86 protein-coding genes, 1 tRNA gene, 2 rRNA genes, 1 other RNA gene and 3 pseudogenes (2 of these 93 running past the window's edge) are annotated in these 115,343 nt (G+C 73.2%); 55 read left to right on the top strand and 38 right to left on the bottom strand.

Annotation, left to right across the window (positions count from 1 at the left end):
* Positions 1-682: ribosomal RNA gene (locus ACZ8ZB_RS13650) — 23S ribosomal RNA — on the top strand; it begins 2,440 nt to the left of the window's first position.
* A gap of 87 nt (positions 683-769) precedes the next feature.
* Positions 770-886: ribosomal RNA gene (gene rrf / locus ACZ8ZB_RS13645) — 5S ribosomal RNA — on the top strand.
* Positions 887-982: 96 nt separating this feature from the next.
* On the opposite strand, the gene ACZ8ZB_RS13640 is transcribed toward rrf, so the two are convergent.
* From ACZ8ZB_RS13640 to ACZ8ZB_RS13620, 5 genes are read right to left on the bottom strand one after another with little or no spacing between them, the layout of a single operon-like run.
* A complete protein-coding gene (locus ACZ8ZB_RS13640; protein ID WP_470737985.1) occupies positions 983-2,293 on the bottom strand; it encodes a DUF58 domain-containing protein in 1,311 nt (436 codons plus the stop codon).
* Positions 2,293-3,282: an AAA family ATPase gene (locus tag ACZ8ZB_RS13635; RefSeq protein ID WP_470737984.1), complete on the bottom strand. Its 990-nt coding sequence runs from the start codon at positions 3,280-3,282 to the stop codon at positions 2,293-2,295. The genes ACZ8ZB_RS13640 and ACZ8ZB_RS13635 overlap by 1 nt, the downstream gene beginning before the upstream one ends.
* Positions 3,282-4,484, bottom strand: coding sequence for a DUF4350 domain-containing protein (locus ACZ8ZB_RS13630; protein WP_470737983.1), 1,203 nt, complete (start codon positions 4,482-4,484; stop codon positions 3,282-3,284). Before ACZ8ZB_RS13630 ends, ACZ8ZB_RS13635 begins: the two co-directional genes overlap by 1 nt.
* The gene (locus ACZ8ZB_RS13625; RefSeq protein ID WP_470737982.1) at positions 4,481-5,236 is read right to left on the bottom strand and encodes a DUF4129 domain-containing protein; all 756 of its coding nucleotides are present in this window, start codon (positions 5,234-5,236) and stop codon (positions 4,481-4,483) included. Before ACZ8ZB_RS13625 ends, ACZ8ZB_RS13630 begins: the two co-directional genes overlap by 4 nt.
* Positions 5,237-5,240: 4 nt before the next feature.
* On the bottom strand, positions 5,241-6,584 hold the full coding sequence (locus ACZ8ZB_RS13620; protein WP_470737981.1) for a DUF7847 domain-containing protein: 1,344 nt from the start codon (positions 6,582-6,584) through the stop codon (positions 5,241-5,243).
* 140 nt (positions 6,585-6,724) lie between these two features.
* Here ACZ8ZB_RS13620 and mtnA point away from each other — a divergent pair, with 140 nt between their 5' ends.
* The 7 genes from mtnA (at position 6,725) to ACZ8ZB_RS13585 (ending at position 15,527) form a co-directional block, all read left to right on the top strand.
* Positions 6,725-7,873, top strand: a complete 1,149-nt coding sequence (gene mtnA / locus ACZ8ZB_RS13615; RefSeq protein WP_470737980.1) for an S-methyl-5-thioribose-1-phosphate isomerase — start codon at positions 6,725-6,727, stop codon at positions 7,871-7,873.
* Positions 7,874-7,877: 4 nt separating this feature from the next.
* Positions 7,878-8,567, top strand: a complete 690-nt coding sequence (gene mtrA, locus ACZ8ZB_RS13610) for a two-component system response regulator MtrA (RefSeq protein WP_004930665.1) — start codon at positions 7,878-7,880, stop codon at positions 8,565-8,567.
* 1 nt (position 8,568) lies between these two features.
* Complete coding sequence (gene mtrB / locus ACZ8ZB_RS13605; protein WP_470737979.1) at positions 8,569-10,824, top strand: MtrAB system histidine kinase MtrB; 2,256 nt, start codon at positions 8,569-8,571, stop codon at positions 10,822-10,824.
* Positions 10,784-12,622: an LpqB family beta-propeller domain-containing protein gene (locus ACZ8ZB_RS13600; protein ID WP_470737978.1), complete on the top strand. Its 1,839-nt coding sequence runs from the start codon at positions 10,784-10,786 to the stop codon at positions 12,620-12,622. Before mtrB ends, ACZ8ZB_RS13600 begins: the two co-directional genes overlap by 41 nt.
* A gap of 67 nt (positions 12,623-12,689) precedes the next feature.
* Positions 12,690-13,574 carry a ComF family protein gene (locus ACZ8ZB_RS13595; protein ID WP_470737977.1) on the top strand — a complete coding sequence of 295 codons (885 nt, stop codon included), beginning with the start codon at positions 12,690-12,692 and terminating at the stop codon, positions 13,572-13,574.
* A gap of 311 nt (positions 13,575-13,885) precedes the next feature.
* Positions 13,886-14,578, top strand: coding sequence for a ribosome hibernation-promoting factor, HPF/YfiA family (hpf, locus tag ACZ8ZB_RS13590; protein WP_470737976.1), 693 nt, complete (start codon positions 13,886-13,888; stop codon positions 14,576-14,578).
* Positions 14,579-14,780: 202 nt separating this feature from the next.
* Positions 14,781-15,527 (top strand): response regulator, encoded by a 747-nt coding sequence (locus ACZ8ZB_RS13585; protein WP_470737975.1) that lies wholly within the window; start codon positions 14,781-14,783, stop codon positions 15,525-15,527.
* A gap of 13 nt (positions 15,528-15,540) precedes the next feature.
* Here ACZ8ZB_RS13585 and ACZ8ZB_RS13580 read toward each other — a convergent pair whose 3' ends face one another.
* Both ACZ8ZB_RS13580 and ACZ8ZB_RS13575 read right to left on the bottom strand, forming a co-directional pair.
* Positions 15,541-16,728, bottom strand: coding sequence for a winged helix-turn-helix domain-containing protein (locus tag ACZ8ZB_RS13580; RefSeq protein WP_470737974.1), 1,188 nt, complete (start codon positions 16,726-16,728; stop codon positions 15,541-15,543).
* A gap of 49 nt (positions 16,729-16,777) precedes the next feature.
* The gene (locus ACZ8ZB_RS13575; protein WP_470737973.1) at positions 16,778-17,347 is read right to left on the bottom strand and encodes a GNAT family N-acetyltransferase; all 570 of its coding nucleotides are present in this window, start codon (positions 17,345-17,347) and stop codon (positions 16,778-16,780) included.
* 280 nt (positions 17,348-17,627) lie between these two features.
* On the opposite strand from ACZ8ZB_RS13575, the gene secA reads away from it, so the two are divergent.
* Positions 17,628-20,474 (top strand): preprotein translocase subunit SecA, encoded by a 2,847-nt coding sequence (secA, locus tag ACZ8ZB_RS13570; RefSeq protein ID WP_470737972.1) that lies wholly within the window; start codon positions 17,628-17,630, stop codon positions 20,472-20,474.
* A 66-nt stretch (positions 20,475-20,540) separates the two neighbouring features.
* On the opposite strand, the gene ACZ8ZB_RS13565 is transcribed toward secA, so the two are convergent.
* Entirely contained in the window at positions 20,541-21,350 is an 810-nt protein-coding gene (locus tag ACZ8ZB_RS13565; protein ID WP_470737971.1) for an Rv3235 family protein, read from the bottom strand.
* Between the two features lie 315 nt (positions 21,351-21,665).
* Here ACZ8ZB_RS13565 and ACZ8ZB_RS13560 point away from each other — a divergent pair, with 315 nt between their 5' ends.
* The 4 genes from ACZ8ZB_RS13560 to ACZ8ZB_RS13545 all read left to right on the top strand — a co-directional run bounded on the left by ACZ8ZB_RS13560 (position 21,666) and on the right by ACZ8ZB_RS13545 (position 29,921).
* Complete coding sequence (locus ACZ8ZB_RS13560; RefSeq protein ID WP_470737970.1) at positions 21,666-22,172, top strand: DUF6912 family protein; 507 nt, start codon at positions 21,666-21,668, stop codon at positions 22,170-22,172.
* Positions 22,173-22,217: 45 nt separating this feature from the next.
* Positions 22,218-22,886 carry an HAD family hydrolase gene (locus ACZ8ZB_RS13555; RefSeq protein ID WP_470737969.1) on the top strand — a complete coding sequence of 223 codons (669 nt, stop codon included), beginning with the start codon at positions 22,218-22,220 and terminating at the stop codon, positions 22,884-22,886.
* 437 nt (positions 22,887-23,323) lie between these two features.
* On the top strand, positions 23,324-28,264 hold the full coding sequence (locus ACZ8ZB_RS13550; protein ID WP_470737968.1) for an NAD-glutamate dehydrogenase: 4,941 nt from the start codon (positions 23,324-23,326) through the stop codon (positions 28,262-28,264).
* Positions 28,265-28,385: 121 nt separating this feature from the next.
* Entirely contained in the window at positions 28,386-29,921 is a 1,536-nt protein-coding gene (locus tag ACZ8ZB_RS13545) for a hypothetical protein (RefSeq protein WP_470737967.1), read from the top strand.
* A gap of 99 nt (positions 29,922-30,020) precedes the next feature.
* Here the strand turns inward: ACZ8ZB_RS13545 and ACZ8ZB_RS13540 are convergent, their stop codons facing one another.
* From ACZ8ZB_RS13540 to ACZ8ZB_RS13525, 4 genes are all read right to left on the bottom strand, one after another.
* A complete protein-coding gene (locus ACZ8ZB_RS13540; RefSeq protein WP_470737966.1) occupies positions 30,021-31,685 on the bottom strand; it encodes a glycosyltransferase family 2 protein in 1,665 nt (554 codons plus the stop codon).
* Positions 31,682-33,874: a CDP-glycerol glycerophosphotransferase family protein gene (locus tag ACZ8ZB_RS13535; RefSeq protein WP_470737965.1), complete on the bottom strand. Its 2,193-nt coding sequence runs from the start codon at positions 33,872-33,874 to the stop codon at positions 31,682-31,684. The genes ACZ8ZB_RS13540 and ACZ8ZB_RS13535 overlap by 4 nt, the downstream gene beginning before the upstream one ends.
* A gap of 91 nt (positions 33,875-33,965) precedes the next feature.
* Complete coding sequence (locus ACZ8ZB_RS13530; protein ID WP_470737964.1) at positions 33,966-34,799, bottom strand: ABC transporter ATP-binding protein; 834 nt, start codon at positions 34,797-34,799, stop codon at positions 33,966-33,968.
* Positions 34,792-35,721: an ABC transporter permease gene (locus ACZ8ZB_RS13525; RefSeq protein ID WP_470737963.1), complete on the bottom strand. Its 930-nt coding sequence runs from the start codon at positions 35,719-35,721 to the stop codon at positions 34,792-34,794. The genes ACZ8ZB_RS13530 and ACZ8ZB_RS13525 overlap by 8 nt, the downstream gene beginning before the upstream one ends.
* A 162-nt stretch (positions 35,722-35,883) precedes the next feature.
* Between ACZ8ZB_RS13525 and ACZ8ZB_RS13520 the strand changes: the two genes are divergently transcribed.
* On the top strand, positions 35,884-36,510 hold the full coding sequence (locus tag ACZ8ZB_RS13520; RefSeq protein WP_470737962.1) for a TetR/AcrR family transcriptional regulator: 627 nt from the start codon (positions 35,884-35,886) through the stop codon (positions 36,508-36,510).
* A gap of 330 nt (positions 36,511-36,840) precedes the next feature.
* On the opposite strand, the gene ACZ8ZB_RS13515 is transcribed toward ACZ8ZB_RS13520, so the two are convergent.
* From ACZ8ZB_RS13515 to ACZ8ZB_RS13500, 4 genes are all read right to left on the bottom strand, one after another.
* Positions 36,841-37,773 (bottom strand): ADP-ribosylglycohydrolase family protein, encoded by a 933-nt coding sequence (locus tag ACZ8ZB_RS13515; RefSeq protein WP_470737961.1) that lies wholly within the window; start codon positions 37,771-37,773, stop codon positions 36,841-36,843.
* Positions 37,773-38,756 carry a UDP-glucose 4-epimerase GalE gene (gene galE, locus ACZ8ZB_RS13510; protein WP_470737960.1) on the bottom strand — a complete coding sequence of 328 codons (984 nt, stop codon included), beginning with the start codon at positions 38,754-38,756 and terminating at the stop codon, positions 37,773-37,775. Before galE ends, ACZ8ZB_RS13515 begins: the two co-directional genes overlap by 1 nt.
* A 56-nt stretch (positions 38,757-38,812) precedes the next feature.
* Positions 38,813-40,414, bottom strand: a complete 1,602-nt coding sequence (locus ACZ8ZB_RS13505; protein WP_470737959.1) for a glycosyltransferase family 2 protein — start codon at positions 40,412-40,414, stop codon at positions 38,813-38,815.
* 79 nt (positions 40,415-40,493) lie between these two features.
* Positions 40,494-40,991: a MarR family winged helix-turn-helix transcriptional regulator gene (locus ACZ8ZB_RS13500; protein WP_470737958.1), complete on the bottom strand. Its 498-nt coding sequence runs from the start codon at positions 40,989-40,991 to the stop codon at positions 40,494-40,496.
* Positions 40,992-41,122: 131 nt separating this feature from the next.
* Between ACZ8ZB_RS13500 and ACZ8ZB_RS13495 the strand changes: the two genes are divergently transcribed.
* A complete protein-coding gene (locus ACZ8ZB_RS13495; RefSeq protein WP_470737957.1) occupies positions 41,123-41,536 on the top strand; it encodes an organic hydroperoxide resistance protein in 414 nt (137 codons plus the stop codon).
* A 9-nt stretch (positions 41,537-41,545) separates the two neighbouring features.
* Here the strand turns inward: ACZ8ZB_RS13495 and ACZ8ZB_RS13490 are convergent, their stop codons facing one another.
* The 9 genes from ACZ8ZB_RS13490 to ACZ8ZB_RS13450 all read right to left on the bottom strand — a co-directional run bounded on the left by ACZ8ZB_RS13490 (position 41,546) and on the right by ACZ8ZB_RS13450 (position 59,069).
* A complete protein-coding gene (locus tag ACZ8ZB_RS13490) occupies positions 41,546-43,090 on the bottom strand; it encodes a hypothetical protein (protein ID WP_470737956.1) in 1,545 nt (514 codons plus the stop codon).
* A gap of 98 nt (positions 43,091-43,188) precedes the next feature.
* Entirely contained in the window at positions 43,189-44,454 is a 1,266-nt protein-coding gene (locus ACZ8ZB_RS13485; protein WP_470737955.1) for a hypothetical protein, read from the bottom strand.
* On the bottom strand, positions 44,451-46,667 hold the full coding sequence (locus tag ACZ8ZB_RS13480; protein WP_470737954.1) for a bifunctional glycosyltransferase/CDP-glycerol:glycerophosphate glycerophosphotransferase: 2,217 nt from the start codon (positions 46,665-46,667) through the stop codon (positions 44,451-44,453). Before ACZ8ZB_RS13480 ends, ACZ8ZB_RS13485 begins: the two co-directional genes overlap by 4 nt.
* Before the next feature lies 1 nt (position 46,668).
* Positions 46,669-48,885, bottom strand: a complete 2,217-nt coding sequence (locus ACZ8ZB_RS13475) for a bifunctional glycosyltransferase/CDP-glycerol:glycerophosphate glycerophosphotransferase (protein ID WP_470737953.1) — start codon at positions 48,883-48,885, stop codon at positions 46,669-46,671.
* Positions 48,886-49,040: 155 nt separating this feature from the next.
* Entirely contained in the window at positions 49,041-51,320 is a 2,280-nt protein-coding gene (locus ACZ8ZB_RS13470; protein WP_470737952.1) for a bifunctional glycosyltransferase/CDP-glycerol:glycerophosphate glycerophosphotransferase, read from the bottom strand.
* Between the two features lie 147 nt (positions 51,321-51,467).
* A complete protein-coding gene (locus ACZ8ZB_RS13465) occupies positions 51,468-52,367 on the bottom strand; it encodes a carbohydrate ABC transporter permease (protein ID WP_470737951.1) in 900 nt (299 codons plus the stop codon).
* Positions 52,364-53,713: a carbohydrate ABC transporter permease gene (locus tag ACZ8ZB_RS13460; RefSeq protein WP_470737950.1), complete on the bottom strand. Its 1,350-nt coding sequence runs from the start codon at positions 53,711-53,713 to the stop codon at positions 52,364-52,366. Before ACZ8ZB_RS13460 ends, ACZ8ZB_RS13465 begins: the two co-directional genes overlap by 4 nt.
* A 7-nt stretch (positions 53,714-53,720) precedes the next feature.
* Positions 53,721-55,136: an ABC transporter substrate-binding protein gene (locus ACZ8ZB_RS13455; RefSeq protein ID WP_470737949.1), complete on the bottom strand. Its 1,416-nt coding sequence runs from the start codon at positions 55,134-55,136 to the stop codon at positions 53,721-53,723.
* Between the two features lie 387 nt (positions 55,137-55,523).
* Entirely contained in the window at positions 55,524-59,069 is a 3,546-nt protein-coding gene (locus ACZ8ZB_RS13450; protein ID WP_470737948.1) for an FHA domain-containing protein, read from the bottom strand.
* 460 nt (positions 59,070-59,529) lie between these two features.
* Here ACZ8ZB_RS13450 and ACZ8ZB_RS13445 point away from each other — a divergent pair, with 460 nt between their 5' ends.
* From ACZ8ZB_RS13445 to ACZ8ZB_RS13430, 4 genes are all read left to right on the top strand, one after another.
* Positions 59,530-61,236: a serine/threonine-protein kinase gene (locus ACZ8ZB_RS13445; protein WP_470737947.1), complete on the top strand. Its 1,707-nt coding sequence runs from the start codon at positions 59,530-59,532 to the stop codon at positions 61,234-61,236.
* A 109-nt stretch (positions 61,237-61,345) separates the two neighbouring features.
* Positions 61,346-62,590, top strand: a complete 1,245-nt coding sequence (locus ACZ8ZB_RS13440; RefSeq protein WP_470737946.1) for a serine/threonine-protein kinase — start codon at positions 61,346-61,348, stop codon at positions 62,588-62,590.
* A 106-nt stretch (positions 62,591-62,696) separates the two neighbouring features.
* Positions 62,697-63,803 (top strand): peptide chain release factor 2, encoded by a 1,107-nt coding sequence (prfB, locus tag ACZ8ZB_RS13435; protein WP_470737945.1) that lies wholly within the window; start codon positions 62,697-62,699, stop codon positions 63,801-63,803.
* A 307-nt stretch (positions 63,804-64,110) separates the two neighbouring features.
* A complete protein-coding gene (locus ACZ8ZB_RS13430) occupies positions 64,111-64,872 on the top strand; it encodes an LPXTG cell wall anchor domain-containing protein (protein ID WP_470737944.1) in 762 nt (253 codons plus the stop codon).
* A 98-nt stretch (positions 64,873-64,970) separates the two neighbouring features.
* On the opposite strand, the gene ACZ8ZB_RS13425 is transcribed toward ACZ8ZB_RS13430, so the two are convergent.
* Positions 64,971-65,162 (bottom strand): hypothetical protein, encoded by a 192-nt coding sequence (locus tag ACZ8ZB_RS13425; protein WP_470737943.1) that lies wholly within the window; start codon positions 65,160-65,162, stop codon positions 64,971-64,973.
* Positions 65,163-65,388: 226 nt separating this feature from the next.
* Between ACZ8ZB_RS13425 and ftsE the strand changes: the two genes are divergently transcribed.
* The 5 genes from ftsE to ssrA all read left to right on the top strand — a co-directional run bounded on the left by ftsE (position 65,389) and on the right by ssrA (position 69,315).
* Entirely contained in the window at positions 65,389-66,078 is a 690-nt protein-coding gene (gene ftsE / locus ACZ8ZB_RS13420; RefSeq protein WP_470737942.1) for a cell division ATP-binding protein FtsE, read from the top strand.
* A gap of 29 nt (positions 66,079-66,107) precedes the next feature.
* On the top strand, positions 66,108-67,025 hold the full coding sequence (gene ftsX / locus ACZ8ZB_RS13415) for a permease-like cell division protein FtsX (RefSeq protein ID WP_470737941.1): 918 nt from the start codon (positions 66,108-66,110) through the stop codon (positions 67,023-67,025).
* Between the two features lie 67 nt (positions 67,026-67,092).
* A complete protein-coding gene (locus ACZ8ZB_RS13410; RefSeq protein WP_470737940.1) occupies positions 67,093-68,268 on the top strand; it encodes a S41 family peptidase in 1,176 nt (391 codons plus the stop codon).
* 46 nt (positions 68,269-68,314) lie between these two features.
* The gene (smpB, locus tag ACZ8ZB_RS13405) at positions 68,315-68,794 is read left to right on the top strand and encodes an SsrA-binding protein SmpB (protein ID WP_030834350.1); all 480 of its coding nucleotides are present in this window, start codon (positions 68,315-68,317) and stop codon (positions 68,792-68,794) included.
* A 117-nt stretch (positions 68,795-68,911) separates the two neighbouring features.
* Positions 68,912-69,315: a transfer-messenger RNA gene (ssrA, locus tag ACZ8ZB_RS13400) on the top strand.
* Between the two features lie 105 nt (positions 69,316-69,420).
* Here ssrA and ACZ8ZB_RS13395 read toward each other — a convergent pair.
* Together ACZ8ZB_RS13395 and ACZ8ZB_RS13390 are read right to left on the bottom strand one after the other, a co-directional pair.
* Positions 69,421-70,431 (bottom strand): LacI family DNA-binding transcriptional regulator, encoded by a 1,011-nt coding sequence (locus tag ACZ8ZB_RS13395; RefSeq protein ID WP_470737939.1) that lies wholly within the window; start codon positions 70,429-70,431, stop codon positions 69,421-69,423.
* 89 nt (positions 70,432-70,520) lie between these two features.
* Positions 70,521-71,843, bottom strand: coding sequence for an MFS transporter (locus tag ACZ8ZB_RS13390; protein ID WP_470737938.1), 1,323 nt, complete (start codon positions 71,841-71,843; stop codon positions 70,521-70,523).
* Between the two features lie 83 nt (positions 71,844-71,926).
* Between ACZ8ZB_RS13390 and ACZ8ZB_RS13385 the strand changes: the two genes are divergently transcribed.
* From ACZ8ZB_RS13385 to ACZ8ZB_RS13370, 4 genes are all read left to right on the top strand, one after another.
* Complete coding sequence (locus ACZ8ZB_RS13385) at positions 71,927-72,895, top strand: LysR family transcriptional regulator (RefSeq protein ID WP_470737937.1); 969 nt, start codon at positions 71,927-71,929, stop codon at positions 72,893-72,895.
* 199 nt (positions 72,896-73,094) lie between these two features.
* On the top strand, positions 73,095-74,552 hold the full coding sequence (locus ACZ8ZB_RS13380; protein WP_470737936.1) for a hypothetical protein: 1,458 nt from the start codon (positions 73,095-73,097) through the stop codon (positions 74,550-74,552).
* Entirely contained in the window at positions 74,552-76,753 is a 2,202-nt protein-coding gene (locus ACZ8ZB_RS13375) for a polysaccharide deacetylase family protein (protein ID WP_470737935.1), read from the top strand. Before ACZ8ZB_RS13380 ends, ACZ8ZB_RS13375 begins: the two co-directional genes overlap by 1 nt.
* Positions 76,750-78,072, top strand: a complete 1,323-nt coding sequence (locus ACZ8ZB_RS13370) for an acyltransferase family protein (RefSeq protein ID WP_470737934.1) — start codon at positions 76,750-76,752, stop codon at positions 78,070-78,072. The genes ACZ8ZB_RS13375 and ACZ8ZB_RS13370 overlap by 4 nt, the downstream gene beginning before the upstream one ends.
* 45 nt (positions 78,073-78,117) lie before the next feature.
* On the opposite strand, the gene ACZ8ZB_RS13365 is transcribed toward ACZ8ZB_RS13370, so the two are convergent.
* Positions 78,118-78,291: a DUF397 domain-containing protein gene (locus ACZ8ZB_RS13365; protein WP_470737933.1), complete on the bottom strand. Its 174-nt coding sequence runs from the start codon at positions 78,289-78,291 to the stop codon at positions 78,118-78,120.
* 10 nt (positions 78,292-78,301) lie between these two features.
* Positions 78,302-79,153 (bottom strand): helix-turn-helix domain-containing protein, encoded by an 852-nt coding sequence (locus tag ACZ8ZB_RS13360; protein WP_470737932.1) that lies wholly within the window; start codon positions 79,151-79,153, stop codon positions 78,302-78,304.
* Positions 79,154-79,380: 227 nt separating this feature from the next.
* On the opposite strand from ACZ8ZB_RS13360, the gene ACZ8ZB_RS13355 reads away from it, so the two are divergent.
* From ACZ8ZB_RS13355 to ACZ8ZB_RS13345, 3 genes are all read left to right on the top strand, one after another.
* The gene (locus ACZ8ZB_RS13355; protein WP_470737931.1) at positions 79,381-79,851 is read left to right on the top strand and encodes an ATP-binding protein; all 471 of its coding nucleotides are present in this window, start codon (positions 79,381-79,383) and stop codon (positions 79,849-79,851) included.
* Positions 79,852-80,185: 334 nt separating this feature from the next.
* A complete protein-coding gene (locus ACZ8ZB_RS13350; protein WP_470737930.1) occupies positions 80,186-81,544 on the top strand; it encodes a nitrate/nitrite transporter in 1,359 nt (452 codons plus the stop codon).
* 129 nt (positions 81,545-81,673) lie between these two features.
* On the top strand, positions 81,674-82,831 hold the full coding sequence (locus ACZ8ZB_RS13345; protein WP_470737929.1) for a uroporphyrinogen-III synthase: 1,158 nt from the start codon (positions 81,674-81,676) through the stop codon (positions 82,829-82,831).
* A gap of 48 nt (positions 82,832-82,879) precedes the next feature.
* On the opposite strand, the gene ACZ8ZB_RS13340 is transcribed toward ACZ8ZB_RS13345, so the two are convergent.
* Positions 82,880-83,458, bottom strand: a complete 579-nt coding sequence (locus ACZ8ZB_RS13340) for a YdeI/OmpD-associated family protein (RefSeq protein ID WP_470737928.1) — start codon at positions 83,456-83,458, stop codon at positions 82,880-82,882.
* A 10-nt stretch (positions 83,459-83,468) separates the two neighbouring features.
* The gene (locus ACZ8ZB_RS13335; RefSeq protein WP_470737927.1) at positions 83,469-84,467 is read right to left on the bottom strand and encodes a helix-turn-helix domain-containing protein; all 999 of its coding nucleotides are present in this window, start codon (positions 84,465-84,467) and stop codon (positions 83,469-83,471) included.
* 109 nt (positions 84,468-84,576) lie between these two features.
* Between ACZ8ZB_RS13335 and ACZ8ZB_RS13330 the strand changes: the two genes are divergently transcribed.
* The 7 genes from ACZ8ZB_RS13330 to ACZ8ZB_RS13300 all read left to right on the top strand — a co-directional run bounded on the left by ACZ8ZB_RS13330 (position 84,577) and on the right by ACZ8ZB_RS13300 (position 92,933).
* Positions 84,577-85,704 (top strand): saccharopine dehydrogenase family protein, encoded by a 1,128-nt coding sequence (locus ACZ8ZB_RS13330; protein ID WP_470737926.1) that lies wholly within the window; start codon positions 84,577-84,579, stop codon positions 85,702-85,704.
* Positions 85,705-85,869: 165 nt separating this feature from the next.
* Positions 85,870-86,466 (top strand): CGNR zinc finger domain-containing protein, encoded by a 597-nt coding sequence (locus ACZ8ZB_RS13325; protein WP_470737925.1) that lies wholly within the window; start codon positions 85,870-85,872, stop codon positions 86,464-86,466.
* Positions 86,467-86,742: 276 nt separating this feature from the next.
* Positions 86,743-87,327 (top strand): sigma-70 family RNA polymerase sigma factor, encoded by a 585-nt coding sequence (locus ACZ8ZB_RS13320; protein WP_004930798.1) that lies wholly within the window; start codon positions 86,743-86,745, stop codon positions 87,325-87,327.
* Positions 87,328-87,392: 65 nt separating this feature from the next.
* Entirely contained in the window at positions 87,393-88,154 is a 762-nt protein-coding gene (locus ACZ8ZB_RS13315; RefSeq protein WP_470737924.1) for a zf-HC2 domain-containing protein, read from the top strand.
* A gap of 60 nt (positions 88,155-88,214) precedes the next feature.
* The gene (locus tag ACZ8ZB_RS13310) at positions 88,215-90,512 is read left to right on the top strand and encodes a HelD family protein (RefSeq protein ID WP_470737923.1); all 2,298 of its coding nucleotides are present in this window, start codon (positions 88,215-88,217) and stop codon (positions 90,510-90,512) included.
* Positions 90,513-90,897: 385 nt separating this feature from the next.
* A complete protein-coding gene (locus ACZ8ZB_RS13305) occupies positions 90,898-92,316 on the top strand; it encodes an NAD-dependent malic enzyme (RefSeq protein WP_470737922.1) in 1,419 nt (472 codons plus the stop codon).
* A gap of 335 nt (positions 92,317-92,651) precedes the next feature.
* Positions 92,652-92,933, top strand: a complete 282-nt coding sequence (locus ACZ8ZB_RS13300) for an HU family DNA-binding protein (RefSeq protein ID WP_004987462.1) — start codon at positions 92,652-92,654, stop codon at positions 92,931-92,933.
* 177 nt (positions 92,934-93,110) lie between these two features.
* Here ACZ8ZB_RS13300 and murA read toward each other — a convergent pair whose 3' ends face one another.
* Positions 93,111-94,457 (bottom strand): UDP-N-acetylglucosamine 1-carboxyvinyltransferase, encoded by a 1,347-nt coding sequence (gene murA / locus ACZ8ZB_RS13295; protein WP_381229465.1) that lies wholly within the window; start codon positions 94,455-94,457, stop codon positions 93,111-93,113.
* A gap of 311 nt (positions 94,458-94,768) precedes the next feature.
* Between murA and ACZ8ZB_RS13290 the strand changes: the two genes are divergently transcribed.
* The 10 genes and pseudogenes from ACZ8ZB_RS13290 (at position 94,769) to ACZ8ZB_RS13245 (ending at position 105,774) form a co-directional block, all read left to right on the top strand.
* Positions 94,769-95,341 carry a YqgE/AlgH family protein gene (locus ACZ8ZB_RS13290; protein WP_470737921.1) on the top strand — a complete coding sequence of 191 codons (573 nt, stop codon included), beginning with the start codon at positions 94,769-94,771 and terminating at the stop codon, positions 95,339-95,341.
* Positions 95,342-95,371: 30 nt separating this feature from the next.
* Positions 95,372-95,659, top strand: a complete 288-nt coding sequence (locus ACZ8ZB_RS13285) for a DUF3039 domain-containing protein (RefSeq protein ID WP_019754409.1) — start codon at positions 95,372-95,374, stop codon at positions 95,657-95,659.
* Positions 95,660-95,948: 289 nt separating this feature from the next.
* Positions 95,949-96,192 (top strand): annotated as a pseudogene (locus ACZ8ZB_RS13280) (extracellular solute-binding protein); the annotation flags it as partial.
* Positions 96,186-96,378: pseudogene (locus ACZ8ZB_RS13275) on the top strand (sugar ABC transporter permease); the annotation flags it as partial. The pseudogenes ACZ8ZB_RS13280 and ACZ8ZB_RS13275, both read left to right, overlap by 7 nt.
* Positions 96,379-96,407: 29 nt before the next feature.
* A pseudogene (locus tag ACZ8ZB_RS13270) lies at positions 96,408-97,138 on the top strand (carbohydrate ABC transporter permease).
* A gap of 1 nt (position 97,139) precedes the next feature.
* On the top strand, positions 97,140-98,783 hold the full coding sequence (locus tag ACZ8ZB_RS13265) for a beta-N-acetylhexosaminidase (RefSeq protein WP_470737920.1): 1,644 nt from the start codon (positions 97,140-97,142) through the stop codon (positions 98,781-98,783).
* Between the two features lie 316 nt (positions 98,784-99,099).
* Positions 99,100-99,993: an FAD binding domain-containing protein gene (locus ACZ8ZB_RS13260; protein ID WP_470737919.1), complete on the top strand. Its 894-nt coding sequence runs from the start codon at positions 99,100-99,102 to the stop codon at positions 99,991-99,993.
* The gene (locus ACZ8ZB_RS13255) at positions 99,990-102,068 is read left to right on the top strand and encodes a (2Fe-2S)-binding protein (RefSeq protein ID WP_470737918.1); all 2,079 of its coding nucleotides are present in this window, start codon (positions 99,990-99,992) and stop codon (positions 102,066-102,068) included. The genes ACZ8ZB_RS13260 and ACZ8ZB_RS13255 overlap by 4 nt, the downstream gene beginning before the upstream one ends.
* On the top strand, positions 102,065-104,371 hold the full coding sequence (locus ACZ8ZB_RS13250; RefSeq protein WP_470737917.1) for a xanthine dehydrogenase family protein molybdopterin-binding subunit: 2,307 nt from the start codon (positions 102,065-102,067) through the stop codon (positions 104,369-104,371). The genes ACZ8ZB_RS13255 and ACZ8ZB_RS13250 overlap by 4 nt, the downstream gene beginning before the upstream one ends.
* 227 nt (positions 104,372-104,598) lie before the next feature.
* Positions 104,599-105,774 carry an SUKH-4 family immunity protein gene (locus ACZ8ZB_RS13245; RefSeq protein WP_470737916.1) on the top strand — a complete coding sequence of 392 codons (1,176 nt, stop codon included), beginning with the start codon at positions 104,599-104,601 and terminating at the stop codon, positions 105,772-105,774.
* A gap of 63 nt (positions 105,775-105,837) precedes the next feature.
* Here the strand turns inward: ACZ8ZB_RS13245 and ACZ8ZB_RS13240 are convergent.
* Positions 105,838-105,909 (bottom strand) — tRNA-Cys (locus ACZ8ZB_RS13240).
* A 219-nt stretch (positions 105,910-106,128) separates the two neighbouring features.
* On the opposite strand from ACZ8ZB_RS13240, the gene ACZ8ZB_RS13235 reads away from it, so the two are divergent.
* The 6 genes from ACZ8ZB_RS13235 (at position 106,129) to ACZ8ZB_RS13210 (ending at position 111,954) form a co-directional block, all read left to right on the top strand.
* Complete coding sequence (locus ACZ8ZB_RS13235; RefSeq protein WP_470737915.1) at positions 106,129-107,580, top strand: MFS transporter; 1,452 nt, start codon at positions 106,129-106,131, stop codon at positions 107,578-107,580.
* Positions 107,581-107,616: 36 nt separating this feature from the next.
* Positions 107,617-107,817, top strand: coding sequence for a ribbon-helix-helix protein, CopG family (locus ACZ8ZB_RS13230; RefSeq protein WP_086684213.1), 201 nt, complete (start codon positions 107,617-107,619; stop codon positions 107,815-107,817).
* On the top strand, positions 107,814-108,209 hold the full coding sequence (locus ACZ8ZB_RS13225; RefSeq protein WP_470737914.1) for a type II toxin-antitoxin system death-on-curing family toxin: 396 nt from the start codon (positions 107,814-107,816) through the stop codon (positions 108,207-108,209). Before ACZ8ZB_RS13230 ends, ACZ8ZB_RS13225 begins: the two co-directional genes overlap by 4 nt.
* A gap of 116 nt (positions 108,210-108,325) precedes the next feature.
* Entirely contained in the window at positions 108,326-110,119 is a 1,794-nt protein-coding gene (locus ACZ8ZB_RS13220; RefSeq protein WP_470737913.1) for a DEAD/DEAH box helicase, read from the top strand.
* Positions 110,120-110,396: 277 nt separating this feature from the next.
* Positions 110,397-111,038, top strand: a complete 642-nt coding sequence (locus tag ACZ8ZB_RS13215; protein WP_470737912.1) for an IclR family transcriptional regulator — start codon at positions 110,397-110,399, stop codon at positions 111,036-111,038.
* 124 nt (positions 111,039-111,162) lie between these two features.
* On the top strand, positions 111,163-111,954 hold the full coding sequence (locus ACZ8ZB_RS13210) for a S16 family serine protease (RefSeq protein ID WP_470737911.1): 792 nt from the start codon (positions 111,163-111,165) through the stop codon (positions 111,952-111,954).
* Here the strand turns inward: ACZ8ZB_RS13210 and ACZ8ZB_RS13205 are convergent.
* The 4 genes in view from ACZ8ZB_RS13205 to ACZ8ZB_RS13190 are tightly spaced (each overlapping or abutting the next) and all read right to left on the bottom strand, a layout consistent with a single transcriptional unit that may run on beyond the window.
* A complete protein-coding gene (locus ACZ8ZB_RS13205) occupies positions 111,951-112,916 on the bottom strand; it encodes a glycine betaine ABC transporter substrate-binding protein (protein WP_470737910.1) in 966 nt (321 codons plus the stop codon). The genes ACZ8ZB_RS13210 and ACZ8ZB_RS13205 overlap by 4 nt on opposite strands.
* A complete protein-coding gene (locus ACZ8ZB_RS13200; protein ID WP_470737909.1) occupies positions 112,913-113,869 on the bottom strand; it encodes an ABC transporter permease in 957 nt (318 codons plus the stop codon). The genes ACZ8ZB_RS13205 and ACZ8ZB_RS13200 overlap by 4 nt, the downstream gene beginning before the upstream one ends.
* Positions 113,866-115,125: a betaine/proline/choline family ABC transporter ATP-binding protein gene (locus ACZ8ZB_RS13195; protein WP_470737908.1), complete on the bottom strand. Its 1,260-nt coding sequence runs from the start codon at positions 115,123-115,125 to the stop codon at positions 113,866-113,868. The genes ACZ8ZB_RS13200 and ACZ8ZB_RS13195 overlap by 4 nt, the downstream gene beginning before the upstream one ends.
* Positions 115,118-115,343, bottom strand: partial view of an ABC transporter permease gene (locus ACZ8ZB_RS13190; RefSeq protein WP_470737907.1) — the final stretch only. It continues 422 nt past the right edge of the window; the window shows 226 of its 648 coding nt (coding positions 423-648); its start codon lies off the right edge, out of view — the gene reads right to left on this strand; the stop codon is at positions 115,118-115,120. Before ACZ8ZB_RS13190 ends, ACZ8ZB_RS13195 begins: the two co-directional genes overlap by 8 nt.

The following is a 115,343-nucleotide window of genomic DNA, read 5'->3' as shown; positions in this document are numbered from 1 at the left end:
TCAGGGACAGTGTCTGATGGGTAGTTTAACTGGGGCGGTTGCCTCCTAAAGAGTAACGGAGGCGCCCAAAGGTTCCCTCAGCCTGGTTGGCAATCAGGTGTTGAGTGTAAGTGCACAAGGGAGCTTGACTGTGAGACCGACGGGTCGAGCAGGGACGAAAGTCGGGACTAGTGATCCGGCGGTGGCTTGTGGAAGCGCCGTCGCTCAACGGATAAAAGGTACCCCGGGGATAACAGGCTGATCTTCCCCAAGAGTCCATATCGACGGGATGGTTTGGCACCTCGATGTCGGCTCGTCGCATCCTGGGGCTGGAGTCGGTCCCAAGGGTTGGGCTGTTCGCCCATTAAAGCGGTACGCGAGCTGGGTTTAGAACGTCGTGAGACAGTTCGGTCCCTATCCGCTGTGCGCGTAGGAGTCTTGAGAAGGGCTGTCCCTAGTACGAGAGGACCGGGACGGACGAACCTCTGGTGTGCCAGTTGTCCTGCCAAGGGCATGGCTGGTTGGCTACGTTCGGGAGGGATAACCGCTGAAAGCATCTAAGCGGGAAGCCTGCTTCGAGATGAGGACTCCCACCTCCTGGAGAGGGTAAGGCTCCCAGTAGACGACTGGGTTGATAGGCCGGATATGGAAGCACGGTAACGTGTGGAGTTGACCGGTACTAATAGGCCGAGGGCTTGTCCTCAGTTGCTCGCGTCCACTGTGTTGGTTCTGAAACCACGAACGGCCCCATGCCAGGTCAGGCATGGTTCGGTTGTCTGTTTCATAGTGTTTCGGTGGTCATAGCGTAGGGGAAACGCCCGGTTACATTCCGAACCCGGAAGCTAAGCCTTACAGCGCCGATGGTACTGCAGGGGGGACCCTGTGGGAGAGTAGGACGCCGCCGAACAATCTTTGTAGAAAGCCCCCGTGCCGTTCGGCACGGGGGCTTTCTGCGTTTCAGGGCCGACGGGGCTTTCGAAGCTCCACCCGCCGGCCTCGTGCATCACAGACGACCAGCTGCCTTCAGAGCCAGATACGCGTCCGCGAGTGCCGGCGCCAGCTCCTCCGGGGGTGCGTCCACGACCGTGACGCCATGGCGGCGGAGTTGTTCCGCGGTGCGGTCGCGTTCCGTGTGGGCCTGGGCCGCCGCCGCTGCCTGGTACACCGCGTCGGTGTTTCCACGTGCTCTGGCCATCCTGGCGATGTGCGGATCCGCCACCGAGGCGAGGAGAACCGTGTGGCGCTGGGTCAACTGGGGCAGGACGAGCAGCAGGCCCTCCTCGATGGGGGCGGCGTCGAGTGTCGTGAGCAGGACGATCAGCGACCGGCGGGGCGCCGTACGGAGTGCCGTCGCCGCCAGACCACGGGCATCGGTCTCGACGAGTTCGGGTTCGAGCGTGGCCATGGCGTTGACGAGGGAGGGGAGGACGTCGCCCGCCGTGCGGCCCTGGACGAGGGCGCGCAGGCGGCGGTCGTAGGCCAGGAGGTCGACCCGGTCGCCGGCCCGAGAGGCGAGGGCTCCGAGAAGCAGGGCCGCGTCCATGGAGGCGTCCAGACGGGGAGCGTCACCGACACGGCCCGCGGAGGTGCGGCCGGTGTCGAGGACGAGCAGGATGTGACGGTCGCGTTCGGGACGCCAGGTGCGTACCGCGACCGCGGACTGGCGGGCGGTGGCGCGCCAGTCGATGGAGCGGGTGTCGTCGCCGGGGACGTACTCCCGCAGACTGTCGAACTCCGTTCCCTCGCCCCGGGTCAGCACGCTGGTGCGGCCGTCCAGTTCGCGCAGCCGGGCCAGTTTGGACGGCAGGTGCTTGCGGCTGGTGAAGGGCGGGAGGACGCGTACCGTCCACGGGACCTTGTGGGTGCCCTGGCGGGCGAAGAGGCCGAGGGGGCCGTAGGAGCGGATGGTGACGCGGTCGGCGTGGCGGTCGCCACGGCGGGTGGGGCGCAGGCGGGTCGTGACGCGCCTGCGTTCACCCGGGGGGATCGTCAGACGGTTGCGGGAGGCCGTCACCTCCGTGCCGGGCTGCCAACTGCTGGGGGGCCAGGCGTCGCGGATGCGGGCGCGCAGCGGGCGGTGGGACGGGTTGGTGACCGTCAGGGTGACGTCGGCGGTGTCGCCCAGGCGTACCGAGGTGTCGCCGGAGCGGGTCAGGCCGAGGCCGCCTACGGGGGCGGCCAGGGCGAAGTCGCAGGCGCAGGCCACCGCCAGGGGGGCGTTGACGGCGAGGATGCCGGTCCAGCCGGGTTCCCAGATGCCGACGGGGAGGGAGCCGAGGGCCGCGAGCAGGGCGGCGCGTCCGGTGAGTGCCATCAGCGGGGGACGGGGACGTGGGCGAGGATCGCGTTGATGACCGAGTCGGTCGTGACGCCTTCCATCTCGGCCTCCGGGCGGAGCTGGACGCGATGGCGGAGCGTGGGCAGGGCGAGGGCCTTCACGTCGTCGGGGATGACGTAGTCGCGGCCGGTCAACCAGGCCCACGCGCGGGCGGTGGCCAGGAGCGCGGTGGCGCCACGCGGGGAGACACCGAGAGTGAGGGACGGCGACTCGCGGGTGGCGCGGCAGATGTCCACGACGTAGGCGGTGATCTCGGAGGAGATCGTGGTTCCGGCGACCGCGCGGCGGGCGGCCTCCAGGTCGGCGGCGTTCGCGACGGGGCGTACGCCGGCGGCGCGCAGGTCGCGCGGGTTGAAGCCCTCGGCGTGACGGGTGAGGACGTCGATCTCGTCCTGGCGGGAGGGCAGGGGGATGGTCAGCTTGAGGAGGAAACGGTCCAGCTGGGCCTCGGGGAGGGGGTAGGTGCCCTCGTACTCGACCGGGTTCTGGGTCGCGGCGACCAGGAAGGGGTCGGGCAGGGGGCGGGGAGTCCCGTCGACCGTGACCTGGCGTTCCTCCATGGCCTCCAGGAGGGAGGACTGGGTCTTCGGGGGCGTGCGGTTGATCTCGTCCGCGAGGAGAAGGTTGGTGAAGACCGGGCCGGGCTGGAAGGAGAACTCGGCGGTGCGGGCGTCGTAGACCAGGGAGCCGGTGACGTCGCTCGGCATCAGGTCGGGGGTGAACTGGACGCGCTTGGTGTCGAGCTCCAGGGTGGCCGCGAGGGCGCGGACGAGGAGGGTCTTGGCGACGCCGGGGACGCCTTCGAGGAGGACGTGGCCGCGGCAGAGCAGGGCGACGACGAGGCCGGTCACCGCGGGGTCCTGGCCGACCACGGCCTTGGCGATCTCGGCGCGCAGGGCTTCCAGAGAGGCCCGGGCGGCGGCCGGGTCCCCGGTGTGCGCGGCGTTGTCAGTGGTCGGGTCCATCATGGACGGCGTACCTCTCTTTCGAGGGCGTCGAGGTGGTCGGCGAGCTGGATGAGCGCTGCGTCGTCGCCCGGGGGCGGGCCGAAGAGGAGGGTGTGCAGGGACTGTCCGTCGCCCCGGAGGTGGGCGGACAGCGCGGGGAGCAGGGTCTCGGGCGCGTGCGCCTGGGACACGGGGACGCCCACGAGAGGGGCGAGGCGCGTGCGGGTGGCGGAGCGAAGAGCGGTGGCCGCGCGGTCGCGGGCGTTGGCCTTGCGGTAGAGGCGGGCGCGGCCTTCGACGGTTTCGGAGGCGCGGATCGCCACGGGGAGTTTCTCGGATACCAGGGGGCCGAGTCGGCGTGCTCGCCACAGGGCGGCCAGGGCTGCCGCGATGAAGAGTTGCAGGGTGCCCCACAGCCAGCCGGAGGGGAGCAGGTCGAAGAAGCCCCGCTCGCCCTCTTCGGAGGCGGCGGAGGCGTCGGCGAGCGAGGGGAGGTACCAGACCAGGTGGGGGCGGGAGCCGAGGAGCTGGAGGGCGAGCGAGGCGTTGCCGTGCTCGTCGAGGCGGTCGTTGAGGAGGATGTCGGGGGCGCCGAGGAGGACGGTGTCGCCGTCGCTGTCGCCGGAGGGGTCCGGTATGCGCAGCAGGGTGGCGAGGCGCTCGCTGGGGTAGCACTCGTCGGCGGTGAGGTGGGTGGTGACGTAGCGGATGCCGCCCAGGTCGGCGGTGCCCGCGCGGCGGGCGGCGGGCAGGTCGCAGTCGGGGGAGAGGGTGGAGGTGAAGCTGGTGGCCGGGTCGGCGGTGACGCCGGGGGCGAGCCGTTCCACGGAGGCGCTGCCGGCGGAGACCAGGACGGTGCGGCCGCCTGAGCCGGTGACGGCGGAGCGCAGCCGGGACTGCTGGGGCCCGGTCAGGAGATCGGGGACGGCGACCAGGAGGGTCGTGTCGGGGCCGGCCGCGGCGGTGGCCTGGTCGAGGGTGGTGACCACGCGTGTGTCCACACCGCGGTCGGCGAGGAGTTCGGCGACGGCGCGGCTGCCGTAGGGGTCGGCGGAGCGCGGGTCGAGTTCGCCATGCCGGGTGTCGGAGCGGACCACGGCGATGGCGACGGCCGCTGCGATCAACAGCACCAGTGCCAGGGCGATGCCTCGCGCGCGGGACCACACCTGGCGGGCGGTGGGCGAGGCCGAGGTGGACGGGGGTGCGGCCTCGGTCGTCATCCGGCGGCTCCCTGGCGGGTGTCGGCCTCCGTGCTGCGGGTGCTGCCGTCGGCCGCGAGGTGGGGTGTGGCGCGTTCCAGGTCGCGGTCGAGTGCGGCGAGCTGCCGGTACGACTGTTCCGTGGCGGCCCGGCCGCCGTATGTGACGTCGTCGAAGGAGCGGGCGGCGGTGTGCAGCCGGGCGGTGTGGGAGGGAAGGGCGCGGCCGGCCTCCGCGGCGGCCTCGTCGGCGGTGCGGCCGGGACGGAGGTCGAGCAGGGCGCGTTCCTCCAGGGCGCGGACGACGGCCCGCATGCGTTCCTGGACGGCCTGGCTCCAGTGGCCCTGGGCGGCGTGTGCCTCGGCGGCCGAGCGGTGTTCGGCGGCGCTGCGGGGGCGGTCGTCGAACAGGGCGGGGGCCGAGGTCGGTCGGCGGCGCGGCGTGCCCAGGCGCCACCACAGGGCGCCCAGGACGGCGATCACGGCCGCGACGATGACGACCAGGCCGAGTGCGCCGCCGGGGGTGGCGGTGGAGGCGGCGCCGAACAGCTTGCCGACCCATTCCCAGAAGGCGTCGAGGGCCTGCTGGAACCAGCTGGGGTCGTTCTCGTGGTACATGCCTTTGGACAGCTCGCGCCGCGCCGCCTCCCGCGCGGGGTCGCGCGGGAGGGTGACGGGCGGCTCGTCGTCGCCGCGCAGCAACAGGCGTACGGCCGTGTCGGCGGCTGCGGGCAGCGCCCGTACGGATGTGAGAACTCCCCCCGTGGCGGTCACGCCATCAGCTCCCCGGGGTGGCGCCGGGGCCGTGGCCCCGAACGCCGGCGGCGCGGGCCAGTTCGAGGTCGAGGGCCTCGCGGCGGATGCGCTGGTCGACGTAGAGGAGCACGGTGACGCCGGCCGTGATCGGGAACGTGATCATGGCGCCGATGACCGAGCCGATGCCGCTGACGATGAGGAACGTCCAGCCCATGTCGCCGCCGGCGCTGTTGAGGAAGCCGGAGACGCCGTCGCCGCCGACGGCGGCGGCGAGGAAGGTGAAGGGGATGACGATGATCGACGCGACGACGTTCGCGATGACCGTCGCGAGCAGCTGGATGCCGAAGACGCGCCACCAGGAGCCGCGGACCAGTCTGGCGGAGCGGCTCATCGCCTTCCGGATGCCCTGCTTCTCCAGCATCAGGGTGGGCGATGCCAGCGACAGGCGGACCATGAGCCACACGGTGACGACGACGGCGCCGATCAGGCCCAGGACGGTGAGGGCGACGCCCGCCCCGCCGCCCACGGTGAGGGCGACGAGGAACCCGGGCAGCGCGCCGACGGCCATGATGCCGACGGTGATGAGCAGCAGCAGGCAGATCAGGCCGAACAGCTTGACGATCTGGGGGCGGGCGTCGCGCCAGGCCTCGCCGGTGGTGACCGACTTGCCGAGTACCGCGCGGCTGGTGACGGTCGTGAGCAGGGCGGTGGCGGCGACGGTGCCGACCAGGGTGACGAGGAAGACCACGCCGGAGTTGAGCAGGGAGTCGCTCATGGCGTCGGTCAGTTCGTCGAGGGTGGCGCTGGGGTCGTTGAGCACCGCGGTGCTGGAGGAGTCCAGGGCGAGGCCCTGGAGCAGCACGACGACGATCTCGGTGAGGACGGCGACGGCCAGCGAGATGCCGAGGACCGTGCGCCAGTAGGTGCGCATGGTGGAGACGGCGCCGTCGAGGATCTCGCCCACGCCGAGCGGGCGGAGCGGGATGACGCCGGGCTTGGCCGCGGGCGGGGGGCCTCCCCAGCCGCCGCCCCAGTTGCCTCCCCAGGCGCCGTGTCCGCCGCCGTAACCGCCGGGGCCGCCGGGCGGTGGGGCGCCCCAGCCCGGGCCGGGCGGCGGGGGCGGGGGAGTCTGGCCGGGGGCCGTGGGGCCGGGCGGGCCGGTGGGCGCGGACCACTGGCCGGGCGGCGGCTGTTCCTTCGACCACTTCACGCCCGGGTCCTGAGGGGCTTGGCCCGGCTGCTGGGGCTGGTCGGCGGGGTGCTGGGGGCCTGGACGGCCGGCGGGCTCGGCAGGGCCGGACGCGCCCGGTCCCTGCCCCTCGGACGGGGCGGATCCGGGCGAGGCCCAGCCCGGAGTGTCGTTCATCGTCGCTCCTTCACGGTGCCCGTCCGCGGTCGCGGCGGCGGCTTGGCAGCCATCGTGCCATGGGGTGGTCATCGACTGACCTGCCGAGGTGAGGGCTGCGTACCTTCAATTGTCCGCGCGACAGGGGGCAGACTGGCTGCATGGCTGATCAGTACGCGCACAGCGGCGACAACAACCGGCCGACCGAGATTCCCGCGCTGCGCTGGGAAGAGCCCCCCGAAGGCCCCGTCCTGGTCCTGCTCGACCAGACGAGGCTGCCGGCCGAGGAGGTCGAACTCGTCTGTACGGATGCGCCGGCGCTGGTGGAGGCGATCCGCTCGCTCGCCGTGCGCGGCGCCCCTCTGCTGGGCATCGCGGGAGCCTACGGTGTCGCGCTCGCCGCCGTACGGGGCTACGACGTGGACGATGCGGCGGCGGCGCTGGAGAGCGCCCGGCCCACCGCGGTGAACCTCGCCGTCGGCGTACGCCGGGCGCACTCCGCCCACCAGGCCGTTCTCGCCCGCGGCGGGGACACCCGGCAGGCGGCCGGGGCCGCGCTGGCCGCGGCGCGGCAGCTGCACCGGGAGGACGCCGAGGCCAGTGCCCGGATGGCCGGGCACGGGCTGGCGCTCCTCGACGAGCTGCTGCCCGGTGGCGGGCACCGGATCCTCACGCACTGCAACACCGGTTCGCTGGTGTCGGGCGGCGAGGGGACGGCGTTCGCGGTGGCGCTGGCGGCGCACCGGGCGGGGCGGCTGCGGCGCCTGTGGGTGGACGAGACGCGTCCGCTGCTGCAGGGTGCTCGCCTGACGGCGTACGAGGCGGCACGCAGCGGCATGGCGTACACCCTGCTCACCGACAACGCGGCGGGATCGCTGTTCGCGGCGGGCGAGGTGGACGCGGTGCTCGTCGGCGCGGACCGCATCGCGGCCGACGGCTCGGTGGCGAACAAGGTGGGGAGCTATCCGCTCGCGGTGCTCGCGCGGTACCACCATGTGCCGTTCATCGTGGTGGCACCGGTGACGACGGTGGATCCCCGGACGCCGGACGGGTCGTCCATCGAGGTGGAGCAGCGTCCAGGGCACGAGGTGACGGAGGTCATGGCACCGCAGGTACCGGTGGCCGGAACGGAAGCAGGAGGGGGGATTCCGGTGGCGCCCCTGGGGACCCAGGCGTACAACCCGGCGTTCGATGTGACGCCGCCGGAGCTGGTGACGGCGATCGTCACCGAGGAAGGTGTCGTTTCGCCCGTGACGGACGAGGCCCTGGCCGCGCTGTGCGCCAGGTCACGCCAGGTCACGATGAGCTAGTGGGATGATGTCGTTTATGAAGGGACGAGTCCTTGTCGTCGACGACGACAGCGCACTGGCCGAGATGCTCGGCATCGTGCTGCGCGGTGAAGGTTTTGAGCCGTCTTTCGTAGCCGACGGCGACAAGGCGCTGGCCGCCTTCCGTGAGGCCAAGCCCGATCTGGTGCTCCTGGACCTGATGCTGCCCGGCCGGGACGGCATCGAGGTGTGCCGTCTGATCAGGGCGGAGTCCGGGGTGCCGATCGTGATGCTGACGGCGAAGAGCGACACCGTCGATGTCGTGGTGGGCCTGGAGTCCGGGGCCGACGACTACATCGTCAAGCCGTTCAAGCCGAAGGAGCTGGTGGCCCGTATCCGGGCGCGGCTGCGCAGGTCGGAGGAGCCGGCGCCGGAGCAGCTCGCCATCGGCGACCTGGTGATCGACGTGGCCGGGCACTCCGTGAAGCGGGACGGGCAGTCGATCGCGCTGACGCCGCTGGAGTTCGACCTGCTGGTCGCGCTCGCCCGCAAGCCGTGGCAGGTGTTCACGCGTGAGGTGCTCCTCGAGCAGGTCTGGGGCTACCGTCACGCGGCGGACACCCGGCTGGTGAACGTGCATGTGCAGCGGCTGCGCTCCAAGGTCGAGAAGGACCCGGAGAAGCCGGAGATCGTGGTGACCGTCCGTGGGGTCGGATACAAGGCAGGACCGAGCTGACATGTCCGGGGACAGTGCCGCTTCGGCGTCCGGCCGGTCCGGGGGCCGTCCGGGGCGGCCTGTCGGCCGGAAGACCCGGGATTCCCGCTGGGGGCGCCTGCTCGACGGCGGGCTGCTGCAGGGCGGGGTCCAGGGCAGCCCGGTGATCCGGCTGTTCGTGCGCTGGGTGCGCCGGCCGCTGCTGCCCGTCATGCGGCTGTGGCGGCGCAACATCCAGCTCAAGGTCGTCGTCACCACGCTGCTGATGTCGCTGGGCGTGGTCCTGTTGCTGGGCTTCGTCGTCATCGGCCAGGTGCGCAACGGTCTGCTGGACGCCAAGGTGAAGGCGTCGCAGAGCCAGGCCACCGGCGGGTTCGCGGTGGCCAAGCAGCAGGCCGAGGAGGCCGTGAGCGTCACGGGCGACGACGGCGCGGCGGTGGACGGCCGTCCCTCGCAGAGCGTCATCCAGTGGATGAGCGACCTCGTGGAATCGCTCTCCAGCGGCGGACAGGGCGCCTTCGACGTGGTGACCCTGCCCGCGGGCGACGAGAGCGGCAGCGGGCGCGGACCGCGCGCCTCCGGTGAGGTCAATCCGACGGCGAGTGTGCCGGCGGCGCTGCGGGAGAGGATCGACGCCAGCGGGGCGGCGGCCCAGAGTTACACGCGCATCGTCTACGACACCAAGAAGGAGTCCCAGCCCGGTCTGGTCATCGGCAAGCAGGTCAACGACCCCAACAGGGACCCGTACCAGCTGTACTACCTCTTCCCGCTCACCCAGGAGGAGAAGTCGCTGAGCCTGGTCAAGGGCACCCTGGCGACCGCCGGACTGTTCGTCGTCGTCCTCCTCGGGGCGATCGCCTGGCTCGTGGTGCGCCAGGTCGTCACGCCGGTGCGGATGGCGGCCGGGATCGCCGAGCGGCTGTCCGCGGGGCGGCTGCAGGAACGGATGAAGGTCACCGGCGAGGACGACATCGCGCGGCTCGGCGAGGCCTTCAACAAGATGGCGCAGAACCTCCAGCTGAAGATCAACCAGCTCGAGGACCTGTCGCGGATGCAGCGCCGGTTCGTGTCGGACGTGTCGCACGAGCTGCGCACGCCGCTGACGACGGTGCGGATGGCCGCGGACGTCATCCACGAGGCGCGGGAGGACTTCGACCCGGTGACCGCTCGGTCGGCGGAGCTGCTCGCCGACCAGCTGGACCGGTTCGAGTCGCTGCTCGCGGACCTGCTGGAGATCAGCCGCTTCGACGCGGGCGCGGCGGCGCTGGAAGCGGAGCCTATAGACCTGCGCGAGGTCGTGCGGCGGGTGGTCAGCGGGGCGGAGCCGCTCGCCGAGCGCAAGGGCACGAGGATCAAGGTCGTCGGCGACCAGCAGCCCGTCGTCGCCGAGGCCGATGCGCGACGCGTGGAGCGCGTGCTGCGGAACCTGGTCGTCAACGCGGTGGAGCACGGCGAGGGCAAGGACGTCGTCGTCAAGCTCGCCGCGGCCGGCGGGGCGGTCGCGGTGGCGGTGCGCGACTACGGCGTCGGGCTCAAGCCCGGTGAGGCGACCCGGGTCTTCAGCCGCTTCTGGCGGGCCGACCCGGCACGCGCGCGTACCACCGGCGGCACGGGGCTGGGGCTGTCCATCGCCCTGGAGGACGCGCGGCTGCACGGCGGCTGGCTCCAGGCGTGGGGCGAGCCGGGCGGCGGCTCGCAGTTCCGGCTGACGCTGCCCAGGACCGCGGACGAACCGCTGAGGGGATCGCCGATACCGCTGGAGCCCAAGGACTCGCGGCGCGACCGGGGGCCGGACGACGCCGGCCTGCCGCGCGGCGGCGGGGACGACGAGAAGCGCGCGACGGTGTCGGCGCGGCAGGCGGGCGCCGACGGGGCGGCGCGGGATCCGCTCGCGCTGAGGCCGGCGACCGTCGCCCCGACGGCCGACCCCACCGCACTGCCCGGCAACGGGGCGCGCGTGGTGGCCCGGCCCGCCCCACCGGCACGGACGGGCGGTACGCGGACGACGTCCGGGGCGCGGAGCGGGAGCGCGGACGCCGATGACGGGTTCCCTGAGGCCGGCGACGATCCCGCGGGATGGCTGGACGACGGGGGTCCGGGGGCGTCGGCCGCGGGAAGCGGCGACGGTACGGAGCCGGGGGCGGACGACGGCCGGGACCGGGGTGCGGAGGCTGGCCGGGAGCCGGAGCGCGGGGCCGGGGCGGCCGGCGGCGAGGACGGTCGGAGTGGGGCGCGGGATGCGGACACGGACGGGGAGGCTTCGCGTGGGCGGCGGTGAGCGCGGCCGGGGGGCACGGGTGCGGACGGTGGGATACGCGGCCAGCGGGGTCGTTCTGCTGGCCGGGTGCGCCTCGATGCCCGACAACGGGGACCTGCGGGGCGTCGAGTCGACGCCGCGGCAGGACACACAGGTGCGGGTGTTCGCCATGCCGCCCAGCGAGGACGCCACCCCCACGCAGATCGTGCAGGGTTTCCTGGAGGCGCTGACCAGTGACGATCCCGACTACAAGACCGCGCGCCAGTACCTGACCCGTGAGGCGGCGAAGACCTGGAAGCCGGAGCTGTCCACCACCGTGCTGTCGGACGGGCCGGGTGCCCAGGTCGACCGTCCGGACCGGCGGGACGAGGGCTCCCTGTCCTACACGCTGACCGGGACCAAGGTCGCCACGGTGGACGCGCAGCAGTCGTACGCGCCGGCCTCCGGTCCCTACGACGAGCTGGTGCACCTCACGAAGGACGCCAAGACCGAGCAGTGGCGCATCGACGCGGTGCCGCAGGGTGTGGTCATGGGCAAGTCGGACTTCCAGCGCAACTACATGTCGGTCAACAAGTACTACTTCGCCTCGGAGAGCGCGGGATCGCCGCCGATGACGGTCGCCGACCCCGTCTATGTGCGCAGTCACGTGGACCCCACGACCCAGATGGTGCGCTCCCTCATCGAAGGGCCCACGACCTGGCTGGATCCTGCCGTCAGGACCGGTTTCCCCGAGGGGACGGCGTTGCGGAAGGGAGCCGGCCCGCTGACCCCGGACGACCGGGGCAGGCTGATCGTGCCGCTCAACGACAAGGCGGCCGAGGCCGGCACCGGCCGGTGCGAGGAGATGGCGGCCCAGCTGCTGTTCACGCTGCGCACGCTCAGCCCCGCGGTGGACGAGGTCGAGCTGCGGGCCGGCGGCGGGCAGCTGTGCTCGCTCGCCCAGGAGGGCGCCGAGACCGTGGCCACCCGGGGCGCGCTGGGCCGGCCCGACTACCTGTACTTCGTCGACGGCGAGGGCCGGCTCGTGCGGATCACCGCGGGCAGCGACGACACCGAGCCCGCGCCGGTGCCCGGGGCACTGGGCGAGGGCGAGAAGGCGCTGCGGTCGGTGGCGGTCGCCCGGGACGAGCGGACCGCGGCCGGGGTCTCCCTCGACGGCAAGTCGCTGTTCGTCGCCCCGCTGGTGGCGGGGAGTTCCTTCGAGGAGCCCGTGCTGCGCAGCACGGGCAGCACCGAGGAGGACGGACTGACCACGCCCAGCTGGGACGCGCAGGGCGGACTGTGGGTGGCCGACAGCGACCCCGTCGACCCGCGGCTGTACCTGCTGGAGGAAGGCGCGGGGGAGCCGGTGCAGGTACGGGCACCGGGGCTGGACGGCCGTGTGCGGGCGGTCCGGGTGGCCGCCGACGGGGTGCGGATCGCGCTCGTCGTGGAGAAGGACGGCCGGAGTTCCCTGGTGATCGGGCGGATCGACCGGAACGGCGGGACGGGTGAGCGGCCGACGGTCACCGTGCTGGACCCGCGCTCCGCGACGCCGGAGCTGGAGCAGGTCACGGCCATGTCCTGGGCCGGGGACGGCCGGCTCGTGGTGGTCGGTCGCGAGCAGGGAGGGGTGGAGCAGATGAAGTACGTCGAGGTCGACGGCTCCACGCCGGACGTGCCGCCGCCCGCCGCCCTGACCGGCGTCGAGGCCGTCACCGCCTCCGAGGACGAACAGGCGCCGCTGACGGCCTACTCGGTGGACGGGATCGTACGGCTGCCCTCGGGGGCGCAGTGGCAGAAGGTGACGGAGGGGACCGCGCCGGTCTACCCGGGGTGAGCCGGGCCCGGCCCCCGGGTTGTCCACAGGGGTGGCCGGGCACGGCGGGCGTTGGCACAGTGGTCCCATGCGGGACTGGTGGCGGGACCTCACCGACCTGGTGCTCCCGGCCGAGTGCGGCGGCTGCGGCAGACCCCGTACGGTGCTCTGCGCCCGGTGCCGCACGGCGCTGAGCGGGGCGGTGCCGTGCCGGGTGCGGCCGGTGCCCGAGCCGGCCGGGCTACCGTCGGTGCACGCGGCGGCCCGGTACGCGGACGAGGTGCGCGCCACGCTGCTGGCCCACAAGGAGCGGGGCGCCCTGGCCCTCTCCGGACCGCTCGGCGAGGCGCTGGCCGGAGCGGTGCGGGCGGGACTGGGAGCGGTCCGTGCCCCGGACGCGGGCGGCGGCTCGGTGCTGCTCGTCCCCGTGCCCTCCGCACGGCGGGCGGTGCGGGCGCGCGGGCATGATCCCGTCCGGCGGATCGCGTACGCGGCGGCGGGTGAGCTGCGGCGGGCGGGGGTACCCGCACACGTGCTTCCCGCGCTGCGGCAGCGACGGGGCGTGGCCGACCAGTCGGGGCTCGACGCCCGGCAGCGGCTGGCCAATCTCGCGGGCGCGCTGACGGTTGCCCCGGGCTGCGGCCGGCTGCTCTCGGCGGGCCGGGTCGTCCTGGTCGACGACCTGATGACGACCGGGGCGTCGCTGGCCGAGGCGGCGCGTGCCGTACGGGCCCGGTCGTGGGCCGAATCGCCCGGCCGGGGCGCCGGATCGAGTATTCCGGGGCACGCGTCCGTGTACAGGGGAGGGACACGGGAAAGGAGAGGGGAACAGCGGAACGGACCAGCTCAACAGTGGGCGGGCCGGCGGTCCGGTCGGACGCCGGTCGCGGCGGGCGCCGACGGCACCGTCGAGGGGATGTGCGCGGCCGTCGTCGCGGCGTCTCCGGATGCTTTTGAAATAAACCGGAACTGATGGGGAACGTGCGTCGTTGCAGGTAATGAGAAGGCCAATTCAGCAGAATGGAGGTACGGCGCGGTAGAGGGTGACGGCATCCGTCCGGGCGAGATATGTTCGGTTGTGAGGGAAAGCCGCAGGCCACACCTCTCGAATCCGATTACCGTGCTGCGGGTTTTTCGTTTTCACCCGTGTCGGTGGAGTGGAGATCTCGCCCATGGGGGAGGAGGTGGACGTCACCGAGTCCGAGGTTCCGGGCGTCACCGGAATCTGGTGCAAAAGGGAGACGCTCCGCACCGAGGCGGAGTGATCCGGGAACGGAGTTCTGCGTGGACATCGTCGTCAAGGGCCGCAAGACCGAGGTGCCCGAGCGGTTCCGGAAGCACGTGGCCGAGAAGCTGAACCTGGAGAAGATCCAGAAGCTCGACGGCAAGGTGATCAGCCTCGACGTCGAGGTGTCCAAGGAGCCCAACCCCCGACAGGCCGACCGCTGCGACCGGGTGGAGATCACGCTCCGCTCCCGCGGTCCGGTGATCCGGGCGGAGGCAGCGGCGAGCGACCCGTACGCGGCGCTCGACCTGGCGGCGGAGAAGCTGGACGCCCGGCTGCGCAAGCAGCATGACAAGCGTTTCTCGCGACGCGGTGCGCGCAGGATCTCGGCCGCCGAGGTCCCCGACCACGTCCCGGGCGTGGCGACGCTCAACGGGGTCGGCGCGAGCTCCGCCGCGGAAGAAGAGGGAGCCGTCCCCACCAAGAAGATCGGCTCCCTGGAAGTCCAGGGGGACGGCCCCCTGATCGTCCGTGAGAAGACCCACGTGGCAGCGCCCATGACCCTCGACCAGGCTCTCTACGAAATGGAGCTGGTCGGGCACGACTTCTATCTGTTCGTCGATTCCGAGACCAAGGAACCCAGCGTCGTCTACCGGCGGCACGCCTACGACTACGGCGTGATCCACCTCAGTACGGACACGATGGTCACCCAGACACAGTCCCCCGAGGCGGGCGGGACGCTCGGCGGCTGATCCGCCGCGTGACGGCCGAGCCGGTGCCCCTGGTGCGCGTGTGCGCCCCCAGGGGCACCGGTGTGCGACCACTCGGCGCGCACACCGGCACCCCGGTGTCGGCGAGGCATGGAATCATGGCTGCAACGGTCCAACCGGTGGGCCGTTGCCTTGGGTTGGCGATGGTCAGGACCACAGGCCACAGCCTTCAGGGGGAGGAACGATGGCGGACAGCTTCGGACCGATGCGTGACGAGGGCGCCGACGACGGCGTCGTCGGCATGGGCCCGGACGCGGACACTCCACACAAGGAGCCGATCAGGGTCCTTGTGGTGGACGACCACGCGCTGTTCCGCCGCGGACTGGAGATCGTGCTCGCGGCCGAGGAGGACATCCAGGTCATCGGCGAGGCGGGGGACGGTGCCGAGGCGGTGGAGAAGGCCGCCGACCTGCTGCCCGACATCATCCTGATGGACGTGCGGATGCCCAAGCGGGGCGGGATCGAAGCGTGCACCTCCATCAAGGAGGTGGCGCCCAGTGCGAAGATCATCATGTTGACGATCAGCGACGAGGAAGCCGATCTCTACGACGCCATCAAAGCGGGCGCGACCGGTTATCTCCTCAAGGAGATCTCCACGGACGAGGTGGCCACCGCCATTCGCGCGGTGGCCGACGGACAGTCGCAGATCAGCCCGTCCATGGCGTCGAAACTGCTCACCGAGTTCAAGTCGATGATCCAGCGCACCGACGAGCGCCGGCTGGTTCCCGCGCCCCGGCTGACGGACCGTGAACTCGAAGTCCTCAAGCTGGTGGCCACGGGAATGAACAACCGCGACATCGCCAAGGAACTGTTCATCTCCGAGAACACCGTGAAGAACCACGTGCGCAACATCCTGGAGAAGCTCCAGCTGCACTCTAGGATGGAGGCGGTGGTCTACGCGATGCGGGAGAAGATCCTCGAGATCCGGTGACGGCCTCCCCGCGTCAAGCGAGGAGCCGGCCGAGCTCCAGGGCGAGGGCCTCGCGCAGCTCCGGCGCGTCCACCCGCTCCACGCGCACGTCCGTGCAGTCCACCCAGCCCGCGGCCTCCACCAGGGCCCGGGCCACGGCGGGGACCGCCTTGCGGCCGTCCAGCGTGACCTGCCTGGCCACCAGCGTGCGGCCCTCACGGGCCGGGTCGACCCGGCCGACGAGCCTGCCGCCCGCGAGGACGGGCATCGCGAAGTAGCCGTGCACCCGCTTGGGCTTGGGGACGTAGGCCTCCAGGCGGTGAGTGAAACCGAAGATCCGCTCCGTGCGCGCCCGTTCCCAGACCAGGGAGTCGAACGGGGACAGCAGCGTCGTACGGTGCCGGCCGCGCGGCGGTGTCGCCAGGGCCGCAGGGTCGGCCCAGGCCGGCTTGGACCAGCCCTCCACCGTGACCGGGACCAGACCCGAGTCGTCGATCACCGCGTCGACCTGCTCCCCCTTGAGACGGTGGTAGTCGGCGATGTCCGCGCGCGTGCCCACGCCGAGGGACCGGCCGGCCAGGCGGACCAGACGGCGCAGGCACTCGGCGTCGTCCAGCTCGTCGTGCAGCAGCTCCGCGGGGATCGCCCGCTCGGCGAGGTCGTAGACCCGCTTCCAGCCGCGGCGCTCGACGCACACCACCTCGCCGTACATCAGGGCGCGTTCGACGGCGACCTTGGTGCCGGACCAGTCCCACCACTCGCTGGTGCGCTTGGCGCCCCCCAGCTCCGTGGCCGTCAGGGGGCCCTCCGCGCGGAGCTGCTTGATCACCTGGTCGTACACGCCGACGGGGAGCTCGTGGCCCCAGGGCGTGCGGGCGCGGTAGGCGCGGCGGCGGAAGGCGAAGTGCGGCCACTCCTCGACGGGGAGGATGCACGCGGCGTGCGACCAGTACTCGAACGCGTGCGGCGGCCGGTCCCCCTGCTTCCAGTACGCCTCCTCGACGGTCCGGCGCCCCACGGCGCCCAGACGGGCGTACGGGATGAGCTCGTGGGAGCGGGCGAGGACGGAGATGGTGTCGAGCTGCACCGCGCCCAGATGGCGCAGGACGCCCCGGACGCCCGAGCGGCGGTCCGGGGCGCCGAGGAAGCCCTGGGCCCGCAGGGCGATGCGGCGGGCCTCGTCTGCCGTCAGTTCCGTGGTCGGACGCGGAAGGGTCGTCATACGTCCGCACGATAGAGGGCGGCACTGACAACGGCGGAGGGCCCGGGGCTCACCCCCGGCCGGGGACGTAGGGCGTCGTGGAGGGAAGCCCCAGGTCGGACGGGAGCAGGGAGCCCACCCAGCCGTCCCGCAGCACTCCCTTGTTGCTGAGCGAGGAACGCAGCACGCCCTCGATGGTGAAGCCGGCGCGCTCCGCCACCGCGCGGGAGGCGACGTTGCCCACCTCCGCGCGCCACTCCACGCGGTCGACCGACATCCGGGTGAAGGCCCAGCGGGAGGCGGCGAGGGCGGCCTCGGTGATGTAGCCGTTGCCGCGGTGCTCCTTCGCGCCCCAGAAACCGATCTCGGCCGTCCCGAGGGAGCGCATGGTGAGGCTGAGCATGCCCGTGAGCTCCCCGGTGGGCAGGAAGACGCCGAAGGTGAACATCGAACCGTCCGCCCACCCGTCGGGAGCGATCTGCTCCGTGAAACCCCGCGCGTGCTCCGGGAGGTACGGGGAGGGGATCGTGGTCCAGCGCTGGATGTCCGGGTCCTGGCAGATCGCGTACACGGCGTCGGTCTCCTGCGGGCCGACCGTGCGCAGCAGGAGGCGGTCGGTGGTGAGCGTGACGGGTTCCATCGGCCGATTCTGCTCACGCGGGGGTGGAGGGCGCCATCCCTTTCGCGGTGCGTGAGGTGGTGATCACCCTTCGCGCAATTCGCCGGCGTGGGGCGGCACCATCCGGGGGGCCCGGACGTTGTCCTTTTGAAGCAGCCGTGAGACGGATGGGAAGCAGCCGACGGTCACCCCCGCGGCAGGCCTCCCGGCGTGACGGGGTCCTCGCATACGATGGCCGTTGCTCAGTCAGTGAAATGGAAACCGACCGTCCCAGGCCCGACCGGCAAGGAGACCAACCCCCGTGTCCGTCCTCTCGAAGATCATGCGTGCAGGCGAAGGCAAGATCCTGCGCAAGCTGCACCGCATCGCGGACCAGGTCAACTCCATCGAAGAGGACTTCGAAGGCCTCTCCGACGCCGAGCTGCGGGCCCTCACCGACGAGTACAAGCAGCGGTACGCCGACGGTGAGAGCCTGGACGACCTGCTCCCCGAGGCCTTCGCCACCGTCCGTGAGGCCGCCAGGCGCGTCCTGGGCCAGCGGCACTACGACGTCCAGATCATGGGCGGCGCCGCCCTGCACATGGGCTACGTGGCCGAGATGAAGACCGGTGAGGGCAAGACCCTCGTCGGCACCCTGCCCGCGTATCTGAACGCCCTGTCCGGTGAGGGCGTCCACATCATCACGGTCAACGACTACCTGGCCGAGCGCGACTCCGAGATGATGGGCCGCGTCCACAAGTTCCTGGGCCTGAGCGTCGGCTGCATCCTCGCCAACATGACGCCGGCCCAGCGCCGCGAGCAGTACGCCTGCGACATCACCTACGGCACGAACAACGAGTTCGGTTTCGACTACCTGCGCGACAACATGGCGTGGTCCAAGGAGGAGCTCGTCCAGCGCGGGCACAACTTCGCCATCGTCGACGAGGTCGACTCCATCCTCATCGACGAGGCCCGTACACCGCTGATCATCTCCGGTCCGGCCGACCAGGCCACCAAGTGGTACGGCGACTTCGCCAAGTTGGTCAAGCGCCTCAAGCGCGGCGAGCCCGGCAACCCGCTCAAGGGCATCGAGGAGACCGGCGACTACGAGGTCGACGAGAAGAAGCGCACGGTCGCCATCCACGAGTCCGGTGTCGCCAAGGTCGAGGACTGGCTGGGCATCGACAACCTGTACGAGTCGGTGAACACCCCGCTCGTGGGCTACCTGAACAACGCCATCAAGGCCAAGGAGCTCTTCAAGAAGGACAAGGACTACGTCATCATCGATGACGAAGTCATGATCGTGGACGAGCACACCGGCCGTATCCTCGCCGGCCGTCGCTACAACGAGGGCATGCACCAGGCCATCGAGGCCAAGGAAGCGGTGCCGATCAAGGACGAGAACCAGACCCTCGCCACGATCACGCTGCAGAACTTCTTCCGCCTCTACAAGCGCCACGACCACGACGGCAAGGAGATCCCCGGCCTGTCCGGCATGACCGGTACGGCGATGACCGAGGCCGCCGAGTTCCACCAGATCTACAAGCTCGGCGTGGTGCCCATCCCGACCAACCGTCCGATGGTGCGCAAGGACCAGTCCGACCTGATCTACCGCACCGAGGTCGCCAAGTTCGAGGCGGTCGTCGACGACATCGAGGAGAAGCACCGCAAGGGCCAGCCGATCCTCGTCGGCACGACGTCGGTGGAGAAGTCGGAGTACCTCTCGCAGCAGCTCAGCAAGCGCGGCATCCAGCACGAGGTGCTGAACGCCAAGCACCACGAGCGCGAGGCGTCGATCGTCGCCCAGGCCGGTCGCAGGGGCGCCGTCACCGTGGCCACCAACATGGCCGGCCGTGGTACGGACATCAAGCTCGGCGGCAACCCCGAGGACCTCGCCGAGGCGGAGCTGCGCCAGCGCGGCCTCGACCCCGAGGAGCACATCGAGGAGTGGGCACACGCCTTGCCCGAGGCGCTCAAGCGTGCCGAGGAGGCGGTCAAGGCCGAGAAGGAGGAGGTCGAGAAGATCGGCGGCCTCTACGTCCTGGGCACCGAGCGGCACGAGTCGCGGCGCATCGACAACCAGCTGCGCGGTCGTTCCGGCCGTCAGGGCGACCCCGGCGAGTCCCGTTTCTACCTCTCGCTCGGTGACGACCTGATGCGGCTGTTCAAGGCCCAGATGGTCGAGCGCGTGATGTCCATGGCGAACGTGCCGGACGACGTGCCGATCGAGAACAAGATGGTCACGCGCGCCATCGCCTCCGCCCAGTCGCAGGTGGAGACGCAGAACTTCGAGACCCGCAAGAACGTCCTGAAGTACGACGAAGTCATGAACCGGCAGCGCGAGGTCATCTACGGCGAGCGGCGCCGCGTCCTGGAGGGCGAGGACCTGCACGAGCAGATCCAGCACTTCATGGACGACACCATCGACGCCTACGTCCAGGCCGAGACCGCCGAGGGCTTCCCCGAGGACTGGGACCTGGACCGGCTGTGGGGCGCGTTCAAGCAGCTGTATCCGGTGAGCATCACCGTCGAGCAGCTCGAGGAGGAGGCCGGCGACCGGGCCGGGCTGACGGCCGAGTTCATCTCCGAGTCCATCAAGGACGACATCCGCGCGCAGTACGAGGCCCGTGAAGCGCAGCTCGGTTCCGAGATCATGCGCGAGCTGGAGCGCCGGGTCGTGCTGTCGGTCCTGGACCGCAAGTGGCGCGAGCACCTCTACGAGATGGACTACCTCCAGGAGGGCATCGGCCTGCGCGCGATGGCGCAGAAGGACCCGCTGGTCGAGTACCAGCGCGAGGGCTTCGACATGTTCCAGGCCATGATGGACGGCATCAAGGAGGAGTCCGTCGGCTACCTGTTCAACCTGGAGGTCCAGGTCGAGCAGCAGGTCGAGGAGGTCCCGGTCGAGGAGGTCAAGCCGGTGGCCGACCTGGAGAAGCAGGACGCGGTGCCCGCGCAGGCGGGTCCGCGCCCCGAGATCCGGGCCAAGGGGCTCGACGCACCGCAGCGGCGGGGCCTGCACTTCTCCGCGCCGACGGTGGACGGCGAGGGCGGCACCATCGAGGGCGACTTCGCCACCGACGACGAGCCGGTGCGCTCCGAGGCGGACGGCCTCACGCGCGCGGAGCGTCGCAAGCAGGCGAAGGGCGGGCGTCGCCGCAAGAAGTGAGCGGTTGTGAGCGGGCCGAGGGCCGGGCACCCCAGGGTGCCCGGCCCTCGGGCTTCGCGCGTGCGCTCAGCGGGGGGCCGGGCGGTGCGCCCGCGGACCGCCCAGCTCCACGGCGGTGCAGCGCCAGCGCAGGTCCCGGCCCTGTTCCAGCCGGAAGGCCATGGCGCGCAGTCTGTCCCCGGCCCCGATCCGGGCGAACACCTCGAGGGCGCCCTCGCGGGGCTCGAACCAGCCGATGTCGCGTACGACGGGACGGACACCCCGGGTACGCAGCGGCCCGCGCTCGGCGAGCCGCACCAACTCGTCGTAGGCCCGCCCGGCGGTGTGCCGCAGCATCGCGTGCACGGGTCGCTGCCCGCTGAGGACGGCGAGCAGCAACTCGGCGAAGTGGTCGGTGGGACCCGGCCGGAGGACGACGGGGCGGCGGGGAGACCGGTCGGTGACGCGCGGGCGGGCGCCGGTTGGCGGACGGTTGTCGGCGGGCCGGGTCGGGAGAACCGCGGCGGCCGGCCGGCGCCCGCCGGGAGAGGGCGCGGTGCGGGTCCTGCCGGTGGGGACACGGGGCGGGGCGGTGCTGGTGGGGGACGGCGGGCTCCCGTCGGGGGACGGGGCGGGTGCGGCGCTTCCCGCGGAGGTGCGGGGCGTGGTGGGGCCGGTGGCGGCCGGGCGGCCCTGGACGGTGCGAGCGGTGGGTGCGGGTCCTCCCGAGGCCGTGCGGGGTGCGGCGGTGCCGGTGGGGGACGGCGGGCTCCCGTCGGGGGACGGGGCGGGTGCGGCGCGGCCCGTGGGAGTGCGGGGCGCGGTGGCGGCCGCGGGGCGGCGGGGGTCTCGGCGGGTGGGGGGACGGTGTGAGGGGCGGTGCTGGGTTCTGGTCATGACCTTGTGCATGGGGACCCCGTTCGACGGGCCCGGGGCGGCCGGGGGCCGTACCGGGCGGTAACTCCGTGATGGGGATCTTGTACGGGGCCGTTCGGTGCGGTGGCAAGGAGGCGGAGAGCGGGCCGGAAGAGCGGGGAGATTCACTTATCAGAGTGATGCGGAGGGCCTCGGCCCCGTGTTCACGCGGACGTGCCGGGTGAATTCCGGGACGGAGGTGGACGCGTCGGAGGGTGTGGGCGGGGACTCGATGGGGGACGCCCGCACGTATCCTGAAGGCTCTTCCGGAGCCCCGATGACACGAAAGCAGCCGATATGCGCGTCTACGTCCCCCTGACCCTCCCCGGGCTCGCCGAGGCGTACAGGACGGGTGCGCTGGGCGACGGGCCGTTCCTCGCGTACGCCGTGACGCCCGCGCTGCGCGAGTGGTACCTCTCCGACGACATCGAGGAGCTGGAGTACGCCGCGCTCAGCCGCGCCGCGCTGGCCTCCCTGCGGCTGCTGGCGGCGGACGCCGGTGCGCCGCGGCGCCGGGTCGTGGTCGCCGTGGACGTGTCCGACGAAGCCGCCTCGGCCGACCCCGACCGGGGCCTCGACCCGGCAGCCCTCGGCGAGGTGCGGGTCACCCGCGCCGTACGGCTGGCCGAGGCGGCCGCGGTGCACGTGGACGCGGCGGACGCGGAGGCGGACGTGACGGCCGCCGCGGAGGCGCTGCCCGCGGCGGACGGCGGGGACGACGACGCCCAGTTCACGGTGGACGGCGCGGAGGACCACGAACTGCTGTGGTACGCCACCCAGGAGATCCCCGGCCTGCTCGGCTGACCCGCGGCCCTCCCCGATGTCAGTGCGGGCGGGTAGTTTTCGGGCATGGGGATGCACACGGACGCGCACATCGTCTGGGACTGGAACGGCACGCTGTTCCACGACGTCGACGCGGTCATCGGGGCGACGAACGCGGCCTTCGCCGAGCTGGGCCTGGAACCGCTCACGCTGGAGCGGTACCGGGAGCTGTACTGCGTGCCGGTGCCGAAGTTCTACGAGCGGCTGCTGGGGCGGCTGCCCAGCCCGGCCGAGTGGGAGCTGATGGACGCCACCTTCCACCGCCACTACACGGAGCACCACGTGCGGTGCGGGCTCGCCGAAGGCGCGGTGGAACTGCTGACGGGGTGGGGATCGGCCGGCCGCAGCCAGTCCATCCTCAGCCTGTACGGGCACGAGGACCTGGTCCCGCTGGTGAGGGGCTTCGGCATCGAGGCGCACTTCATACGGGTCGACGGGCGGACCGGCCCCTCCGGGGGAGGCAAGGCGGAGCACATGGTGCGCCACCTGCGCGCGCTGGCCGGGGTCGACCCGGCGCGCACGGTGGTGATCGGCGACGCGGCCGACGACGCGCTGGCCGCACTGCACGTGGGGGCGCGCGCCGTCCTGTACACCGGCGGCTCCCACGGCCGCGCCAGCCTGGAGGCGGTGGGCGTCCCGGTGGTGGACACCCTGCGGGAAGCCGTGGCGGAGGCGGAGCGCCTGGCGGCTTCCTGAAGCGCGCGCACTGTGCAGAACGTCAAAGTTCGGGGCCTGGTTTTGTACACATACGGCTCATGACGGGGGACCTGGGGGGAGCGATAGCCTTGGTGGCGTGATCAGCGCGATAGCTCGCGGGGGCCTCGGTGTCCCTGCTGTGCGCCCGGGCGGCACGGACGACATCCGTGCCCGGGTGGCGGTCGCTGGTCTTCGCGGGCGGCGCGGGGCCAAGAGGGCACCCGGGACGCGGCGTCCCCCAGGGGAACAGGTGTCGCCGAGAGCGGCGTCACACCCGTCGGGCGCACCGAATTCGACCGAGAAGCCCCCGCTCCTCCTTCCTCACGGCATAGCGTCGGTACAGACCGGACACCCCGTGTCGTACCACCGCACCACGAGGTCGGAGACCGTACTTCCTTCTACGTCACGCAACGGCGCGCGACAGGAGCCAGAGGACCATGCAGACCAAGCTGGACGAAGCCAAGGCCGAGCTGCTCGAAAGGGCGGCACGGGTAGCTGAGAACAGCCCGGCCGGGGGGAAACTGCCGACCGGGACGACGGACAAGGGCATGCCCGACCGGGACACCGTGCTCGAGTTCCTCCAGCGCTACTACCTGCACACCGCCCCGGAGGACCTGACCGACCGTGACCCGGTCGACGTCTTCGGAGCCGCCTACTCGCACTACCGGCTCGCCGAGAGCCGTCCCCAGGGCACGGCCAACGTCCGCGTCCACACCCCGACCGTCGAGGGGAACGGCTGGACCTGCAGCCACTCCGTCGTCGAGGTGGTCACCGACGACATGCCCTTCCTGGTCGACTCCGTCACCAACGAGCTGACCCGCCAGGGCCGCGGCATCCACGTCGTCATCCACCCGCAGTTCGTGGTCCGCCGGGACGTCACCGGCAAGCTGATCGAGGTGCTCGCCACCCCGGCCGGCGGCGACCTCCCGCAAGACGCCCGGGACCTCCCGCACGACGCGCACGTCGAGTCCTGGATCCACGTGGAGATCGACCGCGAGACCGACCGCGGCGACCTCAAGCAGATCACCACCGACCTGCTGCGGATCCTCTCCGACGTCCGCGAGGCCGTCGAGGACTGGGGCAAGATGCGCCAGGCCGCGACCGCGCTGGCCGAGGCGCTGCCCGGCGAGCCCGTCCCCGCCGACCTGCCCGCGCCACAGGTCGAGGAGGCCCGCGAGCTGCTGCGCTGGCTCGCCGACGACCATTTCACCTTCCTCGGCTACCGCGAGTACCAGCTCCGTGAGGACGACTCGCTGGCCGCCGTCCCCGGCACCGGCCTCGGCATACTGCGCTCCGACCCGCACCACTCCGCCGACGAGGGCGACCCGGTCAGCCCGTCCTTCGAGCGGCTGCCCGCCGACGCCCGCGCCAAGGCGCGCGAGCACAAGGTGCTGGTGCTGACCAAGGCCAACAGCCGGGCCACCGTGCACCGGCCCTCGTACCTGGACTACATCGGCGTCAAGAAGTTCGACGCGGACGGCAACGTCGTCGGCGAGCGGCGCTTCCTCGGACTGTTCTCGTCCGCCGCCTACACCGAGTCCGTGCGCCGGGTGCCGGTGATCCGGCGCAAGGTCGAGGAGGTCCTGGAGCGGGCCGGCTTCTCGCCGCACAGCCACGACGGGCGCGACCTGCTCCAGATCCTGGAGACCTACCCGCGCGACGAGCTGTTCCAGACCCCGGCCGCCGAGCTCCAGTCCATCGTGACCTCGGTGCTCTACCTCCAGGAGCGCCGCCGGCTCCGGCTCTACCTGCGCCAGGACGAGTACGGGCGCTACTACTCCGCCCTCGTCTACCTGCCGCGCGACCGCTACACCACCGGTGTGCGCCTGCGGATCATCGACATCCTCAAGGAGGAGCTCGGCGGCATCAGCGTCGACTTCACCGCCTGGAACACCGAGTCGGTCCTCTCCCGGCTGCACTTCGTGGTCCGCGTCCCGCAGGGCACCGAACTGCCCGAGCTGTCCGACGCCGACAAGGAGCGCATCGAGGCCCGGCTCGTCGAGGCCGCCCGCTCCTGGGCCGACGGCTTCGCCGAGGCGCTGAACGCCGAGTTCGGCGAGGAACGCGCCGCCGAGCTGCTGCGCCGCTACGCGGGCGCCTTCACCGAGGGCTACAAGGCCGACCACCCCCCGCGCGGCGCCGTCGCCGACCTGGCGCGTCTCGAGGAGCTCGACGAGGAGCGGGACTTCGCGCTCAGCCTGTACGAACCGGTGGGCGCGGGTGCCGAGGAGCGCCGCTTCAAGATCTACCGCAAGGGGGAGGCCGTCTCCCTGTCCGCGGTGCTGCCGGTGCTCCAGCGGCTCGGCGTCGAGGTCGTCGACGAGCGGCCGTACGAGCTGCGGTGCGCCGACCGCAGCGTGGCCTGGATCTACGACTTCGGCCTGCGGATGCCCGGGGGCGCCGACCGTCTCGGCGACGACGCCCGGGAGCGGTTCCAGGACGCCTTCGCGGCGACCTGGACCGGCAAGGCGGAGAACGACGGCTTCAACGCCCTCGTGCTCAGCGCCGGACTGACCTGGCGGCAGGCCGTGGTGCTGCGGGCGTACGCCAAGTACCTGCGCCAGGCGGGTTCCACCTTCAGCCAGGACTACATGGAGGACACACTCCGCCACAACGTCCACACCACCCGGCTGCTCGTCTCCCTGTTCGAGGCGCGGATGTCGCCGGACCGGCAGCGCGCCGGGCACGAACTGGTGGACGCGCTGCTGGAGGAGCTCGACGCCGCCCTCGACCAGGTCGCCTCGCTGGACGAGGACCGCATCCTGCGTTCCTTCCTCACGGTCATCAAGGCGACGCTGCGCACCAACTTCTTCCAGGAGGCGAGCGGCGGCGTGCCGCACGACTACGTCTCCATGAAGTTCGACCCGCAGGCCATCCCCGACCTCCCGGCGCCGCGCCCGGCGTTCGAGATCTGGGTGTACTCGCCGCGCGTCGAGGGCGTGCACCTGCGCTTCGGCAAGGTCGCGCGCGGCGGTCTGCGCTGGTCGGACCGCCGGGAGGACTTCCGCACCGAGATCCTCGGCCTGGTCAAGGCGCAGATGGTGAAGAACACCGTCATCGTGCCGGTGGGCGCCAAGGGCGGCTTCGTCGCCAAGCAGCTGCCCGACCCGAACGCCGACCGCGACGCCTGGATGGCGGAGGGCATCGCCAGCTACCGGACGTTCATCTCGGCGCTGCTCGACATCACCGACAACATGGTGGCCGGCGAGGTCGTGCACCCGGCGGACGTCGTCCGGCACGACGAGGACGACACCTACCTCGTCGTCGCCGCGGACAAGGGCACCGCGAAGTTCTCCGACATCGCCAACGAGGTCGCCGAGTCGTACAACTTCTGGCTCGGTGACGCCTTCGCCTCCGGCGGCAGCGCGGGCTACGACCACAAGGGCATGGGCATCACCGCCCGCGGCGCCTGGGAGTCCGTGAAGCGGCACTTCCGGGAGCTGGGCGTGGACACCCAGACCCAGGACTTCACGGTCGTCGGCATCGGCGACATGTCCGGCGACGTGTTCGGCAACGGCATGCTGCTCAGCGAGCACATCCGCCTGGTCGCCGCCTTCGACCACCGGCACATCTTCATCGACCCGAACCCGGACGCGGCCGTCTCCTACGCCGAGCGCCGCCGTCTGTTCGAGCTGCCGCGCAGCTCCTGGGAGGACTACGACACCGGGCTGCTGTCGGCCGGCGGCGGGGTCTTCCCGCGCAGCGCCAAGTCCATCCCGCTCAACTCGCAGATCCGCGAGGCCCTCGGCATCGAGCCCGGCGTCACCAAGATGACCCCGGCCGACCTGATGAAGACGATCCTCACCGCGCCGGTGGACCTGCTGTGGAACGGCGGCATCGGCACGTACGTCAAGGCCTCCACCGAGTCCAACGCCGACGTCGGCGACAAGGGCAACGACGCCATCCGCGTCGACGGCAAGGACCTGCGGGTCTCCGTCGTCGGCGAGGGCGGCAACCTGGGCATGACCCAGCTCGGCCGGATCGAGTTCGCGCTGCACGGCGGCCGGCTCAACACCGACGCGATCGACAACAGCGCGGGCGTGGACACCTCCGACCACGAGGTGAACATCAAGGTCCTGCTCAACGGTCTCGTCAAGGACGGCGACATGACCGTCAAGCAGCGCAACAAGCTGCTGGCGGAGATGACCGACGAGGTCGGCGCCATGGTGCTGCGCACCAACTACGCGCAGAACACCGCCATCGCCAACGCGCTGGCGCAGTCCAAGGACATGGTCCACGCCCAGCAGCGGTTCCTGAAGCACCTGGTGCGCGAGGGCCTGCTGGACCGGGCCCTGGAGTTCCTGCCCACCGACCGCCAGATCCGCGAGCGGCTCGCGTCCGGGCAGGGCCTGACCGGGCCGGAGACGGCCGTGCTGCTGGCGTACACGAAGATCACGGTCGCCGAGGAGCTGCTGGGGACCTCGCTGCCCGACGACCCGTACCTGAAGGTGCTGCTGCACGCGTACTTCCCGACGGCGCTGCGCGAGCAGTTCCCCGACCGGATCGACACCCACCCGCTGCGCCGTGAGATCACCACGACGGTGCTGGTCAACGACACGGTCAACACGGGCGGTACGACGTATCTGCACCGGATGCGCGAGGAGACCGGCGCGTCGCTGGAGGAGATCGTCCGGGCGCAGACCGCGGCCCGCGCGATCTTCCGCTCCTCGGTGGTGTGGGACGGGGTCGAGGCGCTCGACAACAAGGTGGACGCGGACGTCCAGACCCGCATCCGGCTGCACTCGCGCCGCCTGGTGGAGCGCGGTACGCGCTGGCTGCTCAACAACCGGCCGCAGCCGCTGGAGCTGGCGGAGACGGTGGAGTTCTTCGCCGAGCGGGTCGAGCAGGTCTGGGCCCAGCTGCCGAAGCTGCTGCGCGGCACGGACCTGGACTGGTACCAGCGGATCTACGACGAGCTGAGCGGCGCCGGGGTCCCGGACGAGCTGGCCACCCGGGTCGCCGGGTTCTCCTCCGCCTTCCCGACGCTCGACATCGTGTCGGTGGCCGACCGGACGGGCAAGGAGCCGCTGGACGTCGCCGAGGTGTACTACGACCTCGGGGACCGGCTGCGCATCACCCAGCTGATGGACCGCATCATCGAGCTGCCGCGCGCCGACCGCTGGCAGTCCATGGCCCGCGCGGCGATCCGCGAGGACCTGTACGCGGCGCACGCGGCGGTGGCCGCGGACGTGCTGGCGGTGGGCGACGGCTCGTCGACGCCGCAGCAGCGCTTCGAGCTGTGGGAGCGGAAGAACGCGGCGCTGCTGGGCCGGGCCCGCACCACGCTGGAGGAGATCCACGGCTCCGACGCGTTCGATCTCGCCAACCTGTCGGTGGCGATGCGGACGATGCGGACGCTGCTGCGGTCGCACTCGTAGGCAGGTGCGCGAGGGCGCTCCGGGCCGTCGGGCCCGGGGCGCCCTCGCGCCGTTGTGGTGCCTTGGGTGGGTGTGGGCGGGGATCCGGTGCGGGTCCGCCGTTTCGGGCAATGGCTCCTGTGTGACCGTTCGTCGCTCGTCGTCCGTCGTGCCCGCCGAAGGGACCGGTGCGCGCCGCGCCCCGGACCGTCCGGCGGCCGTCGGCCGGACCGCGGCCGTGGCCGCCGCCGGACTCGTCCTCGTCCTGCTGGTCCCGGTGATCGTGCGGCTCCCCTGGCTCGGCGACCTGGGCATGCACGCGGCGACCGTGCAGCGGCTGCGGCACAGTCCGCTCGCCCCCGGCAACCCGCTGGTCGACGCGGACACGCCGAGCCCGTACTACTCGCCGTGGATGCTGCTGCTCGGCACCGTCGCCCGTCTGTCCGGGCTCTCGGTGTTCGTCGTGCTGCGGCTGGCCGCCGCCGCCGGACTGGTGCTGCTGGTGACGGGCGTGTGGCGGTACGTGCGGACGCTGAGCGGGCACGGGGCCGCGCCCGCGCTCGCCCTGCTGAGCCTGCTGCTGCTGTGGGGCACGACCCCGTTCCCGTGGAGCGGTTTCCTCGGACTCGACTCGCTCGCGCTGACGGTGTCGTACCCGAGCACGCTCACCCTCGGACTCGCCTTCCACTTCTGGGCGTGGCTGACGGGAGCGCTGCGCCGGGAGGCCGGGTGGCCGGCGTGGCTCGGCCTGGGAGCGCTCTGGGCGGTGATCCTGCTCTGCCACCAGTTCTCGGGGGTCGTGGCCACGGTGGGCGCCGCCGCCACGGTGCTCGCGGCGCGGCGGCCCGGACGTGCGGTGTGGTCGGGGCTCGGCGCCGGGCTGCTGGTGGGGGCGGGTGTGCTGGGGGCGTGGCCCTACTACGACTTCTTCGCGCTGTTCGGCGCCGGGAGCGGGCTGGAGGCGGTGCACCGGGTGCTGTACGAGCAGCCGGTCGCACGGTTCGGGCTGGTGCTTCTGGGAGTGGCCGCGCTGGTCGCGCGGGGGCGGCGGGAGCACCGGGATCCGCTGGTGGTCTTCTTCGCGCTGGGGGCGGCGGTCGTCGCGGCGGGGTGGCTGAGCGGCCACTACTCGTGGGGGCGCGCCCTGCCCGCCGTGCTGATCCCGGCGCAGCTCGCGGCGGCGCTGGAGGCGGTGGGGGCGGGGCGGCGCCGGCTGCGCGCCGGGTGGACGGCTTTGCTGGCCGGGGCGCTGCTGCTCGGCGGGTGGGCGCAGGCGGGGGCGCTGGGATACGTGGTGCCGCGCGGTGTGCTGCCGGCGGTGGTGGAGGACCGGTACCGGGTGCCGTGGACGGGATACCACTGGATCACGCCGTGGGTGCGGTACGGGGACGTGGTCATGGCGCGGGGGCGGCCGGCCCGTCAGGTACCGGCGTACGGGCCCTACACGGTCGCTCCGGGGTATCCCGACTTCTTCCTGCCGGACGAGGCGCGGCGGGTGTCGGCCACGGGGGTGTACTTCGCGGAGGGGACGCCGGCGGCCGTGCGGCGGGGGATCGAGCGGGAGTACGGGGTGCGGTGGGTGGTCGACGGGGCCGGTGTGCTGGACGACCCCGGCTTGCGTGCGGTGGCGCGGGGGCCGGAGGGGGAGGTGCTCTACGCGGTGCCGGGGGTGGGGTGACCGGGCTGGTTTGTCTCGCCCCCGCCGCCCCTTCCCCTTCCCGTTCCCCGGGGGCTCCGCCCCCGGACCCCCGCTCCTCGAGCGCCGGAGGATCTGAGTTCAGCCGGAGGAGCCGAACACGCTCGCCGCCAAGCGGGCCGCTCGGCGGATCCGGGGGCCGGCCAGGCGGTGGGCCGTCGGGTGGAGGACGTTCGCGGTGAGGCCGGTCGGCTGCCAGCGGAGCTGGAGGCGGCCCGGGCCGTGGCCCTCGGGCTCGATGGTGAGCCGGTGGCGCGGGACGCGGGCGGTCAGGGGCGGGAAGGCCGGCGGGGCCAGCAGCAGCCCCCGGTTGCCTCGCCCCCGGCAGGCCAGCCGGACCAGCGGATGGCGCACCCCGGCGAAGCCGCTGAGCGGCAGGCGCGCGGCCGCCGGGTCGAGACGGACACGGCCCTCGAAGACACCGGGGCGGACCGGGGAGAGCCGGAAGGGGACGGTCAGGCGGCGCCGGCCGGGGGAGACGACCAGACTCGCGCGCTGCGGGCCGACCGGAAGGCGCAGGGCCGGGTCGTACGTGCGCACGGTCAGGTCGACGGAGGCCCCCGGGCCCCGGGTGATCCCGGTGATCTCGTGGCGGAACCAGGCGACGGGGAACGGGCGGGTGGCCGGCTCCAGCTCGGTCAGGTCCAGTTCACGGCGGGCGCCCGCCGACCCGGGGACCCGCCCGCCCCAGTACGTGCGGCCGTCCGGACCCGTGGTCAGCTCCCTGGGGGCGACACCGTGCCCCAGCCCCCGGGCCGCCCACCGGGCCTCGGTCAGGCGCCGGTCGCGGATCAGCTGGAGCACCACCCGCTCGGCGCGGGGGAGCCGGGCGTACGCGCCCGGCGACAGGGTCTCCAGGTACGGGTTCACCAGGTCCGCGAAGGCCGCCAGCCACTCCTCGTCCCGGTACGGCAGATCGCCCGCGTACATCCGGAAGTCGTGCTTCAGGAACTTGTGGTCCTTGTCCTCGCGCAGCGCCCCGTGCCCGCTCTCCACCAGGAACGCGTCGATCAGCCGCTGGACGTGGATCCGGTCACGGACGTTGGTGAGCAGGTGCCGCTGGTTGGAGATGGACGCGGCGCCGGAGTCCGCGTACGGGGCGACGTACCAGAGGTACACCGGCTCGGGGACGATCGTGAACCGCTTCGCCAGGCAGTACGCCTGGGCCGAGAACAGCTGGTCCTCGTAGTGGATGCCCTCGGGGAAGCGCAGGTCGTGCCGGTCGAGGAAGGCGCGGGCGTACATCTTGCCGGTCGACAGGTGCTCGAAGAACAGCCGTGGGTCGGCCTCGATGCCGTCCAGGGTGCGGCGCTCGCCCACGAGGTGCGGCATCCAGGTGGAGCGGCGGCCGGTGTCCACCCGGATCCGCCGCACCGCGCCCATCGCGAAGTCGATCTCGCGTTCGCGGTGCGCGGCGAGCAGCGCCGCGACCGCCCCCTCGGGGAGCTCGTCGTCGCTGTCGAGGAACATCAGGTACGGCGCCCGCGCGATCTCCAGCGCGCGGTTGCGCGGCGCGCTGCACCCGCCGCTGTTCTCCGGCAGCCGCAGGCACCGGATGCGGCGGTCGCGGGCCGCCAGCGCCGCCGCCACCCGGGGGGTGTCGTCCGTGGAGTGGTCGTCGCTGATGACGATCTCCAGGTTCCGGTGGGTCTGGCGGCGCACGGACTCCACCGCGCGGGGGAGCCGTTCGGCGTCGTTGTGCACGATCACCGTGACGGTGACGTCGGGGACCTGCGGGGCGCTCATGACACCTCCTCGGGCTTTGGGGCCGGGGTGCGTTCCCCGATCGGCAGCACCGGCGGCAGCGACGCCTCGTCCTGGCCGAGGAAGACCCGGCGCACGACGCGTTCGGCGGCGCGGCCGTCGTCGTACTCGCAGAACCGGCGGCGGAAGGCGTCCCTGCTCTTCGCCGCGCCGTCGTCGCGCCAGGCGTCGGTGGCGAGGATCCCGGTCAGCTCCTCCTGGGTGCGGGCCACCGGCCCGGGCGCCTCCGCCATCAGGTCGAAGTAGACGCCGCGCGTGGTGCGGTACGTCTCCCAGTCGTCGGCGTGGACGACGACCGGGCGGTCGAGGTTGGCGTAGTCGAACATGATCGACGAGTAGTCGGTGACCAGGACGTCGGCGGCCAGGCACAGCTCCTCCACCGGGTCGTAGGAGGAGACGTCCACGACGCGGCCCGAGCGGCGCGGTCCGGTCAGCGGGGAGGCGGCGCCGTCGTAGAAGTAGTGGCCGCGCACCAGCAGCACGGTGTCCTCGCCGAGGCGCTCGGAGAGCGCGGCGAGGTCCAGGCGCGGGGTCCAGCCGGCCTCGTAGTCGCGGTGCGTGGGCGCGTACAGGACGGCCCGGCGGCCCGGCGCGATGCCGAGGCGGGCGCGGACCGCCCGGATGTCGTCGGCGCCGGCCGTGTAGTAGACGTCGTTGCGCGGATAGCCGTGGTCGAGCGAGACGAACCGGGACGGGTACGCCCTCTCCCACATGCGGGTGGTGTGGCTGTTGCCGGAGATGCTGTAGTCCCATCGGTCGACGCGTGCCAGCAGCGCGTCGAAGTCCAGGCCCCGGGCGGCGGCCGGGAACGGCATCTGGTCCACGCCCATGCGCTTGAGCGGGGTGCCGTGGTGGGTCTGGAGGTGGACCGCGTCGGGGCGCTTGACCACGGCGTCCGGGAAGTTGACGTTGTTGACGAGGTACTTCGCGGTGGCGAGCACCTCCCAGTAGCGGCGGGTGCCGGGGACGACGTGGTCGGTGCCGGGCGGGAGCAGGGCGGCGTTCTCGCCGGTCACCACCCACACCGGGTGGATGTGCGGGGCGAGCTCGGCGAGCTTCGCGGAGATCGCGGCGGGGTTGCAGGCGACCCCGCGGTTCCAGTAGGCGGCGAACACCGCGAGGCGGGGGTCGACGGGGCGGTGCAGGGCCCTGCGGTACTGCTGGTCGCGGATCCGGGCGCCGAGGCGCCGCCTGCCGGTGCGCACCGTGGACCGCACGGCGCGGCGGGCGCGGTTGGCGGTCTGGAAGGCGCGGTACTTGCCGTAGGCGCCCTCTTCGAGCAGGGAGCGGCGGACGCCCTCCGGGCCGGCGGGGCGCCGGTGGCCCTCGGGGCGGCGGCGCAGGGCGGCGGCCCCGGCCCGGCGGAAGAACTCCCGGGCCACGTCCTCGGGCATGTCGCCGCGGGCGAAGGCGCGCAGGCAGTCACGGACCATGATCTCGTAGAGCACGGTGTAGACGGCGGGGCGTTCGCGGGCGAGGTCGAGGAGGCTCTCGTAGCGGTCGACGAGCGCGTAGTGCCGGTCGGGGGTGAGCGGGGGGAGGGCGGCGGGCCGCAGCCTGCGGTCCTCGTGGGCGACGTGCGGCAGGACGGCGACGCGGTCGGCGAGCAGCAGGGCGGCGAGGGCCGCCCGCGGTTCGTCGTCGGTGGTGAGCGGTCCTTCGTGGGCCCGCCAGAAGCCGGCGCGCAGCACGCGGGTGCCGAGCAGCGGGGTCAGGCGCAGCAGGTAGGCGCTGTCGTCGAGGGCGAGGTCGGTGCGGCCCGCGCGGGCGAGCAGCGGGCCGTCCGCCGAGGGCATTCCCGAGCTGCGCCAGGTGCTGCGCAGGTGGTCCAGGAGCAGGACGTCCACGGCGCCGGGGAGCTCGGCGACCCGTTCGGCGACGGTGCGGGTGCTGCCGGGCGGCAGGCCGTCCTTGGCGCGGACGAAGTGCAGCCAGCGGCCGGCGGCCCGCGCCGCCCCCGCCGTCCGGGCCGCCGCGTCGGACGTGCCGTCGGGCAGGGGCAGCACCTGGACGTGCGGGGCGTGCCGCTGAGCGGTCTCGCGGGCCCAGTCGCCGACGGCGGCGACGAGGACCTCGGTGTCCGGGAGGGGCCGGCCGGCGAGGGAGTCGAGCAGGCCGGTCAGGTGGTCCTGGGTGTTCGGCCCGTGGACGATGACGCTGAGCTCGGGCATCGCGGGACTCCTTCGGCTGCTCGTCGCTCCGGACGGTCCTCTTCGGTCATATTGGCATCAATACGATGAAGCGGCCGCGCGGGCGTGAGCCTCAGGAAGGCACCGGTACCGCCTTCGGCCGGGGTTTGCGGGCCTTGTCCGCGCCCGAGGTGAACGCCTCGTACTCCTTGAGCACGTCCTCCGTCGGCCCGTCCATCAGCAGCTCACCGCGTTCCAGCCAGAGCACGCGGTCGCAGGTGTCGCGGATCGACTTGTTGTTGTGGCTGACCAGGAACACCGTGCCCGCCCGCTCGCGCAGCTCCCGGATCCGGGCCTCGGAGCGCTTCTGGAAGGAACGGTCGCCGGTGGCCAGCGCCTCGTCGACCAGGAGGACGTCGTGGTCCTTGGCGGCGGCGATGGAGAAGCGCAGCCGGGCCGCCATGCCGGAGGAGTAGGTGCGCATCGGCAGGGTGATGAAGTCGCCCTTCTCGTTGATCCCGGAGAAGTCGACGATCTCGTCGTAGCGGGCGCGGATCTCCTCGCGGGACATGCCCATGGCGAGCCCGCCGAGGTGCACGTTGCGCTCGCCGGTCAGATCGCGCATCAGGGCGGCGTTGACGCCGAGCAGGGAGGGCTGGCCGTCGGTGTAGATGCGGCCGTTCTCCACCGGGAGCAGTCCGGCGACGGCCTTGAGCAGGGTCGACTTGCCCGAGCCGTTGGTGCCGATGAGCCCGATCGCCTCGCCCCGGTACGCCACGAAGGACACGCCCCGTACGGCGTGCACCCTGCGCACACCGGACGCCTTCTCGGTCTGCCTGCGGCGCAGCATGCGGTTGAGGGCGGCGGTGGCGGAGCCGCGTCCGGCGCCGGTGCCGTTGACCCGGTAGACGATGTCGACGCGGTCCGCGACGACCGTGGGGATCTTCTCGTCGGTGGTGTCAGCCACGGCCGTACCTCTCCTCAGCCTTCCAGAAGTAGACGAACCCGATCACGCCGGCCAGCAGCGCCCAGCCCAGCGCGAACGCCCACACGTGCGGGGGCAGGTACGAGGAGCCGTAGTCGTCGATCAGCGCGAAACGGACCAGGTCCATGTAGACCGCGGCCGGGTTCCACTGCAGCACGTCGGCCAGCCAGCCGGGCACGTCCTTGTCGTGCAGCATCGCCGGGATGCTGAACATCACGCCGGAGGCGTACATCCAGGTGCGCAGCACGAACGGCATCAGCTGGGCCAGGTCGGGCGTCTTGCTGCCCATCCGCGCGAAGACCAGCGCGAGCCCGGTGTTGAACACGAACTGCAGCAGCAGCGCCGGGACCACCAGCAGCCACGACCACGCGGGCAGACTGCCGAAGGCCATCACCACGGCGACCAGCACGATCATCGAGAACAGCAGCTGCTGCAGCTGCTGCAGCGCGAACGAGACGGGCAGCGAGGCGCGCGGGAAGTGCAGCGCCCGCACCAGCCCCAGGTTCCCCGAGATCGCCCGCACCCCCGCCAGCACCGAGCTCTGGGTGAAGGTGAACACGAACACGCCCGTCACCAGGAACGGCACGTACACGTCCTTCGGGATGCCCCGGTTGGCGCCCAGCAGCAGGCCGAAGATGAAGAAGTACACCGCCGCGTTCAGCAGCGGCGTGGCCACCTGCCACAGCTGGCCGAGCTTGGCCTGGCTGTACTGGGCGGTCAGCTTCGCCCGGGAGAAGGCGAGGATGAAGTGCCGCCGGTCCCAGAGCTGACGGACGTACTCGACGAGGGACGGCCGGGCACCGCTGACCGTGAGGCCGTGCCGGGCGGCGAGGGCCGCGAGGTCGCCCCCGGCCGGGGGCGGGGCGGCCGGGGAGGAGGGCGGTGTGTGGAGGACCTGACTCACATCCGCTGCTTTCGCTAGGGGGAGGGGGTGGCAACGGGTTCTTACGACGTCGTGCGACTTCTCACGTCGGGACGGGACCGTATCGTCGCAACGGGAGCGTAAGTCGAAAGAACGTCGGAACGCAACCGTTTCGTCGTGACGGTGGCGGCCTATGCTGTCCGCATGACGACGAACTCCGACGAGCCCCAGTCGCGTCCGCGCCGCAGGGCCCCCGCCGGGGCCGCCGTACTGCGCGAGGACGTGACGGAGGCCATCCGGGCGGCCGTCTTCGAGGAGCTGGCGGCGGCCGGCTACGCGCGGATGTCGATCGAGGGGATCGCGCGCCGCGCGGGCGTCGGCAAGACCGCGGTGTACCGCCGCTGGCGCTCCAAACTGCACCTGGTCCTCGACCTGGTCTCCGCGATCGCCGTCCAGGGCCTGCCCGCGCCGGACACCGGTTCCCTGGAGGGCGACCTGCGCCTGCTGTACGAGGTCACCTCCCGCGCCCTGCGCCACCCCGTCGCCTCCCAGATCCTCCCCGACCTCCAGGCCGAGGCCGCCCGCAACCCGGACATCGCCGAGGCCCTGCAGAAGGCGCTGCGCGAAGGCCAGGACTCCGTCGCCCGGGGCATCGTCGCGGCGGCGCAGGAGCGCGGCGAACTCCGCCCGGGCGCCGACCGCGCCCTGGCCCTCGACCTGATCTCGGGCCCGCTGTACTGGCGCTCGGTGGTCATCCGCGGCCCGAAGCCGCCGAAGGGCTACCTGGAGGCCCTGACCCGGGCGACGACGGAGGCGCTGAAGGCCCTGTGACGTGCGGGCGCCGTCGGTGAGGACGCCGGCCGTGACGCCGTCGCACCCCGCCGGCGTCGGACGGTCCGACCGCGGCAGCCGGGACGCCGGCACGCGCACGTCCGGGTTCCGGTCGCACCGGACGGCCCGGACCGTGAACGGTCCGGCCCCGAGGAGGCCCGCACGGAGGGCCTCGTCGCCCCCCGTCCGCCGAAGCTCGTCCGGCCGCGCGAGGAGCACGGACCCCCGGGCCGGGGTCACGGGGAAGCCCGGCGGCCGTGCGCGGCCGGAGCCCGCCCGGCGGCCGTGCGAACGGACCGTGCCGGCGCCCCGACGCGCGGTGCCGCGGGCTCAGAGGCACAGCCGACGGGTGAGGGCGGTCAGGTCCGCCACCCGCAGCACGCGCTCCGCGAAGCCCGGCAGGGGGACGTGCAGGGGCTCGGTCCAGCGGGCGGGGACGGCGTCGACGCCGTACACTGCTCCCGCCAGGCCGCCGGTCACCGCCGCCACCGTGTCCGTGTCGCCGCCCAGGTCGATCGCCGCGCGGACGGCCTCCTCGTAGCCGGTCGTCGTCCGTACCGCCCAGACGGCGGAGGCCAGGCAGGGCCAGACCGCGCCGTTGAACTCCGTGGCCAGGTCCGGGTGCCAGTCGGGGGCGAGGACGGTGGCGTAGCGGTCGCGGTGGTCCGGGTGCACCGCGCTCAGGGCGTCGGGCACGGCGGCCACGGGGTCGTCACCGTTCAGGGCGGTGCGGATCAGTTCGTGGAGGACGGCCGTGCCCTCCCAGGCCGCCCGGTCGCCGTGGGTGAGGGCGGACAGGCGGCGGGCGGCGTCCATGGTGGCGGCGCGGCCCAGGGGCGCGAAGTACACGGCGGAGGGGGCCGCCCGCATCAACGCGCCGTTGCCCGCCGCCCGTTGGTTGTTCTGGAAGTGCAGTGCGGCGGCCAGGTCCCACGGGTCGCCGCCGGTCAGCACGGCCTCCGTCTGGAGGCCGATGTCCTTCGGGTCGGCGGCGGCCCACCGCCGGAAGCGGCGGAAGACGTCGGGGAGGTCGAGGCCGCCGCGCTCCAGCAGCGACTCGGCGACCAGCACCGCCATCTGCGTGTCGTCCGTCGCCTCGCCCGGGTCCCAGCCACCGCCCCCGCACATCTCGCCGCCGGCCCCCGGTGCCGGGAAGCGGGCCGAGAAGGCGCCCTCGGGGCCGAACTCGAAGGGGGCGCCCAGGGCGTCGCCCACGGCGGAGCCGATGACGGCGCCCAGGGCGCGTTTGGTGCGGGCCGGCATCAGGGGCGGTCCTCCGTCGGCGGGTGCAGGCGCAGCCAGCCGGCCCACGCCGAGGTGATCATGTCGTCGATGTCGTGACGCGCCTTCCAGCCCAGTTCCGCGGCCGCGCGGTCGGCGGAGGCGACGACGCGGGCGGGGTCGCCGGGGCGGCGCGGGGCGACCACGGGCGGGCGGTCGTGGCCGGTGAGGGCGTTGACGCGGTCGATCACCTCCCGCACGGAGACGCCCTCGCCGCGGCCGATGTTGAGGGTGAGGTCCCGGCCGGGGGCGGAGCGCAGCGCGCGGGCCGCCGCCACATGGGCCTCGGCCAGGTCGACGACGTGGATGTAGTCGCGGACACAGGTGCCGTCGGGGGTCGGGTAGTCGTCGCCGAACACACGCGCAGGCAGGCCGTCCGTCAGCCTCTCGAAGACCATGGGGACGAGGTTGGAGACGCCCGTGTCGGCGAGGTCCGGGCGGGCGGCGCCGGCCACGTTGAAGTAGCGCAGGCAGGCCGTGGAGAGCCCGGCCGCTCCGCCGGCCGCGCGGACCAGCCACTCGCCGGCCAGCTTGGTCTCGCCGTACGGCGACATGGGCGCGCACGGGGTCTCCTCCGTCACGAGGTCCACGTCCGGCATGCCGTACACCGCCGCCGAGGAGGAGAAGACGAAGGAGCGCACCCCGGCCGTCGTCACCGCGTCCAGCAGGACGCGCAGGCCCTCGACGTTCTCCCGGTAGTAGTGCAGGGGGAGGGAGACCGACTCGGCGACCTGCTTCTTCGCCGCCAGGTGGACGACTCCGGTGACCTCGTGGTCCGCGAGGGCGCGCGCGACCCGTTCGCCGTCCAGGGTGGAGCCGACCACCAGCGGCACCCCGTCCGGCACCCGGTCGGCGAGGCCGGTGGACAGGTCGTCGTAGACCACCGCCCGTTCGCCCGCCCCGGTCATCGCCCGTACGACGTGCGCCCCGATGTAGCCGGCGCCGCCGGTGATCAACCAGGTCATGATCGGCCGTCCCCTCGTCGTTGGCCCGTGCCCGTCCGCTCCCCGGAGGTCAGCCCTCAGTGAAGCAGGCGCCGAAGCCTTCCGCGCAGCACCGGGACGACTCCGCGGAACCCGGCCGCCACGCGCAGGGCCAGCGCGCCCGAGTGCGTGGCGTACGGCCGCACCAGCACCACGCCGTGCCAGGGGCTCGGCATCACGCAGCGGCGCAGCAGACCCGGGCCGGCGAGCGCGTGCGCCGCCACCCGGCGGCTGGAGCCGTCCCGGAAGCGCACCCGCAGTCGCAGGTCCCAGGCGCCCGTGCCGAGCGTGGCCAGCCGGTCCGGCCGTACGGTCGTCTCCGCGACCCAGGTGCCGTCGGCGGCCGGCCGCAGCGGCACCGTGCGGCGGACCCGGGCGCCGCCCCGGTCCCGGTGGCGCCACTCCGTCTCCACCGACCAGGGCCCCGCCCGCGCCACCCGGCCGTACAGCTCGTGCAGGCGCACCCGCAGCCGCGGGCCGTGCGCGTGGGGGCGCAGCTCCGCGTCCACGGCGAGCGGGAGGAGGGACACGGGGCGGGTCAGCAGGGGCTCCAGGGTGATCCCGGGCAGGCCGGCCGACCAGCGGGGCGTGCCGTCCGCCGCGCGGGGGTACGGCGGGCACAGCCGGGCGGGACGGGCCGCCAGTTCCCGCAGCCGGGGCAGGTCGCACGGCTCGGGGGAGGCCAGCACGACCCGTCCGATCAGCCGGCCCGGGGCCACGGGGTCGCGGGTCCAGTCGGCGGCGTCGTACTCGGCGAGGAACGCCCGCGTGTGCGCCCACCACTCCCGCCGGTACTCCTCGTCGTGCAGCGGCAGCTCGCGGACGTACATGCGCAGGTCGTGGTCGAGGAACTTGGCCCGCGCCCGCCGCGCCAGCCGTTTCTGCCCGGCGGCCAGCAGGATCTCGTGGGCGGCGCGGCACGCGTGCGTGCGGGCACGCCAGTTGTCGACGTCCGCGCGGTCCAGCGAGATCGACAGCCGCCGCGCGGACCGGCGGACGTGCCAGACGTACACCCGGTCCGGGACCAGCGCGACGCGCGGGGCGGCGGCCCACACCCGCGCGGTGAACACCAGGTCCTCGTAGGGGAACCGGCCGTCGGGGAAGCGGATGCCGTGCGCGCGCAGGAAGGCGGTGGCGTAGAGCTTGTTGACGCACAGCGTGTCGTGGACCAGGCGGGGGCGCAGCGCCGGGCGGGCGAGCACGGCGGGCGCTGCGTACAGGGCGGGCTCCCACGGCGCCTCGCGCCCCGAGGGCAGCTCGCGGCGCACGCACAGGCCGCCCGCGACCTGCGCGTGCGCCCCGGTCGCGGCCGTGAGCAGCGCGTCCACCGCGCCGGGCGGCAGTACGTCGTCGCTGTCCAGGAACATCACGTACGGCGAGGTCACCGCGGCGAGCCCGGTGTTGCGCGGGGTGCCGCAGCCGCCGCTGTTGACGGGGCGCCGGAGCACCCGCAGCCGCGGTTCGCCCCCGGCGAGCCGGTCCAGCAGATCGGCGCTGCCGTCCGTCGAGCAGTCGTCGACGGCGACGACCTCCCGTACGGCGTCGCCCTGTGCGAGCGCCGAGCGCACGGCGTCGGTCACATGGGCGGCGTCGTCGTGACCGATGACGACGACGGCGACCTGGGGCTGGGAGGGCTGCATGGCGTCCTCGGGCGCGTCACGGGGCTGTTCCTGTCCTCCATTGAGGACGCCCGGCGCGCGCGGCGCACCTCGGCCGCGGTCACGCGCCGTCCGCCACCGCCGTGTCCAGTGCCGCGGTGAGCCGGTGGAGACGGGTGCTCAGATCGCGGATCTCGTCGACGTCGAAGCCGGTCGCGGCCATGATCCGGCGCGGCACCTCCAGGGCCCGCCGCCGCAGCGCGGCGCCCTCCTCGGTGGGCCGGACCTCCACCGACCGCTCGTCGCGCGCACTGCGCTCCCGGCGCACCAGACCGGCCGTCTCCAGCCGCTTGAGCAGCGGGGACAGGGTGCCGGAGTCCAGGCGCAGATGCTCGCCGAGCCTCTTCACGGGCAGCGTGCCGTGCTCCCACAGCACCAGCATGACCAGGTACTGCGGATAGGTGAGCCCGAGGTCCTTGAGGACCACCCGGTAGACGCCGTTGAAGGCGCGGGAGGCGGCGTTCAGGTTGAAGCAGATCTGCTGGTCGAGGCGGAGCCAGTCGTCCGCGGCGCCCGGCAGCGGGTCCGTCGCGGGGAGGGGGCTCGGAGTGGCTGTCATGCCTCCAGGGTAGCTCTCGTGGGCAATTTGGTTGCGCACAATTCAATTGCGTGCTCTACTTGTGGTCGTACGGCGGCCGGACCCGCCCCGGGAACCGGCCGAGCCACGACTCGAGAGGGAAGGTCCTTTCCATGGACGCGCTCTACACCGCTGTCGCCACCGCCACCCACGGCCGCGAGGGCCGCGCCGTCACCTCCGACGGCAAGCTGGACCTCGCCCTGAGCGCCCCCGTGGAGCTCGGCGGCAACGGCCAGGGCACCAACCCCGAGCAGCTGTTCGCCGCCGGTTACGCGGCCTGCTTCGGCAGTGCCCTCGGCGTGGTCGGCCGGGCCGCGAAGGTCGACGTCAGCGACGCCGCGGTGACCGCCGAGGTCGGCATCGGCAAGCAGGGCGAGGGCTTCGCGCTCGCGGTGACCCTGCGCGTCGAGCTGCCCGAGGGCATCGACGAGGAGACCGGCCGCAAGCTGGTCGAGCAGGCCCACCAGGTCTGCCCCTACTCCAACGCCACCCGCGGCAACGTCCCGGTCGACCTCGTCGTCGAGTAGTCCCGGCGCTCACCCGCCGACCCGCGCCAGCACCTCCCCCGTCCGCCGGCTCCACGCCACCACCACCGCCTCCTCGGGCACCCGCTGCGAGGGCGTCAGCAGCAGCCAGCGCGCGTGGTACCGGCGGACGACCGCGGCCCGTTCGGCGCGGGTCGAACCGGGGTCGAGGTACGCGCGCACGTCGGCCAGCCGCCGCAGTCGCTCCCCCTCGTCCAGCGAGGCGTCCGGCCAGGCCGGCGCGGCGAGGTTCGGCCCGTACCCGGCGAGCGCGTGGACGGCGTGGTAGCCGTCGGTGATCACGACCTCGCCCGGTTCGACGTACCGCGCGGCCCACGCGTACGACGGCCAGTCCGGCGGCCGTTCGAAGCCCGCCGGCGCCACCGCCCCGGCGTGCACGGTCAGGAACGCGGCGCAGGCCCCCGCCGCCGTCGCGCCGCCCAGCAGCCTCCGCCACACCGGCCACGGCCGGGGCGCCGCCAGCTCCACCGCCGACGCGAACTGCAACGGCACCAGCGTCAGCCCGAGGATCCTGCCGTAGGTGTAATGGCCGCTGACCCAGCCGTACGCCACCACCAGGCAGTCCAGGACGAACATCAGCACCAGCGGGTCGCGCCACGAGGCGCGCCGCGCCCGCAGCCACAGCGCCGGCAGCCCGAGCAGCGCCAGCCCGAACTGCCCGCCGAGGTCCAGGTACAGCCGTCGGTGCATCGCGTCCACGCTGTCGTCCCCGGCCAGCGCGAACACGTCGAAGTACGGCCAGACCGCGGCCGTCAGCAGCGCCACCGCCCCCGTCAGCGCCCACCGCCAGGCCACCGCCGGCCCCCATCGCCGCTGCCACCCGGCGACCAGCGCCACCGCCCCCAGCGCCGCCGCGACCGCCGTGATCGGGTGCACCAGCAGGACCAGCCCGTACAGCGCGCCCAGCGCCGCGTACCCGGACACCGGGCGCAGCCCGTTCGGCCCCACGTACCGCACGGCCCCCGCGTCCCGGGCCCGCACCCCCGTCAGCGCCCACCCCCAGAAGGCGAGCCCGATCGCGCACGCCGACGGATAGGCCAGGTTGCCCGTCATCGACATCAGGTTCAGATAGCCGCTCCACCAGGCCCGCTCCACCCCCCACAGCAGCGTCATCGCGCCGAGCGCCAGCACCGGCGCCCAGGGGCGCGGGGTCAGCACCCGTACGAAGCGGCCGATCCCGGTGAGCAGCACCAGCAGGTTCAGCGGCCCGGTGAGCCGCAGCACCTCCCAGCCACCCAGCCCGGTCAGCCGGGCGACCGCGCCCTGCGCCAGCGCGAACGGCGAGTAGTAGGGGCTGCCCGCCCCCGGCAGGTCCGCCGTCGGGTGCCGGGGCTCCAGCAGGTCGTCCCTGAGCCGTTCGACGACCGCCGCGTGCTGCCCGGCGTCGCAGCACAGCGGCACCCTCCAGTACGCCAGCGACATCACCAGCCAGAACAGGAAGCCGAAGAGCTGGTACGGGGTGGGGCGCCAGGCCCCGCCGCCGCGCAGCGCCGTGGCGCCGCGCACGGCCGGCCGGACGAGGACCGGGGAGCTCATCGGACGGCGGGGGAGGGGAGCGTCTCGGGCATTTGCCGTATGTTCCCGGCGAGATCAACGGTATGACCTCGCATCACCCCATCGAGTGGCCTGGGCGGTCAGCGCGCCGGCTCCACCGGAGCCCCCTGCGCCGGCACCACCGCCCGCCGCACCCCCGGCTCCAGCAACAGCGGCACGCCCAGCACCGGCAGCAGCCAGGCCAGCGTGATCAGCCGGTCGCCCCAGATGTTGATGTCCGGGTGCCCGGCCTGGTTGAGGAACCCCGTGCAGGCGGCGGCGACCAGGAACGCGCCGAACGCCGGCCGCCGCCGCGCCCCCAGGAGACCGGCCGCCAGGAACGCGACGAACACCGGCTCCCACAACTGCCGCCGCAGCCACTCCGTCCAGAAGTTCCCCTGCAACTGCAGGAACTCCGCCCACGGCCGCTCCCGGTCGGGGCGGGCGAAGTGACCGGTGAGCAGGTCCTGCACGCTCTCCGACACCGACGGGTAGTGCAACAGCCGGGCCAGCAGCACCGTGCCCAGCAGCCCGGCGAACCCCGCCCCGGCGAGCGCCACCACCCCGCGCCCCGGCGCCAGCCCCCGGGAGCGGCGCCGTACGGCGACCGCCGCGCCCGCGCCCGCCAGGCACAGCCCCAGGAACAGGGCCTGCGAGTGCTTGACGGTGAACAGCGCGAGCAGCGCCCCGCCCACCAGCGCCAGACCCGTCCGTGTCCGCCGCCCTTCCAGCACCAGCGCACAGCCCCACAGCGCCGCCAGGGTGAGCGCCAGCAGCAGCCCCTCGGTCATCGGGCGCATCGCGGTCGTCCCGCACGGCAGGACCATGAACAGCGCCTGCCCGGTGAGCGCGAGCGGCACGGACACCCCCAGGGCGCGCAGCACCAGGAAGGCGAGCACCCCGCCCGCGCAGGTCACCGCCACACCCGCCGCCCACACGCCCCAGACCACCCCGAACAGGGCGACGAACGGCGCCAGGAACACCGGGTAACCGGGCCGCACCTCGAAGATCCGCATGAACCGCTCCGGCATGAACGGCACGGTGTGCCCGCCGGTCCGCCCGGCCGCCGACATCGCCTCCACCTGCCGCCACTCCCGCTCCCGGCACTCCCGCATCACCCGCGGGGCGGGGTCGGGGGCGTGGAAGCGCACCACGTCCACGTTCTGCTCGCGGTGCGCGATCGCCGCCCGCCCCGCGCAGAACCAGTCGATGGTGGCGGACGCCGCCTCCCGCTCGTCCGCACCGGTCAGACTCAGGGCGTACGACAGGTAGTTCTTGCTGTCGGGGGTGGCCCGGCCGGTGACGTTGGCGAGCTGCAGCAGCGCGAACACGGCGGCCAGCAGCAGGACCGGGGTGCGCGGCCTCACGACGGGGTCAGCAGGTCGCGGCCGGTGGCCTGGGACGGCACCCGGGCCGGTCCGGCCGGCCGCTCCGGCATCGGCTCGCCCAGCATCAGCGTCCGCACCACCCGTTCGGCGGCCCGCCCGTCGTCGAACTCGCAGAACCGCTTCCGGAACGCCGACCGCAGCCGCGCCGCCTCCTCGTCCCGCCAGGTCCCGGAGTCGAACAGCCACGCCAGCTCCCAGGGGGAGCGCGCCACGTGGCCCGGCGCCTCGGCCGTGATGTCCAGGTAGGCGCCCCGGCTCGCCCGGTAGGCGTCCCAGTCGTCGGCGTACACGACGATCGGGCGGTCCAGCAGGGCGTAGTCGAACATGATCGACGAGTAGTCGGTGACCAGGACGTCGGCGGCGAGCAGCACGTCCTGCGCCTCCGGTTCGTCCGTGGCGTCGACGAGCACGCCCCGCCGGTGCAGCTCGGACAGCCCGAGGCCGCGCGCGGGTCCGGCGGCCAGCGAGGGGTGCAGGCGGACGACGAGGGTGCGGCCCTCGCCCAGCTGGGCGGCGAACCGGGCGAGGTCGAGCCGCTCCACCAGCCCGTCCCTGCGGTAGTCGCGGCGGGTCGGCGCGTACAGCACCACCGTGTCGCCGTCCGGGACGCCGAGCCGTTCGCGCACCGCGCGCGCCCGGTCCGCCGGCGCGGCGACCAGCACGTCGTTGCGCGGGCTGCCGCTGCGCAGGGAGGTGAAGTGGCAGGGGAAGGCCCGCTCCCACACCAGCTCGGAGTGCCGGCCGGCGACCAGGCTGTAGTCCCAGCGGTCGGCCCGGCGCAGCATCTGCGGGACGTCGAAGCCGAGCCGGGCGCCGGGCCGGTCCAGCAGATCGGCTCCCTGGTACTTCAGCGGGGTGCCCCGGTGGGTGTGGATGTGCACGCTTCCGGGGCGTTTGACCAGCGCACCGGACCAGTTGACGTTGTTGACGAAGTAGGTGGCCCGCTCGGTCACCCGGCGGTAGCCGGGCGAGCCGGGCAGCACGTACTCGGTGTCCGGATCCAGTCCGGCCGCCCGCTCCTCGTCGGCCAGCACCCACACGCCCCGGAGGTGCGGGGCGAGTTCGCGCGCCGCGCGGTGGATCGCCGCCGGGTCGCCGAGCACGCCCCGGTGCGAGAACGCCGAGTACACGACGAGGTCCGGGTCGAGCGGACGGCGGAACGCGGACCGGGCCCGGGTGTACCGCGCCGCCGTCGCCGTACCCGCCCGCCGTACCCGCCGCCCCAGCTCCCGGCCCGCCCGCCCGGTCCGCTGCCGCAGGACGTAACCGGCGTAACTCCCCTCCAGCACCCGCAGTTCCGGCGGAACCGGTGCACCCTCCGGCCGGTGCGCCCGGAACATCTCGGCCGTGCGGCGGAAGAACTCGCCCTTGTCGGACGGCGGCAGCCGGTCCGGCTTGGAGAGGATGTCGAGACAGTGCTCGCCCATCTTGGCGTGCAGGAAGGGCCGCCAGTGCGCGAGCGCCGGGCGGGCGTCGACGAACCGGAACACCCGCGCGTACTGCTCGTGGACGTCGAAGTGCCTGCGGCTGGTGGTGGACAGGATGCTGCCCCGGCGGCGCTGCCGGTAGTACACGCAGATCCGGTCCAGGACGGCGATGCGCCCGGCGCTGAGCAGCACCGGGAACGTCCACGGCGTGTCCTCGTAGTAGCCGGGCGGGAAGACGAAGCCCTCCCGCGCCACGAAGTCGCGGCGGTAGACCTTGTTCCACACCACCATCAGCAGGTCGAGGATCTCCGGCCGCTCGGCCGCCGTGAAGACGCCCCCGGACGCCTGGGCCAGCAGGTGCGCCAGGACGTTGCGGCGGGTGCCGCCCCACCAGTGGGTGCGGGCGTAGTCGAAGACCAGGACGTCCGGGGCGCCGGTCTCGTCGAGGCGGTCGGCGATCGCGCGCAGCGCGCCCGGGGTGAGGGTGTCGTCTCCGTCGAGGAAGAACAGGTAGTCGCCCGTCGCCCGTTCCATGCCCGCGTTGCGGGCCCTGCCGAGGCCCACGTTCTGCGGCAGGTGCACCACCCGGACCCGCTCGTCGCGGGCCGCGTACGCGTCGAGGATCGCGCCGCAGCCGTCGGGCGAGCGGTCGTCGACGGCGATCACCTCGAGGTCGCGGTACGACTGCCCGAGCACCGAGTCGAGGCAGGCGTGCAGGTACCCCTGCACCTTGTGGACGGGGACGACGACGCTGAACCGGGGCACGTCAGCTCCTCACCGGGGTGGCCGCGGGGGCGGGGACGCGCTCCGCGAGCGGGATCACGGGGGGCAGGGCCTCGGGCGGCTCGCCGAGCAGCACCCGGCGCACCACCCGTTCGGCGGCCCGCCCGTCGTCGAACGCGCAGAACCGCTCACGGAACCGGGCCCGCAGCGCGGCCGACCCCGCGTCCGCGTACGAGCCGTCGCGGAACACCCGGGCCAGTTCCTCGGGGGTGCGGACCACCGGCCCCGGCGGCCCGTCCATCAGGTCGAAGCAGACGCCCCGGACCTCCCGGTAGACGTCCCAGTCGTCGGCGTACACCACGATCGGGCGGTCCAGGTTGGCGTAGTCGAACATGATCGACGAATAGTCGGTGACCAGCGCGTCGGCGGCCAGGCACACGTCCTCCGCCGAACGGTGCGCGGATACATCGATGACCCGGCTGACCCGGCTGACCCGGCCGCCGCTCCCGCGCCCGCCCCGGTCGTAGAAGTAGTGGGCGCGCAGCAGGACCACGACGTCCTCGCCGGCCGCCGCGCAGAACGCCTCCAGGTCGAGGCCGGGCTCGAAGCCGGTGCGGTGGTCGCGGTGGGTGGGCGCGTACAGCACGGCCCTCGCGCCCCGCGGGACGCCCAGCTCCGCACGGATCCGCGCCACGTCGTCCGCGGTGGCGGTCAGATACGCGTCGTTGCGCGGATAGCCGTACTCCAGGTGCTCGTAGGAGCCGGGAAAGGCGCGCTCCCACACGCGGGTGGAGTGGGGGTTGGAGGACAGGTTGTAGTCCCAGCGGTCCACCCGGCCGAGCAGTTTGGTGAAGCTGCCGGTCGCGGCCGCCACCACCGGGTACGTCGACTGGTCGACGCCCATCGTCTTCAGCGGGGTGCCGTGCTGCGTCTGGAGGTGGACGCTGCCGGGGCGCTTGACGACGCCCTCAGCGAAGTTGGCGTTGTTGACCAGGTACGTCGCGCGGGCCAGCACCTCCCAGTAGCGCCGGCTGCCGATGACCGCGTGCTCGACGCCGTCCGGCACGGTGTGCGCCCGCTCCGCCTCCACCAGGAACACCGAGCGGATGTGCGGGGCGAGTTCACGGGCCTTCGCGTGGATCGCGGCCGGGTTGCAGGTGTAGCCGCGGCCCCAGTACGCGCAGTACACGGCGAGGTGCGGATCGAGCGGGCGGCGCAGGTGGATCCGGTACAGCAGCCGGGTGCGCAGCCCTCGCGGACGCGGCACCGCCGCCGTCGCCCGCGCCACCGCGCGGCGGGCGCCGCGCAGGGCGGTGAAGGCCCCGTAGGAGCCGGACGCCAGCAGCCGGTGCTGCACCCCGAGGCTGCCGCGCGGTGGCCGGTAGCCGGCGGGACGGTGGCGGAGGTAGAGGGTGCTCGCCCGGCGGAAGAAGGCGCGACGGCCCGACGGGAGCCGCCGGGGATGGGCGGCCGTCTTCAGCACGGCGCCGAACAGTTGCTCGAACAGCGGCGCCGACCGCGCCACGGACAGCCCCCGCTCGGCGGCCCGCTCCAGGACCAGCTCGACCTGGTCCAGCAGTTCGGCGTGGTGCTCCCCGGGCAGGTTCAGCCGGCTGCCCTGCCGCCGCACCAGGTGCCGCACGACGGCCGAGCGCAGCACCGCCACCCGTTCGGCGTCGAGCATGGCCAGCCCGCCCCAGCCGACGTCCGTGAAGTGGCCCGCCGGGAAGGCCAGACCCCGCTCGGCGACGAAGGCACGGCGCCAGAGCGCGCTCCACGCCGGGAGGACCACGCCGGTGAGGTGCGGGGCGCGGTCGGGGGAGAACACGCCGTCGGGGGCCTTCGCCAGCAGGGGCGCGGCCGGGTCGGCGGGCTCGCCCTCCCACCACGGCGCGCGTTCGTGCGCACAGTGCAGCACGTCCACCGGACCGGTCTCCGCCAGGCGTGCGTCCAGCGCCGTCAGCGCGCCGGGTACGAGGACGTCGTCACCGTCCAGGAACAGCAGGTACGTCCCCGTGGCCGCCCGCGTCCCCGCGTTGCGGGCGCCCGCCAGTCCGGCCGACGGCGGCGCGTGCACCGGCGCCACCCGCGAGTCCCGCTCGGCGTGCCGGGCGGCCACGTCGGCCGCGAGGGAGCCGGGCGCCTCGCAGACCGGGATCAGCTCGAAGTCGCCGAAGGGCTGGGCGAGGACCGAGTCCAGCGCACGGCCCAGCCGGCCTGCGACCCCGTGGGACGGGACGATGATGCTGAAGCGGGGCATTCTGCTCTTTCTCGTGGAGGAGGGCGTGGCGCCCTCGGCGGGAGGGACGCCGGCCCGGCCGCCCCGGCGGCCGCCGGACAGGCGGCCGGGCCGGGACGGGCCGCGACGGGCCGGGGGGCACGGGGACTCCCTGGGTCCGAAGAGGGGGACGGCGGTCAGCCGTGCTCGGTGACGGCCAGGACACCGGCGGGCTGCTGCTGCGGCACCGTGGTGAGCGACGACGGGGCGGGCACGGCGCCGGCCGACGGCACCGGACGGCGCTCGTCCGGCGGCACCGCCGGCGGCAGGTCCGTCTCCCCGAGCACCACCCGGCGTACGACCCGCTCGGCGGCGCGGCCGTCGTCGTACGGGCAGAATCGCGCGCGGAAGTCCGCCCGCAGCCGGGCGGCGCGGGCGCCGCGCCAGCGACCGGTCGCGAAGACGTCGATCAGCTCGTCCTCGCTGCCCGCGACCGCGCCCGGAGGGAACGCCCGCGGATCGAAGTAGGCGCCGCGGGCCGCCTCGTACGCCTCCCAGTCGTCGATGTGCAGCACCACCGGCCGGTCCAGGCCCGCGTAGTCGAACATCAGCGGCGAGTAGTCCGTGACCAGGGCGTCCGAGGCCAGGCACAGGGAGATGACGTCCGGGTGGCCGGTGACGTCCAGGACCCGGTCGGAGGCGGCCTCGAGCGGCCCGCCGTACGGGGGGTGGGCGTGGGCGTGGGCGTGGGCCAGGACGACGAACCGCGGGCCGAGGCGGCGCACCACGCGCTCCAGGTCGAGCAGCCGGCGCTGGGTGCGCCGGTAGTCGCGGTGGGCCGGCGCGTACAGGATCGCCACCGTCCCCTCGGGGACGCCGAGCGACTCCCGCAGCCGGGCCACCTCCGCCCCGGTCGCCGTGTGGAACCGGTCGGTGCGCGGTCTGCCGTACTCCAGGGTGGTGTAGCGGCCGGGGCAGACCCGCTCCCAGGTCAGGGTCGAGTGACGGTTGGCGGAGACGACGTAGTCCCACTGGTCGACGCCCTCGAGGAGCCGTGCGAAGTCGGTGTCCCGGGCCGCCGCGGGACGCTCCAGCAGGTCCAGGCCCGCGTGCCCGAGGGGGGTGCCGCGCCGCGTCTGCACCAGGACCTGCCCCTTGCGCTTGACCAGCCCCGGCAGGACGTCGGCGTCGGTCACCAGGTACGCGGACCGGGCGAGCGCGCTCCAGTGGGCGGCCGTGCCGGGGACGAGCCGGCGGGCGGCCGGCGGCAGGGCGGGGTGGCGCCCGGGGCGGGCCACCCAGGCGGTGCGGATGTGCGGGGCCAGCTCGCGCAGCGCGGTCTCCAGCGCGGCCGGGTCGCCGCCGCGGACGCGGTCCCCGTGGGAAGCGAAGACGGCCCGGTCGGCACGGAGCGGGAGCAGCCGCTGGAACCGGTAGTGCAGGCGCAGGGCCGCGCCGCCCAGGGTGCGCGGCAGCCGCCCCGCGACCCGGGCCCACCTGCGGCGCAGCGCCGCCGCCAGCCGCAGCGCCCGATAGGTGCGGTGCAGTCCGAGACGGACCATCGTGTGGTGGACCCGGGCACGCGCGGACACGGACGCGCCGGGCGTCCGATGGCGCCGGCAGTGGACGCGCGCCCGGCGCAGGAAGGCGGTGCGCGACCCGCGCGGCAGCCGGTCCCGCCGCGCGTACACGGTCACCAGGTGGTCGACCATGCGGCGGAACAGCACCGGCCGCCAGCGCTCGAGCCCCGGCCGCCCGTCGAGGAACGCGAAGACCCGGTCGTACTGGTCGAAGACGTCGAAGTGCCGTTCGCTGGTGGTGCGCAGGATGCCGCCCACCCGGCGCTGCCGGTAGTGCACGCACACCCGGTCCAGGGTGGCGATCGACTCCGCCGTCATCAGGACCGGGTACGTCCACGGGGTGTCCTCGTAGTAGCCGGGCGGGAAGGTGAAGCCCGCGCGCTCGACGAACTCCCGCCGGTAGGCCTTGTTCCAGGCCACCATCAGCAGGTTCAGCAGCCCCGGCCGGTCCACGAGGCGGAACGGCGCGGGGCCGTCCTCGGCGAGCTCGGCGGCGGCCCGGTTGCGCACGGTCTCGCCCGACCAGTAGGCGCGCGCGTAGTCGTAGACCAGGACGTCCGGTTCGCCCGTCGCCTTCAGCCGGTCGGCGAGGGCGAGCAGGGCGTCGGGCGTGAGGGTGTCGTCGCCGTCCAGGAACACCAGGTAGTCGCCCCTCGCCCGCTCCATCCCGGCGTTGCGGGCCGGACCGAGGCCGGCGTTCCGGGGCAGGTGCACGGCCCGTACGCGCGGGTCGCGGGCCGCGAACTCGTCGATCACCGCACCGCAGGCGTCCGGCGAGCAGTCGTCGACGGCGATCAGTTCGAGATCGGGGTACGACTGGGACAGCACGGACTCCAGGCACTCGTGCAGGTACGCCTGAACCTGGTACGCGGGGACAATGACACTGAACCTGGGCAAGGGGCATCCAACGGTCGGCGCGGGCGTTCTGCCCGGCAACGGACGCCGGCCCGGCTTGGTTACGCCCCCTGCGGCATCCGGGGGACGCACGTCACACGAAGGGGCGGACCGCGGCGGTCCGCCCCTCCAACGCGACGCCCGTTCCGGCTACTTCACCGCGCCCGCCATCACACCGGAGACGAACTGCCGCTGGAACGCGAAGAACACGACCAGCGGGACCACCATCGAGATGAACGCGCCGGGCGCCAGGACGTCGACGTTGTTGCCGAACTGCCGTACCTGGGTCTGCAGGGCGACCGTGATCGGCTGGCTGCCGGAGTCGGTGAAGATCAGCGCGACCAGCATGTCGTTCCACACCCACAGGAACTGGAAGATGCCGAGCGCGGCGATGGCCGGCCCGGCGAGCGGCATCACGACCCGCACGAACAGCCGCAGTTCGCCCGCGCCGTCCAGCCGGGCCGCCTCCAGCAGCTCCCTCGGGATCTCCGCGAAGAAGTTCCGCAGCAGGAACACCGCGAACGGCAGGCCGAAACCGACGTGGAAGAGGACCACGCCGGTCACGGAGCCGAAGAGGCCCAGGTTGCCGAAGAGTTCGGCGATCGGGATCAGCGCCACCTGCACCGGCACCACCAGCAGCCCCACCACGGCCAGGAACCACCAGTCCCGGCCGGGGAACTCCATCCAGGCGAAGGCGTACCCGGCGAGGGAGCCGATCACCACCACCAGCACGGTCGCCGGGACGGTGATGTACACCGTGTTCAGCAGCGAGCCGGTGATGTCGTCGTTCTCCAGCAACGTCTCGTAGGCGCCGAAGGTGAGTCGGGAGGGCTCGGTGAACACCTTCCACCAGCCGTCGGCGGCCATGTCCTGCGGGGTGCGCAGACTGGCCAGCAGCAGCCCGACCGTCGGGACCAGCCAGAACAGCCCCACGACGATCAGGAAGACGCGCACCAGACCGCCGCTCACCCACTCGCTCAACCGGGAACCCAGCGACCGCTCGGCCCTGACGGGGGAGACCGGCGGCACACCGTCCTTGGTGACGCTCATCGCCGCACCTCCCGCCTCAGCCGCCTGACGTTGAACCACATCACCGGGATGACGAGCAGCAGCAGGAACACCGCGATCGCGCTGGCGACGCCCGGCTGGTCCGCCGAGAAGCCCTGGCGGTACAGCTCCAGCGCGAGGACGTTGGCGTCGTCCTGGGAGGAGCCCGGAGCGATGATGAAGACCAGGTCGAACACCTTCAGCACATTGATCATCAGGGTGACGGTGACGACCGCGAGGACCGGCGCCAGCAGCGGTACCGTGATCCGCCGGAACACCTGCCACTCGTTCGCGCCGTCCACCCGCGCGGCCTCCAGCAGCTCCCGGGGCATGCCCGCGAGCCCGGCCGCGATCAGCACCATCGCGAAGCCCGCCCACATCCAGATGTACGAGCCGATGATCGCCGGGGTGACCAGGGACGGGCCGAGCCAGTCCAGGCCGTTGTACGGCTCCTCGAAGTTGCTCGCCGGGAGCCGCAGCCGGGTGCCCTCGGCCTTCGAGGAGAAGGAGAAGGTGCCGTCGGCGGCCGCCGTGGCCGTCTCCACCACCTCGCCGCCCTTCACGGCCTCGATCCTCATCCCGGCGTAGCCCAGCTCCGAGGCGTCGACCGCGTTCAGCGTGCCGACGCCCTTGCCGCGGGTGAAGTCCTGCCAGGTGGTACCGGTGATCCGGTCGTCCTCCGGCTTCGGCGCCGCGGCCGGCTTCGCGTCGTCCGGCATCAGGTCCGGGGCGACGCCGACCAGCGGCAGCGTGACCGTGTCGCCCGCGCGCACCGTCACGGCGGTGATGAAACCGCCGTCGTCGTTCCGCACGAGCGGCGACTGGCGGCCCGGGTGCGCCTTGGGGAACGCCGACGACTGGGCGAAGGTGTCGTGCACCCCCACCCACACCGCGTTCGCCACGCCCTTGTCCGGGTCCTGGTCGTACACCAGGCGGAAGATGATGCCGGCCGCCAGCATCGAGATCGCCATCGGCATGAAGACGACCAGCTTGAACGCCGTGCCCCAGCGCACCCGTTCGGTCAGCACCGCGAAGACCAGACCCAGCGCGGTCGCGATCGTCGGCGCGAACACCACCCAGACGACGTTGTTCTTCAGGGCGGTGCGGATGCCGTCGTCGGTGAACAGGGCCCGGTAGTTGTCGAGTCCGGCGAAGCCGTCGCCGGACTGGTCGTAGAAGCTGCGGATGACGGAGTACCCGATCGGGTAGACCACGAGCGCACCGAGCAGGACCAGCGCGGGCAGCAGGAACAGCGCCGCCACGGTTCCACGGGTGCCGGTGACGCTCTTGCGCGACTTGGGAGCGGCGGGGGCCGTCTTCGACGCCCCCGCCGCCGTGTCCGACGCCATCGCCGGATCAGTTCCCGTACGCCGCGGCCGCGTCGGCCTCCAGCCTCGCCTGCGTCCCCGCGACGTCCTTCGGGTTCTTCAGGAAGTCCTGCAGCGCCTTCCACTCGCCCTTGCCGGGCGTGCCGCCGAACGCCTGCGGGGCCTGGTCGGACATGTCGAAGCGGAAGTCGTCGCCGGAGGAGACCAGCGCCTCGGCGATCTTCTTCTGCACCGCGTTCGGGTACGCCGACGGGTCGAGGTTCTTGTTCGGGGAGAGGAAGCCGCCCAGCTTCGCGTGGACCGCCGCCGCGTCGGGGGAGGCCAGGAAGGTGGCCAGCGCCTGCGCCGCCTCCGAGTCCTCCAGGATCACGGCCGCGTCGCCCCCGGAGACCACCGGCGCGGCGTCGCCGACGGCCGGGAACGGGAAGACCTTCGCGTCCGTGCCGATCTCCGCCTTGCTCTCGCCGATGTTGACCTGCGCGAAGTCGCCCTCGTAGACCATGCCGGCCTTGGGCTGGTCGCCGCCGGTGAAGGTCTGCGTCACGGACGTCGGGAAATCGGTCTGCAGCGCGCCGGACGCGACGTAGTCCTTCTTGCCCCAGATCCCGGCGAGCGTGGTCAGGGCCTTTCCGACGGACGGATCCGTCCACTTGATCTCGTGCTTGGCGAGCTGGTCGTACTTCTCCGGACCGGCCTGCGAGAGGTAGACGTTCTCGAACCAGTCGGTCAGCGTCCAGCCGTCGGCGCCGCCGACCGAGAACGGGGTGACCCCGGAGTCGTACACCGTCTGGGCGACGGTGAGCAGTTCGTCCCACGTCTTGGGCTCGGCGGCCCCCGCGTTCTCGAAGACCTGGGCGTTGTACCAGATCAGCGACTTGTTGGCGGCCTTGTAGTAGACGCCGTACTGCTTGCCGTCGACCTTGCCGATGTCCTGCCAGCCCTGCGAGTAGTTCTCGCCCAGCTCCTTGACCGCCTCGGCGCCGAGCGGCTTGGCCCAGCCCTTGTCGACGGCCTGCTTGATGGCGCCCGGCTGCGGCAGCAGCGCCACGTCCGGCGGGGCGCCGCCCGCGACCTTCGAGCCGAGGAAGTTGATGATCGGGTCCTGGGCGGGGACGAAGGTCACCTTGGCGCCGGTGCGCTTCTCGAACTCCGCGAGGACCTGCTTGAAGTTCTTCTGCTCGGCGCCGGTCCACACGGCGGCGACCTCGAGGCTCGCGCCGTCCAGCTTCGGCAGGGTGACGGTGTTCCCGTTGGCGCCGGTCCCGCCGCCCTTGTCCTCGCCGTCGCCGTCGCCGTCGTCGCCGCCCCCGCACGCGGTGAGCGAGACCGCGAGCACGCCCGCGGCGAGCGTGGCGGCGGCTCTCACGCCCCTGCGGGAGCGGGGGGTCGTCACGTGGCCGCCGGGTGACCTGCGTATCCGGATGATCCTGCTCGTGCTGCGCATCACTGCCCCGTTCTTCGTACTCCGTCGTACTTCGCCGAACGTCCGAGCGCTGTCCCGTGGGCTCTGGTCTACGCCCGGGGAATGGGGGTGGCAAGAGCGCCTCCCGTGTCAAGTCCGGGATCGTGACCGCCTCGTGACCAGGCGTCATACGGAACGCGGCGGCGCCGGCCCGGCCGCGGCGAGGAGTGCGGGATCTCCGTCGGCGACGGGTGGCGCAGCGTGCGCACCGAAGTCGTCCGCGTCCCCGGCCGCGTGACGAAGGACGAGCCGACCACCGAGGCGCACGGCGCCTGCGCCGGGCCCCGGGGCGGGACCCCGCGTCGAGGACCGGGGCGGGACCCCGCGTCGAGGACCGGGGCGGTCACCGGCCGGCTTCCGCCCGGGGAGTCAGAGCAGCGACGGCACCTCCGCCGCCGCGACCTGGCGGGCCGCCCGCTCCAACGCGCTGGCGAGCAGGGCCAGGTCGGTCGGGCCGTTGCCGAGTTCGCGCACCTGCCGGCGGGCCGGGGGGTCCCCCATGCGGTGCCACTCCAGGGGAACGACCGTCGGCCGCAGGGTCGCCGTCCGCGGGATGCGACCGGTCACCCGCCCGCCCTGGAACGCCGTCACCCGCCCGTCCGGACGGGCCAGCCGACCCCGCCCCGGCGCCGGTTCCTCCGGCCCGCCCCCCGGTGCCGCCGCGTCGAGCGCGACCCGCAGCGACGCCTGCCGCACCGGCTCGGTCTGCGCCGTGCGGGCGCAGGGCCCGGTGGCCGCCACCAGGTGCACGCCCAGCCGCTCGCCGTCCCGTGCCACCGCCTCCAGCGCCCGCATCACCGATCCGGCGGCGGGCCGGCCCGGCGAACCGAGCGCGGGGGAGACCAGCGCGTCCAGGTCGTCCACCACCACCACCAGCCGGGGCAGCGGCGGCGCCGCCCCCGCCCTGCGCCGGTCCGCCCCGGGCCGCAGCCGCAGCGTCGAACTGGGCGGGGTGTCGAGGTCCCCGTTCCGCTCCCCGCCGGCCGCCGGGCCCGCGCCCGCGCGGGACGCGGCCGTGCGCTGGGCGACCATCCGGTCCGCCAGTTCCCGCCCGGTGTGCCACTCCGCGAAGTCCGACCGGCCCAGCAGCTCCGCGCGCCGCTTCAGCTCGGCGCTCAGGGACTGCGCGAACTCCCGCATCCGCACCGGGTCGTTGGCGCACAGATGCGTGGTGACGTGCGGTACGTCCGTACACACGCGCAGGCCCTCGCCGGACGCGGCGCCCGCCGTGGGCGCGCCCCGGCCGTCGACCAGCACGACGGCCAGCCGGTCGGGACGCTCGGCGGCGGCCAGCGAGGCGACGACCGCCCGCAGCAGTTCCGTACGACCGCTGCCGGACGGCCCCTCGACCAGCAGGTGCGGTCCGTCGGCGGCGAGGTCGGCGACGACCGGGCCGTGCGGACCGGCGCCCAGTACGGCGGTGACGCGTCCGCCGAGCGCCTGGGCGTCGTCGGCCGCGTCCGCCCAGCGGGCCATCAGCGAGGCCGGGGTGGCGCGGGCCAGGCCCAGCTCGTCCAGCAGCCGCGCCGACGGGGGCAGCGGCGCCGACACGCGCGCGTGCCGCTCTCCGCCGGCGCCGTCCGTGCGCAGCGGCGCCAGCGCCCGCGCGAACCGCTCGGCCCAGGCGGGGGAGACCGCGTCGACCGTGGCGAGGGTGCCGTGGCCGACGGGTCCGGGGGGCCGGCCGGAGCCGGTCCCGGCCACCCGCAGCAGGCGCAGGGCGGTCGCCACGTCCCCGCTGAGCAGGGCGACGGCCCCGCACCGCCGGAACGCCGGGGCCGCCGCGCAGGCCGCCTCGTACGTCTCCGTCACCGGGGACGCGGGGGAGGCGGCGGCCGTCTCGGCGAGGCACACCACGTGGATCCCGGCCCGGGGCCCCTCCAGGGCCAGCCGCGCCACCGCCTCGCGCGCCTCGGGACCGCCGGGGTCGCCGTCCACGACGACCACGGTGTACGGCCCTTCGTACCTCTCCTCGTGCTGTTCTCCGTGCAGCCCCTCGTGGGGTTCCGCGCCGGATATGCGGGGGGTCGCGGGGGCGTGGTCCTCCAGCCGGCGCAGCAGTTCCCCGGCGCGGGCCGCGGCCTGCTCGCGGTCGTGCGCGAGGAGCAGGCGGCAGTCCTGGCCGTGCCCCGGGCGGACGTGCGGCAGCCAGCCCAGCCAGGACCACTCGGCGGTGCGCTCCGCCAGGGGGCGGGAGGGGTCCGCGGCGATCAGGACGATCTCCAGGGAGTCGGGGGAGTGCAGCGCGGCGAGCTGGGCGAGCACCGCGCGGGCCAGCCCGGCGAGCCGCTCGCGCGGGCCGGCCAGTCCCAGCGCGCCGACCTCGCGCAGCCCCGAGGTCACCGGTACGGCGGGCAGCAGACCGGAGCCGTCCGGCGCCGGCCGGTCCGCCGTGCCGAGCCGCACCGCGAGCGCCTCCGGGTGGTCCGGCCCGCGCTCCCACAGCCGGGGGCCGGGGCCGAGCGCGGTCAGCAGCAGCGTGGCGGGGTCCGGCCAGGTCTCGGGCACGGCGGGGGCGGTCGCGCCCGGGTCGGGCGCGGTGCCGGGTCCCTCCTCGTCGGAGGCGTCCCACGCGGCCTCCGGCTCCTGCCGCCCCCCGGTCAGCCGCCGGGCCCAGGCGGTGAGCCCACCGCGCCTGCGCCCGCCCGCCGGCCGGGGGAGCTCGGTGCCGCGCACGGGGGTGCCCTTGCGGGTGCCGGGGACCTCCTCGTACGGGGCGGCGGGGAGCGCGCCGGTGGGCGGCATGCGGCCGGTGACGGGCCCGGTGGTCGGGCCGGTGGGGCGGCCGGACTCCGGGGCTGGCGTCCCGCCCGCGCCGCGGCCGGGAGCGGCGTCACCGGCCGTCCCGCCCCGGACCCCGTCAGGGGCCGTCCCGGCGGAGCGGCCGGCGGCGCCGCGGCCCGTCCCGCCCGTGCTCACGTCGGAGCGCCCCGCGTGGGTGTCCCCGTCGGCGGGCCGGGGCCGCGACACGCGGCGGCCCTGGGGGAGGCGGGGCACGTCTCCCCGGGCGGCCGTGTGCACCGCGCGCCCCCCGGGGGCGGTTCCGGTGCGCTCGAGCCCGGGGGTGCGGCCCTGGGCCGGCACCCGCGGCGGCCCGTCCGCGCCGTCCGGCCGCGGAGCGTCCGGCGTCTCCCGTGCGTCCTGTGCCGGCACGGCCCAGCCGGCCGAGCCGTGGGCGTGGTGCGTGGGCGCCGCCGGCGCCCACGCGCGCGGGCGGGCGTCCTCGTCGCCGGCCCGCAGGGCCGGGGGCGGCACCCGTACGTGCCCCTCGCCGTCCGGTGTCGTCGCCGCCCGCGCGCGGGGACCCGCCGCCGGGGTCAGGCGCAGGGCCGACTCCCCGATGCGCAGGAGCGCGCCCGGGGCGAGGCGGACCGGGCGGGGGCCCACGCGCCGGCCGTCCAGGGTCGTGCCGTTGGTGGAGCCGAGGTCGGCGACCGAGACGCCGCCGTCCGGGGCGACCGTCACCGCGCAGTGCAGCCGGGAGACGTCCGGGTCGTCGAGCGGCACGTCGGCGTCGGCGGAGCGGCCTATGCGGATCTCGCCGCCGTGCAGCAGGTGCACCCCGCCCGCGTCGGGACCGGCGACGACGTGCAGCCGGGTCGGGGTCCCGTCCAGCTCGGGGTGCGGCTCGGGCTCGCCCGGGGCGCCCACGGCCAGCACCGCGCCGTCGATCAGCGGCGGCTCGCCCAGCGTGCAGCGCTGGGCGTCGAGCCGCCGGTCACCGGCGTACAGCACCGGTGTGCCCGAGGAGCCGGACGGGCCGTCGCCGCCGGGGACCACCGAGGCCAGCGCGGAGGCGACCGCGGCCAGGGCCGTGCCCGCGGGCGCCGTGACCAGCACGTCACGGCTCGCGGCCCGCTCCCGCGCGGGGGAGGAGGGGCCCAGCGGGTCTACGACGGTCAGCCGGATCTGCATCGCCGTCAGCGGTCCCTTCTGCGCGGGCGCCCGCGACGCGGGGGGACACCACCGCCCCGCGGTCCCCCACCGCGGACTTCCCCCACCGCCACACGCGCACGTACGGCCAGTACTGCACGCATCCTCGCACCTGCCACCGACAACGCGCCCGCCCTCCGGCATCAAATGATCTTGATTGGTCGGCTCTGCCCGCAAAAGTGCCTGACCGGTGGGGAGCGAATGACCGTTCCGGATCCGCTTGGGACCGGTCACGTACGGCCTGCGGCAACCAACGGACCGAGTCGAGCGTCTTTCCTGCGGATCTCCGAACTCCGGCGGGAACCGGTACGCAAGACCCACGGGGAGATCACGTCGAAGGCGACCGGCCGGTATCCCGCGCGGCGGCACTACAGTGGGTCGGAACGTTCCGTAGCGCGGTGGACCAGGGTGTACGCCGAGCAGGCAGCAGGGAGTGCGTGACGTGCGGCCAGTCGGCAGCAAGTACCTGCTCGAGGAGCCGCTCGGACGCGGCGCCACGGGCACCGTCTGGCGAGCCCGCCAGCGGGAGACCGCGGGTGCCGAGGCGGCCGTGCCCGGACAGCCCGGCGAGACCGTCGCGATCAAGGTCCTCAAGGAGGAGCTCGCGGGCGACGCCGACGTCGTGATGCGCTTCCTGCGCGAGCGGTCCGTCCTGCTCCGGCTCACCCACCCCAACATCGTCCGGGTGCGCGACCTGGTCGTCGAGGGCGATCTGCTGGCCCTGGTCATGGACCTCGTCGAGGGCCCCGACCTGCACCGCCACCTCCGTGAGAACGGCCCCTTCACCCCCGTCGCCGCCGCCCTGCTGACCGCGCAGATCGCCGACGCGCTCGGCGCCAGCCACGCCGACGGCGTGGTGCACCGCGACCTGAAGCCCGCCAACGTGCTGCTGAAGCAGACCGGCGGCGAGATGCACCCGATGCTGACCGACTTCGGCATCGCCCGCCTCGCCGACTCCCCGGGCCTGACCCGCACCCACGAGTTCGTCGGCACGCCCGCGTACATCGCGCCCGAGTCCGCCGAGGGCCGCCCGCAGACCTCCGCCGTCGACGTCTACGGCGCCGGCATCCTGCTGTACGAGCTGGTCACCGGCCGTCCGCCGTTCTCCGGCGACTCCGCCCTGGAGGTGCTGCACCAGCACCTGAGCGCCGAACCGCGCCGCCCCTCCACCGTCCCCGACCCGCTGTGGACGGTCATCGAGCGCTGCCTGCGCAAGAACCCCGACGAACGGCCCAGCGCCGAGAACCTCGCACGCGGCCTGCGCGTCGTCGCCGACGGCATCGGCGTGCACGCGAACTCCGCGCAGATCTCCGCCGCCGAGAACGTCGGCGCGCTGCTCGCCCCCGACCCGGCCCCCGCGCCCGTACCCGGTACGCCCGGCGCGTCCGGCGACGCCGACCCGACGCAGGTGCTGCCGCACGGCGCGGGCGCCTACGACCCCAACGGCGCGACCAGCGTCCTGCCGCAGACCGGCGGCCCGGCCGGCGCCGCCGACCCCACGGCCGTCATGCCCCCCGTGCCGCCGGGGCAGCCCGGCGGGCCCGGAGCCGGCCCGGAGGACCCGCACCCCTGGCAGAACCAGCTCCGCGCGGCCCGCGACCGCAACGAGCAGACCCAGATCCAGTACCTCGACCCCAGCGAGGACCCGCTGCGACGCCGCCCCCAGCGCCAGGTCGCCCGGCCGCCGCAGCAGCCCCAGCAGCCCCAACGGCCGCAGCAGCCCCAGCAGCCGCAACGGCGTCCGCAGCCGCAGCAGCCCGGCCCCGGATACGGCCACCCGCAGCAGCACCGGCCCCAGCAGTACGCCCCGCCGCCGGAGCCGCAGCGCCGGCAGCAGCCCCAGCCGCCGCAGCGGTACGCCCCGCCGCCGGAGCCGCAGCGCCCGGCCCGGGAGCCCCGGCAGCCCCGGCAGCGCAGCGCCAACCCGATGCGCATCCCCGGCCTGGGCTGTCTGAAGGGCTGCCTGTTCACGGTCGTCATCCTGTTCGTCGCGGGCTGGCTGATCTGGGAGCTGAGCCCGCTCCAGGACTGGATCGGCACCGGCAAGGGCTACTGGGACCAGCTCAGCGACTGGTTCGGCTCGGTGACGGGCTGGATCGAGGACCTGGGCGGCTCCTCGGAGCCCTCGGACCCCTCCGGGACGAACTGAGCTTGTTTGCTGATTTGTCGACATCTGAGGGCTGATTTCCGGATCCGCCGTGAAGGTCGGCGTCCCGGACGCGTAGCTTTGGCGACAACACGCGTCGGTAGGAGCAGTCTTGGCACGGAGAATCGGCAGCCGGTACACCGCCCATCAGATCCTCGGGCGGGGCAGCGCCGGCACGGTGTGGCTGGGCGAGGGTCCCGACGGGCCCGTCGCCGTCAAGCTGCTGCGTGAGGATCTCTCCTCGGACCAGGAGCTCGTCGGCCGCTTCGTGCGGGAGCGGACGGCGCTGCTCGGTCTGGAACACCCGCACGTCGTCTCCGTGCGCGACATGGTGGTCGACGGCAACGACCTCGCGCTGGTCATGGACCTCGTCCGCGGCACGGACCTGCGCACCCGCCTCGACCGGGAGCGCAGGCTGGCCCCCGAGGCCGCGGTCGCGATCGTGGCCGACGTCGCCGACGGGCTGGCGGCGGCGCACGCGGCCGGGGTCGTGCACCGGGACGTGAAGCCGGAGAACGTGCTGCTCGACATGGAGGGCCCGCTCGGCCCCGGCGGCTCGCACCGCGCCCTGCTCACCGACTTCGGCGTGGCGAAACTCATCGACACCCCGCGCCGCACCCGGGCCACGAAGATCATCGGAACGCCGGACTACCTGGCGCCGGAGATCGTCGAGGGCCTTCCCCCGCGCGCGTCGGTCGACATCTACGCGCTGGCCACGGTCCTGTACGAGCTGCTCGCCGGCTTCACGCCGTTCGGCGGCGGACACCCGGGCGCGGTGCTGCGCCGCCACGTCACCGAGACGGTCGTCCCCCTCCCCGGCATCCCGGACGAACTGTGGCAGCTGCTGGTGCAGTGCCTGGCGAAGGCCCCGGCGTCCCGGCTGCGCGCCTCCGAGCTGGGCGCGCGGCTGCGGGAGCTGCTGCCGATGCTGGCGGGGATGCCGCCGCTGGACGTCGACGAGCCGGACACCGGGCCCACCGAGGAGGCCGGGGAGGAGTTCCAGCCCTCCGGGGCGGCCCAGGTCACCGGGGAGCCGGTGCGGCGCCGCGGCGCGGTCCCGCTGGTGCCGGGCGCGAAACCGGCCGACTCCAGCCGCGACACGCACACGTCGATGAGGGTGCCGACCCCCGACGAACTGGCCGGGGGCGCCCGCGGCACGGCCCGCGCACCCCGCGCGGCGGGTGCGCGCCGGCCGGGCTCCGCCCGCAACCGCGCGGTCGCCCGTCGGCGCCGGCTCACCCTGGCGGTGGCGGCGGCGGTGCTCGTGGCGGCGGGCGTCGGCACCTGGCTGGCCACGACGGAGGACGACACGCCCCCACCCCAGGACACCCGGAACTCCGCGCCGGCGCACCCGTAGCCGCGCCCACCCGGGCCGGCGGGCGAGCCCACCTCAGGCTGCGCCGGGGCGCCCCGGCCCCGCCACACTGCGTGGGCCCGCGCGCGGAGCCGTTACGCTGGAGGGCGTGGCAGTCGTCGATGTATCCGAAGAGCTCAAGTCCCTCTCCTCGACCATGGAGTCGATCGAGGCCGTTCTGGACCTCGACAAGCTGAGGGCAGACATCGCCGTGCTCGAGGAGCAGGCGGCCGCGCCGTCCCTGTGGGACAACCCGGACGAGGCGCAGAAGATCACCAGCAAGCTCTCCCACCTCCAGGCCGAGGTGCGGAAGACCGAGGCACTCCGGGGCCGGATCGACGATCTCGCCGTGCTCTTCGAGATGGCCGAGGAGGAGGACGACCCGGACACCCGCGCGGAGGCCGAGGCCGAGCTCGAGTCCGTCAAGAAGGCGCTGGACGAGATGGAGGTCCGGACGCTGCTCAGCGGCGAGTACGACTCCCGTGAGGCGCTCGTCAACATCCGGGCGGAGGCCGGTGGCGTCGACGCCGCCGACTTCGCCGAGAAGCTCCAGCGCATGTACCTGCGCTGGGCCGAGCAGCGCGGCTACAAGACCGAGCTGATCGAGACGTCGTACGCGGAGGAGGCCGGCATCAAGTCGACCACCTTCTCCGTCCAGGCGCCCTACGCCTACGGCACCCTCTCCGTCGAGCAGGGCACCCACCGCCTGGTGCGCATCTCGCCCTTCGACAACCAGGGCCGCCGCCAGACCTCCTTCGCGGGCGTCGAGATCCTACCCGTGGTCGAGCAGACCGACCACATCGAGATCGACGAGTCCGAGCTGCGGGTGGACGTGTACCGGTCGTCCGGTCCCGGCGGCCAGGGCGTGAACACCACCGACTCCGCGGTGCGGCTCACCCACCTCCCCACCGGCATCGTGGTCTCCTGCCAGAACGAGCGCTCGCAGATCCAGAACAAGGCCACCGCGATGAACGTCCTCCAGGCCAAGCTCCTGGAGCGGCGCCGTCAGGAGGAGCAGGCCAAGATGGACGCCCTCAAGGGCGACGGCGGCAACTCCTGGGGCAACCAGATGCGTTCGTACGTGCTGCACCCGTACCAGATGGTCAAGGACCTGCGCACGGAGTACGAAGTCGGCAACCCCGAGTCCGTGTTCAACGGCGAGATCGACGGCTTCCTGGAGGCCGGGATTCGCTGGCGCAAGCAGCAGGAGAAGTAACCCCCGGCGCACGCGCCGATTTGTCGACAAGGCAACTGCCGTCACTTCGACGGCAGTTGCCTTTTCCGTCCGGCCACATCGGGGATTTACATCACACTCACAGTTTCGTTGTCCCACAAAGCGCGCGTAGCCGGACATCGCGCACGCAACGGCCTTGACGTTCTTTTGGAAAATGGGAAAGGTGAAGCGTGGCATGCGTATCTCTGGGGCGCATGTGAACCGGGGGGCGTTTCATCACAGTTACCTCCGTTGATCACGGCCCCGAGCGCCGCCTCATTGACGATCAGCTACTGGGGGTAGCACACATATGACGAAGAAGACGCGGATCCGCGTCGCACGCATCGCAGCCGGCGCCGTGATCGCCGCGGGTGCGTCGCTGGCGGTGACGGGTGTCGCTCAGGCCGTAGGCGAGCCGGACCCGAGCTGCACCGTCGGAGTCGACCCGAACTGCCCTGGCGGTGAGAACCCGGGCGGTGAGAACCCGGGCGGTGAGAACCCCGGTGGTGAGAACCCGGGCGGTGAGAACCCGGGCGGTGAGAACCCGGGCGGTGAGAACCCCGGTGGTGAGAACCCCGGTGGTGAGAACCCCGGTGGTGAGAACCCCGGTGGTGAGAACCCGGGCGGTGAGAACCCCGGTGGTGAGAACCCCGGTGGTGAGAACCCCGGTGGTGAGAACCCCGGTGGTGAGAACCCGGGCGGTGAGAACCCCGGTGGTGAGAACCCCGGTGGTGAGAACCCCGGTGGTGAGAACCCCGGTGGTGAGAACCCGGGCGGCGAGGGCCCCATCGAGGAGCCCACCACCCCGGGTGACAACGGTGACGACGACAACACCGGCACCACCCCGGACGGCGGCAACAACGCCTCCCCGCAGGACCAGGGCTCTTCCGCCCTCACCGACACCGGTGACGACGCCACGGGCGCCTCGGCCCAGGGCAACGGCAAGGAGCTCGCCGAGACCGGTGCCGCCGAGACCACCTTCCTGCTGATCGGCGCCGCCACGATGATCGCCGGCGGTGTCGGCTTCCGGGTGCTGCCGCGCCTGATGGCCGGCCGCGGCGCCGCCGCCTGACGGTGGCCGCGCGCGTACGCGCCGTACGCATGAGGTGAGGTGAAGGGCCCGGAGCGCAACCGCGCTCCGGGCCCTTCGTCACGTCCCGCGCCCGTACGTCAGACGGTCCGGTGGGCGAGCAGCGCCACCGCCGCGACCAGCACCGCCAGCAGTGCGATCAGCATCATGGGGTTCAGCCCCGCGAAGAAGTTTCCCTGCTGCAGCCGCTCGCGGTTCGCGCGGCACACCGGGCACCGGCCCTCGCTCACGGGCGCGGCGCAGTTCGCGCACACCAGCCGGTCGTACGTCATGCGCTCGCCCTCCTCGCACCTGTTCCGGATGACATAACGCCCGCCACCCCGCGAACGTTCCCCCTCCACTGTGCCAGGTTCCCGCGGAGGCCGCGCGGGTGCCGTCCGCACCCGGCACCGGCACAAAAGGACGCAAGTCCCGCACAACCCCTACCGGTGCCTGCGCCCGCCTCCCCGATTCGCGTATGGTCACGCTCATCTACCCCCGGCTACCCGTGGTGCATCCGTGATCCGATTCGACAATGTGTCCAAGGTCTACCCCAAGCAGAACCGCCCCGCGCTCAGGGACGTCACCCTGGAAGTGGAGAAGGGCGAGTTCGTGTTCCTCGTGGGGTCCTCAGGCTCCGGAAAGTCCACCTTCCTGCGGCTGATCCTCCGCGAGGAGCGGGCCAGCCACGGAGAGGTGCACGTTCTGGGCAAGGACCTCGCCCGCGTCTCCAACTGGAAGGTGCCGCAGATCCGGCGCCAGCTGGGGACCGTGTTCCAGGACTTCCGCCTGCTGCCGAACAAGACGGTCGCCGAGAACGTCGCCTTCGCGCAGGAGGTGATCGGCAAGTCGCGCGGCGAGATCCGCAAGTCCGTGCCGCAGGTGCTCGACCTCGTCGGGCTCGGCGGCAAGGAGGAGCGGATGCCCGGCGAGCTCTCCGGCGGTGAGCAGCAGCGCGTCGCCATCGCGCGGGCCTTCGTCAACCGGCCCAAGCTGCTCATCTGCGACGAGCCCACCGGCAACCTCGACCCGCAGACCTCCGTCGGCATCATGAAGCTGCTCGACCGGATCAACCGGACGGGCACCACCGTGGTGATGGCGACGCACGACCAGAACATCGTGGACCAGATGCGCAAGCGCGTCATCGAGCTGGAGAAGGGCCGTCTCGTCCGCGACCAGGCACGCGGCGTCTACGGCTACCAGCACTGACGCTCCACGGAAAGGCTTGATCAGACGCCATGCGCGCCCAGTTCGTCCTGTCGGAGATCGGCGTCGGTCTCCGCCGCAACCTGACGATGACCTTCGCCGTCGTCGTCTCCGTCGCCCTGTCGCTCGCCCTGTTCGGTGGTTCGCTCCTGATGAACGACCAGGTGAACACCATGAAGGGCTACTGGTACGACAAGGTCAACGTCTCCATCTTCCTGTGCAACAAGAGTGACGCCGAGTCCGATCCCAACTGCGCCAGGGGCGCGGTGACCGACGACCAGAAGGGCCAGATCAAGACCGACCTGGAGAAGATGTCGGTCGTCGACTCGGTGACGTACGAGTCGCAGGACGAGGCGTACAAGCACTACAAGGAGCAGTTCGGCGACTCCCCGCTGGCCAGCTCCCTGACGCCGGACCAGATGCAGGAGTCGTACCGCATCAAGCTGAAGGACCCGGAGAAGTACCAGGTCATCGCGACCGCCTTCGACGGGCGGGACGGCGTGCAGTCGGTGCAGGACCAGAAGGGCATCCTGGACAACCTCTTCGGGCTGCTGGAGGGCATGAACATCGCCGCCCTCGCGATGATGGCGCTCATGCTGGTCGTCGCCCTGATGCTGATCGTGAACACGGTGCGCGTCTCCGCGTTCAGCCGCCGCCGCGAGACCGGCATCATGCGGCTGGTCGGCGCCTCCGGCTTCTACATCCAGACGCCGTTCATCATGGAGGCCGCCGTCGCCGGACTCATCGGCGGCGTCCTGGCGTGCGGATTCCTGGTGGTCGGGCGGTACTTCATCATCGACCACGGACTGGCCCTGTCGGAGAAGCTGAACCTGATCAACTTCATCGGCTGGGACGCCGTGCTGACGAAGCTGCCGCTGATCCTCGCGACCAGTCTGCTGATGCCCGCGTTGGCCGCGTTCTTCGCGCTGCGCAAGTATCTGAAGGTTTGATTTTTGCCACGAGGGGCGCGCGGCCAACCGACCGTGCGCCCCTTCGCGTTGTCCTAGACTCACCGGCATGTCAGGTCGTGCCCTGTTCTGTCAGCCCCATCGCGTCCGCCGTGGGGCCGCCCTGACCTTGGTGTTCGCGGGCGTGCTCGTCGCCGGCGCGGCCACGGGCAACCTCCCCGGGGCCGACGGCGCGGCCACGGCGGACGGCGTCCCCGCGGCCGCTCCCGTCGGCCACGGCACGGACGTCGCCCGGGCGGCCGAGGAGGCCGCCGCCGACGGCGCCTCCCCTGTGGAGGCCGCCCGGCGCGCCGTCAGCCGCAGCGGGGACCGCTGGGCCGCCGTCTACTCCCCGGGCGAGTACGAGGAGTTCGAGGAGGCCCTGGACGGCCGGTACACCGGCGTCGGCCTGTGGGCCCGCGAGCGGAAGGGCCGTATCGAGGTGACGAGGGTGGGCGACGACACGCCCGCCGCCGACGCCGGGATCCGCGCGGGGGACCGGCTGCGCAGCGTCGACGGCGAGAAGGTCGACGGCCGGCCCGTCACGGAGGTCGTCTCCTTACTGCGCGGCGGGGCCGACGGCGCGTCCGCCGGCACCACCGTCCGCCTCGGCCTGGAACGCGGCACGCGCGCGTGGAGCGAGACCCTGCGCCGGGCCAGGCTGTCCCGGGACACCGTCACCGTCAGCGAACTCGCCTCCGGGGTGACCGTCGTCAAGGTCGGCGCCTTCACCAAGGGCTCGGGCGACGAGGTGCGCACCGCCGTGCGGCGGGCCCCGGCCGGCGCCGGCATCGTCCTCGACCTGCGGGGCAACTCCGGGGGACTGGTCGCCGAGGCGGTCATCGCCGCCTCCGCCTTCCTCGACGGCGGCCTGGTCGCCACGTACGACGTCGAGGGCGAGCAGCGCGCCCTGCACGCCGAGCCCGGCGGCGACACCACCAGAGCCCTGGTCGCGCTCGTCGACGGCGGGACGATGAGCGCGGCCGAGCTCCTCACCGGCGCCCTGCAGGACCGTGGACGGGCGGTCGTCGTGGGCTCCCGCACCTTCGGCAAGGGCTCGGTCCAGATGCCGACCCCGCTGCCCGGCGGCTCCGTCGCCGAGCTGACCGTCGGCCACTACCGCACCCCCTCGGGCCGGGGCGTCGACGGCCACGGCATCACCCCCGACCTGGAGGCCGACGCGCGGGCGCTCCGGCGCGCCGAGACGGTCCTCAGCGGACTCGGCCGCCAGTCCCGCGGTCGATAATCGGCTTCCCGCGGACCCCCTCCGTAGTGCGAAAATGGGCGGCACTATGGCTAAGGAAAAAGGGCGCAAGCTGATCGCGCAGAACAAGAAGGCGCGGCACGACTACCTCATCATCGACACCTACGAGGCGGGCCTGGTCCTCACCGGCACCGAGGTGAAGTCCCTGCGCCAGGGCCGGGCGTCGCTGGTGGACGGCTTCGTCCAGCTGGACGGCAACGAGGCGTGGCTGCACAACGTGCACGTGCCGGAGTACAGCCAGGGCACCTGGACCAACCACAGCGCGCGGCGCAAGCGCAAGCTGCTGCTGCACCGCGAGGAGATCGACAAGCTGGAGTCCAAGTCCCAGGAGACGGGCCACACCATCGTGCCGCTCGCCCTGTACTTCAAGGACGGCCGTGCGAAGGTCGAGATCGCGCTGGCCAAGGGCAAGAAGGAGTACGACAAGCGGCAGACGCTCCGGGAGAAGCAGGACCGGCGCGAGACCGAGCGGGCGATCTCCGCGGTCCGTCGGAAGCAGCGCGCGTAGGTCCCGCGGAGCGCCGGGGAATACGCTGGCACCGACCCGCGTTGGTCACGTACGATGGCGACAGCACCTCACAGCGGGTGCGGGCCCCCTCCTCGGAGGGACTTGAAAAAACAACATGGGGATGATCGGTTTCGACAGCGGCTGTCGAAGCAGGGGAAGCGTGTCGAGGAAGCGGCCATGATCTCGTAAACCACAGGCCGAAAAAAATAATCGCCAATTCCAAGCGATCCATCTCCCAGGGCGAGCTCGCCCTCGCTGCCTGATCTTCAGGTAGCGAGCAGCGGCTCCCCTACTTAAGGGAGTGTCAGCCCGGGGGTGTTCCCGACCCGGATCCTGGCATCAGCTAGGGAACTAAACCTTGATCCCGGTCACGGGGTGAAGAGGGAAACCACACAGTGACTGGGCCCGTCGGAGACTTGTCGGCGTGATCTCCGGGGCCGAGAAAAGCACAGCCGACTGCACACGGAGAAGCCCTGGTTCCGCACCGTTGGACGCGGGTTCGATTCCCGCCATCTCCACTCATCCCATGTGGGCGAAGGCCCCGTCGCTTCCGGCGACGGGGCCTTCGTCATGCGCCCTGGAAGGCGGGGAGGATCCGGAGACGGGGCTGAGGCCGGACCCGGTCGTCACGTCCCGCGCGGCGCCGTGCTCGCCCGTTCCGTCAGCCGGGGCGGCAGCAGGGTGACCTCCGGCACGGGGACACCGGACAGTTTCCGGGCCAGCAGGTGCACCGCGCGGGTGCCCAGTTCCGCCGACGGCACGGCGACCGAGGTGACCGGGGTGCGCGCCGAGGCGGCGACGGGGGACGGGCAGACGGCGGTCAGGGACAGCTCGCCGGGGACGCTCAGCCCCAGCTGCCCGAAGGCGTCGAGCAGCGGGTCGAGCAGCGGTTCGTTGTGCACCACCACCCCCGTCAGCGCGGGCAGCTCGCGCACCAGCCGCTCGGCGAGCGCGCGGGCGGCCCCGCGGCCGGTCCCGCACGGGTGCACGACCGAGGTGAGCCGGTGCCGGTCGGCCGCCGCCGTGAAGCCCTCCACCAGCCGCCGCGCGAACGCGGTCCGCCGTACGTACACCTCCGGCGGCGAGCCGACCAGCGCCACCGCCCGGTGCCCGAGCCGCGCCAGATGGTCCACGCACAGCTCACCGGCCGCCCGGAAGTCCAGGTCGACACAGGTCAGCCCGTCCGGCTCGGCGGGCACGCCGATCAGTACGGACGGCAGGGCCCCCGAGCGCAGCAGCGGCAGCCGGGAGTCCTGGAGCTGGACGTCCATCACGATCACCCCGTCCGCCAGCCGGGCGTCCGCGACGCGCCCGATGCCCTCCTCGCCCTCGCCCTCGCCCTGGGTGAGCAGCAGCACGTCGTGGTCGTGGGCGCGGGCGGCGGTGACCACCGAGACCGCGAACTGCGTCACCACCGGCACATGGACGCCGGAGCGCACCGGGACCGCCAGGGCCAGCACCCTCGACCTGCGGCCGGCCGCGCCCCGGCCGCCGTCCGCGCGGTAGCCCAGCTCGCGGACGGCCGCCTGGACCCGGAGCCGGGTCGCGTCGGAGATCGGACGCTTGCCGCTGAGCGCGTACGAGACGGTGCTGGGGGAGACCCCGGCGAGCCGGGCCACATCCGTGATCTTCACCATCGGGGGTCCTCGTCTGCACGGTCCGTGGGATGCGGAAAGCGGTTTCGAAGCGCTTCGACGGGTGAAGGTAGGTGCGGGACCCGTGACCGTCAATGGTTCGGGAGGGAATCGGTGAAGCGGTTCGACGGCCCGAACGGGACAAGGGTGCAGAGGGACACGAGAAGGGCGATCGCGGCGGCCGCCGCCGGCACGCCGTAGCCGGCCGTCGCCGAGACGTGCTCCACCGTCCAGCCGCCCGCCGCGCTGCCGCAGGCGATCCCGCCGAGCAGACCGGTCACCGCGAGCGTCATGCCCTCGTTCAGCCGGTCCGCGGGCGAGCGGCGCTGGACCAGGGTCATGGTGGTGACCATGGTGGGCGCGGTCGCCATCCCGGCGACCAGCAGCGCCCCCGCCAGCAGCACCAGCGAGCCGGTGAGCCCGGCCGCGAGCAGCGGCAGGGTCATCAGCGCGGCCATCGCGGCCAGGCACCACGGCAGCCGGGACCGCGCGGACCCCGCCGGCCGCATCGCCCCGTACAGCAGCCCCGCCGCACAGGAACCGGCCGCCTGGAGCCCGAGCACGGCGCCGGACGCCGCGCGGTGCCCCCGCTCGTCCGCGAACGCGAGGGTCACCACCTCCAGCGAGCCGAACACCGCGCCCGTCGCGAGACAGACCACCAGCAGCGGACGCACGCCGGGCGACCGCAGCGGCGACCGCGCGGAGGAACGCCGTGCGGCCGGCGGCTCGGTCGACCGCTGGGCGGTGAACAGCAGGACGCCCGTCAGCAGCAGCACGGCGCCGACGAGCGTGCCCGCCTCCGGGAAGAACGTCCCGCACAGGAAGGCCGCGAGCACCGGGCCGAGCATGAAGCACAGTTCGTCCGCGGCCTGCTCGAAGGAGTTCGCGGTGTGCAGGGCCTCGGCGTCCCCCTTCAGCAGGTGCGCCCAGCGCGCCCGCGACATCCCGCCGGTGTTGGGAGTGGTGGCGGTGGCGGCGTAGGCGGCGAACAGGGTCCACTCCGGGGCGTCGTGACGCACGCAGAGCAGCAGCGCGAGGGAGCCGAGCACGGCGAACACCGTGGCCGGCAGGGCGACCCGGGCCTGCCCGTACCGGTCCACCAGGCGCGCGGTCCACGGGGCGACCACCGCCGTCACCGCCAGGCCCGTCGCGGTGACGGCGCCGGCCAGGGCGTACGAACCCCGGGTGCCGGCGATCATCACGACCGCGCTCACGCTGAACATGCCCATCGGCAGCCGCGCGATGAGGTTGCCGGCCGTGAACGCGCGGGCGCCGGGCAGCGCGAGGAGGCGGCGGTACGGGCCCTTCGGGCGGGGCCGGCTCCGTCCGCGCGGGCCGAAGTCGACGGCGACCAGGGTGTCGGCGGTGACCGTGAACAGGGGAGTGTCCCGGGAAGGGGAGGTCGATCGGGGCATGACACCACCGTCGCCTGCGTTCGCGCGCCCCGTCCAACACCTTCCCGGCGCCGATTGACGCACCCGTGTTGTAGGTTCGCGCCATGTCCGCCCCCGCCCACCTCGACCCCCGCCTGCTGCGCGCCTTCGTGGCCGTCGCCGAGGAACTGCACTTCACCCGGGCCGCCACCCGCCTCTACGTCGCCCAGCAGGCGCTCAGCAGGGACGTGCGGCGGCTGGAACGGGAGCTGGGCAACGAGCTGTTCGTACGGACCACCCGTCAGGTGACGCTCACCGCCGACGGCGAACGCCTGCTGCCGTACGCCCGTGCGGTGCTCCAGGCGCAGGACGACCTGCTCGCCGCCGCCGGACGGGCCCGGCCCCTGCTGGTGGACCTCAACTCGCCGGGCCTCGACACCCCCCGCCGGGTGCTGCACCGTGCCCGCGAGCTCGCCCCCGGACACGAACTGATGGCCCGCTACGAGAGCGGGCTGACCGGGGCCGCGGGGGAGCTGCTCACGGGGCGGCTCGACGCGTCGTTCGGCCGGTTCGCGGGCCTCGCCCCCGCCCTGCGGGCCGGGCTCGACCAGCAGCCCGTGCGCCACGAGCCGATGGCGGTCGTCCTGCCCGAGGACCATCCGCTGGCCGCCCTGCCCGAGGTGCCGCTGGCCGCGCTCGCCGGCGAGACGGTCTACGCCGGGGCCGGCAACCCCCGTACGCCGGAGTGGACGGACCTCGCACGGACGCTGTTCGAGGGCCGGGGGATCACGCTCGCGCCGCCCGCGCCGCTGGCCGTCGGCGAGGAGGAGTTCCAGCGGATCATGGCCAGGACGCGTCACCCGATCCTCGCCGTGGTCGATTTCCCGCCACTGCCCTCGACGGTGCTGCGCCCTCTGGTGGACCCGATTCCGCTGTCCCCCGTGTCCCTGGTGTGGCGGAAAGGGCTGGTCCATCCCGCTCTGGACGCTCTCCGGCGGGCGGCGGCCCTCGTCGCGGCCGAGGAGGGCTGGTTGCGGCGGCCGGTCGAGGGGTGGCTGCCCGGCCGGGACATTGCCGTCATGACGGCTCAGTGATGTCTCACTACTGATCAGTGATGTCTCACTCCTGATACGAACGGCTTTCCCGGGAACGCGGCACCTCTACGTGCGCTACATTCGGTGGCCGAGCACAGTGTGATAACCGGGGCGCTCGGAGCGGGTGGGGGCCCGGTCCGTCGACGAGTGCTCGGGTCGTACGCGCGCCGGAAGCTCCTCTGGGGGGAAGTGCGTGCGCGTGGAAAAGTGGCGAGAAGACGCCCAACCGGAACGACCCGAGGGTGCATCGGCGTTCGGGAGGGACACCGAGGACGAGGACCTGCGTGAGACGCGGGTCCTCCCCCTGGGCGAGGAGCCCGCCGGACCCGGCGCGGGTGCGCGAGAGGCCGGCTTCGGCCCCGGCTTCCCCGAGGACCGCTGGGACCGCCTCGGCGCCTTCCCCGGAGGCGACGACAGGACCCAGGTGCTGCCCGACGCCGCCCACCGCATGGAACCTCCCGCCCGGCCCGGTCCGCACGACGGCACCACCCGCGGCCCCGCGGCGCCGCCCGGGGGCCGGCCGAACGGTCCCCGCAACGCCGAGCGCCCCGCCGCGCCGTACCGGGCGGCACCGTCCGGAAGCCCGGCGGACGGCCCCTGGGACACCGAACGCACCACCGCCCTGCGCATCCCCCGCCGGCCGGGCGGCGCCCCCGGCGCCAGGCCGGCGGGACCCTCCTCCCGGCCGGGCGCGGCACGCCCCTCGGGAGGCTTCGGAGCGGCCGGTTCCCCACCGGCCCACGGACACCCGTCGTCCGACGCCGGGACGGCCCTCCTCCCGCCGGTCCCCGGAGGCCCGTCGCCGGACCCCGGCGCCCCGACCGGGTTCCTGCGTCCCCCCTCGGACCCCGGCGCCCCGACGGCCTCCCGCGCCCCCGTCCGTGACCCCTGGCAGGAGGAGGCCGGCGACTCCGCCGCGGCCACCCACGACCCGCACGAGGTGACGGTCCAGCTCGACTCGGTGCAGATCGGGGAAGGCCTCGAACTGCGCCGGGCGCCGAGGCACCGGGCGGCCGGCGCACAGGACGCCGCCGGACCCGTGTTCGTCGACGAGTCCGGCCGCCGCGGCCGGCTCTACCGCCGGATCGGCCTGGCCGTCGGCCTCGCCAGCGCCGGCTACGCCGTCGTCATGGTCGCCACGCTGCTGTCCGGCAACTCCGACGCCCCCTGGATGCCCGTCCCCGGCCAGGAGGACAAGCCCGCCGGCCAGGTCGAGACGACACCGCAGCCCGAGGGGACCGCCGCCACGCCCGGCACCGGCCCCGCCCCGGGCGACACGCCGACCACCGGCGCCCCCACGCTGCCCGCGCCCGGCCCCACCGCGCCCGCGACGGGCGGCGGAGCCGGCACCGCGGACCGGCCGGACGCCGCCGACCCGGCACCCACGGCGGCCCGGCGGGACACCACCGAACCGGCCGCCGACGGCGACGCCACCACCACGCCCCCGGACGGCACCGTGAGCGCGCCACCCGCGGACCAGCCGGTGCCGGAGTCCCCCGATCCCGTGACGACCGCCCCCACCGGAGGTGAGGCCGGGGGCGCCGACGACCTCGCCGACGCCCCCGCCCGCCGGCCGGTCGTCGCCGCCGACGGCTCCGCCGCTCAGCCGGAGCCGTCCACCACCCCCGCCGCACCGTCCCCGGAGAACGTCCTCTGATGGCATCCCGCTCCCCCCGCCGCAGGGCCGCCCGCCGGCCCCGCGGCGGCTCCCCGCGCCGCCGCGTGCCCTTGCGCCTGCTGCTCCCCGTGCTCGTCCTCGTCGCCCTGGCGGCCATGCTCATGCTGCGCGGCTACGTGCACAGCGAGATCCTCGCCGACCACCGCGTCCAGAAGCCCGCCCCCACCACCCAGGTGCCCAAGGAGATACTGGAGGGCGGCCCGGTCATCGACGCCCGCGCCGGACAGGCCCGGACCCTGAGCGTGCCCGACCGCCGCCTCGTCCTCACCTTCGACGACGGCCCGGACCCGACCTGGACGCCGAGGGTGCTCGACGTGCTGAAGAAGCACGACGCGCACGCGGTCTTCTTCGTCACCGGCACCATGGCCTCCCGCTACCCGGACCTCGTCCAGCGCATGGTCGACGAGGGCCACGAGATCGGCCTGCACACCTTCAACCACCCCGACCTCGCCCTCCAGTCCACCAAGCGCATCGACTGGGAGCTGTCGCAGAACCAGCTGGCGATCACCGGCGCGGCCGGCATCCGCACCTCCCTCTTCCGCCCGCCGTACTCCTCGTACGCCGCGGCCATGGACAACGAGACCTGGCCGGTCACCCAGTACATCGGCAGCCGCGGCTACCTCACCGTCGTCAACAACACCGACAGCGAGGACTGGAAGCGTCCCGGCGTCGACGAGATCATCCGCCGCGCCACGCCCGAGGGCGGCAAGGGCGCCATCGTCCTGATGCACGACTCCGGCGGCGACCGCAGCCAGACCGTCGAGGCGCTCGACAGGTTCCTGCCCGACCTGAAGGAGAAGGGCTACGAGTTCGACAACCTGACCGAGGCACTGGACGCGCCCAGCGCGCACAGCCCGGTCACCGGCGCCGAGCTCTGGAAGGGCAAGGCGTGGATCTTCCTGGTCCAGGCCTCCGAGAACGTCACCGGCGTCCTGGTGGTCGGCCTCGCGATCATCGGCACCCTGGTCATCGGCCGCTTCGTGCTGATGCTGCTCCTCTCCGGCGTCCACGCCCGCCGCGTCCGCAGCAGGAACTTCCGCTGGGGCCCGCCGGTCACCGAACCGGTGACGGTGCTGGTGCCGGCGTACAACGAGGCCAAGTGCATCGAGAACACCGTCAACTCCCTGATGGCGAGCGAGCACCCGATCGAGGTCCTCGTCATCGACGACGGTTCCACCGACGGCACCGCCCGCATCGTCGAGGCGATGGGCCTGCCCAACGTACGGGTGATCCGCCAGCTCAACGCGGGCAAGCCGGCCGCGCTCAACCGGGGCCTGGCCAACGCCCGGTACGACATCGTCGTGATGATGGACGGCGACACCGTCTTCGAACCGTCCACCGTCCGCGAACTCGTCCAGCCCTTCGGCGACCCCAGGGTCGGCGCGGTGGCGGGCAACGCCAAGGTCGGCAACAAGGACAGCCTCATCGGCGCCTGGCAGCACATCGAGTACGTGATGGGCTTCAACCTGGACCGCCGGATGTACGACATCCTCGGCTGCATGCCGACCATCCCCGGCGCGGTCGGCGCCTTCCGCCGCTCCGCCCTGGAGCCCATCGGCGGCATGAGCGACGACACCCTCGCCGAGGACACCGACGTCACCATGGCGCTGCACCGCGCCGGCTGGCGCGTGGTCTACGCCGAGAACGCCCGTGCCTGGACCGAGGCCCCGGAGTCCGTCCAGCAGCTGTGGTCGCAGCGCTACCGCTGGTCGTACGGCACCATGCAGGCCATCTGGAAGCACCGCCGCGCGGTGATCGACAAGGGTCCCTCCGGCCGCTTCGGCCGCATCGGCCTGCCCTTCGTCTCCCTGTTCATGATCGTGGCCCCGTTGCTCGCACCCCTGATCGACGTCTTCCTGCTCTACGGCATCGTCTTCGGCCCGACCGAGAAGACGATCATGGCGTGGCTGGGCGTCCTCGCCATCCAGGCGGTCTGCGCGGCCTTCGCCTTCCGCCTCGACCGCGAACGCATGACCCACCTGATCTCGCTGCCGCTGCAGCAGATCCTCTACCGCCAGCTCATGTACGTCGTGCTGCTCCAGTCCTGGATCACCGCGCTCACCGGCGGCCGCCTGCGCTGGCAGAAGCTGCGGCGCACCGGCGTGGTCGGGGCGCCCGTCGTCGGAGCGGTGCCGGGCCAGCGCGCCCCGCACAGCGATGATCGGAGGCCCGTGGCATGACCCACGGATACACGACCGGCACGGGCACGAGCCCGGAGTCGGCGGGCCCGTACGGAACGCCGTACGCGGGGGGCGCGGGCGCGGTCCCGGAGACGCCGTACACGCTTCCGCAGCAGCAGCGTGCGGCCGAGCCGGCGCCCGAGTCCGCCCCGGAGTCCGAGAAGCCGGGCCGGGACCGGTATCTGGACCTGCTGCGCTCCATCGCCCTGGTCCGCGTCGTGGCGTACCACCTCTTCGGCTGGGCCTGGCTGACGGTGCTGTTCCCGTCGATGGGCGTGATGTTCGCGCTGGCGGGCTCGCTGATGGCGCGGTCGCTGAAGCGCCCGGCGCTGAGCGTGATCCGGGGGCGGGTCCGCCGGCTCCTGCCGCCGCTGTGGGCGTTCGCGGCGGTGGTGCTGACGCTGCTGTTCCTGGGCGGCTGGAACCCCTCGGAGGACCCGGACCACGGTGGCGCCTGGGGCTGGATCGAGCTGGTCCACTACATCGTCCCGATCGGGGCGCCGCCCTACCCCGCGGACGCCGGCGCCCCGTTGGGCTGGCTGGAGGGGTCCTGGGCGGACCAGGCCGCGGGACCGCTCTGGTACCTCCGTGCCTACCTGTGGTTCGTCCTCGCCTCACCGCTGCTGCTGTGGCTGTTCCGCCGGGCCCCCTGGCCGACGCTGCTGGCCCCGCTGGGTCTGACGGCGGTCGTCGGCACGGGCCTGGTGACCATCCCCGGCGAGACGGGCAACGCGGTCACCGACTTCGCCGTCTACGGCAGCTGCTGGGTGCTGGGTTTCGCCCATCACGAGGGCCTGCTGAAGCAGATCCCCCGGTACGTCTCCGTCTCCTGCGCGTCGCTGGTGATGGCCTTCGGCCTGTGGTGGGCCTCGGACCACCGGGGCCCCGAGGGCTGGGACCTGAACGAGATCCCGCTGGCCCAGGCCACCTGGTCGTTCGGGTTCGTGGTGATCCTGCTCCAGTACTCCCCGTCGTGGCGGGAGCTTCCGGGGCGCCTGGCGAGGTGGGACCGGATGGTCACCCTCTCCAACAGCCGGGCGATGACCATCTACCTGTGGCACAACCTGCTCATCATGGCGACGGTGCCGATCTACGACCTGCTGTACCGGCTTCCGTTCATGCAGAGCGAGCGCGCGGTGAACGCGCTCGACAGCACGAACATGTTCTGGTCGTTCGCCCTGGTCTGGCCGCTCATCGGCCTGATGATCCTCGCGGTCGGCTGGGTCGAGGACCTCGCGGCGAAACGCAGGCCGCGCCTGTGGCCGAACGGGAGCAAGAACGGGCGGCCCCGGCCGAGCGCCGGGGCGCACCGGGGCTGACGTCACGGTCGCCTGGGCCACCGGGGTCGGACGGTGGCCCAGCGGTCACTTCGTGAGGTGGGCGAGGAAGGCGACCCACGCGGTGGGGGAGAGGCCGAGCCGGGGGCCGGACGTGTCCTTCGAGTCGCGTATGAGGACGGTGGCGGGAGTGGTGGCCACTTCGACGCAGTTGGAGGCGTCGGGGCTGTAGGAGGACTTGCGCCATACGTGATCGGACATAGTGACTCTCTCAGGTCTCCTGGGCGATGCGGTGGATCAGGTCGCGGGACTCGGCAGGTTTGAGGGCGTTCGATTCCATGCGGTCGAGCACTGAACGGTACTTGTTCAACTGGGCCTCCGCGTCAAGGAATTCGCACCCGTGGTGGGTGTCCAGCTGCACGGTGTCGAGCTGTGGGACGGGCCCCAGCAGGTAGTCGATCGACTGTCCCGTTCCGGGGAAGGAGCCCTTGCCGAACGGGATGACCCGGACGGTGACGTGTTCCAGTTCGCTCATGTCCAGCAGGTGCCGGAGCTGGGCACGGACGGTCGTGGAGCTGCCGTACCCCATGCGCAGCGCGGACTCGTGGATCACCGCCGTATAGGGCGGTGGGCACTCCCGGTGGAGAATGCCCTGGCGCTTGATGCGGTGCGTCACGCGGTGCTCGATCTCGTACTGTCTCAAAGGCGGCACCGCTTCGCAGAAGAGCGCACGGGCGTGGTCCGTGGTCTGGAGGAGCGCCGGGATGTGGACGACCAGCGCCACGCGCAGGGCTGCCGCGTGGTGCTCCAGCTCGGCGAGGTCGATGAGGCCCACCGGAAGATGCTCGCGGTACTCCTCCCACCAGCCCCGCGACCGCCGCCCGGTCATCGCGGCCAACGCGTCGACCAACGCGGCGTCGGGGCAGGCGTAGGCGTGTGCCATGGAGTGGATCCGGTCGGCACTGACGGGCGTGCGGCCCGTCTCGATCATGCTGATGCGCGCCTGGTTGACGCCGAGCAGTTCACCGGCGCCGGTCGCGGTGAGGCCGGCTCGTTCACGGAGCTTGCGCAGCTCAGCGCCCAGTCTCCGCTGCCGCAGCGTTGGATTGTTCGTGGGCGGCAAAGTGTGTCCCTCCCGGCCGCGAGGCGGCGCGTTTCTCCCTCGCACGAGTGAAGCATGGATGGTTTCCGATGGTTTCGTAGGAACCATCTAACCATCGGCCCTACGGTGGTCGCACAACGTTCGGCCCTCCGCTCCGTGAGCCGGAAGTGCACCGCGAACCGCGGCACCGCCACCGTCCGACGGAGTCGTTGAGCGAGCCCGAGTCCCTTCGAACCCCGGAGACGACCATGGTCACCGTAGCCCCGCCCCAGCCCTGGACGTACGCTCTTCGCCTCCCCCGTGACCCCCGCGCCGTACGCGTCGCACGTATGACGGTGCGGGCCGCGCTCGACGGTCACGGCAGGCAGGACGCCGTCGACGTCGTGGAGTTGTTGACGTCGGAGCTGGTCACCAACGCCTACCTGCACACCGAGGGGCCCGCCTCCTTGCGGCTCACGGGCCTGAGCGGCGGTCGGCTGCGGGTCGGGGTGTGGGACAGCGACCCGCACGTCCCCGCCCCGTTCGGCGGGGCCGGCGACGACTCCGTCCCGCTCGCTCCGCTCGACGCCGGGTCCGGTCGCGGACTGCGCCTCGTGCAGGAGTACGCCGACTCCTGGGGAGGGTGGACCCTCGGTGACGGCACGCTGGGGCGAGGGTCCGGGAAACTGCTCTGGTTCGAGGTGGGCGGGCGTGCCGCACTGCCCCCGTTGCGGAAGTGAACGGTGTGGCCAGGGGCGAGGGCGGATGAGCAACGGGCGCCCGGCCCCTACGGCGCCCCGCCCCAGCCCCCGTACGGGCAAGCTCGCCCAGTCGCCCCACCCCGGCAGAACCCCTCCCCGGCAGAACCCCCCACTGGCAGCCCCCGCGGCGCCGGAGAGCCTCACGGCGCGGTGTCCGGCCGGTGCCGGACACCTCTCATCCCGCCCCCGCCCCGGGTGAGCGCAACGTTCCCTGGCGGTCACCGCCCGCCACAGCGCCGAAACGCCCCCTCCCTACCTTCGGGACCATCCCCTCGCGGCACCGCCCGCGCCCCCGGAGAGCAGTGGAGGCCTCATGACAGCCCGCAGCGGCCGCTGGATCCAGCAGTGGGACCCGGAGGACGAGACCTTCTGGAACCGCACCGGGGAGAAGGTCGCCCGCCGCAACCTGCTCTTCTCCGTGCTCTCCGAGCACATCGGGTTCTCGATCTGGACGATGTGGTCCGTGCTGGTGCTCTTCATGGGCCCGGAGTACGGGCTCACCCCGGCCGACAAGTTCCTGCTGACGTCGATGGTCACGCTCGTCGGCGCCGTGGTCCGGGTGCCGTACACCTTCGCCGTCGCGGTCTTCGGCGGGCGGAACTGGACGGTGATCAGCGCGGGGCTGCTGCTCGTGCCCACCGTCGCCGCGTTCGCCGTGATGGAACCGGGGACGTCCTTCTCCACGTTCCTGCTGGTCGGCCTGCTGGCCGGGATCGGCGGCGGCAACTTCGCCTCCTCCATGACCAACATCAACGCCTTCTTCCCGCTGCGGAAGAAGGGCTGGGCGCTCGGGCTGAACGCCGGCGGCGGCAACATCGGCGTCCCGGTGATCCAGCTCGCCGCCCTCGCGATCATCGGCGCGAGCGGCGGACCCCGTGTGCTGCTCGGCGTCTACATCCCGCTGATCGTCGTCGCCGCCGTGCTCGCCGCGCTGTACATGGACAACCTGGCCTCGGTGAAGAACGACACCGGCGCCGCCAAGGACGCCGCGCGGGACGCGCACACCTGGATCATGGCGTTCCTCTACATCGGCACCTTCGGCTCGTTCATCGGCTACAGCTTCGCCTTCGGGCAGGTGCTGCAGAACCAGTTCGACCGCACGCCGCTCGAGGCCGCGTACGTCACCTTCATCGGGCCGCTGCTCGGTTCCCTGATCCGCCCGGTGGGGGGCTCGCTCGCCGACCGGTACGGCGGCGCGCGGATCACGCTGTGGAACTTCGTCGCCATGGGCGCGGCGACGGCGGTGCTGATCGTCGCCTCCATGCAGAAGTCGCTGGCGCTGTTCACCGTCGCCTTCGTGGTGCTGTTCGTGCTGACCGGCCTCGGCAACGGGTCGACGTACAAGATGATCCCCGGCATCTTCCAGGCGAAGGCACGGGCCAAGGGGCTCGCGGGGGAGGAGGCGGCCGCGTACGGGCGGCGGCTGTCGGGCGCCTCCATGGGCCTGATCGGCGCGGTGGGCGCGCTGGGCGGGGTCGGCATCAACCTGGCCTTCCGCCAGTCCTTCCTCTCCTACGGCTCCGGCACCGGCGCGTTCGTCGCCTTCCTCGCCTGCTACGCGGTCTGCTTCGCGGTCACCTGGGCGGTATACCTTCGTCGCCCGGCGGCCCGTGCGGGTGACACGGGCCCGGCTGAGGAGGAGAAGCCGCAGCTCAGCTACGCCGACGTGTGACGCGAAGTGACGTAACACTGGTGACATGAAGCCGAACCGGGCCTGTCACGCATCGTTGACAGGCTCGACCGGCGGGGAGGCGGAGCCGTACCTTCCCGCAGTACGCCGACTCGAGCCGGGACGAGAGCCATGGACGACGAACAAGAGCAGCCGCCGGAGCACGGGCCCCTCGCGGGGTTCACCGTGGGGGTGACCGCGGCGCGCCGGGCCGACGAGCTGGGCGCGCTGCTCGAGCGGCGCGGAGCCGCCGTGCTGCACGCCCCGGCCCTGCGGATCGTGCCGCTCGCCGACGACAGCGAGCTGCTGGCCGCCACCAAGGAGATCATCGGGCAGGCCCCGGACATCGCGGTCGCCACCACCGCCATCGGATTCCGGGGGTGGGTGGAGGCCGCCGACGGCTGGGGGCTGGGCGAGGACCTGCTGGCGCGGCTGCGCGGGGTGCGGATCCTGGCGCGCGGCCCCAAGGTGAAGGGCGCGATCCGGGCCGCCGGGCTGACCGAGGAGTGGTCGCCGGCGTCGGAGTCGCTGGCCGAGGTGCTCGACCGGCTCCTCGAGGAGGGCGTCGACGGGCTGCGGATCGCCGTACAGCTGCACGGTGAGCCGCTGCCCGGGTTCGTGGAGTCGCTGCGGGCCGGGGGAGCGGAGGTGGTGGGGGTGCCGGTCTACCGGTGGCTGCCGCCGGAGGACCTCGGTCCGGTGGACCGCCTCGTCGACGGATGCGTCGCCCGGACCCTGGACGCGGTCACCTTCACCAGCGCGCCGGCCGCCGCGTCCCTGCTGTCCCGCGCTCAGGAGCGCGGGCTGCTCGACGACCTGCTCGCCGCGCTCGGCCACGACGTGCTGTCCGCCTGCGTCGGCCCGGTCACCGCGCTGCCGTTGCAGGCCCGCGGCATCGACACGGTGCAGCCCGAACGCTTCCGGCTCGGCCCGCTGGTCCAGCTGCTCTGCCGGGAACTGCCCGCGCGGGCCCGCACGTTGCCCGTCGCCGGGCACCGGGTGGAGATCCGGGGGCACGCGGTCCTGGTGGACGGCGCGCTCCGGCCCGTCCCCCCGGCCGGGATGTCGCTGCTGCGGGCGCTGTCCCGACGGCCCGGCTGGGTCGTCCCCCGCGCGGAGCTGCTGCGCGCCCTTCCGGGCGCGGGCCGCGACGAGCACGCGGTGGAGACCGCCATGGCCCGCCTGCGTTCCGCCCTGGGCGTCCCGAAGCTGATCCAGACGGTCGTCAAGCGCGGCTACCGCCTCGCCCTGGACCCGGCGGCGGAGTCGAAGTACGACGCGGACGGGTGAGCCGGCCATGACCGCGGCGGCTCGCACACCGCGGGGGCCGGAGGACCCTCACCGTCCCCGCCGCCCCTCCGCCAGGTCCCGTACCGCCCGTTCCAGCCGTGTCCTCCGGCTCTCCGGCGTCGCCGCCTGGAGCAGCGGGAGCATCACGAGGTAGCGGGCGGTCCGGTCGAGCGCGTCGAACGCCGCACGCGCCACCGGGTCCGCGGCGAGCGCCGCGGCGAGATCGTCCGGGACCACGGCCGTCGCCTGCGACGCGTACGCGCGGTCCCAGCGGCCGTCCTCCTGGGCCCGCCGGACCTCGGCGAGGCCGGGCTCCCGCATCCGGCCCGACGCCGCCAGCGCCGCGACCTTCTCGACGTTCACCCGCGACCACAGGCTCCTGGGCCGCCGTGGCCCGTACTTCTGCAGGTAGTACCGGTCGTCCAGGCCCCGGCGCTGCCCGGAGATCCAGCCCCAGCACAGCCCCACGTCGACCAGTTCGCCATCCGTGACCGACGCGATCCCCGACGCCTTCTTCGCCACCTTGACCCACACGCCCTCGCGGCGGGTGTGGTGCTCGGCCAGCCAGTCGTCGAAGGCCGCCGCGTCCGGGAACGCGACGACCTCCACCCCGTCGAAGTCCTCCACGCGGGCCAGGCTAACCCGGCCGCGCCCCGGTCCGCGGGCCGAGCGGGCCGGGCTCCTCGGGGCCGGAGCGGCTGCGGGTACGGAACGTGCGGCGGTAGGTGTGCGGGGGCAGGCCGACCGTGCGGTTGAAGTGCCGGCGCAGCGTGGTGGCGGTGCCCATGCCGGTGGCGGCCGCGACGGCGTCGACGCTGTCGTCGGTGGTCTCCAGCAACTCCTGGGCCCGACGGATGCGTTGGGTGAGCAGCCACTGCAGCGGGGTGGTGCCGGTCGTGGCCCTGAAGTGGCGGCCCAGGTGGCGGGAGCTCATCCGCGCCCGGCGGGCCAGATCCTCCACCGTCAGCGGCTGGTCGAGCCGTTCGAGCACCCAGGGGAGCAGGTCGGCGAGGGGGTGGTGGCCCGGGGCGGGGACCGGGGCGGGGATGAACTGGGCCTGGCCGCCGTCCCGGTGCGGTGGCACGACCAGGCGGCGGGCGACCTCGTTGGCGGTCGCCGAGCCCCGGTCGAGGCGGATGAGGTGCAGGCACAGGTCCATGGCGGCGGCCTTGCCGGCGGAGGTGAGCACGCCGCCGTTGTCCACGTAGAGGACGTCCGGGTCCACCTCGACCTTCGGATGGCGGTCGGCCAGCGCCCGGGTGTGCGCCCAGTGCGTCGTCGCACGCAGCCCGTCCAGCAGGCCGGCGGCGGCCAGCACGAAGGCGCCCGTGCACAGGGAGACCAGACGTGCGCCCGCCTCGTGGGCCGCGCGCACCGCGTCGACCAGCTCGGCGGGCGGGGCCTCGTCGACGTCGGCCCAGCCCGGGACGATCACGGTGTCGGCGTGGGGGAGCCGGTCGAGTCCGTGATCGGGCTCGAGCAGGAACCGTCCGGCCCGCACCGGGCCGGGACCGCAGACGACGAGGTCGTACCAGGGACCCGTCACGCCGTCCGGGGCGGAGCCGAAGACCTCCTGCGCGAGGGCCAGTTCGAAGTGAAGCATCCCGTCGGTGACGGCCAGCGCGACAGTGTCCACGTCCGGAAGTGTACGGGGCGTGTCGTTCCGGACACTCGTGCGGATCCCCGCCCCCCGCCAGGATGGTCGTGACGGAGCACCACAGGTCGTTCGAGCGAGGGAAGCACCCATGACGACGGAGCCCAGGGTCGCGGTGTACGGCGCGTACGGACACACCGGGCGGTTCGTGGTGGCGGAGCTGCGGGAGCGCGGGTTCGTCCCGGTGCTCTCCGGCCGCGACGCCGGCAAGCTGAAGGCACTGGCGCACGGGACCGGGCTGGAGGCCCGCCCCGCGCCGGTCGACGATCCGGCCTCGCTCGACCGGGCGCTGGCCGGCGCGGCCGCCGTGATCAACTGCGCCGGGCCCTTCGCCACGACGGCCGCCCCGGTGATCGAGGCGGCGCTGCGCGCCGGGATCCCGTACGTGGACGTGGCGGCCGAGATCGAGGCCAACGTCGACACCTTCACGCACTTCACGGACCGGGCACGGGAGGCCGGGGCGCTGATCGTCCCCGCGATGGCCTTCTACGGCGGCCTCGGCGACCTGCTGGTCACCACGGCGATGGGCGACTGGACGGCGGCCGACGAGGCGCACATCGCCTACGGGCTGAGCGGCTGGCACCCCACCGCAGGGACGCGTGCCGCCGGCGCGGTCTCCCGGCAGCGGCGGGACGGCCGCGGCGTCCGGTACCGGAACGGTCGGCTGGAGTACCACCGGGACGACCTGCCCACGCTGGAGTGGCCCTTCCCCGCCCCGATGGGACCCCGGCCCGTCATCGGGGAGTTCACGATGGCGGACGTCGTCACCGTGCCCAGCCACCTGGCCGTCCCCGAGGTGCGCACCCACATGGCGGTGGAGGCGGCGCGGGACGTCGCGGCCCCGGACACGCCGGTGCCGGCCGCGGCCGACGAGTCCGGACGGTCCGGGCAGACCTTCCTCGTCGACGCGGTCGTGCGCTCCGGCGCCGTCGAACGGCGTGCCGTGGCGAGGGGCCGGGACATCTACGCGGTCACCGCGCCGCTCGTGGTCGAAGCGCTCGACCGCATCCTCACGGGACGGACCAGGGCGACCGGTGTCGTCTCCGCCGGCGCGGTCTTCGACGCGCCCGACTTCCTCCGCGCGCTGTCCCCGCACATCACCCTGGAACAGGACGGCGGGACGTCCGGTGCGACCCCGCCCGGGGACCACCGGGACCGCACCGTGCTCCGCCGCCCCACCGGTGGGCGAAGGCCGGCCCGGCCGTCGTCCGCCGGGTGAACTCCTCGCGCGGGGCGTCCCGGCCGGCGGTGTGCCGCCCGGCGACAACCGGGCGGCGGAGGGGTTCCGGGGGCCGGTGCGGGCAGGCACTGTGGGAGGGGAACGGTTTCCCGGATCGCTCACCGGCCCCGCACGCGCGGGGCCACCCTAGGCGGTGGCAGGAACATGGCACTGGGTACGGTCACGACGGCGTCCCACGAGCTGCGGTTCGACACCGGGCGGGTCTGCCTGGACCTGCTCGCGACCACCCATCCCGTGGAGCGGCTCGGCTCCGTGGAGGTGCTGCGCGCCTGGATCACCGGCTCGGGGCTCGTGCCGGCGGGCACCGTGCTCGCCCACGCCGACGCCTCCTGGCCGGCGGCCTTCCGCGAACTGCGCGGGTGGCTCGCCCCGTTGGTGCGCGGCCGGCCGGCGTCCGGCGTCCCCTCGTACGACCTCGCGCTCGCCCGGGTGAACGAGCTGGCCCGCGGGGCGCCCCCGGCGCCCCGCGCGGTGCCCGGTGAGGACGGCGTGCTGGTGCGCCGCCTCGACGGCCCGCCCGGCCGCGCGGGGCTGCTCGCGGCCGTCGCGCGGGACGCGGTGGACCTGCTCACCGACCCCGTCGTACGCGCGAGGCTGCGGCAGTGCGAGGGCGACAACTGCCCGATCCTGTACGTCGACACGTCCCGGGGGCGCAGACGGCGCTGGTGCTCCGGCGAGACCTGCGGCAACCGGGAGCGCGTGGCCCGCCACCGGCGGCGCGCGGCACTGGCGCGTGCCTAGCCGGACTCCGGTGTCACTCGCGGGCCTTCCGTGCGCCGCCCGCGGGGAGTGGTGAAGTGACGCCGGTCGCGCCGCAGTTCACCGTTCCTTCGCTGTGATCGACGTCACACTCCTGTCGTCGTGTCGGAAATGTAAAGAAGCGGCGGGGGGATTGTGGGTTCATGTCCCGGTCGTCACACGAGCTCGCCGAAAACCGTCACCTCCCTTTGAACACCCGCCCGCCACCGTCCGTACCGGTTGTCGAGCGACCGACGGGGAATCCCCCGGACACCGGAGGTGGGCGTGCGCAAGGATGCGGCCGTGGCCAATGAACGTGGAGCGAGGGCCCGACATCGCATGTCCTCACAGCCCTCGGAACCCGACGAGGAGCTGATGCGTGCGCTGTACCGCGAGCACGCCGGACCTCTGCTGGCCTACGTCCTGCGGCTGGTCGCCGGAGACCGGCAGCGCGCCGAGGACGTCGTCCAGGAAACGCTCATCCGTGCCTGGAAGAACGCCGGTCAGCTCAATCGGGCGACCGGTTCGGTACGCCCCTGGCTGGTGACGGTCGCCCGACGCATCGTCATCGACGGCCACCGCAGCCGGCAGGCCCGGCCGCAGGAGGTCGATCCGTCGCCGCTGGAGGTCATCCCCGCGGAGGACGAGATCGACAAGGCGCTGTGGCTGATGACGCTGTCGGACGCGCTCGACGACCTGACCCCGGCCCACCGGGAGGTACTCGTCGAGACGTACTTCAAGGGGCGTACCGTCAATGAGGCGGCGCAGACACTCGGCATACCCAGCGGCACCGTCCGCTCCCGGGTCTTCTACGCCCTGCGGTCGATGAAGCTGGCTCTGGAGGAGCGGGGGGTGACGGCGTGACGAGGGTCTACGGGGGATACGGAGAGGGTGGCACGGGTATGTCTGGTCCCATGCAGGGATCACCGGTGCCGAACGAACACGAGACCGTCGGCGCCTACGCCCTCGGCATCCTCGACGATGCCGAAGCAACCGCTTTCGAGGCGCACCTCGCGACCTGCGACTGGTGCGCCCAGCAGCTCGACGAACTCGCCGGCATGGAGCCGATGCTGGCCGCGCTCGCGGACCTGCCCGGCACCGGGACGCCCGCGCTGGGCGAGTCGCTGTCCGCCAAGCCCTCCCCGCGTGTGGTGGAGAGGCTGGTCGACGAGGTGGCCGAGCGCCGCGCCAGGAAGCGCCGCCGCAACTTCTACATGGTGGCCGCCGCCGGCGCGCTGATCGTCAGCGGTCCGTTCGTGGCCGTGGCGGCCAGCGGCGGGGGCGACGAGAGCGGGGGCGGGGGCGGTACCGAGCGGACGCTCGTGGCCAACCCGGCGAAGGAGGCGTTCGACAAGAGCTCCGACAAGATCATGGCGACCGACCCCGGCAGCCAGGTGACCGCGACCGTGGCCCTGGAGAAGAAGCTCTGGGGCACCGAGATCGTCACGGAGCTGAAGAACGTCAAGGGCGAGCAGAAGTGCTCGCTGATCGCCGTCGGCAAGAACGGCGAGCGCGAGACGGTGAACTCCTGGTCCGTCCCCGGCGAGGGCTACGGACTGCCGGACGCCACGTCGGAGAAGGCCAGGCAGCCGCTGTACGTCCAGGGAGGCGCCGCCTTCCAGCCGAACGAGATCGACCACTTCCAGGTCATGACCTTCGACGGCAAGCTGCTCGTCGAGGTCGACGCGTAGCCTTCCGGGGCCCCCTTCGCGTACGGTTGACGGCTGCCCAGCACGTCAGAAGGGGGCCCGGTGGCCGCTCAGGCTCAACAGCAAACCGCGGTCGATCCGGTTCACGACTCCGTTCGCGACCGGGAGATCCGAGTCGAACAGGAACACCTCGACCGGGTGTACCGGCGCCTCGAGGAGAAGATCCACGAGGCCGAGTTCCTCATGCGCGACGCCGCCCGGCGCGGCCAGGTCGGCACGCCCGGCGCCCTCGCCGAGCGGGACGCCCAGGTCTTCCGGGCCGGCGTCCACCTCAACCGGCTGAACAACGAGTACGAGGACTTCCTCTTCGGCCGCATCGACCTGCTCCTCGGCAGGGACGGCAAGAAGGGCCCCGACGGCGCGTACACCGCCGTCGAGCCCGCCGAGGGCGCCGTGCGCCCCGACAACACCGCCGACATCGCCGAGACCCTGCACATCGGCCGCATCGGCGTCCTGGACGAGGACTACGCCCCGCTGGTCATCGACTGGCGGGCGCCGGCCGCCGCCCCCTTCTACCGCTCCACCCCGGTCGACCCCGGCCGGGTCGTGCGCCGCCGCGTCATCCGCTCCAAGGGCCGCCGGGTCCGGAGCGTCGAGGACGACCTGATGCGCCCCGAGCTGACGGCGTCCCTGGACGGCCGCGAGCTGCCCGTGATCGGCGACGGCGCCCTGATGGCCGCGCTCGGCCAGGCCCGTACGCACACCATGCGGGACATCGTGGCGTCCATCCAGGCCGAGCAGGACCTGGTGATCCGCGCCCCCGCCGCCTCCGTGACGTACGTCGAGGGCGGCCCCGGCACCGGCAAGACCGCCGTCGCCCTGCACCGCGCGGCCTACCTCCTCTACCAGGACCGGCGCCGGTACGCGGGCGGCATCCTGATCGTCTCGCCCACCCCGCTCCTGGTCGCCTACACCGAGGGCGTGCTGCCCTCCCTGGGCGAAGAGGGCCAGGTCGCCATCCGCGCCATCGGCTCGCTGGTCGACGGCGCCGAGGCCACGCTGTACGACTCCCCGTCGGTGGCCCGCGTCAAGGGCTCGTACCGCATGCTGAAGGTGCTGCGGAAGGCAGCCCGCGGAGCGCTGGAGCGACACGACTCACCCCAGCGGCTGCGGGTCGTCGCCTTCGGCCGCCGCCTGGAACTGGAGGCGGGGGAACTGGCGGACGTCCGCCGCACCGCCCTCGGCGGCACCGCCCCGGTCAACCTGCTGCGCCCCCGCGCCCGCAAGCTGCTCCTCGACGCCCTGTGGGAGCGCTCCGGCGCCGGGAAGCGGCACACCGACCCGGAGCTGGCCGCGGAGCTGCGCGCCTCCTTCGACGAGGACGTCACCTCCGAGGACGACTTCACCGCCTTCCTCGACGCCTGGTGGCCCGAGCTGACCCCGGACGCCGTCCTGGACGCCATGGCGGACGAGAAGCGCCTGGGCCGCTGGGCCCGGCGCGTCCTCAACCCGGGCGAGGTCCGCAAGGTCGCCCGCGCGCTGAAGCGCGGCGGCCGCTCCGTGCACGACATCGCGATGCTCGACGAGCTCCAGGCGATCCTCGGCGCCCCGGCCCGCCCCCGCAGGAAGCGCGAGCTCGACCCGCTGGACCAGCTCACCGGCCTGGAGGAGCTGATGCCGGTGCGCGAGGAGAGCCAGCGCGAGCGGGCCGAGCGGCTCGCCCAGGAGCGCGTCGAGTACGCGCACGTCATCGTCGACGAGGCCCAGGACCTCACCCCGATGCAGTGGCGCATGGTCGGCCGCCGCGGCCGGCACGCCACCTGGACGATCGTGGGCGACCCGGCCCAGTCCTCCTGGTCCGACCCCGACGAGGCCGCCCAGGCCCGCGACGAGGCCCTCGGCAGCCGTCCGCGCCGCCGCTTCGAGCTCACCGTGAACTACCGCAACCCCGCCGAGATCGCCGAGCTGGCGTCGAAGGTCCTCGCCCTCGCCATGCCGGGCTCGCAGTCGCCGAGGGCGGTCCGCTCCACCGGCGTGGAGCCGCGCTTCTCCGTCGCCGAGGGCCCGCTGGGCGAGACGGTGCGCGCGGAGGCGGCCCGGCTGCTGGACCGGGTGGACGGCACCGTCGGCGTGGTCGTCGCCATGCAGCGCCGCGAGGAGGCCCGGCGCTGGCTCGACGGGCTCGGCGGCCGCGTGGTGGCGCTCGGCAGCCTGGAGGCCAAGGGCCTGGAGTACGACGCGACGGTCGTCGTCTCCCCGGCGGAGATCGCCGACGAGTCCCCGGCCGGCCTGCGGGTCCTGTACGTCGCCCTGACCCGGGCCACGCAGCAGCTGACGGTGGTCTCGGCGGACCGCGACGAGCCCGACGCGGCCGGGGTGCCGGATCTGCTGAGGGACTGAGGAAGCGAGGGACCGAGGGGCGCCCGGAAAAAGGTTTGCGCCGCGGGAATGGCCTCACCGGATCCGTTTGTTAGCCTTGGACGTGGCACCGGCCCGATCCAAGCCCCCGGGCCCAACCATAGTCGCTTCGAGCGACCACTTGCCGCGAGGCGAGCATGGCGGGTCGGTGTCACTCAGGTGTTCGAGAGGCCCACGTCGCTCCTTGGTGACGTGGGCCTCTTCTTCTGCCCGGCCGACTCCGGATCGCGGAAATGAGTTTCCGCGATCCGGTATACGTTGATGAACAAAACGTCCGCAATTCAAGGGCGGCTACCGCGTACTCAGGGGTAGGTGCGACGATCGGACGGCACATTCAGCGGCACGGTGAAAGCAGAGGAAGTCGGCCATGGCAACGGCGCCCAGCGTCTCCTACTCGATGACGATCCGGCTGGAGGTGCCCGCGAGCGGAACCGCCGTATCGCAGCTCACCACGGCCGTGGAGTCCTCCGGAGGCTCGGTGACCGGCCTCGACGTCACCGCGTCCGGCCACGAGAAGCTCCGCATCGACGTCACCATCGCGGCTTCCTCCACGTCGCACGCCGACGAGATCGTCGAGCAGCTGCGGGGCATCGAGGGCGTCACGCTGGGCAAGGTCTCCGACCGTACGTTCCTGATGCACCTCGGCGGCAAGATCGAGATGGCGTCGAAGCACCCCATCCGCAACCGTGACGACCTGTCCATGGTCTACACGCCCGGGGTGGCCCGGGTGTGCATGGCGATCGCGGAGAACCCCGAGGACGCGCGCCGCCTGACCATCAAGCGCAACTCCGTTGCGGTCGTGACGGACGGCTCGGCGGTGCTGGGGCTGGGCAACATCGGCCCGAAGGCCGCGCTGCCGGTGATGGAGGGCAAGGCGGCCCTGTTCAAGCGGTTCGCCGGCATCGACGCCTGGCCGCTGTGCCTGGACACCCAGGACACCGACGCGATCGTGGAGATCGTCAAGGCCATCGCGCCGGGCTTCGCCGGCATCAACCTCGAGGACATCTCCGCCCCCCGCTGCTTCGAGATCGAGGCCCGGCTGCGCGAGGCCCTGGACATCCCCGTCTTCCACGACGACCAGCACGGCACCGCGATCGTCGTCCTGGCGGCCCTGACCAACGCCCTGCGGGTCACCGGCAAGGCCATCGAGAACATCCGCGTGGTGATGTCCGGCGCCGGCGCGGCCGGGACGGCCATCCTGAAGCTGCTGCTGGCCGCCGGGGTGAAGAACGCCGTGGTGGCCGACATCCACGGCGTCGTGCACGCCGGCCGCGCCGACCTCGTCGACGCCGCCCCCGGCTCCGCGCTGCGCTGGATCGCCGACAACACCAACCCCGAGAACCTCACCGGCACCCTGAAGGAGGCCGTGCGCGGCGCGGACGTCTTCATCGGCGTCTCCGCCCCCAACGTCCTCGACGGCACGGACGTGTCCGCGATGGCCGAGGACGCGATCGTGTTCGCGCTCGCGAACCCCGACCCCGAGGTGGACCCGGCAATCGCCCGCCAGTCGGCGGCCGTTGTCGCCACCGGCCGCTCCGACTTCCCCAACCAGATCAACAACGTGCTGGTCTTCCCGGGCGTCTTCCGCGGCCTGCTCGACGCCCAGTCCCGCACGGTCAACACCGAGATGATGCTCGCCGCCGCCCAGGCCCTGGCCGACGTGGTCACCGAGGACGAACTCAACCCGAACTACATCATCCCCAGCGTCTTCAACGACAAGGTCGCCGGCGCCGTCGCCGGCGCGGTGCGCGACGCGGCGAAGGCGGCGGGGGCGTCGGCCTCCTAGGGAGACCCGCCGCCCGGCGGGCTGTGAGGATCACCACGGCGGGTTGGGACCGGCGCGTCGGGGCACCCGGAGATCCTGGTCGCCCTCTATGGTGGCGGCCGGGCCGTGGCGCCCTTCGTGTGACTCCCCGGAGTGTTCTCACGACTCCTGCGGGTGCCGGATTGGCATTACCGCCGCAGGTAGAGGCAGGATGCGTCCCTGGGCGCGAGGGTCTGACGAGGGACCCGGGTCCGGGGACCCACCGAGGAACCTGGCAGCATCGGCTTGGCCGTGCCCGACATGCGGCTCCGCCGCGTGGCACGCCTCAACGGCAAGAAGAACACGGGAGTAACAACATGAACCGCAGTGAGCTGGTGGCCGCGCTGGCCGACCGCGCCGAGGTGACCCGCAAGGACGCCGACGCCGTGCTGGCCGCGTTCGCCGAGGTCGTCGGCGACATCGTCTCCAAGGGCGACGAGAAGGTCACCGTCCCCGGCTTCCTGACCTTCGAGCGCACCCACCGGGCCGCGCGCACCGCGCGCAACCCGCAGACCGGTGAGCCGATTCAGATCCCGGCGGGGTACAGCGTGAAGGTGTCGGCGGGCTCGAAGCTGAAGGAAGCCGCCAAGGGCAAGTGACCTCGCCTTTTTAAGAGGTCGTAGGGACTGCGGGCCTGTCGTGGCCGGTCGCGCCCGCGCGGCGGAGCCGCACACGCACGTGGTCCCGCGCCCCCCGAGGGCGCTTGCGCATACGCCGATGGGGCGGTCACCCGAGTCCGGGTGACCGCCCCATCGGCGTATGCGCGACGGCTCCTGCTATCCGAGCGCCTTGCCCGGGAGCTCGACCTTCGCGCCCAGTTCCACGAGCTTCTCCATGAAGTTCTCGTAGCCGCGGTTGATCAGGCCGATGCCGTGGACGCGGGAGGTGCCCTGGGCGGCGAGGGCGGCGATGAGGTAGGAGAATCCGCCGCGCAGGTCGGGGATGACGAGATCCGCGCCCTGGAGCTTCGTCGGGCCCGAGACGACCGCCGAGTGGAGGAAGTTGCGCTGGCCGAAGCGGCAGTCGGAGCCGCCCAGGCACTCGCGGTACAGCTGGATGTGCGCCCCCATCTGGTTGAGCGCGGAGGTGAAGCCGAGCCGGGACTCGTAGACCGTCTCGTGGACGATGGACAGGCCCGTCGCCTGGGTCAGCGCGACCACCAGCGGCTGCTGCCAGTCGGTCTGGAAGCCCGGGTGCACGTCCGTCTCCAGCGCGATGGACTTCAACTGCCCGCCGGGGTGCCAGAAGCGGATGCCCTCGTCGTCGATCTCGAAGGCGCCGCCGACCTTCCGGTAGGTGTTCAGGAACGTCATCATCGAGCGCTGCTGGGCGCCGCGGACGTAGATGTTGCCCTCGGTCGCCAGCGCGGCGGACGCCCAGGAGGCGGCCTCCAGGCGGTCGGGGAGGGCACGGTGGGTGTAGCCGCCGAGCTTGTCCACACCGGTGATGCGGATGGTCCGGTCGGTGTCCATCGCGATGATCGCGCCCATCTTCTGCAGGACGCAGATCAGGTCCTCGATCTCCGGCTCCACCGCCGCGTTGGACAGCACGGTGACGCCCTCCGCGAGGACCGCCGTCAGCAGCACCTGCTCGGTCGCGCCGACCGAGGGGTACGGCAGCCGGATCTTGGTGCCGCGCAGCCGCTGCGGGGCCTCCAGGTACTGGCCGTCGGCCCGCTTCTCGATGGTCGCGCCGAACTGCCGCAGCACGTCGAAGTGGAAGTCGATGGGCCGGCCGCCGATGTCGCAGCCGCCGAGACCCGGGATGAACGCGTGCCCGAGCCGGTGCAGCAGCGGGCCGCAGAACAGGATCGGGATCCGCGAGGATCCGGCGTGGGCATCGATGTCAGCGACGTTGGCGCTCTCCACGTACGTGGGGTCGAGCACCAGTTCGCCGGGCTCCTCGCCCGGACGGACCGTCACGCCGTGCAGTTGCAGCAGTCCCCGGACGACCCGGACGTCACGGATGTCCGGGACGTTGCCCAGACGGCTCGGTGCGCTGCCCAGCAGCGCGGCGACCATGGCCTTCGGTACGAGGTTCTTCGCACCGCGGACACGGATCTCGCCCTCCAGCGGGGTCCCGCCGTGGACAAGCAGTACGTCATCAGCGCCGTTGACGGTCATGAATCTCGCGTTCCGTGGGGAGTGGGGCAGGGGCCAGAAGGGAAAGGGTAGTCGCCCCCGGCCCCCCGTCCGTAAGCCCGAGGAGGGCCCTGGGAGGTCATGGCTCTGTCACAACACGGGCCGTTCCGGGGCGTGCACACGGGGTCACCGTCCCCGCCGCGCGCCGTGGACGCCCCCGTGCGCCCGCCCGTCTCCCGCCGCCGCCCTCGAACGGGGCCTTACCAGGCCGCTCCTTCGAAATCATGGCCGCGTTCACTCCCGCACCCCCGTTGTCTCCCCATGCGGGAGCGGGATGCGGGATCATGTCTGGCATGACCGAGGTGTCCTCGCTCACAGGGCGGCTGCTCGTGGCCACTCCCGCCCTGGCGGACCCGAACTTCGAGCGTGCGGTGGTGCTCCTCCTCGACCACGACGAGGAGGGCTCCCTCGGCGTCGTCCTCAACCGCCCGACGCCGGTGGACGTGGGCGACATCCTGGAGGGCTGGGCGGGCCTGGCCGGCGAACCGGGCGTCGTCTTCCAGGGCGGCCCGGTGTCGCTGGACTCGGCCCTCGGCGTCGCCGTCGTCCCCGGCGGGACCGGCGGGGACGACGCGCCGCCGGGCTGGCGCCGGGTGCACGGCGCGATCGGGCTGGTCGACCTGGAGGCCCCGCCGGAGCTGCTCGCCTCCGCCCTCGGCTCGCTGCGCATCTTCGCCGGATACGCCGGCTGGGGCCCCGGCCAGCTGGAGGACGAACTGGTGGACGGCGCCTGGTACGTCGTGGAGTCGGAACCCGGCGACGTCTCCTCGCCGTCCCCGGAGCGGCTCTGGCGCGAGGTGCTGCGCCGCCAGCGCAACGAGCTGGCGATGGTGGCCACCTATCCGGACGACCCTTCGCTCAACTGATGCGTGTGAGCTTCAGTACCCTTGGCTGTTATGAGCACTCTTGAGCCCGAGCGCGGGACTGGTACGGGGACCCTCGTCGAGCCGACGCCGCAGACCTCCCACGGCGACGGTGACCACGAGCGCTTCGCCCACTACGTCCAGAAGGACAAGATCATGGCGAGCGCCCTCGACGGCACCCCCGTCGTGGCGCTGTGCGGCAAGGTGTGGGTGCCCGGCCGCGACCCGAAGAAGTACCCGGTGTGTCCCATGTGCAAGGAGATCTACGAGTCCATGGGCGCCGGCGGCGACGACAAGGGCAAGGGCAAGGGCGACAAGTAGTCCGTCCCCTCCCTCCGCCGGTCCGGCCCTCCTCCGAGGCCTCCGGGGTGCGCTTTGCGCGTCCTGGGGGCCTTTGTGCTGTCCGCGCGTCGCGCGGGGTGCGTCCGTCGGGCACGGAGTGGTGGAGACCTCTTGTGGTGTGGTCCGTCCAGTCCCTAGCCTCCGGTGTGTTGTGCACAGCGAAACCGCCATTGCGTGTGTCGCAACGCGCTCGGAGGGGAGACTCCATGGGGCTGTCCGCCCGCCCGGTCGCCGCCGCGGCCGTCCTCGCCGCGCCGGGAAGGTGCCCGAGGGCGCCGACGTCACCGTCGAGTACATCCCGTCGAGACCCGCGCCCAGCGTGTCGGGGCGGCCCTCGACGACCCGAAGTCCGCGCCCGACCTCACCGGGGGGGCCGGGGCCCGGGGCGAGGCCGAGGACACCGATCCGACCGCCGTCGGTCGGTCACCGTCGACGGCGGGGTCCACGGAGCCCCGTACTTCGTCGGCGTCCGCGCGCTCCACTGCCGCACCGACGTCTTCGACGGACCCGGATCCACGTCATGACGGGCGGCGGCACCGCCGGCCGGAACCTGGTCCTGAACGTACGCCCGCCAGCAGGCGTTCGCGTCCTCGCAGTACGTTCTCGGCGCGGCGATCGGCGTGGTGATGCCGCTGGTCCTGCTCGCCGTGACGCCGGTGCACCTGCGACTGTCGCGCCGCCGGGGGGAGGAACGGTGAGTCCTGTGAGCCGGGACGGGAAACGCCGGGTGAATCCTGTGCGCCGGTCCGTGCGGCGTCCGGGGCGGCCGGCGGCGCTGCTGATCGCCGCGGTGGTGGCCTTGCCGCTGTACCGGACGGTGCCGGGCGCCTTCGGGACCGGCCGGGGAGATCGGGTCGGCCGAGCCGCGTCCCTGGACCCCGGCGCCCGCGCCGGACTCCTTCCGACGGGTGTTCGGGCAACAGGAATTCGGCCGGTACTTCCTCGGCGGCGGCGTCGTCGCGCTGGTCGTGGTGGTCGCCTCCGCGCTGATCGCCTTTCCCGCCGCGACCGCCGTGACACGATTCCGGTTCCGGTTGCGGACCACCTCGCTGATCATGTTTCTGATGGCCCGGACGGTGCCCGCGGAAGCGCCGGCCGTCCCGCTTTTCTTCGTCGTGCGGGACTTCGGCCGCGAGAAGGCCGACCCCGTCGACGGGGCGAGCCGCGCGCTTTCCGTGGCAGGTCCTTTTCCCGCTCCTCCTGCCGGGCCCGGTCGTCATCAGCGTGTTCTCCTCCCTCTCCACCTGGAACGACTTCCTGTTCGCCAAGTCCCTCCCCATCGGCGACATCTCGCGGTCGCCCCTGCCGATGGCGCTGCCGGTCTTCCGCGGACCCGACGGGCCGGACCGGGGCGGGGTCATGACGGCGTCCACGGTGATGACGATTCCGGTACTGGTCTCCTTCGTACTCGTACAGCGGCGTCCGGTCTCCGGACCGGGCGGCGCGGCAAAGGACTGACGTGACTGAACTGATTCCAGCGCCCCGCAGTGTCGTCGCCGGTTCCGGCGAGGTGCGGCTGACGGCGCACTCCCGGCTGTACGCCGGCCACGGGACGGAGGGCGTCGGCCATTGGCTGCGCACCGTCCTGCGGCAGGCGACCGGACTGCCGCTGAGCGAGGGACGGGAACGTGACGAGGCGGACGGCGACGGCGTGGGGCTCCTGCTCGACCCCGGCCTCGGTCCCGAGGAGTACCGCCTCGTCAGCGACGGGAACGGCGTCCTCGTCGAGGGCGGCAGCGCGGCCGGTGTCCTCTGGGGCGCCCAGACGCTGCGGCAGCTGCTCGGCCCCGAGGCGTTCCGCAGGGCCCCGGTCCGCCGCGACCGGGTCTGGGCGGTGCCGCACGTCACGATCGAGGACTCCCCCCGCTTCCGCTGGCGCGGAATGATGCTCGACGTCGCCCGGCACTTCATGCCCAAGGAAGGCGTGCTGCGCCAACTGGATCTGATGGCGGCGCACAAACTCAACGTGCTCCACTTCCACCTGACGGACGACCAGGGATGGCGCATCGAGATCCAGCGGTATCCGAAGCTCACCGAGATCGGCTCCTGGCGTGCCCGGACGAAAATCGGGCACCGCGCGTCACCGCTGTGGGACGACAGGCCGCACGGCGGTCACTACACCCAGGACGACATCCGCGAAATCGTCGCCTACGCCGCCGAGCGGCATATCAGCGTCGTCCCGGAAATCGACGTACCCGGGCACTCGCAGGCCGCCGTCGCCGCGTATCCGGAACTCGGCAACTCCGACGTCGTCGACACCGCCTCCCTGACCGTCTGGGACACCTGGGGAATCAATCCGAACGTACTCGCCCCCACCGACGGCACCCTGCGCTTCTACGAAGGGGTGCTCGAGGAAGTACTGGAACTCTTCCCCGCGGACGCCGGCCCCTTCTCGCCGTTCGTGCACATCGGCGGCGACGAATGCCCCAAGGACCAGTGGCGGGACTCGGACACCGCGCAGAAGCAGCTCGGCAACCTCGGTCTGGCCGACGAGGAAGCGCTCCAGTCCTGGTTCATCGGGCACTTCGACAAGTGGCTCGCCGCGCGGGGCCGCCGGCTGATCGGCTGGGACGAGATCCTGGAGGGCGGCCTGGCCCCCGGCGCCGCGGTGTCCTCCTGGCGCGGCTACTCCGGCGGGGTCGCCGCCGCCCGCGCGGGGCACGACGTGGTCATGTGCCCCCAGCAGTACGTGTACCTGGACTACCGTCAGGACCCGGGCCCCGACGAGCCGGTGCCGATCGGGTACGTGCGCACCCTGGAGGACGTCTACCGGTTCGAGCCCGTGCCGTCGGAGCTGACGGGCGAGGAGGCCGCGCGGGTCCTGGGCACCCAGGCCAACGTGTGGACCGAGGTGATGGAGGACCAGGGGCGCGTCGACTACCAGACGTACCCCCGGCTCGCCGCGCTCGCCGAGGTCGCCTGGAGCGACCTGCCCGCTCCCGGCGACCGGGACTTCGCCGGCTTCGAACGCCGGATGACCGCCCACTACCGGCGGCTGGACGCCCTCGGGGTCGCCTACCGGCCGCCCACCGGGCCGCTGCCCTGGCAGAAGCGTCCGGGCGTCCTGGGGCGCCCGATCGACGGCCCGCCGCCGCACCAGTAGCCCCCGCCCGGGGCCCGGCGCGGGCGGCCCGCGCCACGCCGGGCCTCCGAACGGGGGGTGCGCATCTGTTCGTCCCGCATCGAACGGGTCATGCGAAACGGGTACGAAGGTCACCGAAGGGTGCCAATCCCCGGCACACCGGCGATGTGGGGCGGAACCGTCCGCGTCCGGGGTGAGGTGGGCGAACGCCTCCTGGCGGACCCCGGTCCTCGGCACCTGCCAAGATGTGCCAGAGTTGCCACGTCCGGCCTGTCAGCACGTACCGTACGGCAGCACAGGTGGGACCAGGTGGGGCAGCGGGAAGGGGCAGCCGGACTTGAGCACGCACGCACCGCAGGCGGCGCAGGCCGTGACGCTGCCCACGACACTCGACGAAGCCGTGGCGGCGCTCACGGAGATGCCCGCCGCCGTGCCCGTCGCGGGCGGCACCGACCTGATGGCCGCCGTCAACTCCGGGCAGCTCAGGCCCGCCGCGCTGGTCGGCCTCGGCAAGATCAGCGAGATCCGCGGCTGGCAGTACCTGGACGGACACGCGCTGCTCGGCGCCGGTCTCACCCACGCGCGCATGGGCCGCCCCGACTTCGCCGCCCTCATCCCGGCGCTCGCCGCCTCCGCGCGTGCCGCCGGACCGCCGCACATCCGCAACGCGGGCACCCTGGGCGGCAACATCGCCTCCGCCGCCCCCACCGGGGACGCGCTGCCGGTACTGGCCGCGCTGGAGGCGACGCTGATCATCGCGGGTCCGGGCGGAGTCCGCCGCGAGCTCCCGGTGTCGCACCTGCTGGCCGGGATGGACCTGTTGCGCCCCGGCGAACTCATCGGCTACGTGCGCGTGCCGCTGCTGCACGCCCCCCAGGTCTTCCTGAAGGCGACCGGCCGCACCGGCCCCGGCCGCGCGGTCGCCTCCGTCGCCCTGGTGCTCGACCCGGCGCGCCGCGGGGTGCGCTGCGCGGTGGGCGCCATCGCGCCGATGCCGCTGCGGCCCCTGCAGGCCGAGCAGTGGGTCGCGCAGCTCATCGACTGGGACAACAACCGCGCGATCGTGCCCGAGGCGCTGAGCGCGTTCGGGGAGTACGTCGCCGCGGCCTGCATCCCCGACGCCGCCCCCGGCGAGGACGGCGTCGTGCCACCGCTTCCGCCCGCTGTACTGCACCTGCGGCGCACCGTCGCCGCGCTGGCCCGACGAGCACTGGGGAGGGCGCTGTCGTGACCGACGACCAGCACGGACAGGACACGCCTCCGGGCGGCAGCCGCTGGGACCCGCTGCCCCAGGGCGACTACGACGACGGCGCCACGGCCTTCGTGAACCTCCCCGAGGGCGGCATCGACGCCCTGCTGGACTCCATGCAGAGCCCGCTCGCCGCGCCCGGCCACGGCTATGTGCCGCCGCAGATCACGGTCGACCCGACGGCCGGCGCGGGCACCGACCCGGCGGCCGCCGGCTCCTGGGGCGTGCCCGGCGTCCCCGTCGACGGCGTCCAGTGGCACGACCCCGAGGCGGGTGCGGCGCCGGGGGACCGGTTCACGTACGACCCCGGCGCGACCGGGCAGTGGACCTACGGGGAGGGCGCCGCGGGGAACCCGGCGCCGGGGCACGACGTCACCGGCCAGTGGTCGATCCCCGTGGCCGACGGCGACCTGCCGGACGAGTCGGGCGAGTTCACCGCGTCCTCCCTGGTCGAGCAGTGGGGCGGCACCCCGCCGGCCACCCTCCCGGGCGGCGCCCCCGCCCCCTGGGCGCCCCCTCAGGACATCGGCCGCCCGTGGGGACCCGGCGTGCCCGGGGTCCCGCAGGACGAGGCCCGGGAGCCGCAGGACGGCGGACACGGCCCCCTGCAGGACCGGCAGGAGCCCGGCCCCGGGCCCCACGCCGACGGCCCCGCCCCCCAGCAGCCGTCCGGCGCGGACGCGTACGGCGGACAGCCCCCGCCCGCCGCCGGACCGCTGCCGTACGCCGAGCCCGCGCACCGGGACGCGTACGGCGGGACGCCGGCCCACGGCACGTCCGTGCGGCCGGAGGAGGAGCACGTACCGGAGCGGCCGGACGCCGACGTCGCGCCCGAGCAGGCGCCGGAGCAGCCCGGACCGTACGCCGAGCCCGCGCACCGGGACGCGTACGGCGGGACGCCGGCCCACGGCACGTCCGTGCGGCCGGAGGGGGAGCACGTACCGGAGCGGCCGGACGCCGACGTCGCGCCCGAACAGCCGTCCGACGCGGCCGGACACGGCGGGCGGTCCGGGCACGCCGGGGCCCCGTCGGCCGGTGCGGCCCAGCCGTTCGCCGCCGAGGGGCACGCGGAGCCGCGGTGGGGGTCCGGGACGGAGGCCGCCGAGGACGCCCCGGACGGACTCCGGGAGCACCCGCACCCCGGCGGCCAGGAGGCCCCGGAGCCCGGTTCCGGGGCTCCCGAGGCCTCCGAGTCCCCGGCGGACGCCCCCGGGGCTCCCGAGGCCGCCGAGGGGCCGCTGGAGCCCTCCGCGACCCCCGCCGAGCCGGCCCCGGACGCGGAACCGGCGACGGGACCCGCCGACGCCGGCCCCCCGGACACCGACCCGGCGCCCGATGCTCAGGACACCCCGGACGACCGGGGCGAACCGGGCGCGGCGCACGGGGCGGACGGCCCGCCGCCACCGCACGACGACCACCCCCTCGCCTCCTACGTGCTCCGCGTCAACGGCACCGACCGGCCCGTCACCGACGCCTGGATCGGCGAGTCGCTGCTGTACGTGCTGCGCGAGCGGCTCGGTCTCGCCGGCGCCAAGGACGGCTGCTCCCAGGGCGAGTGCGGGGCCTGCAACGTGCAGGTCGACGGCCGGCTGGTGGCGTCCTGCCTGGTCCCGGCCGTCACCGCGGCCGGCAGCGAGGTCCGTACCGTCGAAGGACTGGCGCAGGACGGCCGGCCCTCCGACGTGCAGCGGGCGCTCGCGCGGTGCGGCGCCGTGCAGTGCGGCTTCTGCGTGCCGGGCATGGCGATGACCGTGCACGACCTGCTGGAGGGCAACCCGGCGCCCACCGAGCTGGAGACCCGCCAGGCCCTGTGCGGCAACCTCTGCCGCTGCTCCGGCTACCGGGGCGTGGTGAACGCCGTCAAGGAGGTCGTCGCCGAACGCGAGGCGCACGCCGCGTCCGCGGAGGAGGACCCCGACGGCGAGACGGACCCGCCCCGCATCCCGCACCAGGCGGCCCCCGGAGCCGGCGGCGTCAACCCCTCGGCGTTCGACGCCCCCGGCCCCGACGAGCAGCCCCATGACCAGCCCCACGGCCCGGACGGAGGCCAGGCGTGACCAACGAAGCAGCCACCGCGCAGGCCGTGGAGGCCGCCCCCGGGCCGGAACCGCTCCCGCACGGACTCGGCGTCTCCCTCCCGGCCGCCGACGCCCGCGCCAAGACCGAGGGCACCTTCCCGTACGCCGCCGACCTGTGGGCCGAGGGCCTGCTGTGGGCGGCCGTGCTGCGCTCGCCGCACCCGCACGCGCGCATCGTGTCCATCGACACCACGCACGCGCGTGAGATGCCCGGCGTCCGCGCGGTGGTCACGCACGAGGACGTCCCCGGCGACCCGGTGCACGGCCGCGGCACGGCGGACCGCCCGGTCTTCGCCTCCGAGGTCGTGCGCCACCACGGCGAGCCCATCGCGGCCGTCGCCGCCGACCACCCGGACACCGCGCGGATGGCCGCCGCCGCCGTCATCGTCGAGTACGAGGTGCTCGACCCGGTGACCGACCCCGAGCAGGCCTTCGAGGCCGAACCGCTGCATCCCGACGGCAACCTGATCCGGCACATCCCGCTGCGCCACGGCGACCCCGACGCGGCCGGCGACGTCGTCGTCGAGGGCCTGTACCGCATCGGCCGCCAGGACCCCGCCCCCATCGGCGCCGAGGCCGGCCTCGCCGTGCCCCGCCCGGACGGCGGGGTCGAGCTGTACCTGGCCTCCACCGACCCGCACGGCGACCGGGACACCGCCGCCGCCGTCCTCGGCCTGGCACCCGAACGGGTGAAAGTCGTCGTCACCGGCGTGCCCGGCGCCACCGCCGACCGCGAGGACCGCAGCTTCCAGCTCCCGCTCGGCCTGCTGGCGCTGCGGACCGGCTGCCCGGTGAAGCTCGCCGCCACGCGCGAGGAGTCCTTCCTCGGCCACACCCACCGCCACCCCACCCTGCTGCGCTACCGCCACCACGCCGACGCCGAGGGCAGACTGGTGAAGGTCGAGGCGCAGATCCTGCTCGACGCGGGCGCCTACGCCGACACCTCCTCCGACGCCCTGGCCGCCGCCGTCGCCTTCGCCTGCGGCCCGTACGTCGTCCCCAACGCCTTCATCGAGGGCTGGGCCGTGCGCACCAACAACCCGCCCTCCGGTCATGTGCGCGGCGAGGGCGCGATGCAGGTCTGCGCCGCCTACGAGGCGCAGATGGACAAACTGGCCAAGAAGCTCGGCGCCGACCCGGCGGAGCTGCGCCTGCGCAACGTGATGGCCACCGGCGACGTGCTGCCCACCGGCCAGACGGTGACCTGCCCGGCCCCGGTCACGGAACTCCTCGAGGCGGTACGGGACTTCCCGCTGCCGCCGCTGCCCAAGGACACCCCCGAGGACGAGTGGCTGCTGCCCGGCGGCCCCGAGGGCGCGGGCGAGCCGGGCGCGGTGCGCCGCGGCGTGGGCTACGGCCTCGGCATGGTGCACGTGCTCGGCGCGGAGGGCGCGGACGAGGTGTCCACGGCCACCGTGCGGGTCCAGGACGGCGTGGCGACCGTGCTGTGCGCGGCTGTGGAGAGCGGCCAGGGCTTCTCCACCCTGGCCCGGCAGATCGTCCAGGAGGTCCTCGGCGTCGACGAGGTGCACGTGGTGCCCGTCGACACCGACCAGCCCTCGGCCGGCGCGGGCTGCCGGGGCCGGCACACCTGGGTGTCGGGCGGTGCGGTGGAGCGCGCGGCGAAGATGGTCCGCACCCAGCTCCTCCAGCCCCTCGCGCACAAGTTCGGCATGTCCACCGAGCTGCTCCAGATCACCGACGGCAAGATCACCTCGTACGACGGCGTGCTGTCCACGACCGTCGCCGAGGAGCTCGAGGGCAAGGAGCTGTGGGCCACCGCCCAGTGCCGTCCGCACCCGACGGAACCGCTGGACGGGTCCGGCCAGGGCGACGCCTTCGTCGGCATGGCCTTCTGCGCGGTCCGCGCGGTGGTCGACGTCGACATCGAGCTCGGCTCGGTGCGGGTCGTGGAGCTGGCGGTCGCCCAGGACGTGGGCCGGGTGCTGAACCCGGCGCAGCTGGCCGCCCGGATCGAGGCGGGCGTGACCCAGGGGCTGGGCGCCGCGCTCACCGAGAACCTGCGCACGCCGCGCGGGCTGGTCCGTCACCCCGACCTGACCGGGTACGCCCTCCCGACGGCGCTGGACGCCCCGGACATCCGCATCGTGAAGCTGGTCGAGGAGCGGGACGTGGTCGCGCCGTTCGGCGCGAAGGCGGTCAGCGCGGTGCCGGTGGTGACCTCGCCGGCGGCGATCGCCTCCGCCGTACGGGCCGCCACGGGCCGCCCGGTGAACCGTCTGCCGATCCGTCCGCAGGCCGCGGTGGTGACCGGGGGCTGAAACCCGCGGCGGGCCGGTTCCCGCGGGAGGCAACGAACGGGGCCGCCGGAGCGTCTTGGGGGGTGGGCGCTTCGGTTCGCCGTCCCCGGCCCGGGGGCGTTGTCAGTGGTGCCGCGTAGTGTTCCGAGCAGTGGGGGACGGCTGCCGGATCCGGGAGGGCCCGGTCCGTCCTGCCCGGGCGGGACGTTCGCGAACCCGGGGCCGAGCACACGTATCGCGGGGGAATCATGAGCACGACCGACACCGTTGCCGCAGCGGCGATCACACTGACCGACGCCGACCTCGATCCCCGCGTCACGCACGCGCCCACGCGCGACTGGCTGACCGGTCCCGGACTGCCCTCCGACAGCGGCCTGTTCGGCTTCGCGGAGCTGGCGCGGCCCGGCGGCCCGCGCACGGTGGGCGACGCGACGGGCGGTCCCGGCGGCCGGCTCCCCGAGGAGCTGCGGGACCAGCTCGTCATCGGCGGACTGCTGGGCCCGGCCGGTCCGGAGACGGAGTCGGTGCTGCTCGACGGGGCGACCGGCGAGGTGTCCACGACGTTCTTCTTCCACGACCGCCCCGACCTGATGGACCTCCGCCCGCTCGCCCCGTCCCTGCCCACGCTGGTGCGGTTCGCGGCGGCGACGGACGAACTGGCGGGACTGCGCGGCCAGTTCGCCGCGTACGCGGACCGGTACGGCACCAAGGTGGTCGCGGAGGCCTCCCGGCAGTTGCTGGCGGTCTTCGAGGAGGGCGCGGACGGCGAGCCGGCGCCGTTCTGGAGGATGGCCGCGCTGATCAGGCCGCTGGCCCTGGTGGCGGGCCCGGGCACGGCCTCGGGCCTCGCCCTGGACCTCCCCGTCCGCCTGCTGGACGACGAGTTCGGCCGGGGCGGCGTGGTCCGCTTCGAGGAGGTCGACTTCCCCGCCACGCTGACGCACGAGCCGACCCGCCGCTTCCTGCGCGAGACGGGCCTGCCGGAGGACGGCTTCCTCTTCCAGCTGGACACCGACCTGCCGCTGCGCACCCTCGCGGAGTACCACGCCGACGAACGCGAGCTCCCCGACGCCCTCCTCCCCGCCCGCGCCGGCCACCTGATACGCCTGGGGTACCTGATCGAGGACAACAGCCTGGTCGTCGACGGCACCACGGGCGCGGTACTCAACTGGAGCGAACCGGACGGTGTCCTCCACCCGCTGAACACGGACGTCTCCACCCTCGCCTTCACCCTCTGGCTGCTCCACCGCGAGCACGCCATCGACGAGGCGTCGGGCCACGCGCTGACCGGCGACACCTACGACCAGCTGGCGCTGACGATGATCCAGGTCCTGTCCTCCATCGACCCGACGGGCGCCACCACCGACACCGACTGGCACTACTGGACGGAGCTCTTCCAGGACGAGGCGGGCGGAGTGCTGTAGCGCTCCGTTCCGGGGCGCCGACGAAGCGGGCGGGGCGCTCCGGGGAGCACCCCGCCCGCGCGGAGGCCGTGGCGGGAATCGAACCCGCGTCATTCGATTTGCAATCGAACCCCTGGGCCGCTCGGGCACACGGCCGTGTCGGGGGTGAAGCGCCCTGCGGCGCCCCGCCGTTCCGAACCGGTGCGACGACCGTACGGCGGGCCTCGGGCGGCGCTCAAGGAGACGGCCGGGGCCGCAATACGACTGCCACACGCCGTTCATGAACGGCGGTCCCGGTCCTACGACCAAGGTCCCGGTGCCGGTCCCGACCCCCGACAGGGGTCAAACCGTGCCGTGGCCCTTACTCTGGCGACCATGACCGCCCCGAACCCGCGTGACACCGATGTCGCCCAGCCCGCCGACGTCCCCGCCCCGGCCGCCGCCCCCGACGAGACCGTGCTGAGCAGCCCCTACCGGGCGCTGAGCATCGGCATCGTCTCCGTGGTGCTGCTGATCGCCTTCGAGGCGACGGCGGTCGGCACGGCGATGCCGGTGGCGGCGCGGGAGCTGGACGGGGTGTCCCTGTACGCGTTCGCGTTCTCGGGGTACTTCACGACCAGCCTGTTCGGCATGGTGCTGTCCGGCCAGTGGTCCGACCGGCGGGGCCCGCTCGCGCCGCTGACCTGGGGCATCGCCTCCTTCGCGGCCGGGCTGCTGCTCGCCGGGACGGCCGGGGCGATGTGGCTGTTCATCCTGGGGCGGGCCGTGCAGGGGCTCGGCGGCGGCCTGGTGATCGTCGCGCTGTACGTCATCGTCGGGCGGGCCTACCCCGAGCGGCTGCGGCCGGCGATCATGGCGGCGTTCGCGGCGAGCTGGGTGGTGCCGTCGATCGTCGGCCCGCTGGCCTCCGGCGCGGTGACGGAGCACATCGGCTGGCGCTGGGTGTTCCTCGGCATACCGCTGCTCGTGGTGTTCCCGCTGGCGCTCGCGCTGCCCCAGATACGGCGTCTGGCGTCCGGCCCGGTGAACGGGGACGCGCCCGCCTCCTTCGACGGCCGCCGCATCCGCCTGGCCCTGGCGATCTCCTTCGGCGCGGGCCTGCTCCAGTACGCCGCCCAGGACCTGCGCTGGGTCTCCCTGCTGCCGGGCGCGCTGGGCGTCGCCCTGCTGATCCCGGCCGTGCTCGGCCTGCTCCCGCGCGGCACCTGTCGCGCGGCGCGCGGACTGCCCTCGGTCGTCCTCCTGCGCGGAGTCGCCGCCGGCTCCTTCATCGCGGCGGAGTCCTTCGTCCCGCTGATGCTGGTCACCCAGCGCGGCCTCAGCCCGACCCTCGCCGGCTTCTCCCTCGCGGCGGGCGGCGGCACCTGGGCGCTGGGCTCCTGGTTCCAGTCCCGGCCCCGCCTGGAGCCGTACCGGGAGCGCCTGATGGTCCTCGGCATGGTCCTGGTCGCGGCGGCGATCGCGGCGGCCCCTTCCGTGCTGATCGACGCCGTGCCCGCCTGGACGGTGGCGGTCGCCTGGGGCTTCGGCTGCTTCGGCATGGGCCTGGTGATCTCCTCCACCAGCGTGCTGCTGCTCCAGCTCTCCGCCCCCGAGGAGGCCGGCACCAACTCCGCCGCCCTCCAGATCTCCGACGGCCTCTCCAACGTCCTCCTCCTCGCCGCGGGCGGCGCCGCCTTCGCGGCCCTGGGCGGCGGCACGGTGAGCCACGCGGCGACGCAGGCCACCGGCTCCCACCCGGCCGCCTTCGCCGCGGTGTTCCTGCCGATGGCGGCGGTGGCGCTGGCGGGGGCGTGGGTGGCGGCGCGAGTGAGGGCGGTCAAGTAGTACCACTTTGATGTCATGAGGTGGTACCGTTTTGGTATGGCTATGAACCTGCGTCTTCGGGACGACCAGACGGAAGCTCTCAAGCTGCGCGCCGAGGAGGAGGGTGTCAGCATGCACGCGATACTGCTGCGGGCCGTGGACGACTATCTGGCGCGGACCGCGCACCAGGCGCTGGTGCGCAAGGCCGCCAAGGAGCAGACCGCCAAATGGGCCGAACTGCTGGAGCGGCTGAAGTGACGTGTGTCTACCTTCAGGCCGAGGACGTCCTGGCCATTGCCGAGGACGCCGTCGACGACCAGGTCGTCGTCGTGCGCGACGCGGGCTTGCTGGAGTCCGCCGCGCATCGCCCTTCGGCCTCCATGTTCGGGCAGGAGGCATACGCCGACCTGTTCGACAAGGCTGCGGCACTCCTGCAGTCCCTGGTCATCAACCACCCCTTCGTCGACGGGAACAAGCGCACGGCCTGGGTCTCCTGCGTCGTCTTCCTGGCCATGAACGAGGTGCAGCTACGCCCCGACATCGACGCGGCTGAACGCCTGGTCATCGCTGTGGCGACCGGCAGCCTGGACGAGGTCAAAGGCATCTCCGAAGCGCTGAGGGACTTGGCCGAGCAGGACGATGTGACCTGAGTCCCATCCTGGGCGGACTCGGCCCCGTGCCGGCGTCGGCGCCTCCGGGCCATCGGTAGGGTGGCCCGGTCGTCATACGCAGACGCAGACGTGCCGCCCGACCCCCATCGGAGATCGTGACTACCACCGCCAGCTCCGCCTCGCACCACCTGTCCCCGGCCTTTCCCGGACGTGCCCCCTGGGGCACCGCCGGAAAGCTGCGCGCCTGGCAGCAGGGGGCGATGGAGAAGTACATCCAGACGCAGCCCCGGGACTTCCTGGCGGTGGCCACGCCCGGCGCCGGCAAGACGACGTTCGCGCTGACGCTGGCGTCCTGGCTGCTGCACCACCACGTCGTGCAGCAGGTGACCGTCGTCGCGCCCACCGAGCACCTGAAGAAGCAGTGGGCGGAGGCCGCCGCACGGATAGGCATCAAGCTCGACCCCGAGTACAGCGCGGGACCGCTCGGCAGGGAGTACGACGGCGTCGCCGTGACGTACGCCGGCGTCGGCGTGCGCCCCATGCTGCACCGCAACCGCGTCGAGCAGCGCAAGACCCTCGTCATCCTCGACGAGATCCACCACGCCGGCGACTCCAAGTCCTGGGGCGAGGCCTGCCTGGAGGCGTTCGAGCCGGCCACCCGGCGGCTCGCGCTCACCGGTACGCCGTTCCGCTCCGACACCAACCCCATCCCCTTCGTGACCTACGAGGAGGGCGACGACGGGATCCGGCGGTCGTCCGCCGACTACACGTACGGGTACGGCTCCGCCCTCGCCGACGGTGTCGTGCGGCCCGTCATCTTCATGTCGTACAGCGGCAACATGCGCTGGCGCACCAAGGCCGGCGACGAGATCGAGGCCCGCCTCGGCGAGCCCATGACCAAGGACGCCGTCAGCCAGGCCTGGCGCACCGCGCTGGACCCGCGCGGTGAGTGGATGCCGGCCGTGCTGCGCGCCGCAGACCAGCGCCTCACCGAGGTCCGCAAGGCCATCCCGGACGCCGGCGCCCTCGTCATCGCCGCCGACCAGGAGTCCGCGCGGGCGTACGCCAAGCTGATCCGCGAGATCACCGGCCACAAGGCCACCCTCGTGCTGTCCGACGACATCGGCGCGTCGAAGAACATCGACGAGTTCAGCGGGAACACCGACCGCTGGATGGTCGCCGTCCGCATGGTGTCCGAGGGCGTCGACGTCCCACGCCTCGCGGTCGGCGTGTACGCCACCACCATCTCCACCCCGCTGTTCTTCGCCCAGGCCGTGGGCCGTTTCGTACGGTCCCGGCGGCGCGGCGAGACCGCGTCCGTCTTCCTGCCGACCATCCCGGACCTGCTCGGCTTCGCAGGCGAGATGGAGCGCGAGCGCGACCACGTCCTCGACAAGCCCAAGAAGGAGGGCGAGGAGGACCCGTACGCCGAGTCCGAGAAGGAGATGGAGGAGGCGAACCGGGAGCAGGACGAGGACACCGGCGAGCAGGACATGCTGCCCTTCGAGGCGCTGGAGTCCGACGCCGTCTTCGACCGGGTGACGTACAACGGCGCCGAGTTCGGCATGCAGGCCCACCCCGGCAGCGAGGAGGAGCAGGACTACCTCGGCATCCCCGGCCTCCTCGAACCCGACCAGGTGCAGCTGCTGCTGCAGAAGCGGCAGGCCCGGCAGATCGCGCACAGCCGCAAGAAGCCGGACACCGAGGCCGACCTGCTGGAACTGCCCGCCGAACGGCGCCCCGTGGTCTCCCACAAGGAGATGATGGAGCTGCGCAAGCGGCTCAACAGCCTCGTCGGCGCGTACGTCCACCAGAGCGGCAAACCGCACGGCGTCATCCACACCGAGCTGCGCAGGGTCTGCGGCGGCCCGCCCTCGGCCGAGGCCACCGCGGGACAGCTGCGCCAGCGGATCGAAAAGGTGCAGGAGTGGGCCACGCGCATGCGGTGACGCTGTGTGTGCGTATGGGGACAAACGGAGCGACTTCCCTGTGAGGGTGCCCGGATTCTGGACGGAGCCTTCCGCTCACCGGACCGGCTCGCTACTGTCCCCGCAACGCACACGCCCCGTGGCAGCGCCGCCGCGGAGCGCAGCCGTGAAGCGACTGTGCCCGGGTCAGGACCGGGCCGCCGGCCGATCGGCGGCCTCTCGGGCGCGTGACCGACGGGACTCGGTGACGCATCCGCCGCGAGGGGGCCGCCGACCTCACCACTAAGGAGTGGGCGTCGTGACCGCGGAGACCTCTCAGACGCTCGACAGGGGACTGCGTGTCCTCAAGCTGCTGGCCGATACGGACCACGGGCTGACCGTCACCGAGCTTTCCCACAAACTGGGCGTGAACCGGACTGTTGTGTACCGGTTGCTCGCCACGCTGGAGCAGCACGCTCTCGTACGCCGTGATCTGGGCGGACGGGCCCGGGTCGGGCTGGGCGTGCTGAGGCTGGGCCGGCAGGTGCACCCGCTGGTGCGGGAGGCGGCGATGCCGGCGCTGCGGTCGCTGGCGGAGGACATCGGCGCGACCGCGCACCTGACGCTGGTGGACGGGGCGGAGGCGCTGGCGGTGGCCGTGGTGGAGCCGTCGTGGACGGACTACCACGTGGCGTACCGCGCGGGGTTCCGGCATCCGCTGGAGCGGGGGGCCGCGGGGAAGGCGATCCTGTCGGCCCGGCAGCGGCGGGCGGAGGACCCCGGGTACACGCTGACGCACGGGGAGCTGGAGGCGGGCGCGTGCGGGGCGGCCGCGCCGCTGCTCGGGGTGACCGGGGTCGAGGGCAGCGTGGGTGTGGTCATGCTGGCGGAGGTCGTGCCCGAGCGGGTGGGGGCGAGGGTGATGGACGCGGCCCGCGAGGTGGCGGAGGCCCTGCGCTGACCCTCCGCGCCGCGTGCCTGCGCACTCCGCGGGCAGGCGTGCCGCCCCAGCGGCACGCCTGCCCGCAGCGGCAGCACGTCGGGTGGCACGGTTGCCCGCGGTGGCGGCAGGTTAGATTGGCCCCGTGTTCTCCCGCCTCACGCGCCCCCAAGCCCTCGCCGTCCTGGCGGTGCCCATAGCGGCCCTGCTGGCCACCGCCGGCCTCGCGCCGCTCCCCTTCTCCGTCGCGCACCCCGGCATGACCGCGAACGTCCTCGGCGAGGACAAGGGCACCCCGGTCATCACGATCACCGGCGCACCGGTCCGCGAGACCAGCGGGCAGTTGCGGATGACCACCATCGAGGCGACCTCCCCGGACACCCGCGTCGGCCTCCCGGACGTCATCGACGGCTGGTTCGACACGGACCGGGCGGTCATGCCCCGTGACTCCGTCTACCCCAGCGGGGACAGCGTCGAGGAGATCGAGCGGTACAACCGCGAACAGATGGAGGAGTCCCAGGACGAGGCCGTCCGGGCCGCCCTGGGACACCTCGGCCGAGAGGACGACGGCATCGAGGTCACCTTCGAGCTCGCCGACGTCGGCGGCCCCAGCGCCGGTCTGCTCTTCTCCCTCGGCATCGTCGACAAGCTGAACGGCGACGGCGACGGCGGCGACCTCACCGGCGGCCGGATCGTCGCCGGCACGGGCACGATCGACGCGGACGGCACCGTCGGCGCCGTCGGCGGCGTACCCCTGAAGACGCAGGCGGCCAAGCGGGACGGGGCCACCGTCTTCCTGGTGCCGAAGGACGAGTGCTCCGACGCCCGGTCCGAGCTCCCCGAGGGCCTGCGCCTGATCCCGGTCACCACCCTCAAGGGCGCCGTCGACGCGCTGGTCGCCCTGGAGAAGGGCACCGGGAAAGTCCCCGGCTGCTAGCCCTCCTTGACGAACCCCTCCGCCACCATCCAGTCCAGCGCCACCTGGTGCGGGTCCTCCCCGTCGACGTCCACCCTCGCGTTGAGGTCCCGCGCCACGGTGTTGTCCAGCTTCGCCGTCACCGGGGCGAGCACCTCCGCGATGGCCGGCCACTTCCCGAAGGTGTCGGAGTTGACGGTCGGCGCCGCGTTGCAGTTCGGGAAGAACTTCCTGTCGTCCTCCATCACCACCAGGTCCATGGACTTGATGCGCCCGTCGGTGGTGAACACCTCGCCGTACGCGCAGGCGCCCTCGGCCGTCTGGGTGTAGATGATCCCGGTGTCCATCTGCGTGACGTCGCGCGCCGGGACGTCCATGCCGTACGCCTTCTCCATGCCCGGCAGCCCGTCCGCGCGGTTGGCGAACTCGCCCTCCACGCACAGCGTCACCGCCCCCGGGCCGGACTTCGCCAGCTCCGCCACCCCGGAGAGGGTCCGGGTGCGGTACTTCTCGTGGTTGGCCCGGTTCATGGCGAGGGCGTAGGTGTTGCTCAGCTCCGCCGGCTCCAGCCAGACCACCCCGTTCCCCACGTCCGCGTCCCGCACCGCCTTCCACTGCTCGCGCGCGTCGGGGATCGGCGTGCTGTTGCCCTGGTACGTGATCCACGCCGTGCCCGTGTACTCGAACCCGGCGTCCGCGTCGCCGTTGACGACCGCCTCCCGGGAGCCGACCGAGCCCTGGATGCCGGTCCGGTCGACGACCTCCGCGCCGGCCGCCTGGAGGGCGATGCCCATGACCGCGCCGAGGACGAGCTGCTCGGTGAACTCCTTCGAGGTGACGGTGAGCTTCGCGCCCTCCAGTGGCCTCCCCTCGCCGATCGAGCCCGGCTCCACGTCGTCGACCATGGGGGAGCCGCTGGTCAGCCCGCAGCCCGAGGCCGCCGCCAGCAGCGCCCCGGCCAGGAACGGGCGGGCCCGTCTCACGGGCCCGTCTCCAGACCCCGCGGCCGCAGCAGCAGCTCCGCCAGGGAGGCCAGCCAGTCCACCAGCAGCGCGAGGGCGACGGTGAGGACCGAGCCCACCACCAGCACCGGCATCCGCTGGCTGGTGATCCCGGTGGTGATCAGCGTGCCCAGCCCTCCACCGCCGCCGAAGGTCGCCAGCGTCGCCGTGCCGACGTTCAGGACGAGCGCCGTGCGCACACCGGCGAGGATGAGGGGGACGGCCAGCGGCGGCTCCACCCGTGCGAGCACGCCCGGCGGGGACACGCCGATGCCGCGCGCCGCCTCCAGCAGGGTCGGGTCGTTGGCCCTCAGGCCCGCGATGGTGTTGGAGAGCACCGGCAGCACGGCGTAGGCGACGATGCCGGTCAGGGCCGCCCTGCGGCCGATGCCCAGCCAGATCACCAGCAGCGCCAGCAGGCCGATCGCCGGGGTGGCCTGGCCCGTGTTGGCCAGCGCCATCGCCACCGGGGCGGCCCTGCGGAACGTGCGGCGGGTCAGCAGGACGCCCAGCGGGATCGCGATGATCAGCACGAAGAACGTCGAGACGACGGTGAGCTCGATGTGCTGCCACAGCGCCTTGGACACCTGCCCGTTCGACAGCGCGTTCCGGGTGAGCGCGTCGAGGTCCGCCTGCTCGAACCACAGCCAGGTCGCCGGCAGCAGGGCGATCAGCACCGCGGGCAGGAACGTCAGCTTCTGCCAGGTCACCCGGGGCGGCTTCGCGGCCGGGGACGGGGCAGCGGCCTCCGCCTCGTCCGGCCGCCCGCCGTCCTCGTCCCGGAACGCGGGCCCCTTCGCCTCCTGCTCGCCCCCGGGCCGCCGCCCGGAAGGGCCGAAGGAGCCGGAAGGGCCCGGGAAGCCGGAGGAACCGGAAGGGCCGGAAGGCCTGGGCGAGTCGGAAGGCCCGGAAGAACCGGAAGCGGAGGTTCTCACGTTTTCGCCTCCCCGCCGAAGCCCTCCTGCTCCGCGTGCGTCTGCGCGGACCACTGCTCCTGGAGCTCGTGCTGGGCGTCCATCGCCTCCAGCCGGTCCGCCTCCAGCAGTTCGTGCACGGAGTTCACCAGCGTCTCCACATCCACGACACCCTCGTACACGCCGTGCCGCCCGGTGACGGGAACCCGGCCGGTGTTGTCGGTGAGGACGGCCTCCAGCGCGTCCCGCAGGGTCGCGTCCCGGGTCACCGTGTCGTGCACCAGCGCGCCCGCGCGGGCCGGCGACCCCTTGGCGCGCATCATGTCGCCGCGCCGCAGCCACTTGTAGGGGCGGCCCCGCCTGTCGAGCACCAGCACCTCGTCGGTGCCGCCGGAACGGAGCCTGGTGAAGATCTCCTGGAGCGGATCGTCGACGCTCGCCGTCGGACAGCCGGTGATCCCCACGTCCCGCACCCGGGTGAGATCGAGCCGCTTCAGCGCGGCCCCGGCGCCCACGAAGCCCGACACGAAGTCGTCGGCGGGGTTGGTGAGGATCGCCTCCGGGGTGTCGAACTGGGCGATGTGGGAGCGTTCGCGCAGCACCGCGATCCGGTCACCGATCTTGATCGCCTCGTCGAAGTCGTGGGTGACGAAGACGATCGTCTTGTGCAGCTCCCGCTGGAGCCGGATCAGTTCGTCCTGGAGGTGGTCCCGGGTGATCGGGTCGACCGCGCCGAACGGCTCGTCCATCAGCAGCACCGGCGGATCCGCCGCCGGCGCCCGCGCCACCCCCACCCGCTGCTGCTGACCGCCGGACAGCCGGCGCGGACGACGGCCGTGGAACTCGCCGGGGTCCAGACCGACCAGGTCCAGCATCTCCTCCACCCGCGCCCGTACCCGGGCCGCCGGCCAGCGCAGCATCCGCGGCACCAGCGCGATGTTCTGCGCCACCGTCATGTGCGGGAACAGCCCGCTCGCCTGGATCGCGTACCCGATCGTGCGGCGCAGCCGCACCGGGTCCATGTCGGTGACGTCCTCGCCGCCGATGCGGATCCGGCCGCCCGTCGGCTCGATCAGCCGGTTGATCATCTTCAGGGTGGTGGACTTCCCGCACCCCGACGGACCGACGAGGACCACCGTCTCGCCCGCCCGGATGTCCATGGTGACGTTGTCGACCGCCGGCAGCGCGCTGCCCGGGTACCGCTTGGTCAGGCCCTCCAGCTCGATGGCCGCCCCGGCCGCCCCGGGCCCCGCCCCGGGCGCCTCGGCGTCAGGCACGGATCCCCCTGGGAATGGTCAGCCGTCCGACCAGCACGTACGCGGCGTCGAACAGCAGGGCGAGGACGATGATCCCGAGGGTGCCCGCGAGCACCTGGTTCAGTGCGTTGCTGCTGCCCAGCGAGGCGATCCCGCGGAAGATCAGGTTGCCGAGGCCGGGGCCGGAGGCGTACGCGGCGATGGCCGCGATGCCCGTCAGCATCTGCGTGGAGACCCGG

Source organism: Streptomyces sp. 12E, assembly GCF_055633275.1.
The sequence above is the reverse complement of the archived record's forward strand: the minus strand, read 5'-3'. Positions and strand labels throughout refer to the sequence as shown.

Coding starts and splice junctions, on each gene's coding strand:
- ACZ8ZB_RS13640 (WP_470737985.1), bottom strand. CDS start 2,293: ATGGCACTCACCGGACGCGCCGCCCTGCTCGCGGCCCTCGGCTCCCTC.
- ACZ8ZB_RS13635 (WP_470737984.1), bottom strand. CDS start 3,282: ATGGACCCGACCACTGACAACGCCGCGCACACCGGGGACCCGGCCGCC.
- ACZ8ZB_RS13630 (WP_470737983.1), bottom strand. CDS start 4,484: ATGACGACCGAGGCCGCACCCCCGTCCACCTCGGCCTCGCCCACCGCC.
- ACZ8ZB_RS13620 (WP_470737981.1), bottom strand. CDS start 6,584: ATGAACGACACTCCGGGCTGGGCCTCGCCCGGATCCGCCCCGTCCGAG.
- mtnA (WP_470737980.1), top strand. CDS start 6,725: ATGGCTGATCAGTACGCGCACAGCGGCGACAACAACCGGCCGACCGAG.
- mtrA (WP_004930665.1), top strand. CDS start 7,878: ATGATGTCGTTTATGAAGGGACGAGTCCTTGTCGTCGACGACGACAGC.
- mtrB (WP_470737979.1), top strand. CDS start 8,569: ATGTCCGGGGACAGTGCCGCTTCGGCGTCCGGCCGGTCCGGGGGCCGT.
- ACZ8ZB_RS13600 (WP_470737978.1), top strand. CDS start 10,784: ATGCGGACACGGACGGGGAGGCTTCGCGTGGGCGGCGGTGAGCGCGGC.
- ACZ8ZB_RS13595 (WP_470737977.1), top strand. CDS start 12,690: ATGCGGGACTGGTGGCGGGACCTCACCGACCTGGTGCTCCCGGCCGAG.
- ACZ8ZB_RS13585 (WP_470737975.1), top strand. CDS start 14,781: ATGGCGGACAGCTTCGGACCGATGCGTGACGAGGGCGCCGACGACGGC.
- ACZ8ZB_RS13580 (WP_470737974.1), bottom strand. CDS start 16,728: ATGACGACCCTTCCGCGTCCGACCACGGAACTGACGGCAGACGAGGCC.
- ACZ8ZB_RS13575 (WP_470737973.1), bottom strand. CDS start 17,347: ATGGAACCCGTCACGCTCACCACCGACCGCCTCCTGCTGCGCACGGTC.
- ACZ8ZB_RS13565 (WP_470737971.1), bottom strand. CDS start 21,350: ATGACCAGAACCCAGCACCGCCCCTCACACCGTCCCCCCACCCGCCGA.
- ACZ8ZB_RS13560 (WP_470737970.1), top strand. CDS start 21,666: ATGCGCGTCTACGTCCCCCTGACCCTCCCCGGGCTCGCCGAGGCGTAC.
- ACZ8ZB_RS13555 (WP_470737969.1), top strand. CDS start 22,218: ATGGGGATGCACACGGACGCGCACATCGTCTGGGACTGGAACGGCACG.
- ACZ8ZB_RS13550 (WP_470737968.1), top strand. CDS start 23,324: ATGCAGACCAAGCTGGACGAAGCCAAGGCCGAGCTGCTCGAAAGGGCG.
- ACZ8ZB_RS13540 (WP_470737966.1), bottom strand. CDS start 31,685: ATGAGCGCCCCGCAGGTCCCCGACGTCACCGTCACGGTGATCGTGCAC.
- ACZ8ZB_RS13535 (WP_470737965.1), bottom strand. CDS start 33,874: ATGCCCGAGCTCAGCGTCATCGTCCACGGGCCGAACACCCAGGACCAC.
- ACZ8ZB_RS13520 (WP_470737962.1), top strand. CDS start 35,884: ATGACGACGAACTCCGACGAGCCCCAGTCGCGTCCGCGCCGCAGGGCC.
- ACZ8ZB_RS13515 (WP_470737961.1), bottom strand. CDS start 37,773: ATGCCGGCCCGCACCAAACGCGCCCTGGGCGCCGTCATCGGCTCCGCC.
- galE (WP_470737960.1), bottom strand. CDS start 38,756: ATGACCTGGTTGATCACCGGCGGCGCCGGCTACATCGGGGCGCACGTC.
- ACZ8ZB_RS13505 (WP_470737959.1), bottom strand. CDS start 40,414: ATGCAGCCCTCCCAGCCCCAGGTCGCCGTCGTCGTCATCGGTCACGAC.
- ACZ8ZB_RS13500 (WP_470737958.1), bottom strand. CDS start 40,991: ATGACAGCCACTCCGAGCCCCCTCCCCGCGACGGACCCGCTGCCGGGC.
- ACZ8ZB_RS13495 (WP_470737957.1), top strand. CDS start 41,123: ATGGACGCGCTCTACACCGCTGTCGCCACCGCCACCCACGGCCGCGAG.
- ACZ8ZB_RS13490 (WP_470737956.1), bottom strand. CDS start 43,090: ATGAGCTCCCCGGTCCTCGTCCGGCCGGCCGTGCGCGGCGCCACGGCG.
- ACZ8ZB_RS13475 (WP_470737953.1), bottom strand. CDS start 48,885: ATGCCCCGCTTCAGCATCATCGTCCCGTCCCACGGGGTCGCAGGCCGG.
- ACZ8ZB_RS13465 (WP_470737951.1), bottom strand. CDS start 52,367: ATGAGCGTCACCAAGGACGGTGTGCCGCCGGTCTCCCCCGTCAGGGCC.
- ACZ8ZB_RS13460 (WP_470737950.1), bottom strand. CDS start 53,713: ATGGCGTCGGACACGGCGGCGGGGGCGTCGAAGACGGCCCCCGCCGCT.
- ACZ8ZB_RS13455 (WP_470737949.1), bottom strand. CDS start 55,136: ATGCGCAGCACGAGCAGGATCATCCGGATACGCAGGTCACCCGGCGGC.
- ACZ8ZB_RS13450 (WP_470737948.1), bottom strand. CDS start 59,069: ATGCAGATCCGGCTGACCGTCGTAGACCCGCTGGGCCCCTCCTCCCCC.
- ACZ8ZB_RS13430 (WP_470737944.1), top strand. CDS start 64,111: ATGACGAAGAAGACGCGGATCCGCGTCGCACGCATCGCAGCCGGCGCC.
- ACZ8ZB_RS13425 (WP_470737943.1), bottom strand. CDS start 65,162: ATGACGTACGACCGGCTGGTGTGCGCGAACTGCGCCGCGCCCGTGAGC.
- ftsX (WP_470737941.1), top strand. CDS start 66,108: ATGCGCGCCCAGTTCGTCCTGTCGGAGATCGGCGTCGGTCTCCGCCGC.
- ACZ8ZB_RS13410 (WP_470737940.1), top strand. CDS start 67,093: ATGTCAGGTCGTGCCCTGTTCTGTCAGCCCCATCGCGTCCGCCGTGGG.
- smpB (WP_030834350.1), top strand. CDS start 68,315: ATGGCTAAGGAAAAAGGGCGCAAGCTGATCGCGCAGAACAAGAAGGCG.
- ACZ8ZB_RS13395 (WP_470737939.1), bottom strand. CDS start 70,431: ATGGTGAAGATCACGGATGTGGCCCGGCTCGCCGGGGTCTCCCCCAGC.
- ACZ8ZB_RS13390 (WP_470737938.1), bottom strand. CDS start 71,843: ATGCCCCGATCGACCTCCCCTTCCCGGGACACTCCCCTGTTCACGGTC.
- ACZ8ZB_RS13385 (WP_470737937.1), top strand. CDS start 71,927: ATGTCCGCCCCCGCCCACCTCGACCCCCGCCTGCTGCGCGCCTTCGTG.
- ACZ8ZB_RS13375 (WP_470737935.1), top strand. CDS start 74,552: ATGGCATCCCGCTCCCCCCGCCGCAGGGCCGCCCGCCGGCCCCGCGGC.
- ACZ8ZB_RS13370 (WP_470737934.1), top strand. CDS start 76,750: ATGACCCACGGATACACGACCGGCACGGGCACGAGCCCGGAGTCGGCG.
- ACZ8ZB_RS13365 (WP_470737933.1), bottom strand. CDS start 78,291: ATGTCCGATCACGTATGGCGCAAGTCCTCCTACAGCCCCGACGCCTCC.
- ACZ8ZB_RS13355 (WP_470737931.1), top strand. CDS start 79,381: ATGGTCACCGTAGCCCCGCCCCAGCCCTGGACGTACGCTCTTCGCCTC.
- ACZ8ZB_RS13350 (WP_470737930.1), top strand. CDS start 80,186: ATGACAGCCCGCAGCGGCCGCTGGATCCAGCAGTGGGACCCGGAGGAC.
- ACZ8ZB_RS13345 (WP_470737929.1), top strand. CDS start 81,674: ATGGACGACGAACAAGAGCAGCCGCCGGAGCACGGGCCCCTCGCGGGG.
- ACZ8ZB_RS13330 (WP_470737926.1), top strand. CDS start 84,577: ATGACGACGGAGCCCAGGGTCGCGGTGTACGGCGCGTACGGACACACC.
- ACZ8ZB_RS13325 (WP_470737925.1), top strand. CDS start 85,870: ATGGCACTGGGTACGGTCACGACGGCGTCCCACGAGCTGCGGTTCGAC.
- ACZ8ZB_RS13305 (WP_470737922.1), top strand. CDS start 90,898: ATGGCAACGGCGCCCAGCGTCTCCTACTCGATGACGATCCGGCTGGAG.
- ACZ8ZB_RS13300 (WP_004987462.1), top strand. CDS start 92,652: ATGAACCGCAGTGAGCTGGTGGCCGCGCTGGCCGACCGCGCCGAGGTG.
- murA (WP_381229465.1), bottom strand. CDS start 94,457: ATGACCGTCAACGGCGCTGATGACGTACTGCTTGTCCACGGCGGGACC.
- ACZ8ZB_RS13290 (WP_470737921.1), top strand. CDS start 94,769: ATGACCGAGGTGTCCTCGCTCACAGGGCGGCTGCTCGTGGCCACTCCC.
- ACZ8ZB_RS13285 (WP_019754409.1), top strand. CDS start 95,372: ATGAGCACTCTTGAGCCCGAGCGCGGGACTGGTACGGGGACCCTCGTC.
- ACZ8ZB_RS13245 (WP_470737916.1), top strand. CDS start 104,599: ATGAGCACGACCGACACCGTTGCCGCAGCGGCGATCACACTGACCGAC.
- ACZ8ZB_RS13235 (WP_470737915.1), top strand. CDS start 106,129: ATGACCGCCCCGAACCCGCGTGACACCGATGTCGCCCAGCCCGCCGAC.
- ACZ8ZB_RS13230 (WP_086684213.1), top strand. CDS start 107,617: ATGGCTATGAACCTGCGTCTTCGGGACGACCAGACGGAAGCTCTCAAG.